Origin of the sequence: Pseudomonas protegens CHA0, from assembly GCF_000397205.1 — a bacterium.
Taxonomy (GTDB): domain Bacteria; phylum Pseudomonadota; class Gammaproteobacteria; order Pseudomonadales; family Pseudomonadaceae; genus Aquipseudomonas; species Aquipseudomonas protegens.
The window spans coordinates 2,221,703-2,331,662 of the sequence record NC_021237.1 but is presented as its reverse complement, the minus strand read 5'-3'; the positions used below and the strand labels follow the sequence as shown (position 1 = coordinate 2,331,662).

The window sequence follows — 109,960 nt, the reverse complement described above, 5'->3', positions numbered from 1 at the left end:
CGCCATTCGAAACCGGCTTCGAGGAAGATCTTGTCCAGGCCTTCAGATTCGGCCTGCGCCTTGACCAGGCCCGAGCCCGGCACCACGATCGCCTGCTTGATGGTGGAAGCCACTTTGCGGCCCTTGGCGATGACCGCGGCGGCGCGCAAGTCTTCGATCCGCGAGTTGGTGCAGGAGCCGATGAAGACGCGGTCCAACTGAATGTCGGTGATCGCCTGATTGGCGCTCAAGCCCATGTACTTCAAGGCGCGGACGATGGAGTCGCGCTTGACCAGATCCATTTCCTTGGCCGGGTCCGGTACGTTCTGATCCACCGCCAGGACCATTTCCGGGGACGTGCCCCAGCTGACCTGCGGCTTGATCTGTGCGGCATCGAGCTCGACCACGGTATCGAACTTGGCGTCGGCATCGGACACCAGGTCCTTCCAGGCCTCGACGGCCAAGTCCCATTCGGCGCCCTTGGGGGCGAACGGACGTCCCTTGACGTATGCCACGGTCTTTTCGTCCGCCGCCACCAGGCCGACACGGGCACCGGCTTCGATGGACATGTTGCAGATGGTCATGCGGCCTTCGACGGACAGCTCGCGAATCGCGCTACCGGCGAACTCGATGGCATGGCCGTTACCGCCGGCGGTGCCGATCTTGCCGATCACGGCCAGGACGATGTCCTTGGCGGTCACGCCGAAAGGCAAGGTGCCTTCCACGCGCACCAGCATGTTCTTCATTTTCTTGGCCACCAGGCACTGGGTGGCAAGGACGTGCTCCACCTCGGAGGTGCCGATGCCATGGGCCAGGGCGCCGAAAGCACCGTGGGTCGAGGTGTGGGAGTCACCACAGACCACGGTCATGCCCGGCAAGGTGGCGCCCTGCTCCGGGCCGATCACGTGGACGATGCCCTGGCGCACGTCGTTCATCTTGAATTCGACAATGCCGTATTCATCGCAGTTGTCGTCGAGGGTCTGCACCTGGAGGCGGGAAACCTGGTCGGCGATCGCTTCGATCCCGCCCTTGCGCTCCGGCGTGGTCGGTACGTTGTGGTCCGGGGTAGCGATGTTGGCATCGATGCGCCATGGCTTGCGCCCGGCCAGACGCAGGCCTTCGAAGGCTTGCGGCGAGGTCACTTCGTGGATGATGTGACGATCGATATAGATCAGCGCCGAACCATCGTCGCGCTGCTTGACCAAATGCGAATCCCAGAGCTTGTCGTAGAGCGTCTTGCCGGCCATCGGACCATTCCTCATCAGCTTGTTTCTATGCCCCGGGCTCCGATCGTGCGCCGATCAATAACCCTTTGGCTTGTGAGGCCGATCCTATGGCGTTAGATTAAATAACTCAAATTCATATTTTTCATGCTTTGGATAACCAACTGGAATACAACTATGGACCTGGCCAACCTCAACGCCTTTATAGCCATCGCCGAGACCGGCAGCTTTTCCGGCGCCGGCGAACGCCTGCACCTGACCCAGCCAGCCATCAGCAAACGCATCGCCGGCCTGGAGCAGCAACTCAACGTGCGGCTGTTCGACCGCCTGGGGCGGGAGATCGGCCTGACCGAGGCCGGGCGTGCCCTGCTACCCCGGGCCTACCAGATCATCAATGTGCTGGATGACACCCGCCGCGCCCTGACCAACCTCACCGGCGAAGTCAGTGGCCGCCTGACCCTGGCCACCAGCCATCACATTGGCCTGCACCGCCTGCCGCCATTGCTGCGGGCCTTCACCCGGCGCTACCCGCAAGTGGCCCTGGACATCCAGTTCCTCGACTCCGAAGTGGCCTACGAGGAAATCCTCCATGGCCGCGCCGAACTGGCAGTGATCACCCTGGCCCCCGAGCCCCACTCCCTGGTCAAGGCCACTGCGGTCTGGGACGACCCGCTGGACTTCGTCGCCGCGCCGGAACACCCGCTGGTCAGCAGCGGCCAGGTGAGCCTGGCGGATATTGCCCTGCATCCCGCAGTTTTCCCCGGCGGCAATACCTTTACCCACCATATTGTCCAACGCCTGTTTGAAGCCCAGGGCCTGACGCCTAACATCGCCATGAGTACTAACTATCTGGAAACTATAAAGATGATGGTGTCCATCGGCCTGGCCTGGAGCGTGCTGCCACGCACCATGCTCGACGACCAGGTGGCGCGCATTCCTTTACCGGGCATACAGCTGCACCGCCAGCTAGGCTATATCCTGCATACCGAACGGACACTTTCGAACGCTGCGCGGGCTTTCATGGCCTTACTGGATGCACAAGTCGATTGGCCAGGGAACCCGGCATAACACTCCGGGTATCGCCCGTGCCACGCCGCAGCGCCATGAGTATCCCGCACCCGACGAATGACTCAGCTCAAGGCCTGACCTCCATGCCCAAACCCGCTGACCGTATTCCGCCCTTGCCGCGTATCCATGCTGTCGACCCCCGGGAGTCGGAGCAAAGCTGGGAAAACGCACCGCAGCTGCTCGCCGCCCTCAATGGTGCGCGCCTGGGGGCCTGGTATTGGGATATTGAAAGCGGGCAGATCAGTTGGTCCCGGGGCACCCAGGCGCTGTTCGGCTTCGACCCGCGCCAGCCCTTGCCGGAAAACCTCGAATACCTCGACCTGCTGCCCATCGAGGACCGGGCCAGGACGATTCGCGCCTTTCATTCAGTGCTGGCCGGCGCGCCGCTGGAACACGCCATGCACCACCGCATCCGCTGGCCCGACGGCAGCCTGCACTGGCTGGAGATCAACGGCAGCGTGTTACCGGACAAGCACGGCAAGCCGCGAATGATCGGGGTGATCCGCGAGATCACCCACCAGCGCCAACGCGAAGAAGCCCTCAGCAGTTCGGAAAAGCGCTTTGCCACGCTGTTTCACCTGTGCCCCAACACCGTGCTGCTGACCCGCCTGGAAGATGGCCTGATCAGCGAGGCCAACCAGTACTTCGAAAGCCAGTTCGGCTGGCCCGCCGAGCACGTGATCGGCCGTACCACCCTGGAGATCGGCCTGTGGGTCAACCCCGAACAGCGCGCCCAACTGATCAAGGCGGTCCAGAAGAAGGGCCAGGCCGCCAGCCTCGAAGTGCAATTTCGCGCCAGCAACGGGCAGATCCATGACGGCATCCTCAGTGCCCAGAAGGTTGAACTGGAGGGCAAGGCCTACCTGCTCAGCACCTTTCTCGACACCAGCGAGCGCAAACGATCCGAACAGGCGCTCAAGGACAGCCAGGAACGCCTGGACCTGGCCCTGGATTCGGCGCAACTGGGCACCTGGGACTGGCACATTCCCAGCGGCATGCTCTACGGCTCGGCCCGCGCCGCGCAATTGCACGGCCTGGAACCCATCCCTTTCCATGAATCCTTCGACGCCTTCTTCGAAGGCGTACCCACCGAAGAGCGCAACTCCATGCGCGATGCCTACCGCAGCCTGCGCGAAGGGCCGGCGGGCAACTATCAACTGACCTACCGGGTGCAACTGGAGGACGGCAGCTCGCGCTACCTGGAAAGCCGCGCCCGCCTCTACCGCGACGAACAGGGCAGCCCGCTGCGCATGGCCGGCACTCTGCTGGACATCACCGAGCAGGTGGAACGGGAACAGCGCCTGATCACCTCCGAAGAGAAATTCGCCAGCCTGTTCCAGGTCAGCCCCGACCCGATCTGCGTGACCTTGCTGGAAACCGGTCAGTTCATCGAGATCAACTCCAGCTTCACCCAGACCTTCGGCTGGACCCTGGACGAAGTGCTCAACCGCAGCGCCGAACAGATCGGCCTATGGGAAGACGCGGCGCCGCGCCTGCGGCGCATCGAACAGGTGATTCGCGAACAGGCGCTGAATAATGTGGCAGTGGTGGTCCACCACAAGAACGGCCAGCCGCTGACCTGCATCATTTCCAGCCGCCTGATCACCGTGGACAAGCAGCCCTGCATCGTCACCAACCTGCGGGACATCACCCAGCAGCAGCGCTCGGAGGCAGCCCTCAAGGCCAGTGAAGAGAAGTTCGCCAAGGCCTTTCACTCCAGCCCTGACGCCATCAGCATCACCGAGCGCGACACGGGCCGCTATCTGGAAGTCAACGATGGTTTCTGCCGCCTGACCGGCCACCGCAACGACGAGGTGATCGGCCGCACCATGTACCAAATCGGCATCTGGGCCGAAGAAGCGCAACTCTCCACCTTGCTGGCGGAGCTCCAGATCAAGGGCCGGGTGCACCACCTGGAAATGCTCGGGCGCAACAAGCGCGGGGAAATCCTCACCCTGGAAGTCTCGGTGGAACCCATCACTCTCAACGAAACGCCCTGCCTGCTAATGACCGCCCGGGACGTCAGCCTGCTGAAGAACGCCCAGGCACAGATCCGCCACCTGGCTTACCACGACCCCCTGACCAACCTGCCCAACCGCGCCCTGCTGATGGACCGCCTGAGCCAGCAGATTGCCCTGCTCAAGCGTCATAACCTGCGCGGTGCCCTACTGTTTCTCGACCTCGATCACTTCAAGCACATCAACGATTCCCTGGGCCACCCGGTGGGCGACACCGTGTTGAAAATCATCACCGCCCGGCTCGAAGCCAGCGTGCGCATGGAAGACACCGTGGCACGCCTGGGCGGCGATGAGTTCGTGGTCCTGCTGAGTGGCCTTGAGGGCACGCGCAACGAAGTCAGCGAACAGGTCCGCCAGCTGGCCGACACCCTGCGCGAATTGCTGTCCGAACCGATGTTCCTCGATGGCCAGCGCCTGCAGGTCACCCCGAGCATCGGTGTGGCACTGATTCCCGACCACGGCTCGACCCCCACCGACCTGCTCAAGCGCGCCGACATCGCCCTTTATCGGGCCAAGGATTCAGGGCGCAACACCACCCAGATGTTCCACAACACCATGCAAAAAGCCGCCAGCGAACGCCTGCGCATGGAAACCGACCTGCGCCTGGCCCTGTCCCGGGGCGAATTCAGCGTGCACTTCCAGCCCCAGGTGGACGCCCGCGACAACCGCATCGTCGGCGCCGAAGCCTTGGTGCGCTGGCAACACCCGGAGTTGGGCGCACAGTCGCCGACCGAGTTCATCAAGGTGCTGGAGGACAGCGGCCTGATCCTCGAAGTGGGCACCTGGATTCTCGACGAGGCCTGCCTGGCCTTCAGCCAGTTGATCGATCAGAAACTGGTGGATCCCCAGCACTTCAGCCTGTGCGTCAACATCAGCCCGCGGCAGTTCCGCCAGACCGACTTTGTCGAGCGGGTCGAACACAGCCTGCACGCCTACGCACTGCCCTCGAGCCTGCTGAAGCTGGAGATCACCGAAGGCATCGTGATCCAGAACCTGGAAGACACCATCAACAAGATGCGCCGGCTGAAGAAACTCGGAGTGAGCTTTGCCATGGACGACTTCGGCACCGGCTACTCGTCCCTGACCTACCTCAAGCGCTTGCCGGTGGACACCTTGAAGATCGACCAGTCCTTCGTCCGCGATGCGACCCACGACCCCAACGATGCGGAAATCATCCGGGCCATTGTCGCCATGGCCCGCAGCCTGAACCTCAAGGTCATCGCCGAAGGCGTGGAAACCCCGCAGCAGCTCGAATTCCTCCAGGGCCTGGAGTGCCACCTGTACCAGGGTTTCCTCCATAGCAGGCCGTTGCCGCTGAGCGAATTCAAGAAGCTGCTGGAATGACAGGCACGAAAAAGGGCGCCACCAGGGCGCCCTTTTTTTGCAGCGGTCTTAGTGTTGCAGAGCCGCCTGCTGCGCACCGTTGATCGGGATGCGCTTGGCTTTGGCCTCTTCCGGCACAACCCGCAGCAGGTCGATATTCAACAGACCGTTGCTCAGGGCCGCGGCCTTGACCTCGATATGGTCGGCCAGGCGGAAGGACAGCTTGAATGCACGCTGGGCAATGCCCTGGTGCAGGTAAGTGACGCTTTCATTGGCATCGCGCTTGCCACCGCTCACGGTCAACACGCCTTTTTCCACTTGCAGTTCCAGGTCTTCTTCCTGGAAACCGGCGGCGGCAATGACGATGCGGTATTGATCGTCAGCGTGTTTCTCAACATTGTAGGGTGGGTAGCTGCTGCCTGGTTCGTTGCGCAGTGCCGACTCGAACAGATCATTGAAACGGTCGAAGCCGACAGAGGAACGGAACAGTGGAGCCAAGGAAAATGCAGTACTCATGGGTGTTTCTCCTGATTATTCAGCGAGTGGTTATCTCCGCGACCCGAATTCGGCATCGCGTACCCAAGAGATAGGGATGGGCTCCAGCGTTTCAAGACATGCCTTAAAAATTTTTTACGCCGCCTCGCTCCGGGGCATGCCCAACAGGCGCCCGACCTGATCCAGCTCGGTTTCCCGGCGCAGGGCGGTGAACAGTTCGACCGCTTCCGGGTAGTTGCGGGTCAGCATCGCCAGCCATTGCTTCAGGCGCCCCGGCGCCGAACGCGGGGTCAGTTGCACCACCACCTGAGCCCAGAAATCCTGGAGCATCGGCTGCAGGTCGGCCCAGGACATTTCCACCACGTCTTCACCGGCCCGGGCTGCGGCGATCTGCCGGGCCAGATCGGGACGCGAAACCAGCCCGCGACCCAGCATGATGTCCTCGACGCCGCTGATTTCCCGGCAACGGCGCCAGTCCTCGACGCTCCAGATATCCCCGTTGGCGAACACCGGCACCTTGACCACTTCCTGCACCCGCGGGATCCACTCCCAATGGGCCGGCGGCTTGTAGCCGTCGACCTTGGTCCGCGCGTGCACCACGATATGTTCGGCGCCACCCTCGGCCAGCGCTGTGGCACAGACCAACGAGCCATCCGGGCTGTCGAAGCCCAGGCGCATTTTCGCCGTGACCGGAATGTGCGCCGGCACCGCACGCCGCACATGCTCGACGATCTGGTTCAGCAGCTCGGGCTCCTTGAGCAGCACCGCCCCGCCCCGGGACTTGTTGACGGTCTTGGCCGGGCAACCGAAGTTCAGGTCGATGACCTCACTGCCCAGCTCGCAGGCCAGGGCCGCGTTCTCTGCCAGGCACACCGGGTCCGAACCCAGCAACTGCACTCGCAGCGGCACGCCGGCCGCGGTGTGTGCACCGTGCAGCAGTTCGGGGGCGAGCTTGTGGAAGTAGGCAGGCGTCAACAGGCGGTCATTGACGCGGATGAACTCGGTGACACACCAGTCGATCCCGCCAACACGAGTCAGTACATCCCGCAGGATGTTGTCGACCAACCCCTCCATGGGCGCCAGGGCAATTTGCATGAAACACACTCGACAAGAAAACGGGCAAAAAAACGTCCGCCAGTTTACTGGGTTTCGACCTTCAGCAGGAGTTTTACAGGGGCGAGCCAGCCGTTGCAGGCGCCTTCGCTGGCAAGCCGGCGCCTGCACGGGCACAGAAAGGTATCAGGCGCCCTGCAGGGCCGGGCCGTAACCGTCCAGGAACTCGGCGGGCATGCGCTTGGGCTTGCCGGTGGACAGCTCGATGCAGACAAAGGTGGTCTGGGCCCGCAACAGGGTCGTACCGTCGCTCGGGCGCATCAGCTGGAAACGCCGGGTCATCTTCAGGCGCTGGTCCCAATCGACGATCCAGGTGGCCAGTTGCAGCTCATCGCCTTCATAGGCCGCCGCCAGGTAATCGATCTCGTGCCGCACCACGGCCATCGCCCGGTCCAGGCGCCGGTATTCGGCCAGGTCCAGCCCCAGGCGTTGCGAATGTCGCCAGGCGCAACGCTCCAGCCAGGTCACGTAGACCGCATTGTTGGCGTGCCCGAGGCCATCGATATCCTCGGCGGCCACCTGCAGATCGATGACGAATGGCGTTGCCAGATCCCAACTCATGCCCGACTCCCGGTCAGTTTTTTTGACCGGGGCAGTGTAACGGATGCTCAGGCCGATTGGCGCGCTTGAAGATGCCGTCCACTGACCAGCGCCACCACCGCATCCACCACTCGGGAGTCGGCCAATATCCGCTGGTGGCCACCTTCACTCAAGCGCAGGAGACGGCTGTCGAACCAGGCCTGGTGGATGAGCTCCGATTCCTTGACCGGAACGAAGAGGTCATCTTCGGCGTGAATGATCAGGCCGGGCATATCCAACTGATACTGGGCCACGTCCATGGCGGCGGCGCGCATTCCGACCTTCTTCTCCACCTGGCGGATAAAGGCGGAACGCGCCCTGGGCGGCAACCGCATGTAGCTGGCAAAACCGCGCAACACGGCCAGGATACGTGCCGGCGCGGCAATACTGACCAGGGTTTCGGTGCGCAGGCCCAATTGCACCGCGAGCATGGCGCTGGCACCGCCCATGGAGTGGCCGATCACCGCGCGCAGGGGCGGCAATTCGGCTGCTGCCTCCAGCATCGCCCGGGCAAACAGTGCCACGTTTGCCTCATCGCCCGGGGAACGACCATGGGCCGGGCCATCCAGCGCCACGGCGGTATAGCCGGCGGCCACCAGGGCCTCGATCAGGCTGGCAAACTGCGTGGGCCGCCCTTCCCAGCCGTGCATCAGCAATACCGTCGGCCCCTGGCCCCAACGCAGGGCTGAAAGCCCGAAACGCAAGGTCAGGCGCTCGGCACGCGCCAGCAGGGGCAACTCCCACTTTCGTGGCGGCAGCTCGCGAGGGGTCATGAACAAATGACGCATCCGATTCGCCGCCCATTGCGGCGCCACCCACCCCAGAGTGCCATTGACGCCACGAATCCAGCTCAATCTGCTCATCACCTACCTCGCCGTTGCACTTCAGGTCATAGCACCGCCGACTTGGCGGCACGCAGCAAACGATCGGACAACTCGCCGGGCCCCAAGGCCCGCGCCAGGGACAGGCCGCCAACCATCAGCGCCATGTCGGCCAAGGCCTTGTCGGTATCTTCGGGGCTGGCAGCCAGTTGCGCGACCATCAGCTCCATGTGTTCGTTCAAGGCCTTGCGAAAGCTCTCGGGCAAGCGCCCCAGTTCGCCGACCGAGGCTGGAATCGGGCACGCCTGCTCGGTGGAGTCGCGGTGTTTGCGCGACAGATAGAACGCCGCTGCCAACGCCCGGCGCTCTTCGCCGCTGAGGCTTGCATCCATTTCATCGAGCAGGCCGCGTCGATGGGAAAGCAACTGAGTGAAAGCCTCCAGCATCAGCGCATCCTTGCTCTCAAAGTGCGCATAGAAGCCGCCCACAGTCAGGCCGGCAGCCCCCATCACCTCACCCACACTCGGTTCGGCCGGGCCGCGCTGGATCAGTGCAGAACTGGCGGCCTGGAGAATACGTTCGCGGGTTTGAGCTTTTTTGTCGTTCATCGTTACCTCCGAATATTACGGAAAAAATATTATTCTCATAATAATTTTCCGCAAGTCGCCAGTGTGACCGTCGGTCAGAAGCGCAGGCTGAGGAAGAAAGAGAAATTGGCCGAAGGCCAGAAAAACAAAAGGGTCATTCAATGATTGAATGACCCTTAAAAATCCCGCAGAGCGGGTAAACGTGGCGTCCCCTAGGGGACTCGAACCCCTGTTACCGCCGTGAAAGGGCGGTGTCCTAGGCCACTAGACGAAGGGGACACAAACCCTTCTAACAGCTGATCAGTGCTGAGTACTGATCGATCCAAGGCCGGTGTGGCCAAGCCTTGAACTGTAAATTGGTGGAGCTAGACGGGATCGAACCGTCGACCTCTTGCATGCCATGCAAGCGCTCTCCCAGCTGAGCTATAGCCCCGGATTTTCGCCTCGCGGCGCAGCGACATCTTGCAACATCGCTTGTGTGAAACTGGCGTCCCCTAGGGGACTCGAACCCCTGTTACCGCCGTGAAAGGGCGGTGTCCTAGGCCACTAGACGAAGGGGACGCAAACCCTTCTGTACAACTGACCGGTGCTGAGTACCGATCGATTCAAGGCCGGTGTGGCCAGGCCTTGAACTGCAAATTTGGTGGAGCTAGACGGGATCGAACCGTCGACCTCTTGCATGCCATGCAAGCGCTCTCCCAGCTGAGCTATAGCCCCTCATCGCTGAGGACGGGGCGAATCTTAAGGGGCGATCGGAAGGCTGTCAATTTTTTTTCCGTTTTTTGAAAAAAAATTTGCCGGGATAACAATCACTTACCGCCCCGCCCGGAAAACCCGGGGTTTTGCGGCCCTCTGCGCCTGCGGCGAGTCGCACAAAACACTCGCCGCAAGCCTCAAAGAACCACCAGAAGCCGCAATCAACCCGCCTGGCGCTTGAGTTTCAAGCGTAGTCGAAAAGCTCCCCGCCCCTGTCGGCTGCCCTTGGGCAAAAACGCCTCAGGCGATGGCGCCGAGGAGTTTTTCCCATTCCTTGTTTTCTTTCTTCGACACACCACCCAGCAGATCGATGGCCTGGCGCAGACGGAACCGGGTCAGGTCCGGACCGAGGATTTCCATGGCATCGAGCACCGACACCGAACTGGCCTGGCCAGTAATGGCGGCAAACATCAGCGGCATGGCATCGCGCAGTTTCAGCTCCAGAGACTCAACCACCGCCTGGATGGTCGCGGTGATGCTGTCTTTCTCCCACTGACGCAGGCTTTCGAGCTTCCACAGGATCAATTGCATCAGCTGACGCACCTGATCGCCGGACAGCTTCTTGGACTCGAACAGCTTGGCATCCGGGTTCACCCCACCGGCGAAGAAGAAGCCGGCCAGCGGTGCGATCTGGCTGAAGGTTTCGACCCGGCCCTGTACGTGCGGTGCGATCTTCATCATGTAATCGGGGTTCAGCGCCCAGGTCTGCACCCGGCTGGCGAACTCCTGCACCGGCAGGTCACGCAGCCACTGGCCGTTGAGCCAGGACAGCTTCTCGATATCGAAGATCGGCCCCCCCAGGGACACCCGCGTCAGGTCGAAATTGTCGACCATTTCCTGCAGCGAGAACTTCTCGCGCTCGTCCGGCATCGACCAGCCCATGCGGCCCAGGTAGTTGAGCATGGCTTCCGGCATGAAGCCCATGCGCTCGTAGAAGGTTACCGAGGTCGGGTTCTTGCGCTTGGACAGCTTGCTCTTGTCCGGGTTGCGCAGCAGCGGCATGTAGCACAGCTGCGGCTGCTCCCAGCCGAAGTACTCGTAGAGCAGGATCAGCTTGGGCGCCGACGGCAGCCATTCTTCGCCGCGCAGCACGTGGGTGATGCCCATCAGGTGGTCGTCGACCACGTTGGCCAGGAAGTAGGTCGGCAGGCCATCGGTCTTCATCAGCACTTGCATGTCCATGCGATCCCACGGGATCTCGACATCGCCGCGCAGCATGTCCGGCACCACGCAGACGCCTTCGGTAGGCACTTTCATGCGGATCACGTGAGGCTCGCCGGCCGCCAGGCGCCGGGCCACTTCTTCCTTGGACAGCAGCAGGGCCCGGCCGTCATAGCGCGGGGTTTCGCCACGGGCCATCTGTTCGGCACGCATCTGGTCCAGCTCTTCGGCGGTGCAGAAGCACGGGAAGGCGTGGCCCAGGTCCACCAGTTGCTGAGCGTACTTCTGGTAGATGTCGCCACGCTCGCTCTGGCGATACGGGCCGTGAGGGCCGCCAACGTCCGGGCCTTCGCTCCAGTTGATGCCCAACCAGCGCAAGGCGTCGAAAATCTGCTGCTCGGACTCCCGGGTCGAACGCAACTGATCGGTGTCTTCGATACGCAGGATGAACTCACCGCCATGCTGCTTGGCAAAGCAATAGTTGAACAAAGCGATGTAGGCGGTACCTACGTGGGGATCCCCGGTAGGCGATGGCGCGATGCGCGTGCGGACGGTGGTCATGGCATGTCTCGAAAGGAAAGAAAAACGAGGAATAAAACAGGGGGCGAATGGTAACAGGCGACGGCAGCCCCGCTCCAGTGAGGAGGGCATTTAAGCCAAGGTTGCGACTCCAGGCCGCTGCCAGCCTGTTGAAGGGCCAATAATCAGCCCATGGCATTTACCGCCCAGTGGCTATATGCCAGATTCGCCCGCTGATAGATCTCCTTACACTTTTATTGAATACAGCCAGCCCATGCCAGCCCAACTCAAGCGTCGCCTGTTTGTCTTTCTGTCCCTGGTCCTGTTGATTGCCCTGGGTTTCCTTGCCCACTGGTGGTTCCACGGGCGCTTTTACGAGACCACGGACAACGCCTACGTGCAGGGCGAGATCACCCGGGTCTCCAGCCAACTGAGCGCGCGAATCGAAGAAGTGCTGGTGCAGGACAACCAGCATGTGGAACAGGGCCAGTTGCTGGTACGCCTGGAAGGGCAGGACTTCCAACTGGCGGTGGACCGCGCCCAGGCCGCCCTGGATACCCGCGAGGCCGAACGCCTGCAGGCCCAGAGCAAGCTGACCCAGCAAGCCAGCCTGATTGCCGCGGGCCAGGCTCAGGTGGCGTCGAGCCAGGCCAGCCTGGGCCGCTCGCAGATCGACCTGTCTCGGGCCCAGACCCTGCGCAAGCCCGGTTACGTCTCCGAGGAGCGGGTCACTACCCTTTCCGCCGACAACCATATCGCCCGCTCCCAGGTGGCCAAGGCCGAAGCCGACCTGCAGGGCCAGCGCCAGCAAGTCAATGCCCTGAACGCCGAGATCAAGCGCCTCGATGCACAGATCGCCAACGCCCGGGCCGACCTGGCGCAAGCACGACTGAACCTGACCCGTAGCGAGATCCACGCCCCCATCAGCGGCCTCATCGGCCAGCGCGCCGCACGCAATGGCCAGGTGGTGCAGGCCGGCGCCTATCTGCTGTCGATCGTTCCGGACCAGGACATCTGGATCCAGGCCAACTTCAAGGAAACCCAGATTGGCCACATGCAGCCCGGGCAAAAGGCCGAGCTGACCTTCGACGCCTACGGCGATACACCGATCCAGGCCCGGGTCGACAGCCTGTTCGCCGCCTCCGGCGCGCAATTCAGCCTGCTGCCGCCAGACAATGCCACCGGCAACTTCACCAAGGTGGTACAGCGCATTCCGGTCAAACTGACCTTCGCAGCCGACAATCCCCTGCGGGGCAAGATCCGCCCCGGCATGTCGGTAACCGTGAAGGTCAACGTCAAAGACCCCGTCGATGGCCGGTGATCAACTGCTGCGTCCGGTGGGCGAACCCACCCGGCGCGACTGGATCGCGGTGATGAGTGCCATGCTCGGCGCCTTCATGGCGGTGCTCGACATCCAGATCACCAACTCCTCGCTCAAGGACATCCAGGGCGCGCTGTCCGCTACCCTGGAGGAAGGCTCGTGGATCTCCACTTCCTACCTGGTGGCGGAGATCATCATGATCCCCCTCACCGCCTGGCTGGTGCAGCTGCTCTCGGCCCGGCGCCTGGCGGTCTGGGTCTCGGTGGGCTTTCTTATTGCCTCCCTGCTCTGCTCCATGGCCTGGAGCCTGGAAAGCATGATCGTGTTCCGCGCCTTGCAGGGCTTTACCGGCGGCGCCCTGATCCCCCTGGCCTTCACCCTGACCCTGATCAAGCTCCCCGAGCATCACCGGGCCAAGGGCATGGCCATGTTCGCCATGACCGCCACTTTCGCCCCCTCCATCGGCCCGACCCTGGGCGGCTGGCTCACGGAAAACTGGGGTTGGGAGTACATCTTCTATATCAACGTGCCGCCGGGCCTGCTGATGATCGCGGGCCTGCTGTATGGCCTGGAAAAGAAGGAAGCTCACTGGGAACTGCTGAAAAGCACCGACTACGCCGGCATTCTCACCCTCGGCCTGGGCCTGGGTTGCCTGCAGGTATTTCTTGAGGAAGGCCACCGCAAGGACTGGCTGGAATCGAGCCTGATCGTCACCCTGGGCAGCATCGCCCTGATCAGCCTGGTCACCTTCGTCATCGTCCAGGTCTCCAGGCCCAACCCGCTGATCAACCTGGGCATCCTGCGCAATCGCAACTTCGGCCTGTCGAGTATCTCCAGCCTGGGCATGGGCGTTGGCCTGTACGGTTCGATCTACCTGCTGCCGCTGTACCTGGCGCAGATCCAGAACTACAACGCGCTGCAGATCGGCGAAGTGATCATGTGGATGGGGGTGCCGCAGTTGTTCCTGATTCCCCTGGTGCCCAAGCTGATGCAGTTCATTTCACCGAAATGGCTGTGCACCCTGGGCTTTGGCCTGTTCGGCCTGGCGAGTTTTTCGTCGGGGGTGCTCAACCCGGACTTTGCCGGGCCGCAGTTCAACCAGATCCAGATCATTCGCGCCCTGGGCCAGCCGCTGATCATGGTCACCATCTCGCTGATCGCCACGGCTTATATTCAGCCCCAGGACGCGGGATCGGCCTCCAGCCTGTTCAACATCCTGCGCAACCTCGGTGGCGCCATCGGCATTGCCCTGCTGGCGACCTTGCTGGATGCCCGGACCAAGACCTATTTCGACTACCTGCGCGAAGCCGTTGTGCCCAGCAATCCCCAGGTGGCGGAACGCCTGGCAACCCTCACCGAGAAGTTCGGCAGCGAGACCGCAGCCCTGGGCAAGCTCAGCGAAATCACCCACCAGCAGGCACAGATCATGGCCTACAACGACGCCTTCCATTTCGTCGGCATTGCCCTGGGCATCAGCATGCTGGCGATCCTGCTGACCAAGGCCCTGCCCAAGGGCCTCAAGGCCGGCGAAGCCCACTGACCCACGAATTGCCTGCAGGGGCTGGCTTGCCAGCGAATAGACTCCCAACCCTTGCACAGGATTGGAGGGCCTCTTCGCCGGCAAGCCGGCTCCTACGAGGGATCGAGCGTCGTTAGACGGTGAGCAAGCGCTCGCGCAGCTTGGTGATTTCGTCGCGCATCTGCGCCGCGGCTTCGAACTCCAGGTCGCGGGCCAGTTGGTACATCTTCTCTTCGAGCTGGCGAATGCGCTTGGTGATCTCGCTGGGCGAGCGCAGTTCGTTTTCGTAGCGGGCGTTTTCCTCCGCGGCCTTGGCCATGCCCTTGCGCTTCTTGCTGCGCGAACCGGGCACGGTGGCGCCTTCCATGATGTCGGCAACGTCCTTGACCACACCCTTGGGGGTGATGCCATTGGCCAGGTTGAAGGCGATCTGCTTGTCGCGACGGCGCTCGGTCTCGCCAATCGCCCGCTCCATGGAGCCTGTGATGCGGTCGGCATAGAGAATCGCCCGGCCATTGAGGTTACGCGCGGCCCGGCCGATGGTCTGGATCAGCGAACGCTCGGAACGCAGGAAGCCTTCCTTGTCGGCATCGAGAATCGCCACCAGGGACACTTCCGGCATGTCCAGGCCCTCACGCAGCAGGTTGATCCCCACCAGCACATCGAAAGTGCCCAGGCGCAGGTCGCGGATGATCTCCACCCGCTCCACGGTGTCGATGTCCGAGTGCAGGTAGCGCACACGCACGCCATGGTCGGCCAGGTAATCGGTAAGGTCTTCGGCCATGCGCTTGGTCAGGGTGGTCACCAGTACCCGCTCTTCCACGGCCACACGCTTGGTGATTTCCGACAGCAGGTCGTCCACCTGGGTCAGGGCCGGGCGCACTTCCACTTGCGGGTCCACCAGCCCGGTGGGGCGCACCACCTGCTCCACCACGCGGCCGGCGTGCTCGGCCTCATAGTTGCCCGGAGTGGCGGAAACGAAGATGGTCTGCGGGCTCACCCCTTCCCACTCGTCAAAACGCATTGGCCGGTTATCCAGAGCCGATGGCAGGCGGAAGCCGTACTCAACCAGGGTTTCCTTGCGCGAGCGGTCGCCCTTATACATGGCGCCGACCTGGGGCACGCTGACGTGGGATTCGTCGATCACCAGCAAGGCATCCGCCGGCAGGTAGTCGTACAAGGTAGGTGGCGCCGCGCCAGCCGGACGCCCCGAGAGGTAGCGCGAGTAGTTCTCGATGCCGTTGCAGTAGCCCAGTTCGAGGATCATCTCCAGGTCGAAACGGGTGCGCTGCTCCAGGCGCTGGGCTTCCACCAGCTTGTTGTTGGAACGCAGGTATTCCAGGCGCTCCTGCAACTCCACCTTGATCCCTTCGATGGCGTCCAGCAGGGTTTCCCGCGGGGTCACGTAGTGGCTCTTGGGGTAGAAGGTGAAGCGCGGCAGTTTGCGGATCACTTCACCGGTCAAGGGGTCGAAGGCGCTGATGCTTTCCACTTCGTCATCGAACAGCTCGATGCGGATCGCTTCCAGGTCCGACTCCGCCGGATAGATGTCGATCACATCGCCACGCACGCGGAAGGTAGCGCGGGCGAAATCCATGTCGTTGCGGGTGTACTGCAAGTCCGCCAGGCGGCGCAGCAGGGCGCGCTGATCGAGTTTGTCCCCGCGGTCCACGTGCAGGACCATCTTCAGGTAGGTTTCCGGGCTGCCCAGGCCATAGATGCACGACACCGTGGTGACGATGATGGCGTCCTTGCGCTCCAGCAGCGCCTTGGTCGCGGACAGGCGCATCTGCTCGATATGGTCGTTGATCGAGGCGTCCTTCTCGATAAAGGTGTCGGAGGACGGCACATAGGCTTCGGGCTGGTAGTAGTCGTAGTAGGAAACGAAGTACTCCACCGCGTTGTTCGGGAAGAAGGCCTTGAACTCACCATACAGCTGCGCCGCCAGGGTCTTGTTCGGCGCCAGCACCAGGGTCGGGCGCTGCACCTGGGCGATCACGTTGGCGATGCTGAAGGTCTTGCCCGAACCGGTCACACCGAGCAGGGTCTGGTGGGCCAGCCCGGCCTCGATGCCTTCGACCATCAGGCGGATGGCTTCCGGCTGGTCGCCGGCGGGCTGGAAGCGGGTGACTAGCTGGAATTCAGACATAACGTACCTCTGGGATCATTCGTGCGCGGCAATACCGTACAGGAACAGGAAAGACCGCGTACGACCCATGTCGCCGAGGAAAAAAACCGGAATATCCTTGATGTGGAGCCGATTACCACAGCTTTCAAGGCAAAGGTCCTACACCCGCTGACACCCTGGTTATTGCAATAAGACTAACGGTCGAAAAATAAAGCGAAAAACTTGGCGCAAAAGGTCAATAGCCTGTCGCCCCACGCGATGATGGCCTCTATACTAGCTCCCCGTTTGTGCACCGCTCTAGTGCATTCGGCTGGAGCGCGACACGTCCCTCCACACTCCATTCAGAGCCGCCGTAAAAATGAGCCTGTTCTCCGCTGTCGAAATGGCACCACGCGATCCTATCCTGGGCCTCAACGAAGCATTCAACACCGATACCCGCACCGATAAGGTCAACCTTGGGGTGGGCGTGTACTGCAACGAGGAGGGACGCATTCCGCTCCTGCGCGCCGTTGTCGAAGCCGAGACGATTCGCGCCGCCCAACATGCTTCCCGTGGCTACCTGCCGATCGACGGCATTGCCGCCTACGACCAGGCGGTACAGAAGCTGCTGTTCGGCAACGACTCGCCACTGCTGGCCGCTGGCCGCGTGGTCACCACCCAGGCCGTTGGCGGCACTGGCGCCCTGAAGATCGGTGCCGACTTCCTCAAGCAGTTGCTGCCCAACGCCGTGGTCGCCATCAGCGACCCGAGCTGGGAAAACCACCGCGCCCTGTTTGAGACCGCCGGCTTCCCGGTGCAGAACTACCGCTACTACGACGCGGCCACCCACGACGTGAACCGTGCTGGCCTGCTGGAAGACCTGAACGCCCTGCCGGCCCAGTCGATCGTGGTGCTGCACGCCTGCTGCCACAACCCGACCGGTGTCGACCTGAGCCCACAGGACTGGAAAGACGTCCTGGAGGTGGTCAAGGCGAAAAACCTCGTGCCCTTCCTCGACATGGCCTATCAGGGCTTTGGCGACGGCATCGACGAAGACGCCGCGGCGGTGCGCCTGTTCGCCGAGTCGGGCCTGACCTTCTTCGTTTCCAGCTCGTTCTCCAAGTCGTTCTCGCTGTACGGCGAGCGCGTTGGCGCCCTGTCCATCGTCAGCGGCTCCAAGGAAGAAAGCGCCCGCGTGCTGTCCCAGGTCAAGCGCGTGATCCGCACCAACTACTCCAACCCGCCGACCCACGGTGCAACCATCGTCGCCGCCGTGCTGAACAGCCCGGAACTGCGCGCCCAGTGGGAGCAGGAACTGGCGCAAATGCGCCTGCGGATTCGCGGCATGCGCACCCAGATGGTCGACTTGCTGGCCAAAGGCGCCCCTGAGCACGACTTCAGCTTCGTCGGTCGCCAGCGCGGCATGTTCTCCTACTCTGGCCTGACCGTTGAGCAAGTGACCCGCCTGCGCAACGAATTCGGCATCTACGCCCTGGACACCGGCCGCATCTGCGTCGCCGCGCTGAACCAGAACAACATCCATGTCGTGACCCAGGCCATCCTGCAAGTGATCTGATTCACGACAGCGCCAACGAAAAGGGGAAGCCGGCAGGCTTCCCCTTTTTCGTTGGCGATACGTCGTTGCCCTGCCCGCCCCCACAGCCTCTAGACTGTGAGCCTATGCCCCCCCTGCTGAGCGAGATCCCGATGAAAAACGATGACCTGCGGGCCGACCGCGACGAACTGGAGCATTACCTGCCCCGCTCGCAGAAACGCGAAAAGAGCCTGGTGCTGCAAATTGCCCTGGGGGTATTCCTTGGCGGACTGGCCCTGTGGCTGGTGCAACTGGCCGCAACCTCGCTGATGGCCAAGCTGATGCTCGGCACCCTGACCTTCGGCGGCTGAACCGCCCTACCCCTGCAATTGAGCCAGGCGCTGGCTGGCGGCATCGTCGAACGCCACGTACAGCGCCTCGGCCACCTGGCTCTTGATGGCCTTGGCACTCTCCAGCCCCAGGACAAAACCTTCGGCCTTGCCGCCGGCACGGTTCAAATCCATCGCCGATCCGGCCTGGGTAATGGCGTCCAGCAACTTGCCGGCCTGGGGGCCGACCCCTTTGGGCAGGCTGATCTGCTCGATGCTCATGACAGCACCTCGCAGCACAGCGCGAAACAGACAGAAGGATGCTGGGATAAATCGAAGCAGATCATAAAGGCGTACCTATGCGGCTGAAGGCCGGCAGCGCGTGAAACCACTTCCGGGGCGCCATGGTAGCCCCTATCGGATCCGCCAGAGACCTGAAGACCGATAAATCCCGCAAAGTCCTGCCAGCCTTTCATTCAGATCCTCGTCGCGCTGAAAAAATATTTCTCGACTTGTTGACTTCCCTTTCTGAATCAGTAAGATACGGCGCATTCCGCGATAGCTCAGTTGGTAGAGCAAGTGACTGTTAATCACTGGGTCCCTGGTTCGAGTCCAGGTCGTGGAGCCATCTTCCTACACTGATTTGCCTTGATCCTCATGAGAGCGCCCTGCTCCTGCGGCAAATCAGCTCAAGCAGTATCCCCCTTGCAAATGATTGATCCGCCTGTCATCCCGACATGCGGATAGACGCCTCATGCACGCCTGGAATCCTCCTTCGCCAACCCGGTTGCATTGCCGCAAAGGCCTGACGTAGGCTGTGCGCCTCTTTATCCAAGCAGTCAGACCCCGCGATGTTCCTGCCCGCACAGTCACCGTGCCCTTCCCCCTCGATGAGCCCTTCGGCAACTCTGGCTGTTGCCCAACTTGACTGTGCGATCAACCGTCGACGCCGTAGCGTATTGTTTGCCTTCACCTTCTCCCCGCACCCGGGCCCACGCTGATCGCGATTGAACCCGGCGCCACCCCGCTAGCCCCTCTGCTTCCACCAGGGCATCTGCCCGGCAATCGCCCGCACGTCGGCCTGCGATGTCCTGCAGCGCCCGCAATAACTGTCTTTTTTGGCGCCTGACGCTTCAGGCGCAGGTCTTGATCATGAACAAAGCCTTGTTAGCCGCCCTGATCCTGGGCATCTCCATTGTCGGCCTGAGCATCGGCTCCACGGTGCCAATCCTTGCCCTGCGCCTGTATCAGGCCGGCGCCTCGAACAACCAGATCGGCATCATGTCGGCGCTGCCCGCCGCAGGCATGATGCTCTCGGCCTTCCTGGTCAATGCCCTGAGCCAACGCCTGACCCGGCGCCAGATCTACCTGCTGTGTTTCAGCCTGTGCGCCTTGAGCGTGGCCGCCCTGGAACTGCCCGGGGCCAGCCTCTACAGCCTGGGCCTGGCGCGGGTCGCCATGGGCCTGGGGGCGGGGCTGATCATCATTCTCGGGGAAACCTGGGTCAATGAAATGGCCGAAGACGCCACCCGCGGACGCCTGGTAGCGGTCTACACCACCTGCTTCACCTTTTTCCAGCTCCTGGGCCCGGGCCTGGTATCGCTATTGGGCACCGAGGGGCCCGCCGTGCTGGGCATCGTCAGCGTCAGTTATGCGGTGGCGATCGCAGTGGTCTGGCTGATCCTGCCCCTGGAAGACCAGCAGCCGCTGCATGCCGAAAGTCGCACCTTTTCGGTACTGGGCTTTATCCGCATCGCGCCGGCGCTGTGCGTGGGCATCCTGTTCTTCGCGTTTTTCGACAGCGTGGTGCTGTCGCTCTTTCCGGTGTACGCCGCCACCCATGGCTACAGCATCAAGCTCGCGGCCTTGATGGTGACCATCATTCTGTTGGGCGACACCGCGTTCCAGTTCCCCCTCGGCTGGCTTTCGGACAAGCTCGGGCGCCCCGGGATCTACCTGGGCTGCGGCATCATTGCCCTGCTGATCGGCCTTGCCCTGCCACTGCTGATGCAAACGTCCACCCTGCTCTGGCCGAGCCTGGTCATCCTCGGCGCCGTGGCCGGCGGCATCTATACCCTGGCTATCGTGCTGATCGGCCAGTCCTTCAGCGGCGCCGACCTGGTGACTGCCAACGCCAGCGCCGGGCTGCTCTGGGGCATCGGCAGCCTGCTGGGCCCCTTGCTCAGCGGCGCGGCCATGAGCGGCGGCAGCTATGGTCTACCCCTGACCCTGGCGGGGGCCGCCGCAGTGGTGGTGGTCTTCGCCCTGTCCCTGGTACGCCAGGGGCACCTCAGCAAGGCTGCCGACTGAAATACAGCGGATGCGGCCCGTGATCATTCACAGGCCGCATCTTTGTCATTACCATCGCGCGATCCGCACTCCCACCTCATGGATACCCTCGCGATGGACCGACTCCTGCGCCTCCTGCCCCTGTACGGCCTGCTTTCCCTGTTGCCCCTGCCAGCCCTGGCCGAAGCCCCGGTGGACTGCGCCACCTTAAGCGACAACGTCTCCCTGGAAGCCGGCGAATATCGCCCGCCCCTGGAAGCCAAGGTGATAGGCCAGGGGCGGCTGCACTTTCACAGCGGGCCGAATGCCACCTGCCTGAACAAGAAGCTCTACGTGATTCCCGGTGATGGCCTGACGGTATACGCCTCCAGTGGAGACGGCTGGGCCCAGGTCATGTACATCGCCAAGGACGGCGAGGACTACACCGGCTGGGTCGAGGAAAAACGCCTGTTGCTGGGCAAGCACTATGGCGCAAGCGGCGCCGAGCTTCCCGATGAGGTGGCTGCATTCATCCAGCGCCACGAAGCCTGCGAGCACTTTGCCGGCGAGGAAGCCTACGACGAGGAACGCCGGGTCTTCCTGGAGAAAGCCGTGAATGAGGTCTGCACAGGCCATGATCAGCAGCTCGCCAGCTTGCGCCAGCAGTACCAGGACAACCCCGACGCCCTGCAGGCCCTGAAGCCGCTGGACAACCTGGAATAACCGACTGCAAAAAAACCGGCGCCCTGAGGGCGCCGGTTTTTTTCATGGCCGCGGTACTCGACTTCAGTGAGTGGCCTCGACACTGCCGCGCGCATGGCTCGGCTGCGAACCATCGCCGGCCTGGTTCGGTGAGTGGCCCGGCTCCTCTCCTACCAGAGGTACTTCATTGCCCTCGGCATCGTGCAGCTTGCCGCCGCTGAAGTAGTCACCCTCACGCAGTACGGCAACGTCCTGGAAGCGCAGGCTGCGCTCGGTGCCGGCGACGAACACCGACTGCTGGTCGGAGTTGCCCGCGGTGAAGTGGTTGAACGCCAGGTTCAAGAGGATCGCCATGATCGCCGAGGAGCTGATGCCCGAGTGGAAGATGGTGGCGAACCAGCTGGGGAAATGATCATAGAAGCTCGGCGCGGCAATCGGGATCATGCCGAAGCCGATGGAGGTGGCAACGATGATCAGGTTCATGTTGTTGCGGTAGTCGACCCGGGACAGGGTCCGGATGCCACTGGCCGCCACGGTGCCGAACAGCACGATACCGGCGCCGCCCAGCACCGAAGTCGGCACCGCGGCAATCACCCGCCCCATGAACGGCAGCAGGCCGAGGATCACCAGGAACAGCCCGCCGGTGGCCACCACGAAGCGGCTCTTGATGCCGGTGACCGCCACCAGCCCGACGTTCTGGGCGAAGGCGCTCTGGGTGAAGGAACCGAAGATCGGCGCGATCATGCTCGACAGCATGTCGGCGCGCAGGCCGTTGCCCAGGCGCTTGGAGTCGACCTTGGTGTGGATGATTTCACCCACGGCGAGGATGTCCGCCGAGGTTTCCACCAGCGTCACCATGACCACGATGCACATCGACAGGATCGCCGCGACATGAAAGGTCGGCATGCCGAAGTGGAATGGCGTGGGCAGGCCGAACATCGGCCCTTGGGTGACACCGGAGAAGTCCGCCATGCCCAGGAACAGCGCAATCACCGTACCGATGATCATGGCCAGGAGAATCGACAGACGGGAAATCGCCGCGCTGCCGATCTTGCTCAACAGCAGCACCAGCACCAGGGTCACCGCCGCCAGGCCGATGTTCGACATGCTGCCGAAGTCCGGGGCCCGGCTGTTGCCACCCATGGCCCAGCGCGCCGCCACCGGCATCAGCGTCAGGCCGATGGTGGTGATGACGATGCCAGTGACAAGCGGTGGAAAGAATTTGGTGATCCGCGAGAACACCGGTGTGATCAGCAGGCCGATCAGCGAGGCGACGATCACCGCACCGAGAATCGACTGGAAGCCGCCCTCGCCGCCGCTGGTAACAATCGCCACCATGGTCGACACGCCCGCGAAGGACACCCCTTGCACCAACGGCAGCTTGCAGCCGAAAAACGGCACGCCAAGGGTCTGCAACAAGGTTGCCAGCCCTCCTGCGAACAGCGAAGCGGCGATCAGCAAGCCGATCTCCGAAGGCGACAGGCCAGCCGCCTGGCCGACGATCAGTGGCACGGCAACGATGCCGCCATACATGGTCAGCACGTGTTGCAGGCCATAAGCCATGTTTGCGCCAACACCCAAATTTTCGTCTTCGGGCCGCTGTTGTGAAACCTGGGGGGTATTCATGGTGTGGGGTTCCCTGTTTTTGTTATGGGCACACTGTATGCAACATCCAAGACAACTGTCCATAGGATTGTATACAGTTTTCCATTCTGAATTTCCCCACCCATCAACCCGGGCTATTGCGCGCAAGGCACTCGGATATTGACTCCGTGCCGGCCTGTAAAGGCGGCCCAGAGCCCTCGTTGAAACCAACCCAGGGCCGATCCGCCGCTCTTCAACCGAAGGTTTGAGGGCTGCTCTACTGGTTGAAAAAACAGGATAAAAAAGCCGATCCCGTTGCCGGATCGGCTTATCTGCTGCTCGTAGGGTGCGATCCGTTGGCCGGAACCCGGATCTTGTACACATTGGGTGCAACACGGCCCTACCGTTGGCCGGGCCGGCGACGGCAAACGCGGCAACTGCACCTGGACGGCCGTGTCGACAACCGACCGGAACCACGGACACCGCCTCGCTGTTGGAGAACCTGTGAAATCAGGCCTCTAGCAACTGCTCGAGAACCCGCGGCAGCTCGGGGTGGGCCGGCAGGCGCAGGGCAAACTCGTCCTGCAACAGGCCCATCAGCTCCCCTGCATCGGTGATCTGCCGCCGCTCGCTGGGCTGCCCCATCCTATGCAGGGCGTAGCTGCCATTGTTCAACGTTCGGCGTATTCCCGGCCCCATCAGCGCCACCTTCAATTGGCCGAGGAAAGGAGAGTCCGGGTGGGTCGAGACGTACCAGTTACCCATCTCGTAATCCACATCGCCCTGCAGTTGCAGGTCAAAAACGTACATCGCCCGCCATTCATCCATGACCTTGGCGCGCAAGGTGTAGCTACCTTCGCGCAGGGTGATGCGATACGGCTCGTGGGGCGTTGCCTGTTCTTGCTCGGTATCCAGCAGCAAGGGCGTGGTAGGCACCATGCCGCCAAAGCCGACATCGACGATGTAGCGCTGGCTCTCCAGGTGCACCAGCGCCAGACGGTGGCTGCGAGCGGTCAGCGCATCTTCCGGCGCCCCCATCACCACCCGCCCGGTGATGCCCCGGGCATCGAAACCCAGGTGCAGCAACAGCACCAGGAAGGCCTGGTTGAGTTCATAGCAGTAGCCGCCGCGCCCTTCGTGGAGAATCTTGCGCTCCACCGAGGCCAGGTCGATGGGTACCGGAACCCGCAACAGGGTCGAAAGGCTTTCGAAGGCAAAACGACAGACATGGCGCCATTGCAGCTCCCGCAGGGTTTCCAGGGTCGGCGCTGGCGCCTGTGGGTAGCCCAGTTGCTGCAGGTACAGGTCGAAGTTCATCAGGTGCGGCTGGCTCATGCACAAATCCTTGAAATGAGGGTCGCCCAGGGTCGCGACAGGCCCCGGCAGGTCGGCGTTATGTATAAGCCAGAAGCGGCAGGCCCGGACAATCAATTCGGCTGATATTTTTTATCGCATTGGCCCCGGATTGGCTCTTGCCAAGCGCCGAGGGCGACTCTGTAATAAGTGCCCCGTCGCTCCCGCTGGAGAACTCTGCGCCATGCACTCACTGGAAGGCCCACGAATCATCCTGCGCCCGTTGCAACGCAGTGATGCCGACGCCCTGGTCAACGCCGCCCGGGACGGTGAGCTGTGGAACCTGCCTTTCACCGTAGTGCCCTCCCCCGACACCGTCGAACGCTACCTCGACGTGGCGCTCGAGGGGCGTGATGCCGGTAGCGTACTGCCGTTCGCTACCGTGCTCAGGAGCACGGGCGAAGTCATCGGCTGCACGCGTTTCTGGAAGATCGACCGGCACAACCGCAAGCTGGAGATCGGCAGCACCTGGATCGCCAGCCGCTGGCAGCGCAGCTTCGTCAACACCGAGGCCAAGTACCTGATGCTGTGCCATGCCTTTGACGACATGAACTGCGTGCGGGTGCAGTTCACGACCGACGAGATCAATCACACGTCCCGCGCGGCGATCCTGCGCCTCGGTGCCCAACAGGAAGGCATAGTGCGGCACGAGCGCATCATGCCCGACGGACGCAAGCGCAATTCCGTGCGCTTCAGCATCATCGACGACGAGTGGCCCGCCGTGCGCCAGCGTCTGCAACAACGCCTCAGCCAAGCCTGAGGCCTCACCCTTACAAGCCCCACAAGGATGTAGCCATGCCCGTCGATTTCACCCTACGCCCAGCCCAGCGCGAGGACGCGCTGTGCATCAGTGGCCTGGCCACCCAGGTCTTTCTCGACACCTATGCCACCGACGGCATGCGCAGCGACCTGGCCGAGGAAGCCCTGAGCGTCTACGCCCCGGAACAGTTCCGCCAGCGCCTTGAGGATCCCCACAGAAGCCTGTTGCTGGCCGAGCGTAACGGGCACCTGCTGGGCTTCGCGGAAATCGCCGGCAACACCCGGCCGCCGCTTGCCGGCCTGGCCGATGGGATGGAGTTGGTGCGCCTGTACGTGCAGCGCCATGCCCATCGGCAAGGCGTTGGCCAGGCGCTGCTGCAACAGGTGGAAGAACGGCTGCAAGCCAGCGACAGGCCCTGCCTGTGGCTCGCCGTCTGGGCACAGAACCACAGGGCGCAGGCCTTCTATCAGGCCCAGGGCTACGTCTGCGCCGGTAGCACCGCCTACGAGTTTGGCGGCAACGCCTACGCCAACCAGGTGTTCTGCAAGCGCTGGTAGCCGTCAGCGATCGGAGCGCTGCAACGGCTCCCCCACATGGTCCGCCGCCAGCGCCATGGCCCGATTGCGGCCCGTGGCCTTGGCTTGATACAGGGCCGCGTCGGCCCTTTCGATAAACATCTCGATGCTGTCGCGGCCCGTCGGCACGAAGGCGTAGCAGCCCAGGCTAACCGTCACGCAGCCCACCGGTGAGCCGGAATGGGCGATGTTGCGCTGCATGACACTGCGGCGAATCTGCTCGGCCATGGCCAGCGCGCCATGAATGTCGGTGTCGGGCAGCAACACCGCAAACTCTTCGCCACCATAGCGCACGGCCAGGTCAGCCTTGCGCTGGCAGCAGCCCTTGAGCGCCTGGGCCACCTCGGTCAGGCACTGATCGCCCGCCACATGCCCGTAGGTATCGTTGTAGCGCTTGAAATAGTCGATATCGACCATGACCAGGCTCAACGGGCTGCGTTGCCGCGCACCACGGCCAAACTCCACGGTCAGGGCGCGCTCGAACAAGCGGCGGTTGGCCAGGCCGGTGAGGCTGTCATGGGTGGCGATCACCTCCAAGGCCTCCTGGGCCTCGCGCAGATCTGCCTCGATCCGCTCGTTGTTGCGCACCTGCTGCACGAAGACCCAGCCGAACAGGCCGACCCCCAGCAGCACCAGGGCGACGATGGCCGTGGACTGGTAGGCCGAGGCATACCAGCCCTTGAGCACCGAGTCCTTGGAGTTGGCCGCGGCCACCACCAGGGGATAGGCCTGCAACTGCCGATAGCCGTACAGGCGCGTCACCCCATCAACAATCGAGGTGATCATGGCGTTGCCGGTGGTGGCCTCGGGCAAGTACTTGCTGAAGATCTCGCCGCGGGCCAGGGAAGCACCGATCTGCCGCTCTTCGAACGGCCGCCGCGCAATCAGCGTGCCGTCGGACAGGGCAAGGAACATGGCACCCTGCTCGTCGATATTGAAACTGGTGAAGAACTGATCGAAATACGCCAGCTTGATGCCTGCCATCAGCACCCCCTGGAAATTCCCCTGGCTATCGTTGAGCCGCCGCGAGATGGGAATGATCCATTCGCCATTGGCCCGGCTGCGGATGGCCGGGCTGATGTGAGCCAGCAACGAAGCATTCTGCTGATGGAAACGAAAGTAGTCGCGGTCTGCCACATCGTTGCCATGGGGCGAATCACCAAAGGAACTGACCACCCACTGACCGTCCCGGTCATAGAGAAATACCCCGCTGAGCTGGGTCAGGGCCTGCACCCGCCGGGCGAATATGCCCTGCAAGCGGGGCTGCTGTTCAGGGCCATCGCCCAGGGCCTGGATCCACTCGGACAGGCTCATCAGCACCAGGTCGGCTTCCATGAACGTGTCTTCGGCCTGCTGGGCGATGGCCCGGGTCAGGTTGGTGGAATTGACTTCCGCCTGCATCAGGTCGTGACGCCAGGACTGTTCCAGTTGCAGGTACAACAGCCCGCACAGGCACAGAAACACGGTTGCGATGAAGGCCACCGCGGCCTTGAGCAGCGGCAAGCGCTTCAGGGTTCCACCAGGGGGATGATGAGGATCGTAGATGGGAACAGGCAAAAGGGTCGTCCTGACGGGAGTGGCCTGGGCTACAGGGCGGGTCCCTGGTTGTTTTCGAGACTGGCTGAACGGCCAGCGCCCTGCACAGTATAGGTTTTCTGGCCGCTGACCCGGGCCGGGAGATCAGGCAGCAACCTTGAACGACCCGGCTCCACCCTGGGGTTATCGGCCACCACGAGCAATGCTTAAAGCGCCGATCGACGGCTCGAGCAATATTCGACAAACACCTCGGACAGCGCCGCCAGCACAGTCTGGTCCGCTTCGGGCGCGGTGAACAGACGGTACTGCGCATCCGGCAACGGTGGCAAACCGTATTCCTCCCCCAGGGCACACAGCCCTGCCCCCAACTGGCTGGCCGCCATGGGTGCTATGGCGAACCCGGACAGCACGGCGGCGCGCAGGGCCCAATTGCTGCTGCAAAGCATAACCGTGCGCTGGGCAATGCCGGCCTGGGCCAGCCGGCCCAGGGCCGCGGCCCGATAGGGGCAAGGCTCGGGAAACAGCGCCAGGGGCAAGGGGTCGGGCAAGAGCCCGGCAGGTTGCACCAGCCCGGCCCAGACCAGCGGTTCGGACCAGAGCAGGCGGCCAGGCTCGGCAGTTTCGCACAGCGAGCCCACTACCAATTGCAAATTGCCCTGGGCCAGCAGATCCAGCAGCGTACCGGGAATGCCAACCTGCACATCGAGCCGGATACCTGGGTAGCGCCCGGCAAAATCCTGCAGCGCACGCAGCAGCCGGGGGTCGGCAAAATCCTCGGACAGGCCCACCCCCACGCGCCCGTGGAACGGCACCCGGGTCAGTTCGGTCCAGGCGTCGCGATTCAACGCCAGGATCGCCCGGGCATAGGCCATCAACCGCTCGCCATCGGCGGTCAGCTGCTGCGAGCGGGTGGTGCGCTGGAGCAGCGGCTTGCCGACCTGCTGTTCCAGGCGCCGCAGGTGGCCGCTGACCGCGGACTGGGTCAGGTGCAGCTTGAGGGCCGCACGGCTGAACCCTTGTTCATCGACAACAGCAACAAAGGTGCGCAATAGCAGGGCATCGAACATATTTCAGAATGAAATCAATAAGGCTTGAATCGACAATTTATATTTAAAAACAAGCTATGTTGCAATGACGGTCATCCCAACCCCAAGAGATTCGTCCATGACCCGGCTCCTGCACATTCAATGCTCGCCCCGCCTGCGCCGCTCCGCCTCCCTGGAAATCGCCCACAGCTTCATCCAGAGCTACCGACAGCAACGGCCGGACACCGGGGTCACCACCCTGGACCTGTGGAGCCTCGATTTGCCGGAACTCGATCAGACGGCCATGGACGCCAAATATGCACAACTGGCCGGCCAGCCCCTGGGCAATGCCGAACAGCGGGCCTGGGCCCGGCTCCAGGCGCTGGCAGAGCCGCTGCACCAGGCCGACCTGCTGGTGCTTTCCATCCCCCTGTGGAATTTCAGCATTCCCTACAAGCTCAAGCACTTCATCGACCTGGTTTCCCACCAGGGCATCCTCTTCAGCTTCGACCCCGAGAACGGCCTGCAAGGCCTGCTGCGCAACAAGACGGCGGTGGCGGCCTACGCCCGGGGCCTGGACTTTTCTTCCTGCTCCAGCACACCAGCGCCGGCATTCGATTTCCAGAAGCCCTATATAGAGGCCTGGCTGAATTTCATCGGGATTGCCAACCAGCACTCGCTGATCGTGGAAAAGACCATCCTCGGCCCGGACATCGACCAGGCCTCGCGACAGGCGGCCGCCGAGCAGGCACAGGCCCTGGCGCAGCAACTGGCGGCCCGCCAGTACTGAACCATACCCGGGCCGGCGCCGCGCAGGAGCCTGCCCGCCAGGCCCACCCTGCTCTTTACCGCCGAGCCCAGGCATCCGCAGTGAGCATTACCCTCGCGGGGGTCTTGCCACTTATCCGGCTGCGCCCGCCGCTCATCAAAAAAAGCTGTAACGACACCTTCACTTCCTGCATTTCGGGTCTATAAACAATTCACAAAATCCTTCGCTTCGAATCACCACCCGTTCACCCATGCCCTTGTCGAGCATGGGGTGGTGCTGGAAGCTGGCCCCAAGGAGCGGGAGTTGACCGGAAGTACCACGCTGCACCGTTTCACCTTCAGGCCCTGGCGTCATCGCGAGCTGCTGCGGGCACTGATCGAACGCGAAGTGATAGGCCGCTACCGCGGCTCGATCGCCGGCCTGCTCTGGTCCTTTCTCAACCCCTTGCTCATGTTGCTGGTGTACACCTTCGTGTTCAGCGTGGTGTTCAAGGTGCGTTGGGGAACCGACAACGACTCGAACACCCAGTTCGCCCTGCTGGTGTTCACCGGGATGATGGTCTTCAACCTGTTCTCCGAATGCCTCACCCGAGCCCCCGGGCTGATCCTGAGCCACGTCAACTATGTGAAGAAGGTGGTGTTCCCCCTGGACATGCTGCCCTGCGTGATGCTCGGGGCGGTGCTGTTCCACACGCTGGTGAGCTTTGCCGTCTGGCTGCTGTTCCACCTCCTGGCCTTCGGCCTGCCGCCGCCCACCGCTCTGCTGTTTCCCCTGGTGCTGCTGCCCCTGGTGCTGTTCACCCTCGGGCTGTCCTGGGTCCTCGCCTCCCTGGGGGTCTACCTGCGGGATGTTGGCCAGGTCATCGGTGTACTGATGTCGGCCCTGCTGCTGATGTCGGCGGTGTTCTATCCGCTGAGCGCCCTGCCTGAGGCCTACCGGCACTGGCTCTACCTGAACCCCTTGACCCTGGTGATCGAGTCCTCCCGCGACGTGCTGATCTGGGGCGTGGTGCCCGATCTCGGCCTGTGGCTGATAGAGCTGAGCGTCGCGCTAGGCGTGGCCTTCCTGGGATGGGCGTGGTTCGAAAAAACCCGCCCGGGGTTCGCCGATGTGCTCTGAACTGGCGATCAAGGCCCAGGGCCTGGGCAAGTGCTACCCGATCTACGACCAGCCCCGCGACCGCCTGCTGCAACTGCTGCTGCCCCGCGGCAAGCAGCGCTATCGCGAATTCTGGGCCTTGAAGGACGTTGCGCTGGAAGTGCGCAAGGGCGAAACCCTGGGCATCATCGGCCGCAACGGCAGCGGCAAGTCGACCCTGCTGCAACTGATCTGCCGCACCAGCACCGCCTCCACGGGCAGCGTGACCAGCCATGGGCGGATCGCCGCCCTGCTGGAGCTGGGCTCGGGGTTCAATCCCGAGTTCAGCGGCCGCGAGAACGTCTACCTCAACGGTGCGGTATTGGGCCTCAAACGCGCGGAGATCGAGGCGCGTTTCGACGAAATCACCGCCTTCGCCAACATCGGCGAATTCATCGACCAGCCCACCAGGACCTATTCCAGCGGCATGCTGGTGCGCCTGGCCTTTGCCGTTTCGGTGTGCGTGGAGCCGGATATCCTGATCGTCGACGAAGCCCTGGCCGTCGGCGATGCTTCCTTCCAGTTCAAGTGCCTGGAACGCCTGGAGCGCCTGACCCGACAAGGCACGACCCTGCTGTTCGTGTCCCATGACATGAGCATGGTCAAGCGCTTCTGCAACCGTGCCCTCTACCTGCGCGACGGCGAAATCCGCGCCAGCGGTGCACCGGAGGCGATGGCCGAGCTGTACCTGCTGGACATGCGTGACGAACAGCGCCGCTGGGCCAGCGCGGGCGCCGTCCAGGTCAGCGCCAAGACACCGCTCAACCCGAAGCACGGCATGGCCTTCGGCACCCCTGAAGGGCGGATCACCTCAGCCGTGTTCAGCAATACCGGGGCGCTGTACTCAAGCTTTGCCCACGGCGACATGATCGAAATCGCCATCGATGCCCAGGTCAGCGACGCCATTGCCCGCCCCAATATCAGCCTGACCATCCAGGAAGCCCGGCTGCTGGTGGTCAGCGGGGTCAACGTCGCCCTGCAATGCGGCGAGTCCCGGCAAGGCTGGCGCAGCGCCTCGGTGTGCCTGCGATTCGCCGCCAACCTGGCGGCCGGGCGCTACCACATCACGCTCAAGCTGATGAATGGCGAAACGGAAGAAACCTCCCACCTGATTGAAAAGCAGGTGGCCCTCCTGGCGTTCGACACCTTGCCGGGCAACAAGCACTTCCTGGGAATCGTCGACTTGCACATCGAACCTGTCACCCGCCCATCGCAGCAGCTCCTGGCAGTCGAGGAGCGTTCATGAGCGACAAGCAATGGCAAGTCGCGATCTTCGGTACCTTCGATGTAGCCAACTACGGCGACCTGCTGTTCCCCCTCATTGCCGAAGCAGCATTGCAGGCGCGCCTGGGCAAGGTGCGCCTGCACGCGTTCTCCTATCACTCGCGCAGCACGCCGCAATGGCCCTACCCCGTCACCTCGGTCAGTGAACTACCCCAGCTCATCGATAGCCTGGACGCAGTGCTGATCGGCGGCGGCTTCATCATTCGCTTCGACAAGGTCATCGCTGCCGACTACTACCCGCCCGACCCGCAGATCCATCACCCCACCGGGTACTGGCTGTCGCCTGCGCTGATGGCCCTGCAACACAATGTGCCGCTGATCTGGAACGCCCCCGGCATGCACTGCAACCCGATTCCATCCTGGGCGGCCCCGCTGGTCAGGCTGACCCTGGAGCAAAGCCCCCACGTCCGGGTGCGCGATGCCCTGTCTGCAAACACCCTGTCCGCGCTGAGCGAGCAGGCCCAGGTCGAGGTACTGCCGGATACCGCCTTTGGCCTGCCCAGCCTGATCGACCGGCAGCAACCCTCGGCGGCCTATCGCCAACTCTGTGCCCAGGCCGGCCTGACCGGGCCCTATCTGGTGGTGCATGCGATTGCCGGCCTGGAGAGCTTTCTCCAGCTATGGAAAACCCACAACGCGCTGTTCAGCCAGTGGCAGCTGCTGCTGTTGCCCATCGGCCCGGTGCTCGGGGACCATGAGTCGATTCTCGGGGCCGACCTGCCACGGGCCGTGCGCCTGCCGGCCTGGCCAGAGCCACTGCTACTGGCGGAGATCCTGGCCCAGGCCCAGGGCGTCATCGGCCACAGCTATCACCTGGCGATCACCGCCCTGGCCTTCGGCGTACCGGCCTTCTGTTCGGCCAACCTGAACCAGGGCAAGTACACCGCCTTGCGCGCATACCGCGGGATCCGCCCCCTGCCCGCCGAACAGCCCATCGATCCCCAATGGTTCCTGCAACACCTGAGCGAAACGGGGCCCTGCCCCGAGGTGATCGCCGCGCAAGAACAAGTGCAGCGCCATTGGGACCGGGTAGCCGAACTGATCGCCCAGGGCCCGCGCTCCACCAGCCAGGCGCTGAACCGCTTCTGGCAGGCCCTGCCCGGCCTGCTGGAGGCCCCCCTCCCGGACTGTCGCGAGGCAATCCTGAGCAAACAGGCCGAACTGGATGCGCTGAAAATCCAGGTACAGCAGTTGACGCTACTACGCCGCCACCAAACGGAACTCACCAGTCGGGTCGATGCCGAGCTGGGTCGAATCCATCGCTCCAACTCCTATCGCCTCACCGCGCCGTTACGCTCCCTGCGGCGGCGCCTGCAACATTTATTGGGAAGATGAATACGATGCTGAATCTGCCAATGCTGACCAGAGCCCCCTTGCACACTCAGCCCTTTCGCTGGGGGCGGATCACCGAACTGTATTCGCCCGCGGACGCCGCAGCCCTGGTAGCGACCTATCCCCGTGACTCCTTCAAGACGGTGTCCGGCTATGGCGGAGAAAAGGACTACGAGTACCATGCGCGGCAACTGGTGGAAATGGGCACCGGGCGCATTATCCACGAGCAGCGCCTGAGCCCGGCCTGGCGCAGGCTGGCCAGCGACCTGACCGCACCGGACTATCGCCTGGCGCTGTCGACACTCACCGACATGGACCTCAGAAACGCTCCCATGGAGGTCAATGTCTTCCACTACGGGCCGCAGGCCTGCCTCGGCCCGCACCCGGACCTGGGCGACAAGCTGGTGACCCATATCCTGTATTTCAACGATTCCTGGGACATCGAGGACGGTGGCTGCCTGAATATCCTGGGCTCTGCCGACCCCACGGATGTGGTCGCGGTGATCCCGCCCCTGGTGGGCACGTCGGCAGTACTGGTACGCGCCGAGAACTCCTGGCATGCGGTGACGCAAGTGGCAGCGAATTGCCGGACTTCACGGCGCAGCATGACCGTGACCTTCTACCGGCCCGGCTCCCTCAGCTCAATGTGGCCCAGTGGCGACCAGAGCCCACTGCACAACTATGAGCCCGCTCATGACTAAGTCCCACTCGCAGGAGCAGGAGTCGACCCGGCTGCGGCTCGAGCACGCACAGGCCATCCTTCAGCGCGATGCCGCCCTGGCGCATATCGAACATATGCGGCGCTCGCGTTCCTGGCGCCTGACCCGCCCCCTGCGCATGCTGATGCAGCTGCTGCGGCACGGGGTGATCAACGACGAGAGCGAGTACCCGACTCACCTGCCCTCTCTCGTCCAGCCTCTGCCAGCTTCCACCCCCTTGGAGCCCGATATCGTGGAGGACTCAGCACCCGGCTCTGCTGCTCAGCATTTTGACCTGCTGTGCTTTGCCAATATCGACTGGTCCGCCAGGTTCCAGCGACCACAGCAACTGATGACGCAGTTCGCTATCCAGGGTTATCGGGTGTTCTACATTATCCTTTCGCCGCTACCCGCGGCAGAGCGGCCCTATGCGGTGCACCCAGTCGCTCCCGGGGTCTTCGAAGTCACCCTGCGCGGGCTTGCACGGCAGGACTACTACGCCACCTGCATCACCGAAGGCAACCTGCGCGCCAATGCCGAGGCGTTGCAGGCCCTGGTGAGCGACTACCGGATCAAGACGGCGGTGTCGGTGGTTCACCTGCCCTATTGGACGCGCCTGGCCCTGCACCTGCGCAAGGCATACGGCTGGCCCGTGCAATACGACTGCATGGACGAATGGCAGGACTTCCCGAACATCGGTCAGCCCTTGCTGGACCAGGAACAGGTACTGGTGAAGCAGGCTGATCTGGTAACCGTCACCGCCTCCGTGCTGTACGACAAATGGGCCAGTACCAGCCGTCGCTGCCAGTTGGTTAGAAACGGGGTGGACTTCGACTTCTTTGCCCGATGCTGTACACCCAATACTCTGCTGGAGGAGCTTCAAGGCCCGATCATCGGCTTCTATGGTGCCCTGGCCGAATGGGTCGATTTTGAGCTGGTGGCGGCCATCGCCCGGCAACGACCAGAGTGGAATCTGGTGCTCATTGGCGATGTGTTCGTCCGTGACCTGGCCGGCCTCGACCGCTTGCCCAATGTGCACCTGCTGGGCCGCAAGCCTTACTCGCAGATGCCGCAATACCTGTACCACTTCGATGTCTGCATCATTCCTTTTCGCCTCTACAACGTGACCCACGCGGTGGATCCGGTGAAGTTCTACGAGTTCATCAGCGCCGGCAAACCCGTGGTCGCAGTGCCGCTGCTGGAGATGCAGATCTACGAGCCTTACCTGTATTTCGCCGACGGGCCGTCTGCCTTTGTCACGCAGATCGAAAGAGCCCTCGGGGAAACCGATCTGCAGCGCTGGGACCAACGGCTGGCACTGGCCAGGGAAAACGATTGGCGGCAACGCTTCGAAGACACGCGCGATGCGCTGGTCGAACTGTTTCCGAAGGTCTCGGTAATCATCGTCACCTACAACAATGTGCAGCTGACCCGCGGCTGCATCGACAGCCTGCTGCGCAATTGCGCCTACCCGAACCTGCAACTGATCATCGTCGACAACGCCTCGCAGGACTCCACCCGCAACTACCTGCGCTACCTGGCCCGCAGCGAACCCAATGTGAGCATCGTGCTCAACGAACAGAACCTGGGTTTCGCCGCCGCCAACAACCAGGGCCTGCGCCTTGCGCAGGGCCACTACCTGGTCCTGCTCAACAACGACACCGTGGTGCCCAAGGGCTGGCTCGCGCCCCTGCTGCGCCACCTCGACGACCCGGAGGTGGGGTTGGTGGGGCCGACCACCAATGCGGTGGGCAACGAGGCCCGGGTCAGCATCGACTACCAGGACCTCGACGACATGGAGGACTTCGCCGACCGGCGCGCCAGCCAGTACCGCGGGCGCTGCTTCGACATCCCGATGCTGGCCATGTTTTGCGTAGCGATGCGCCGCGAAGTGCTGGATCAGGTGGGCTGGCTGGATGAAGCCTTTGGCATCGGCATGTTCGAAGACGACGACTACAGCCGGCGAGTCCAGGCCGCCGGCTTGCGCACCGTATGCGCCGAGGACAGCTACATCCACCACTACGGCCAGGCCTCGTTCAAGGCCCTTATCACCAGCGGCGAATACCAGCGGTTATGGGACAAGAACCAGGCCTACTTCGAAAGCAAGTGGGGGCCCTGGCAACCCCATCGCCAAGCACGCCGTAGAGCGAACGCCGACGCCACGAAAATGAAGCTCACCGACTGAATCGGCAGCCCGATACACCCACAAGGAAGATGCCGAACGTGCTGAAAAAAATAATTCAACAGCTCAGTGGTCGGGCAGTCGCAGCCCCTGTTCCCCCGGACGACATGAGCGAGGAGCAGCGCAAGGCGCAGACCGCCGAGCACTGGTCACAGAACCAGGCTGGCTCGGATGCGTTTTCTGCGGATGTCTACTGGCTGGCAGTGCCTGCGGTGCAACAACGCCATCAGCAAAAGGCCACGGCCGGCAGCGGTCATGCTCACTGGGTACCCTATTGCCTGAACACCTTTCTGGCGGACCGGTTACCGGTGCCGCGTATGCTGAGCATCGGCTGCGGCACCGGTACCCTGGAACGCGAGCTCTACAAACTCCAGGCCTTCCAGGACTGCGACGCCGTGGATATCGCCCCGGCGGCGCTGGACACCGCCCGGGCAGAAGCGGCGGCGCTGGGGGCCCGGACCCTGCACTACAGCCTTACCGACGTCGAGCGGGTGCAACTGCCCAGCGCTCATTACGACGCCGTCTGGTTCAACGGTTCACTGCATCACATTCGCCAATTGGAAAAGGTCTGCGCCAATGTCCGCCAGGCCTTGAAGGCAGACGGCTGGCTGTTCTTCAACGAGTATGTCGGCGCCAATCACTTTGCCTTTGACCAGGCCCAGTGCGCAGCCATCAGCCATGCCTTCGCCCTGATTCCCCCGGCCATGCGCCGCTCTTTTGTCCAGGGTTCCTACGGTCAGGTGCAGAACAACGTACCGCTCCCTGATCCACAAGAGGTGGTGAAGGTTGATCCGTCCGAGGCGGTGCGCTCCCAGGACATCCTCAAGGTGGTGGAACAGCACTTCCAGATCCAGGCCCTCAACACCTGCGGCGGCACCCTGCTGCAATTTCTGCTGCATGGCATCGCCGGCAATTTCAAGGCCGATGATCCCCAAGCGATGCGGGTGCTGCGGATGCTGTTCGACATCGAAGACGGGCTGATCGAGTCGGGCACCCTGAACAGCGATTTCGTGATCGTTGCCGCGACCCCGAAACAGTCGGAGTCCGTGCCTTGACTCGCTCTGTATCCGGGGCGCGACAATGAGCACCGCCCTGTTCCAGCGCTGGCGCCGCGTCTATCACCGCCTGCCGCTGCCTTACCTGCTGAAAGCCTTGATCCGGCGCCTGTATCACGGCGTGCTGGGACCTGGCTGGCGGGCCCTGCGTCGGCATCAGCGGGCCGCCAAGAGTTTCGTACCCGCTTGTAGCGTGCTACCGGCGGCCGACCCGCAATGGCCGGATTACGTGGTCTGGGGTGCCATCGACTGGGATTTCCGCCAGCAGCGTCCCCAGCACCTGGCCCGCGGTTTGAGCACCAGCGGACGCCGGGTTTTCTATGTCTCGGCCAGCCTGGAGGACGACGCTCGCGACGGTTTTACCTTGCGCCCGCTGGATGACCGAGGGCGGCTGTTCGAAGTGCGGCTGTTTGCACGCACAGCCCCGCTCCTCTACCACGCTGCCCCGCAAGAGGCCGTGGTCCAGCAGTTGCGTCGCAGCATCGGCGAGTTATTGAGCTGGGCCCATTCGAGCCAGGTGATCTCCCTGGTCCAGCACCCGTTCTGGGCCCCCGTGGCCGGGGCGCTGCCGGCCAGCCGCCTGGTCTATGACTGCATGGACGACCATCAGGGCTTCGGCAACAACGCCCCGGACCTCCTGCAACTGGAGCATGAGCTGCTGCGCGAGGCCGATATCACGCTGTTTGCCTCGGCGTGGCTGGAACGCCACTGGAGTCGGCACTGCCCACCTGCAAGCACCGGGCAACGCGCCGTATTGCGCAATGCCGCCGACTTCACCTATTTTTCCAAGCCCCCGGCCCAGTGTTATCAGGACCCGCAAGGCCGTCCCGTGATCGGCTACTACGGCGCGCTCGCCCAGTGGTTCGATGTGGATCTGCTGGCCGCCATCGCCGAAGCCTTCAGGCACTGCACGATCCTGCTGATAGGCGCAGATACCGGGCGGGTTGGTGCGCGCCTGCAGCGCCATGCCAACGTCAGGCTGACCGGTGAAATCCCCTACGCACAGCTGTCCGCCTACCTGCAGGCCTTCGATGTCTGCATCCTGCCGTTTCGCATCGAGGCACTGACCCTGGCCACCAACCCGGTCAAGGTCTACGAATACCTGAGTGCCGGCAAGCCGGTGGTGGCGGTGGATCTGCCCGAGCTGCAGGAGTTCGGCCAGCAGGTATCCATTGCCAGGGATACCCCCTCCTTTATCGAAGCCATCGCCCAGGCGTTGCAGGAACCTGCCTGCGACAGCACTTCCCGCCAGCGCCAGGAATTCGCCGCACAACAGACGTGGGAGCACCGGGTAGAACAGTTGAAGGCCCTGGTTGAAGGCGAGCAAACCGGGCCCCTGATCAGCGTGATAGTAGTGACCTACAACAACCTGGCATTCACCCGCGCCTGCCTGGCCAGCCTGGCCGCCGATGCTCTGGGCCGCAATCTGGAAATCATTGTCGTCGACAATGCCTCCACCGACGGCAGCGTCGAATTCCTTCGGCAGTGGGTCAGCGACAGCGCTCACTCGCTCATCCTCAACCCCGGCAACCTGGGTTTCTCCGCGGCCAACAATCAGGGCCTGGCCCGGGCTCGGGGCGAGTTCCTGGTCTTGCTCAACAACGACACCGAGGTCACCACTGGCTGGGCGCAGACCCTGCGCCGCCACCTGCAACGCAACCCGGGGCTCGGCCTGATCGGGCCGGTAACCAACAACATCGGCAACGAAGCGAAGATCGAGATCAGCTACCGCAGCCTCGAGGAGATGCCTGGCCGCGCCCGCCAATACACCTGGCGCCATGCCGGCCAGCTGGTGCCCTGCGCCACCCTCGGTTTCTTCGCGGTCATGATGCCCAGGTCGACCTATGAGCGCGTCGGGCCCCTGGATGAAGCCTTCGGTCTGGGCTTTTTCGAAGACGACGACTATTGCCGCCGGGTCGAGCAAGCAGGGCTGTCCTGCGCCTTTGCCGAAGACGTGTTCATTTATCACCATCTTTCTGCCTCGTTCAGCCAGATGCCCGGCAGCCAGCGCCAACAACTGTTTGAGCGCAACAAGGCCCTGTACGAGGCGAAATGGGGCCGACCCTGGACTCCCCACACCGCCAGGGAGCCATCATGAGGCTGGTCTATCTGTCACCGGTCAGCTGGCACAGCTTCGCGCAGCGCCCCCATGAACTGGTGCGCCAGTTCCATGCGGCCACCCAGGCCCCCGTGCTGTGGGTCGAACCCTATCCCACGCGCTTGCCGGTACTGGCCGACTTGCTTACCCGCCCGCCATACCAGGGCCCGACCGTCGCCGTGCCGGACTGGCTGACCCTGGCCAGGCCCCGGGCCCTGCCCATAGAGCCCCTGCCCGGCTCGGGCTGGGTCAATCGCCTGTTCTGGCAGGAGCTCAAGCAACAGATCCGCCATTTTGCCCAGGCACCGACCCAGCTCGGCATCGGCAAACCCTCGAGGCTGGCCCTGCAACTGCTGCAGGAACCGATCTTCGCCGGCAGTTTCTATGACGTCATGGACAACGTACCGGCGTTCTATCGCGGCTGGTCGCGCCGTGCCATGCACCGGCGCCAGCACCAGACCGCCCGGGCTGTGGTCACCGCCCTGGCCTCTTGCACGACTTTGCAGCGCTACTGGCAACGGCAACAGGTCGATACCCGGCTGCTGCTCAATGGTTGCGCCAGCGAACGCCTGCCCGCCCTGCCCCTGTCCCGGCGCGCAGCACATGGAACACGGCCGGTGTTCGGCTACATCGGCACCCTCGCCAAGTGGTTCGACTGGGAATTCGTGCTTGCCCTGGCCGTGGCCTTTCCCGGGGCCGAGGTACGCCTGATCGGCCCCCAGCACGGACCTTCGCCCAGGGCACTGCCGGACAATATCCGGTGCTTGCCGGCGCTGTCCCACGAGGCCGCGCTGCAAGCCATGGCCGAGTTCGATGTCGGCCTGATCCCGTTCAAGTGCAACGACATCACCCGCTACGTCGACCCGATCAAATATTACGAGTACCGGGCCCTGGGCTTGCCAGTGGTCAGCACCGTATTCGGCGAAATGGGCACCAGGCGCCATCTTCCGGGAGTGTTTCTCAGCGACAGCCTCGACGACATCTCCCGAGTGATCCACCAGGCGCTGACGTTTACCGAGCCCCTGGCCGAGACCTTGAAGTTCCGCGAAGCCAACTCCTGGGCAAAACGCTTCGAGGGGGCCCATGCCGCGTTCCTGTGATGTGGTGGTGGTCAACTACAACGCCGGCCTTCTGCTGGAGGACTGCGTGATCTCGGTGCTGGCCCAGGACATCAACCGGCTGGTGCTGGTAGACAATGCCTCCCATGACGGCAGCCTGGAGCAGGTTGCCACCCGGTTCGCTGCCGATGAACGCCTGCTCATCCTGCGCAACCCAAGCAACACCGGCTTCGCCGCGGCCTGCAACCTAGGCGCCAGTCACTGCGAGCAGCCACACATCCTGTTCCTCAACCCCGACACCGTATTGCAACCGGGCGCCTTGCAAGGAATGATCGACGCCCTGCGCCACACCCACGATCTGGGCATGGCAGGTGGCCTGCTGTGCAACTTCGACGGCAGCGAACAGCCCGGTGGACGTCGGGTCTTCCCCACCCCACGGCGAGCAGTAGTACGCGCCCTTAACCTGTCGGGCCTGGCCTGGCTCTCGCCGCGACTGTTCTCCGACTTTCTTCTGCACCGCGAGCCCCTGCCCAGCCGTCCGACGCAGGTAGAAGCCATTTCCGGCGCCTGCATGCTGGTCAAGCGCAAAGCCCTGGACAGCGTCGGCGGCTGGGACGAAGGCTACTTCCTGCACTGCGAGGACCTGGACCTGTGCATGCGCTTTCGCCAGGAAGGCTGGAAAGTCTGCTTCGTACCCCAGGCCAGGATCTTTCACGCCTGGGGCGCCTGCAGCCGCACCCGCCCGGTGTTCGTCGAATGGCACAAGCACCGAGGCATGATCCGCTTCTATGGCAAGTTTTTTCGTGAGGACTATCCCCGGGTCCTCTCCTGGAGCATCTGCGCGGGTGTCTGGCTACGATTCAGTTTCGTGGTGGGCTACCACTGGCTGGCGCAGCTGGGACGGATGCTCGGACAGCCTCGCTAGTCCGGCAAAGGCTCAGAGCACAACGTCGGCGTGGCACTTCCTGATAAACTGCGCCAATTCGTCACCCCGACAACCGCCATGACCACAGGCGGTTGCCCCGCAAAGCGACAAACATCCCATGCCCTTTACCGCTTCAAGCCCTTCCCGTTCAGAACCTTCCCGGCGCTTCAGCGTGGCGCCGATGATGGATTGGACCTACTAATCCTATTCTCCTTCTAACTTAGGGCGTGTACAGCAAACGAGTGAAAGCCTGTACCACTTTTGTACCAACCCTTTCCCATAATAGCTGAGCTTCCCCCTTCCTAAATGCAGACGACTTGGGGTGGTGCTTGGTGTGACTGAAATGTGCCAACCTCTACCCAACGGGTCTCAACTGATCAATCTCAGCTGCTGGCATACAGAGACATACTCCAATCCTCAATAGACGCTAGTGAAATTGAGTGTGAGTGGCTATGATTGGGGCAGCAATAGACCAGAGGTGACTCAAAAAAGGCGAGCTTATCTCGACATGAAATAAAGAATTTCAGCCTTCAATAGATTATTGGCTTTGTGAATCTTTTATGGCAGAGCCCAGCTATAAGCAAGGATGCTAAATTAGTCACTAATAAGCCAAACTGATACGGTGCGAATATATGGACATATCTAAATCACCACAAACACAAAAGCCAGACATACAAATTATATTCTGCTTTAAAGCTATTCAACCTCATACCAAATTCAAGTCAATACAACCATGAAAGTTAAAATTGAGAATTTCGGCCCGGTTAAAGAATTCACTTTTGACACACAAAAAAAATTCCATCTAATAGTAGGTGACAACAACGTAGGAAAATCCTACGTATTAACCATATTTTATTTCATGGTAAAAAGCCTGCTTGAATTCAGCTCAATAACCTCCTTCAATAGAAGGATGTTTTTGTATGAAATCGCTGACGAAGAGGAAGACTCTCCAAAACAAGAAGTTACCGATTTCAAAAATCTAATAAAAGATAAGAAGTCAAAATCCCTCAACGCCTTAACTTTTTACCGTCATCTCGCAAAGGACTTTTTACAGCACAGCGTTGGTGAAGAGTTCTCAAAAAAAGTCAGAAGCTCTTATTCCGAACACAACTCTATTTCCAATAGCTTCTCAGACTCCAACATAGCCAAGATATCTGTAGATCTAGGCAGCGTTAGCTTTTCCTTGGAGGGAAACATTGATGAGTTCAAAGTTGCCAATATAGAATTTAATCATGGCGTAATTCTCAGATACTCCAAGCAAAATAGAAACACCACAATAATTGGCAAAGACCTCGTCATATATATATCAACCACTGAAGACGCCGAAGACATAATAAGGAAAGTAAAATCAGTTTGCGTCCGAAGAGTCATTCAGTCATTAGTAGATGCAGCAGAAAACATTCTAGATATCGATTACCTACCTGCATCTCGTTCAGGTCTATATCAAGCGCTATCCGCATTTGGGCAAATTATCGCAGAGCTTTCTAAAAGCCGGTCATTTCTTACATCTAAAATTGAGTTGCCGGGCATTTCAGGTCAGTTAAGCGACTATTTCATTAGACTCACCAACATTGTAGCGATAGATAGAAACGTACAGCAATTTGAGAAACTTGCAAAAAACATTGAAGCTGACGTTTTAAAGGGCTGCATTGAGTTTGACTTCGAAGAAAAGAAGCTATTCTACAGGCCTAACGGTACGACATTACGGCTAGATATATCCTCTACATCTTCAATGGTGTCTGAAACCGCACCTATTGTTGCCTACATTCGCCATGTCATAGCATGGAATACCGAAGAGTCTTCAATTAAAGCTCGTTTGAGACGAAGAAATAAAACGACTCCAATTGACTTCAAGAAAATACTTATCATTGAAGAGCCCGAAGCACATTTACACCCAATAAATCAAATTAAAATGACCAGGTTTTATGCGGATCTTGCTCAGCTAGGAGTTTCCGTGATTATGACCTCACACAGCAACTACGTGTTCAACAAAGCTAGTAACTTAGTGATCGAAGGAATTTTGCCAAGTAAAGACGTACAATGCGACTTATTTCTAATGGAGGAAAAAGGCAGCATTGGAATCCCTCAGATCGTTGATGAGTTTGGCATAAATGACGAAAACTTTGGTGATGCATCAGAAGACTTGATAAACGAGCGTATGGAACTGCTTATGGGTGAGAACTCTCAAAACAACAAGGATGATTGCAATTGATCCCAAGCATATACGCTGACCCCTCCATGCAACAACTAATTAGACATACCTTGTCTGAACAAGGTATGGAAGTTGAAATTGGAACCACCTTACTTTTAGATAATGGGGACCTTGACAGCAACAAAATTGTAATACTCAAACCAGACGATTATTATTGCACCCCGACCTTTGCAGCCCCCCCAAAGTCAGTAGATGGAATAGCGATAGTCAAAGGATCGAATGAAAAATACCATTTCTACATAGCCGAGCTAAAGTCATCAAGATTTAAAAACATAAAAAAGTCCGACATAGAAGAAAAATTTAATACTATTTTCCATAGGTTTTTCCCCCAAGATTTTCAGCACATATTCATCGACATTGAATATGAATTAGAAAGCCTAAATCTATGGTTAGTGTGCGACCCTTTACAGATCAGAACAAAATGCCAAAGTCATGACGAGTTTATTAATAAGGTTAAAACCATTGCTGAGCGCTTAAAGGGACTTCTGAATGATTATGCTGCGACATTTAAGCCCTTTACCTTCAAGCAGCACACTGCAATGATCAAACCACTATTATCCCCCCCAACACTAGAGATAAATAGCTATATTGATTTGTTAGCCTAAACTACAAAAGCACTGTCCAAAAGCTCGCATCAGCGGGCTTTGGCATGCATAAAAAATAGTTTCAAAAATCTGAACACCATCGAATACCCCCCAAAATAAGCGACAGGAAGTCCCTCCTATCAGTTGGTATGCACGAAAGACCCCGTCCTTTATAGATGTGCATAGCCAGTTAAGCTTCCCAAGCTGATAACGAGGGTTCGATTCCCTTCACCCGCTCCAAGTATTTCAAGGCCTCCAGCGGTGCATGTACATGACTGCAATCAGTTGGGGGCCGTTTCGGGGTCCGTTTGTGTGAATGCATGCGCAAACAGCAGCGAGACCTCAGCCAGCGCCGCCCCCTAGGTGCCTTCGGCGTTTCATGTTGACCCATCGGAAAAAGGTTAGGACGGTTAGTTTTTTACTAACACCGCTGAAGGCCTTGTGATATGCGGCTTTCAGCCGAGTGATAAAAGTTAGTTTTTGGTTAGGTCTGGGTTATTTTCTAACCTTTTGAGATGTTAATTTTAAGATTTATAAATTCCTTTAAATTCAATAACTTACAAATTGCTAACCTTAAACCTAACCTAAACTAACCCATGAAAGTTAGGTCTCAAGCCCAGTAAATCCGGGCCTTTCCCCCCTTCTCAGCAGCCTCAGAAAAAAACTAACCCTTTTCCCGAGGCTCCTCTCAGATTCGGCAGGCTATCCCCCTATCAGCAGGCGCTGAAAACATGCCTACCTTCGCAGGGTTCCGCAGGCATTTACCTCCTCAGGGACGTGCCAGAGCGCCCAGGCCGGCGCTGTTCTGAATAGGTTGCAGGGGTGCAGAAAAAGCGACCCATTTAGCCCGCAGGCGAGGTGGGGGGACGACGGCGCGCGCCGGGGCTGAACGATCCGAATCGGCCTTAGGCCGCACCAAAACAGTGCGCCTGCCCCTACCCCCACAGCTGCCCGTGCCGCTAGGAAGGTAGGGTTTGTTGGTCAATGCAGAGCGAGGAGACGTTGTGAACCGCAGATGGGCGCCGCTACTATCGGGCATCCTCGATATAGGCAGGGAGTATCCCCATGCAAACAGCCCAGCACGTGATGCCCGTCCCGTTCTATGAGGACACCGTTGTCCTTGTCGGCAAAGACAATGAGCCGCTGGTAGCAATGAAACCGATCGTTACCAATATGGGGATGGACTGGAAAACCCAATACCGGAAGCTCAGTGAAAAATTCAACTCAGTTATGGTTGAAATGACCACAACTGGTGGTGATGGTAAGCAATACGACATGGTCTGCCTCCCCCTCCGCAAACTCCCAGCCTGGCTCTACTCAATCAGCCCCAATAAAGTGCCCACCGAGCTGCGCGATAAGATCACCCGCTACCAGGAAGAATGCGACGACGCATTGTGGAGTTACTGGACCAAAGGTAGCGCCGAACGGGCTGGGGCACCGAACGTCAATCAGCAGATTGCACTCTCCCGCCACCGCATCACGCTACTCAAAGAGTTGAACAGAACACGTAATAACGCGTTGCGTGCCGCACTCCATGAGCAACTGGATCAAACATCTCGCCAGTTGGGGTTGTCGACACCGGCACTTGAAGCGATAAGCAGGGCTGAACCGGATGTTCCGGATCTGGTCACAGAGTTCTGGGATCTGTTTTACCACCTCAGCGCGCAACCGGAGGGTCACAAGCTCAACCACGCCGTGGCACCAGGGAAGCTTGCTATCAACTTGAATGAAGTGACTCGAGCAGCCCAGGCACAACGCTGCGCAATGCCCCACCTATCCGAGTTGCGACACGCCTTACGCCTTAGCCAACATCCGCGATTTGTCGAAGCCAACAAATGCAGCCACTCAGCGCATGCCCGCAACGAAGAAGGCAAGGCACAAAGTGTCAGATGCTGGATTTTCACTGTAGAGCAGGCCGCTGACTGAGCAACCCACCACACCACTGTCGAAATGACAACGGTTGAGGTGAGGGCACGACGGCGCGCCGAGCATTGAAGCACGCCACTAACGTCAATACCCCACGACTCCCTGCGTTGTGATTGACACATTCTGGGAAGAACTACAGCAGAAGGGAGCTAAGCGTGCGGGATCAGCTACCAGTACTACCGCCGCTGTGACGACACGATTGAGAAATCGTAGGCACAAAAAAACCGCCTTGGAGGGGCGGTTGTTTTGTGCGGCCCAATTGGAGGTTGGGTTCGCAGACACGCTGAAAGCGTTCGACAAATCGATCTTAATTGACGACGTCGTCATTACGCAATGGCGTCAACACAGGTAACCAGTTGAGCTCATCGTTTGAGCGGGTGCTTATCCGCATCACCGTGCAAGTAGTAACTCAGCGAAACGTAGCGATCCTTGGCGAAACGTAGCGAAAAGATCGCCGATGACGTCATTTATCCTAGTGCCCCCACAACACCTAGAACAACCTCGAACGCCCGCGTCAAGGCCTTCCGTCAGGTCTGGAAAATATACTTCAAAAAGGCGTCAAAGTGCTTTTTCCTATCCCGCGTTTTGGGGTATTACGTAGGGCAAGGGTCTTGCATGGCCCTAGCCCCTTCACCACGTCTGGAAAACGTGCCGGGATGGAAGGGCCGATTAATGCCTGGCACGCTGAAAGCGTTCGACCACCTTTCAGTTACCATCACCGCTCAGCCCGGTTAAGGCGGTGGTTGTGTCGGGCTTCTTTGAGGAGGCTGCTTATGGAGCTTTCCAAATTTGCTCACCGTATGTGGAAGGGTTTCTGTGCCTTTGTGCAAATGGCCCAGGCGTATCGCGTTTTTTCTTGGCTACGCGATCACCACGACATTTTTTAAACCACATACAGACCCCGCTTCGGCGGGGTTTTTTACCTCCAGTAAAAGCCACTTCAGATGTGGGTCTGACCTCATATACTCACTTTGCGGATCTTACTCCCTCGCGCTTAACTCAAACTCCCTGAACCTGACAACCTCCTCACCCAGCCACTCATTGACCTGGGCCAGGCGCGCCTGCAACGGCTCCAGCTCGTTCACCGCCCAAACCTCAGCAGCCTCCCGCAACGACCCGAAACCGCCCGCGTTCTGCGGCACGATGCCCATCAACTGTGGCGGAATGCGCAAGGCCGCGAGCAAATCGTCGCGGCTGATGTTCTTGATTGAGCTGAACTCGTCCTTTGCCGCCACCTCACTGACCGGGATCAGCTGGATGCCGTCCTTCTTCCCGGCGGGTGCGTAGACGAACAGGTTGCGGAAGTTGCCCGGGCCTTTCGAGTTTTTCAGCGCGGCACGTAGCGAATCGATGTCCTCTTCCTTCTGCGCCGCGTCGGTCATGTAGAGGATGAAACCCGCATGACTGCCGTTGTTGTAGTACTTGCGGCGGAACAGCGTGGCGCTCTCGTTCAACAGTGCGCTTTGCAGCGCCGCCAACCACTCCGGCAGGCCGTAAATCTCCTGATTGATATCAGCCTCCCGCAGGTGGCAGATGGAGCCTGGGGCGAATTCGTGCTCGTCCTTCCAGCCCCTCACCTGGTAGTAGGTCACCAGATCGGCGCCGCGGCGCATGTATTTGGCCAGCGGCGGGACCAGTGCCAAGGTGTTGCGCAGCATGTTGTTGCGCTTCTCCAGGTAGCAGTTACCGCACCAGAGCCAGTCCAGGGCGAACTGCTCGAAGGCCTGTCGGCTGAGCAGCTTGTGGGGGATGAAGGTGCGGGCCAGCATGTTGCGCTTGAAGTTCAGCCCCGATTGCAGATACACGCTGGCACGGGTGGTCTTGGCCAGGCCATCCATGGACATCGGCGTTTCGTACCAGCGGCCATTGAGCCAGCACTGCAGGTAGTCGAGGATTTCGCGGCCATCCAGCACCGGCATCGGGTCCCCAAAGGTGAAGGCCTCCACCGGGCCGGCCTCGGCCTGCAGCAGCTCCCCTTCTTTCGGGGCATTGGCGGTTACCAGCTGTTTTCCGCGGTTACGTCTGCTCATCAGTAGGACTCCATAAATCCGGTGTTCGCCGTGGTCTGCCCTTCGAGGGGTTCGTTGTGCAGGGCGTGGAAGGTCGCCCACGCCAAGTCGGCATGGCCGGTTTCGTCGGTGCGACCGGCCGTGTAGGTGAACTGGCGCCCGGAGGCGGTGACGGTCTTTCGAATAGCCATCAGCGACTGGGCCATATCCGTCCAGCCGGCATCGAACTCCAGCCGGCCGTTCTTGATCACGTCGTAGGCTTTCAGCACCAGGCGGGTTTTGACTTCGGGCGAGTAGCTGAAGGTGGTGATGTTCGGAAAGAACGACTTCACCAGCTGCGCCACGCCTGAACCCATGCCGGTGATGTCGATCCCGATGTAGGTCACCCAGTAGCGCTGGGTGACCTGTCGAATGGCCTCGGCCTGGGCCGCGAAGTCCATGCCGCGGAACTGGTGTCGCTCAAGGATTCGGAACTTGCCGCCGGGTACCATGGGGGGAGCGATCACCACCATGCCTGCGCTATCGCCGTTTTCCGCCGGGTCATAGCCCACCCAGACCTGGCGATCGCCGAACGGCCGCGCGGCGAAGGGTTTGTAGTCCTCTGCCCAGAGGTCCCAACTGTCCACCATGCAGGGCTGCAGCATTGCCAGCGGAAAGATGCTGGCCCCGTCGTCGATGAACTGGCACATCAGCAGGTTCTGGAAGGCCTCGGCGTCGTACTCAAGCCGCAGCTCGTCCAGATCGAACAGATCACAGCCCCGCCCTTCCGCGTCCAGGATGGTGACGATCTGGCGCCAGATCCGGTCCTCGCAGAGCCGCCCCTGCTGCAGGGCGTTGTGGGACACGTCGAGCTTGATCCGCTGAGCCGCCGGCTTGCCCTTGTTGAAGCGCTCACCGGTCCAGAAGGTGTAGGCCTCATGCGCCATGCTCGACGGCGTCGAGAAGTAGGTCCGGCGGTATTGCTTCTGCATCGCCATGCCGCTGGCGACCTTGTTGAGTTCCTTGAACTTGAAGGTCCAGAAGAATTCGTCGAAGTAGAAGTTGCCGTGATAACCCTGGGCCGTACGGGCGTTGGTCCCCAGGAAGTGCAGCTCGGCGCCGTTGCCCAAGATGATCGGATCGCCGGTCAGCTCGATACCGACCGTCTCACGGGCGAAGGCCTGGATGTAGGCCTTGAAGATGTGCGCCTGATTCTTCGAGGCCGACAGGAAGATCTGATTGCGCCCAGTAGTCAACGCATCGATCAGCGCCTCCCGGGCAAAGTAGAACGTCGCGCCGATCTGCCGGGACTTGAGGATGGCGCGGGTACGCTGGTTGCCCGCCTTGTACCAGTCCAGCTGATAGCCGAAACAGCCATCGATGAATGCCTCGGTCAGCTTTTCGATGTGTTCTTCATCGAACTCGTTGCGCTTCGGTGCCTTCTTCGGCCCCTCGTTACGCTTGGCCAGGTTCGGGTTCAGCTCGGTTTCGGTACCGCCCTCGGTAAAGCGCCGGATTCGCGCCTGGCGCTCCAGCTGGCGGTGCAGCAGGTCGATTTCCTTGTAGTCCGCCCCTGACTTGGGGTCCTTGAGGATCAACTGCACCAGGCGCGCTTCGGTGGCCGCTTCGATGCGCTCCAGCGGCGTGGCCCGGTCCCATTCGTCCCGGGCCTTCCAGCTGTGCAGGGTCTTTTCCTTCTCCCCGATCAGCTCGGCGATCTCGCACACGCGATAGCCCTGCCAATACAGGTGTTTGGCGTGGCGGCGATGATCGGTGGGCAAATCGACGATGGCATTCATGGCGCAGATGCTGCCGCCCGCGCGCGAACACTTCCCGCGCCGCCCCTTGTACGCCGCGGATCTACAACAGCGCCTCGTTGCCCGTCTCGCCCGCGCTCAACAACATGCCCTCATCGCCAAGGCACACAGCCACCGCACTGAGGATTCACGCATGGCCGGCAAAACCGACACCCCAACCAAGAAACACCGTTCCAAGTTCTTCCGCGTCGCCGTTGAAGGCGCCACCACCGATGGCCGCCAGATCGAACGGCAATGGTTGGTCGACGCTGCCGAGACCTACAGCCTGAACACCTACGGCGCTCGGGTCTGGATCGAGCACATGCGCAGCCTGCTGCCGGACAGCCCGTTCCGCGCCTACGGCGATGTGGTCGCGTTGAAGACCGAAGAGGTCGAGATTGCCGGCGCCAAGAAGCTCGCCCTGTTCGCCCAGATCGAACCCACTGCCGACCTAGTGAACATGAACAAGGCCCGACAGAAGCTCTACACCAGCATCGAGATCCGCCCGAAGTTCGCCGACACCGGCCGCGCTTACCTGGACGGCATCGCGGTGACCGATACCCCGGCCAGCCTGGGTACCGAAATGCTGACGTTCAGCGCCCAGAACCCGGACAAAAACCCGCTGGCAGCCCGCAAGCGCGACTCCAGCAACCTGTTTTCCGAGGCCATCGAGGTGGCCCTTGAATTCGAGGAAGTCGAGGACGAAGGCGGCAAGGTCGCTGGCCTGTTCAGCCGCGTGCTCGACCTGCTCGGTAAGAGCAAGGACAAGGAAGGCAAGGACGCCATTCTATTCACCGAGCTCGGCGAGGCCGTCGAGGCCATGGCTGAGCACGTCGCCGGCCAGGGCCAGGCCTTCGCCGCCGAAAAGGCCGCCCGCGAAAGCCTACTGGCCAAGCACGAAAAACTGGCTGCCGATTTTTCGACGCTGATGGAAAAGCTCGAAAAGACGCCTGCCGGCACCAGCCAGCAACCGCAGTTCACCGCTCGCCCCGCGGCTACGGGTGGTGACGGGGCTCTCGTCACCGACTGCTGATCCCAACACGGACACCACCAAGCCAAGGAACATCGGAGAACACCATGCGTAACGATACCCGCGTCCTGTACAACGCCTACTTGCAACAACTCGCGCAGCTGCACGGCGTGAGCGACGTCACCACCAAATTCACTGCCGCCCCCAGCGTTGCCCAGACCCTGGAAACCCGCATTCAGGAGTCCAGCGCCTTCCTCAGCGCCATCAACGTTTACGGCGTCTCCGAACAGTCGGGCGAGAAGATCGGCATCGGCATCGACGGGACCATTGCCAGCACCACCGACACCACCGTCAAGGACCGTGAGCCCCGCGACCCGAGCGGCCTGGACAATCGCGGGTACGCCTGCACTCAGACCAACTTCGACACTGGGATTCGCTACCAGAAGCTCGACCAGTGGGCCAAGTTCAAGGACTTTCAGGCGCGCATTCGTGACGCCATCATCAAGGCCCAGGCCCTCAACCGGATCATGATCGGCTGGAACGGCACCAGCCGCGCCGCAACCTCCAACCCATCCACCAACCCGCTGTTGCAAGACGTGAACATTGGCTGGCTGCAGAAAATGCGCCTGGAAAACGCCGCTCGCGTGTTGCACGAAGTGGTCGACGGCAGCGGCAAGATCCAGATCGGTGCGGGCAAGGACTTCGAAAACATCGACGCCCTGGTCGTCAGCATGGTCAACGAGTTCATTGAGCCCTGGTACCAGGAAGACACCGAACTGGTGGTGGTCTGCGGTCGCCAGCTACTGGCCGACAAGTACTTCCCGATCATCAACAAAACCCAGGCGCCGACCGAGATGCTCGCGGCCGATATCGTCACCAGCCAAAAGCGCATTGGCAACCTGCCAGCCGTTCGGGTGCCGCACTTCCCGGCCAACGGCCTGTTGGTGACCCGCCTCGACAACCTGTCGCTGTATTGGCAGGAAGGCACCCGCCGCCGCACCGTCGTCGACAACGCCAAACGCGACCGCATCGAAAACTTCGAATCGGTCAATGAAAGCTACGTGATCGAAGACCTGGGCTGCGCTGCCATGGCCGAAAACATCACCCTGAGCTGAGGCCGGCAATCATGACCAACCCCTGCCGTCGTCACTTCCAACGCGTAACAGCAGCCGTTGCAGCGGCTGCTGTCGCCGGGCCAGCCCTGACAATGGAAGGCGCCACCATTTACGAGCTGCACCTCGCCAAACTCCAACAGGACTACCTGCGGCTGAAACAGGTGCAGTCCACCGAGGGCAAGGCAGAGCTCAAGCGGCAATTACTGCCGGAGTACGAGCCCTACGTCGAAGGCATGCTCGCCGAGGGCAAAGGTGCCCAAGACCAGGTGCTGACCACCCTGATGGTCTGGCGCATGGACGCCGGCGACTTCAAGGGTGCCCTGGACATCGCCGCCTACGTGATCGAGCACCAGCTGCTGATGCCGGATCGCTTCGAGCGCACCACCGGCACCATTGTCGCCGAAGAGATCGCCGAAGCCGCGTTGAAGGCCCAGAAAGCCGGCGGCAGCTTTGACCTGGATTTGCTACTGCGCACCGAGCAGATCACCACCAAGGAAGACATGCCGGACCAGGCCCGGGCCAAACTGCACCTGGCCATCGGCAAGGCGCTTTCTGCTCAGGTCGCTGATGACGCCCCCGCAGACACTGCCCTGCAGCCCCTGGAACAGGCCAAGACACACCTGGCCCGCGCCATCGAGCTGCACAGCAACTGCGGCGGCAAAAAGGATCTGGAGCGCGTCGAGCGCCTCCTCAAGAAACACACTGCGCCCGCCCCTTAAGGGCACGCAGTTAACCGAGCGTCCCCACGCACCCCGCCGGCTCGGGGCGGATCGGCCAGACCGCTCCGCCTGAACGTGAAGCCCCGACCACCGGCGACTTATTGAGCGCAGCACCATGAGCGGATTCGTAGCCGGCGGCACCACGCCAAGCGGCCACATCAACACCGACCCATTCTGGCCCTCGATCGATCTGGACCAGCTACGCGCAACCTTGCGCATCGACAGCAGCGTCACCCCGGCTCGTCTGGAAACAGCGGTGATCAACGCCGCCATCAGCGTCAACCGGGAGCTCGATGACTGGCGCATAGCCCAGCAAGCTGCAGGCTATGCCGAACTGAAAGACGTCCCCAGCCCTCTGGTCAAGGATGAGTCCGCCCAGGTCCACCTGTACCGCCGAGCGATCGAGGCCGGTGTTGGCGCTGAGGTCTGTGAACGCTACCGCTCCTACGACAGCACCAACACGGGCAACCGCAAGGCCGAAGAACTGGCCCCGAACATCGATGACTACCACCGCGACCAACGCTGGGCCATCCGCGATTTCCTGAGAACCAAGCGCACCACCGTGGAACTGATCTGATGGCTGTCACCCTTCGCGCCCTGCAAAACGACACCGTCGACGCTCTCTGCTGGCGTCACTACGGCCGCACCGCCGGCGTCACCGAGGCGGTGCTTGAGGCCAACCCCGGGCTGGCTGATCACGGCCCCACCCTGCCGCAAGGCCTCGCCGTTCAAATGCCCGAAGCCCAGACCACAGCCCCACAGCGGCAGATGGTGAACCTATGGGACTGATCCACTTGAGCCGCCTCCTTGAGACCTACCACCCTGGACCCTGGAATGAAGCGAATGCCTGACCGTCCCGACACCTGGGCCTGGCTCGCCGCCTGGCTCGAACAGAACTGGCCGACCCTGTACGCCGGCGTCCTGGCGCTGATCATCGCGGCCCTACGGATCATGTATGGCGGGGGCACCCTACGCCGAGTGCTGATCGAGGCGCCGCTCTGCGGGGCGCTGGCCCTGGCTGCCAGCCACGGCTTGGCGTTGCTCGGCATCCCGGCATCGACCGCCCCGTTTTTCGGCGGCGTGATCGGCCTGCTCGGCGTCGAGGGCACCCGCGCCGCGGCCCGCAAGTTTTTCAACCGCAAGGTAGAGCAGCTATGAACACACTCCGGCACGGCGATCGCTCGCAAGCGGTACGCAGCCTGCAGAAGAACCTCAACAGCCACGGGGCCATCCTGGTGGTGGACGGCGACTACGGCGACGCCACCGAAGCGGCCGTGCGCGCCTACCAGCTCAAGGCCGGCCTGGTGGTGGACGGTATCGCCGGCGAGAAAACCCAAACCAGCCTGGTCGGTGGCGATTGCGCTCTGCTGCTGAAGAACGCCGACCTGGTCAGCGCCGCCCAGCGCCTGGATCTGCCCCTCGCCAGTGTCTACGCGGTCAATGAGGTCGAATCGAACGGCAAGGGCTTCTTCGCCAACGGCAAGCCGGCGATCCTGTTTGAGCGGCACATCATGTACCGCCAATTGAAGACGCCACGCTACCCAGGCGACGACCCGGCAGAACTCAAGCGCCACGCCGACGAGCTTGCGGCGCAGTACCCGGCCATCATCAATCCGAACCCGGGTGGTTATGCCGGCGGCCCTGCTGAGCATCAGCGCCTGGCCACGGCCCGCCTGATCGATGACACCGCGGCCCTGGAGTCTGCCTCCTGGGGCGCCTTCCAGATCATGGGCTTTCACTGGAAGCGCCTCGGCTATGCCAGCGTGCAGGACTTCGTGACGGCCATGAGCGCGAGCGAGCCCCGCCAGTTTGAGGCCTTCGTCCGCTTCATCGAGACCGATCCGGCCCTCCACAAAGCGCTGAAGGCCCGCAAGTGGTCCGACTTCGCCAGGCAGTACAACGGGCCGAACTACCAACGCAACCTGTACGACACCAAGCTCCAGCGCGCCTATGAGCGACATAGCGCCTGCAGCTGCGGTCAGGAGGTACCGGCATGATCGATCTCGAAGCGGTGCACAAGCTGAAGGTTGAAGACGGTGATGTCCTGGTCGTGCCGGAAAACACCGAGCCAGAAGCCATGGAGCTGCTTGCCGAGGCGCTGCAATTCGTCGACCCGGGTTGTCGGGTGATTGTGATTCGCGGCCCGCTCGAACACCTTGACGTCGGCGCCATGAACAAACTCGGCTGGTACCGCGCATGACCGCCAAGATTGCCTACCTCGAAATCTCAGGTCGCCTGACAGGGAAAACCACTCGCCTGGTGAAAATCGCAAACGACCTCACCACCCAAGGCAAGACGGTGATTTTCGTCACCCGACAAACGAAGGATTTACGCGGACGCCTGCCAGGGGTTGTCGTACTTTCAGACCGTCAGGCCCCTCCTGATGATGTCAACCAGGAACGAGCTATCTGGATCTACGACGAGTTCGACTGGCTCAAGTCGACCAAGGTCCGCAACGGCGGGTACTACGCAACGACGGCGAGCCGAATCCGCGACCTGAGGGTTGATACCCCGGAAACGGATCTGCTGTTGCAACTGATCGAGCTCAACGGTGGCAGCTATCAGCGCCATCTTCTGATACCGGGGGTAATCGATGAGGCCTACTACGAGGAGGCCCGCGCGGCCTATACCGATGAGCAGTACCGTCAGTTGATCCTGGGGGAGTTCCTCAAATGAGCACCATCCGCCAGATCCTGCTGGGCCTGGCACTGGTCGGCGTGTTGGGGCTGCTGCTCTGGGGCCAGCAACAACGCATTGAAGTCGCCGACAAGAACCGAGCACTGGCAGAGAAAAACACCCAGGACGCGCTGGCCGCGGCCGGACGCAGCGAGGGCAAAGCCAACGCCCTAGAGGCTGTTCTTTCCAGCGAACGCGAGGCCCAGGCCCGTCTGCGCACCGAACAGGACCTGCTACGCCAGGGGCTCGCCAAACGACAACGCACCATCGAGGGGCTGAAACGTGAAAACGCTGATCTGCGCGCTTGGGCTGACCAGCCCTTGCCTGATGTTGCTCGCCGGCTGCGCGAGCGCCCCGCCCTCACCGGCGCCGACGCTTATCGTCAGTGGCTGTCCGGCCGTGGTGCCCTGCAGCCTGCCGGCGACCAGCCCAACCAGTAACGGCGACTTGATCACCGACCAGGACTCCGCCGAGGCCGCCTGGGCCGAATGCGCGGGCCAGGTCGACATGATCTACCGCTACCAGCAGGCCAAACCATGAACAAACCCGACAGCCTGAAGGCCTTCCTGCTGGAACGAGTCCCGGAACTGCGCCACAACTCCGACCGGCTGCTGATCTTCATCGACAACGGCAAGGTCCGCTGCACGGCTGCCGCCAGCCTTTCGTTCGAGTACAACTACGACCTGCAAGTGATCCTGACCGACTTCGCCGGCCACCCCGACAGCGTCATGCTGCCGCTGCTGGAGTGGCTCCGGGTGAACCAGTCCGAACTGCTGGAGAACCTCGACAAGTCCGCCGATGGCATCAAGTTCGAGGCGGACCTCATCGACAAGAGCAAGGTAGACATGAGCTTGACCCTTTCCCTCACCGAGCGCGTGGTCGTTCGCACGGATGATGCAGGCAACACCACTATCAGCCACCCAGGTGAACCACAGCGCAACCCACCATGGCCCGAAAGCGGCCCGGAATGGATAGTGCCCAATGGCTGATCTTGAAGCACTGGAGGACTGGGCCGCGGGTCTGCTGGGGCAGTTGCAGCCGGCCGCCCGTAATCAGCTCGCCCGAAGCATCGGCCAGGCCCTGCGCCGCAGCCAGCAACAACGGATCATTGCCCAGCGCAACCCGGACGGGAGCAAGTACGCACCGCGCAAACAGCGGAACCTACGGGGCAAACAAGGACGCATCAAGCGCCAGGTACAGATGTTCAAGAAGCTGCGCACAGCGAGCTTCTTGAAGGTTCAGGGAGATGGTAATGCGATCAGTGTTGGGTTTACTGGGCGGGTAGCCCGTATTGCGCGTGTGCATCAATACGGGCTGAAGGACCGGGCCGAGCGTGGGGCGCCAGAGGTGAAGTATGAACAGCGGGAAGTATTAGGTTTTACTAATGAAGATTTAGATTTAATTCGAGACAGCCTACTAAAAAAACTAACAAGCCAATAAATAAAACCTAGACCGATCGAGCCTCGACGGCAATGGCGGCCTTAAACTCTCTAAGCGCAGTCTGAAATTCTTGAATAGCCACACTCATAAGACCCATAACTTCTCGAAGCTTAACCACTTCGTCAGCGACCATATAGGATTCAAACTGAAGATTACCTACTTTACCAAAAGACTCTTGAACAGCTCCAAAGCTATCGACTGCCGTATCACTATATATGGAGATTATCATTCCAATCCTGATTAACGGCGACTCGCCACGTACTTTTCCATCTGAAGAGCTAGGCTCATCCAAGTTAAAACCGCGCATCTTAGAAACAAAATCTTCAAAATCACTTACAGCCTTATCACCCCAAACACCAACAAGAACATAAAGCTCCTCTAAGCGTTCTTTACGAACCTTTTCACTAGATACTCTTTCTTCATGCTCCAATCTCTGAGCAGCTTGTTTAGCGTTTGACCGATTTGTTAACCAAACACCAAAAGTCGTAAGAAGCGAACCAAATATCACACCACCAAGACCGACCCAAGCCTCAGTCGGTGCCTTACCTAATATCTCAAGCAACATAATCACCTCCCTGTTAACCATCAAAACTGCGATTTTAATCGCGTTTCGATTGTACCGGTTCCTCATACAAGGAGCCAAAGCTGCACCCGCACGCGCGCGGCGCCACCATCGGCGTCATGAACGATCTAGCCACCCTCGCCCGCCTGATTGAAAACCTTGTCCGCTTCGGCGTTGTCGCCGAAGTCCAGATGAAGCCCCCGCGCGTGCGTGTGAAAACCGGTGAACTGACCACGACCTGGCTGCCATGGCTGACCCTGCGCGCCGGTTCCGACAAGGAGTGGGACCCGCCCACCGCCGGTGAGCAAGTCTTACTGATCAGCCCCTCGGGCCAACTTGGCAACGGCGTGGCTTTAACCGGCCTGTTCAGCGACAACGCCCCGGCCAACGGTGACCGCGCCGGACTCCACCGCCGCAGCTACAGCGACGGCACGGTGATCGAGTACGACAGCGTCGCCCATCACCTGAATGCCACCCTGGCCCCGGGCGGTACCACCAACCTGGTCAGCGAGGGCGGCATCACCATCCTCGGCCCAATCACCCACCAGGGCGACTACACCCAGACCGGCAATCAGACCGTCACCGGCAAGGTCACCGTGTCGCAGGACGTGGTCGCGGCCGGCATCAGCCTGGTCAAGCACCTGCATGGTGGAGTGATGCCGGGCGGAGCCAAGACAGGAGCCCCGGAATGAACCGAGATACCGGCGCAGCGATCAGCACCACCGAACACATCGAACAGTCGTGCAGCGACATCCTCAGCACTCGCCTCGGCACCCGCGTCATGCGCCGGGAGTACGGCAGCCTGTTGCCCGAGCTGGTCGACCACCCGTTCAATGATCTAACCCGTCTGCGGGTCTATGCCGCCACCGTTATGGCGCTGATGCGTTGGGAACACCGCGTCAGCCTGAGTCAGGTGCAGTTCAAGGGTGCGACGCTGCAAGGGCAGTCGGTGTTGGATATTGAATGTCGTCGAGTCGATACCAATGAACCGCTCAACCTGGCCGTCACACTCCAACTGGGGGCCAGCGCATGAACACCTTCGCCGCCATCGATCTCAGCCAGCTGCCACCGCCACAGATCGTCGAGCAGATCGATTACGAGTTGATCCTCGCCGAGCGCAAGGCCTATGCCATCAGCCTGTGGCCGGCCGAGGAGCAGGCCGAGATCGCTGCCCGCCTCAATATGGATTCCGAGCCTATGGCCAAGCTGCTGCAGGAGAACGCCTACCGGGAAATGGTCTGGCGCCAACGGGTGAACGAGGCAGCGCTTGCCAACCTACTGGCGACCGCCAAAGGCACCGACCTGGAGCAGTTGGCCGCCAACTACAACGTCAAGCGTCTGGTAGTTCAGGAGGCCAAGCCGAGCGCCGTACCTCCACTACCTCGAATTATGGAGGGCGACGACAGCCTCCGTGAGCGCGCGCAGATGGCCTGGGAAGGCCTGAGCACGGCCGGCCCTCGCAACAGCTACATCTTCCACGCCCGGGCTGCTGATGGCCGTGTCGCCGACGCCACCGCCGAAAGCCCATCGCCGGCCGTGGCAGTCGTGACGGTGCAGAGCCTGCTGGGCGACGGCACAGCGCCGGCGGACCTGCTCGCCGTGGTCAGCAGCTACCTCAGCGATGACGACCGCCGCCCGGTGGCCGACCGCCTGATCGTCCAGGGCGCGACCATCCTGCGCTACCAGGTCAAGGCCAAGCTCTACCCGCTATCCAGCGGCCCAGAAGCCGAACCCATACTGGCCGCGGCGGAAAAGAGCTTGCAGGCCTATGTGCATCAGCGCCGACGCCTGGGGATGGAGGTCACCGAGTCAGCAGTCCACGCGGCATTGCACGTTGAAGGCATGCGCAAGGTGCTGCTGGACAACTGGGTCGATATCGTCGCCAGCAAAGCCCAGGCGCCCTACTGCACCAACATCGTATTGAGCCGGGGGGATGAGTGATGAGCGCTCAGCCGCTGCTGCCTGGCAACTCCACAGCACTCGAACGCCAGGCCGCTGTGGCCTTGGCGCAGATCCAGCGTGTGCCGATTCCGCTGCGCCAGCTTTGGAACCCCGGCACTTGCCCGGTTGAGCTACTGCCCTATCTCGCCTGGGCCTTCTCTGTCGACCGCTGGGACAGCAATTGGCCTGAGACTGCCAAGCGCTCGGCGATTCGCTCATCCCACTACATCCACTCACGCAAAGGCACCATCGGCGCCCTGCGCCGCGTGGTGGAACCGCTGGGGTACCTGATCGAGGTCCTCGAATGGTGGCAGGCAGTACCGGAAGGTGTGCCGGGAACCTTTGCCATCAAGATCGGCGTGCTCGAAACCGGCATCACCGAGGAGATGTACCAGGAACTAACCTGGCTTGTGGATGACGCCAGGCCCGTGACTCGTCACCTGACCGGCATGGCTATAAGCCTGGAGATCACCGGCCGCATCTTCCTCGGCGCCGGCTTCAGCGATGGCGACGAAATCGACGTCTACCCCCCTACCCAACGCGACATCGAGGTCAGCGGTTTTATCCGCCTGGGTGGCAGAGAACACAACATCGACACCATGGACATCTACCCATGACAGACCAGAACAGCCAGTTTTTCGCGATCCTTACCGCCGTAGGCAAGGCCAAGCAGGCCAATGCCGATGCCCTGGGCGTGCCCTGGACGTTCGCTCAGATGGGCGTGGGTGATGCCAACAACACCGAACCAATGCCGAACGAGCAGCAGACCCAACTGATCAACGAGCGCCGGCGGGCGCCGCTGAATCAGCTGAAGGTTGACCCGAACAACTCCAACATCATCATCGCCGAGCAGGTCATTCCTGAAAGCGTCGGCGGCTGGTGGATTCGCGAAATTGGCCTGTACGACACCGCTGGCGACCTGGTGGCCGTTGCCAACTGCGCGCCCAGCTTCAAGCCGCTGCTGTCCCAGGGCTCAGGCCGCACCCAGGTCGTGCGCATGAACCTGATCGTCAGCAACACGGCCAACGTCGAGCTGAAGATCGACCCGAGTATCGTGCTCGCCACCCGTACCTATGTTGATTCGAAGGTCCTGGAAGAGATCTACAAGCTCGACAGCAAACAATCGGTACGGGCTGCAACCACCGCCAACATCGCCCTGGCCGGGCTGCAAAGCGTAGACGGTGTGGCGCTGGTAGCGGGTGACCGGGTATTGGTGAAGAACCAAGCCGCAGCCAAGGACAATGGCTTATACAGCGCAGCGGCGGGCGCCTGGACGCGCACCGCAGACGCAGACACCAGCGCAAAGGTGACCTCGGCCTTGATTGTGTCCGTGGAACAAGGGAGCACCCTGGCCGACACTCGCTGGCAGTTGATCACCGACGGCACAATCATCGTGGGCACTACGCCCCTGGTCTTTCAAAACGTGACTGAAGGGTTCGCGCCAATCAACTCGCCGGCCCTCCTGGGCGATCCTACGGCGCCGACCCCAGCACAGTTCGCCAACAACAAGGCGCTGGCTACGGCAGAGTTCGTACAGCGGGCCATCGGCGGATTCGGCCGGGCTTTCAGCTACGGTACGGCGGGACAGGTTATTCAGCCGTCGCAGGTCAATGCTCATATCAACGTGTTCGGGACCTGCAACACGTTGACCCTGCCTCTGCTAAGTAGCGTGCCGGTGGGGTCCGTAATCAACATTGGTGCATCGTCTTTGTCGTGTTCGATTCTGCGCCAGGGCACTGACACTATTTTTCTGAACAGTGCGCTTGCGCCAGCATCAAACATCACCGTGAACGATGGCGAGTCCGTATCGCTGGTAAGCAATGGGACGCAATGGATCGCCTCGGGTGTGGCGATGCTCAAGTATGCCGCGAGCTTTGCTGCGTCGTTAGCACCAGCCGGTTATCAGAGACTGCCGGGGGGCTTAATTTTGCAATGGGGGAGTGCTGTGTCGGCAGGAGGAGCAATGGGTAACTGGAATGCTGTCTATTACATTGCGTTCCCCAATGCGTGCTTGAGCGCGGCAATTCTCGGAAACGGAGGAGCGACAGTGTTTTCCCTGGTAGACAAGGGCACAAACGGAATCAAAGCCACGGCAATGACGAGCACAACAGGGGTGCCGACTGCCGGACTTGGTGGTTTTTTCATCGCCCTAGGAAATTGAGGAGGGTCTATGTTCAGTTCGAAATCCACTCGCAGCTTCTACGACTCAACCATTCACATGTCCATGCCGAAGGATGTCGTTGAAATCGCCGCTGAAAGGCACGCGGAGTTAATGGCAGGTCAGGCAGCGGGCCTGGTCATTGATTGGGGCAAGGACGGCTTCCCGGTGCTTACCGACCCACCGCCACCGAGCGCGGAGGATCTTGCAGCCGTTGAACGGGCATGGCGTGATCAGCGCCTCAGCACTACAGATAGCGTCGTAACCCGGCACCGCGACGAACTGGAGGACGGCGCGGCCACAACCCTGACAGCCGAGCAGTACGCCGAGCTCCAGACCTATCGCCGGGCGCTGCGTGACTGGCCCGAAGCCGACAAATTTCACCGCACCGAACACCGCCCGCCAGCACCCGTCTGGCTACCCGAGCACCTGTAACCCACTCCCCTACAAGCCTGCGCGCTCGCTGATCCGACGCGCGCGCGGCAGCCTGTGCACTGTCACCCCATTCACTGCGCAGGCAAAATCCATGGCCGATTATCTTCACGGCGTGCGGGTCCTCGAACTCAACGACGGCACCCGCCCCATTCGCACCATCCCCACCGCTGTTATCGGCCTGGTCTGCACTGCCGACGACGCTGATCCGCTGGCATTCCCGCTCGATACCCCGGTCCTGCTGACCAACGTTCAGACCGCGGTCGGCAAAGCCGGCACCAAGGGCACCCTGGGCGCCAGCCTGCAGGCCATCGCCGACCAGACCAAGCCTTACGTGATCGTGGTGCGGGTCAAGGAAGGCGAAACCGAAGCCGCGACCACCAGCGCCCTGATCGGCACCACCACCGCCGACGGTAAATACACCGGCATGAAAGCCCTGCTCGCCGCCAAAGCCCGTGTCGGCATGGTGCCGCGCATCCTCGGCGTGCCAGGCCTGGATAGCCTGCCAGTAGCGACCGCACTGGTATCGATCGGCCAGCAACTGCGGGCCTTCTGCTATGTCAGCGCCCGGGACAGCAAGACCAAGGAAGAGGCCGTCGCCTACCGCGAGAACTTCGGCGCCCGGGAAGTCATGGTGATCTGGCCGGATTTCGAACATTGGGACACCACCGCCAACGCGACTACCAAAGCATCTGCAGTAGCCTGCGCCCTGGGCCTGCGGGCGAAGATCGACCAGGAGGTAGGCTGGCACAAGACCCTGTCCAACGTCGCGGTCAACGGGGCTACCGGCATCAGCGCCGACGTGTTCTGGGACCTGCAGAACCCGGCCACCGACGCCAACTACCTCAACTCCAACGAGGTCACCACCCTGATCAACGAGGGCGGGTTCCGCTTCTGGGGCAGCCGGACTTGCAGCGACGATCCGCTGTTCGCCTTCGAGAACTACACCCGTACCGCGCAGATCCTCGCCGACACCATGGCCGAGGCGCACATGTGGGCCGTGGACAAGCCAATGACCCCGACCCTGGTGAAAGACATCATCAACGGCATCAACGCCAAGTTCCGCGAGCTGATCTCGGCCGGATATCTGATCGGTGGCAACTGCTGGTACCAGGAAGACGCCAACGACAAGGACACCCTCAAGGCCGGCAAGCTGTTCCTTGACTACGACTACACGCCGGTACCACCGCTGGAAGACCTCACCCTGCGGCAGCGGATCACCGACCGCTACCTCATGGAATTCGCCAGCAAGATCAACAGCTAACCAGGGGCTCCCCCGCGAAGGGAGTCACCCCGCGCCAGGACACCGGAGAACACCACCATGGCCATGCCTCGCAAACTGAAAAACCTCAACCTGTTCAACGACGGCAACAGCTACCTGGGCGTGGTCAAGTCGGTCACCCTGCCGCCCCTCGGCCGCAAGATGGAAGCCTACCGGGGCGGCGGCATGAACGGCTCGGTCAAGGCAGACCTGGGCTTCTCCGATGACGGCATCCAGTTCGAATGGAAGACCGGCGGCATCGACCTGATCGCCCTGCGCCAGTTCGGCTCGGTGAATGCCTCCGGAATCATGCTGCGCTTCTCCGGCGCCTTTCAGCAGGACGACACCGGCGACGTCAGCACCGTCGAGGTGGTGGTACGTGGCCGGCACGAAACCATCGAGATGGGCGACGCCTCCCCCGGTGAAGACACCGAGCACAGCATCACCACCACCTGCAGCTACTACAAGCTGACCGTGGACAACGAAGACATCATCGAAATCGACCTGCTCAATTTCATCGAGAAGGTCAACGGCGTGGACATGCTGGAGAAACAGCGCCAAGCCCTCGGCATCTGACCCCCTGCCACTCTCGGCCCGAGAGTGGAAAGCACTGCAACCTGGAGCCCCCAATGAACACCGACGACAACACCCAAGCCCCTGCCGAAGTCGAAGACAACATCGTAGTCCTCGACACACCGATCACCCGGGGCAAGACCACTATCGACATGATCACCCTGCGCAAACCACAAGCCGGCGAGCTGCGCGGCGTGCACCTGGTCGAGCTGCTGAATATGGACGTTGCGACCCTGATCAAGATCCTGCCTCGCATCAGCAACCCAGGCATCACCGCCCCGGAAGCCGCAGCCATGGACCCTGCCGACTTGCTGGCCTGCGGTAGCAAGATCTCCGGTTTTTTGTTGCAGAAGTCGGTGAAGACGGAAGTATCCCTCGTTGCGTAGAGGACGCCATGGCCGATCTGGCCGTGGTTTTTCACTGGGCGCCGGCTGACATGGACCAGTTGGGTCTGCAGGAACTGATGGACTGGCGCGAGCGCGCCAGGGTACGGAGCTCCACCGATGGCGAATGACCTCAAACTTCAGGTGCTACTCAACGCCATCGACAGGGCCACCGGCCCCCTGAAGTCGATCAACAAGAGCAGCATCGGCGCTGCGCGAGCATTGAAGGATGCCCGGGACAACCTCAAGCAACTCAACGCGCAGCAGAAAGACATCAGCGCCTGGCGCACCCAGCGAGCAGCCGCAGAGCAGACCGAGCAGGCTCTCGGCGCCGCCCGTGATCGCGTGCGAGCGCTCAGCCAGCAGTTCGCTGCCACCGGTGCGCCGACCCAGGCCATGACCCGGGATATGCGTTCAGCGATCCGAGAGGCGCAGCGGCTCAAGCAACAACACCAGCAACAGGGCGAGCAGCTCCAGGGCTTGCGCACGAAGCTCTACGACGCCGGCATCAGCACCCGCAACCTCGGGCAAGCTGAGCGTGACTTGCGCAGCAAAATCACCCAGACCAACCAGACCATAGGGCAGCAGGAAGCCAAACTCAGGCGTCTGGCCGGGCAGCAACGACAGCTCGTTAATGCGAAGAGGAGTTACGAGAAGGCTCAAAGCGTATCCGGAGGGATGGCTGCAAGCGGCGCCGCTGGGCTTGGTGCCGGCTATGCCCTGAGCAGGCCGTTGAAGGCAGCAGTAGACGCCTTCGCTCCGGCAGAGAACGCCGCGACCCAGCTGAAGGTGTCGATGATGGCGCCGGACGGCTCCATTGCTGCCGAGTTCGAAAAAATGACGACCCTGGCCACGCAGCTCGGTGACCGCCTGCCCGGCACCACTGCCGACTTCCAGGAAATGATGACAATGCTCCGGCGCCAGGGGCTAACGGCGACCAACATCCTCGGTGGTACCGGCGAGGCTGCTGCGTATCTGGGCGTTCAGTTGCAGATGCCGGTGACCGCCGCCGCAGAGTTCGCGGCGAAAATGCAGGACGCCACAAGGACCACCGAAGGCGACATGATGGCGCTGATGGATACCATCCAGCGCACCTATTACCTGGGCGTCGACAGCGGCAACATGCTGCAGGGCTTCAGCAAGATCTCCCCGGTGATGGACATCATCAAGAAACAGGGCCTGGAAGCGAGCAAGGTTCTCACTCCCCTGCTGGTGATGATGGATCAGGCCGGTATGGAAGGCGGCGCGGCGGGTAACGCCTACCGGAAGATTTTCCAGGGCGCGATGGCCAACGCAAAAATCCAGAAGTTACTGGATGACCTGAAGGCCGAACGCGGGATCTCGCTGAAGCTCGACTTCACCGACGGCAAAGGCGAGTTCGGCGGCATCGAGAAGATGTATGCCCAGCTGGAGAAGCTCAAGGGCTTGAACACCGAGGTTCGCCTCGACCTGATCAAAAGCATGTTCGGCGACGACAGCGAGACTCTCACCACCCTCAACACCATGATGGCCAAGGGCATTGCCGGTTATCGCGAAGTCGAGGGCAAGATGCAGACCCAAGCCGACCTGCGGACCCGAGTGAACGTGCAGCTGTCGACGCTGGCAAACGTTCTGGAAGCCGCCGAGGGTAGCTGGACCAACGCCATGGCCGACGTTGGCAATGTGATGGCCCCAGAACTGAAGGAGCTCATCCAGTCGCTGGGAGAAGTGGCAAACCGTGTGGGCGCCTGGGTGAAGGCCAACCCCGAGTTGACCCGCCAGATCGCCAAGACCGTCGCCGGCATCGCCTTACTGATGACCATCATGGGCGGCCTCAGCATCGGCCTGGCAAGCATGATTGGTCCCTTCGCCATGGTGCGCTACGCCCTGACCTTGTTCGGCATCAAGGGCAGCGGCGCCCTCGGCCTGATTGGCCAGGGAGTCCGCGTGCTGGCGATGGCCCTGGGCGGTCCGCTGATCGCGGCTCTGCGCACGGTCAGCATTGCTATGTGGGGGCTCGCGGCAAACCCGGTGGTACTGGCAATCGCTGCCGTCGTGGCTGTCCTCGCAGGTGCCGCTTACTTGATCTACAAGAACTGGGACGCGGTGAAGGCCTATGTCATCAGCCTCTGGAACGAGATCAAAGCCGGGTTCGACGGAGGCATTGGAGGCATCTTGACCGTCCTGGCCAACTTCAGCCCCATCGGGATCATCTACCGGGCATTCGCCGAGGTCCTGAACTACCTGGGCCTCGATCTCCCGACCCAGTTCACCGAGTTCGGCAACATGATCGTCAATGGCCTGGTGAATGGCCTCCTCGCCGGCATGGGCAAGGTGAAAGAGACCATCGGCGCGATCGGCGATTCAACCATTGGATGGTTCAAGGAAAAGCTCGACATCCACAGCCCGTCGCGGGTGTTCGCCGAACTCGGCGGCTTCACCATGGAAGGGCTGACCCAAGGACTGCAGGCCGGCCAGAAAGGCCCGCTGAACGCGGTGAACAACCTCGGTCAGCAGCTCGCCATGGCAGGCAGCATGGGCCTGGGCGTTGCTGCCATGCCCGGCCTCTCGGTCGATACGCGCGCCCCCATCAGCCCAGCTGCTGCGGCCACCTACGACAGCCACGACACCTACGAAATCAACATCCACCCCACGCCTGGCATGGATGCCTTGGCAATCGGCCGCGCCGTGCGGGCAGAACTTGCGCGCATTGAAAGCGAAAAAGGCGCCCGCAAGCGCAGCCAACTGTCCGACCTGGAGTAAATCGCCATGATGATGGCCTTGGGCATGTTCGTCTTCAGCCTTTCCACAGCCGCCTACCAGGAGCTGCAACGACAGACCGAGTGGCGACACGTCAGCAATACCCGCATCGGCGCCGCTCCAGCCAGGCAGTTTGTGGGCCGAGGCGACGACTCGATCACCTTGCCGGGCGTCATCCTGCCCGAATTGGCCGGATCTGTGCTGAGCCTCGACACCCTGCGGCTGATGGCGAACACCGGCAAGGCCTGGCCCATGGTCGAAGGCAGCGGCCGGATCTACGGTTTGTGGGTGATCGAGAGCCTGAGCGAGACCAAGACGGTGTTTTTCCGTGATGGCACGCCGCGGCGCCTGGAGTTCACGCTCAACCTCAAGCGCATCGATGACGACCGGATAGACCTGATCGGGGCCGCCGGCAGCACTGGCGTAAGTATCTTGAGGATGCTGCTGTGATTGATGCCGCCCTCGCCCGCGTCACGGGCTTTATCGAAGACGCCGCCGACCGGTACCGCCGCGACGCCGCCTATGCTGTCCCGGCCTTCCGCATCACTGTAGATGGCAACGATATCGCCCAACTCATCAGCCCGCGCCTGATGAGTCTGCAACTGACCGACAACCGCGGCATTGAAGCCGATCAGCTCAGCATCACCCTGAGCGATCATGACGGGCTGCTGGCTATTCCGCCGAAGGGCGCCGTGATCAGGCTTTGGCTGGGCTGGAGTGATACTGGCCTGGTGGACAAAGGCACCTACACCGTCGACGAGACCGAGCACAGCGGTGCTCCGGACGTGCTCAGCATCCGGGCGCGCTCGGCCGATCTGCGCAAAGGGCTGAAAACCAAACGCGAGCGGAGCTGGAGCAACACCACCCTCGGCGATGTCCTGGGCGATATCGCCATCGGTAACGGTTTGACCGCTACCATCGCCGGCGCCCTGGACGGCCTTCCTATTCTGCAGCTCGACCAGGCCAACGAATCAGACGCCAACCTGATCAGCCGAGTCGGTGAAGAGTTCGACGCCGTGGTCACCGTCAAGGCTGGCTGCCTGCTGTGCATTCCGGCCGGCGGCGGCAAGAGCGCCAGCGGCATGGAGCTCCCACACATCACCCTCACCCGTGCCGATGGTGATCAGCACCGATATTTGCAGGCCGACCGCGACAGCTACGACGGCGTGCGGGCCTACTTCTACGACGTGAACAGTGCCAAGAAACAAGAGGCCATCGCCGGCGGCGGCGACAACCTCAAGGACCTGCGTCACACCTTCAGCGACCGCCAGTCAGCACTGCGAGCTGCCCGGGCCGAATTCAATCGTCTGCAGCGTGGCAGCGCCACCCTGAGCTACACCCTGGCCGTGGGCCGGCCGGATCTGATCCCCGAGCTGACCTATACCCTGGAAGGCGTGAAGCCCGAGATCGATGCGATTATCTGGTACGGCGGCAACGTGCAGCACAGCCTCAGTGCTGACAGCGGCTACACCGTCAGCTTGGAACTTGAAAGCAAGCTGCCCGAGGACACCGTCGAAGGGTTGGCAGAAGAGAACAAAGGGGATTACACAGGGATCATCGCCTACTACCGCGACAAGAAGACCGGCAAACAGAAGACCATCACGGCTGGGGATCAGAGCAAGCCGCGGCGGCTGAGGTGGTTGTATGCGAGCAAGACGACGGCGAAGCGGGCTGTCGATCGGGAATGGAAGAAGATGCAGGCGGAAACAGCATAGCCCCCCCTGCTTAAACAAAGGACCCGGCGCAAAGCCGGGCTCTTCGATGGGTATAGGCAACGGTTTTATCCAAAGCCTTTCGCTGTTGTGCAGATCGGAAACTCACACCACAGGTGCTATGACTTCATGAAATCCTGTGCTTTCTTCACCGCATCATCTTTTTTTGCACGCTCCTGATTTTCTTTTTCCAACCGATCTAGAATCTCATTAACTTCTTTTGTCGTAACAGGGTGTAAAGTTGCTTCCCAGCGAGTTATAACGATCTCCACATTAACCCCGCGCTTATAGTAAGTATAGTACCGACGAGACAGCTCCACCCAACCATCTAGTTTCAACTTTTCTTGAAACGCCTTTTCCTCTTTACTATCAAACTTTAAAGATATAGAACCATATGAAAGTTTTTCTATTGGTACACCACTCAACTTACTTTTATCAGTGGTGGTGCTTTCACCCGAAAAATTTGCCTCATCATTCAGTTTGACTTCCGCGCTCTTCAGCCTAACTCCGTAGATCTCGCCAGGAATCTCACGCTTACATATGTATCCAACATAAACTGAGAATTCACAATTTTTGAAGCCGGTTTTTTTTGCATCCAATGCGGTACCGGGCAAAACTAGACCTTGAAACTCAAAAGAATCGTAAATTCTCGGTTTCACATCCGGCTGAGCCTGTACTTGCATGGAAACACCAAAACAGACAAGAGCCGCACAAACAATTTGCTTCATCGACATTACTCTCTCCATTTAACGACGGCACTTGTCCTAGAATTAATAAGCACCGCCTCAGCGTATTTTTTTACTTGTTACCCAAAAGGACATTCAGAAAACGAATAATGTCTTCTTGAGCCACCTCATCAAGCAGTCTGAACAGCTGCAAGACCATCCGCTCACGCTCATTCAGTCCAGCCAACTCAATCGGCTGAGGCAGATCGCTTCGCAGCTCATTTTTCACCAACATGCATCACTCCATTTCACACGTTCGGGTACCCGACACCTAAATCGGTGCCAAACAAAGCACCCGGGGAATGAGCGATTTTCAGCATGTTTCGGCGTGTAACCAGCCTACGAAAGGGGTTTTCTTTGCGAGGTTATGCGCCAGTGCAGAGGGCTTGCGCACGTTGAACAATATCGCTGTAGTCCATCTTGATGGATGGCATCGTCGGGTTGGGTTTGGTGATCTCATGGCCATCCGCCCAACCACGCTCTTTCGCCTGACTGCGGGCGCTGCCACTCAGCGCGTAAACCGTTCCATTAGATGCTCTTGCCAAGGCTTTCGGTGATGGGCCGTCGCACAGAAGATCAACACTATCTACGGTGAACGGCCAAGCATCGCCGTACTCCTCGCTTGAAATCTTCTGACTTTTTTCTTCGGCACCACAGCCCCCTAGAGCAAGCAGTGTAGAAACCAGCACTGATACACAAATCCGTTTTGACACAGCCCTACTCCCTATTTTTTATCAGTGAAAGCCCTAAGTAGGCGCATTACGGCGCCTTTGTCCTCGTCACCCAACGCCCGAACGTGCTGCACGATTTCCAGGTCATCTTGCGATAGCGAACTTTCGTCCATAGAGACGCGCTGGCCAGTCACGACGTACAGCACATCTACACCCTGATCAGCCACTGCTGCCAGGTAACAGGCATCCGGGCTACGGTCGCCCTTCTCATAGTTGTACTGGCTGTTTTTCGAGGCACCAGCCTTTGCCGCGAATTCGGTCTGGTTGAAGCCCAGCCGCTCGCGCTCTTCTTTTAGGCGATCACCAATTCCCACAAATGTCTCCATTACGAATTGACATTCCCACATTCATGGGAAATACTTCGCCTGTCATCACACGAAATCACACGAAACGAGACTATGCCGAACGGATACCCCACGGAGCAAGCGTGCAAGGAAGCCCGCGAGAGGCTCGCGCATCAAGGTCTATCAGCCAAGGACTGGGCCGATCAGCACAACCTCACCCCATCCACGGTGTATGCCGTGTTGAACGGACAGAAGAAATGCCTACGCGGAGAGTCTCACCGCGCCGCGGTACTACTCGGAATCAAAGACGGCGTCGTCACAAACTAGGCCCGTTGGCTCAGGGAGAAAACCAGAAGATGAAACGCCCGGTTCTAGTAACCAAACGGCAGGTAATGAGCGCGGTGATCTGCGATTACCCAGGTGGTCGTGAGTGTGCAGCCGCACGTCTCGGCTACGAACTTAAGAAATTCGACAACCACGTTTACGAGAACGCCGGAAGCCGACCGCTCAGCGATGAACAGATCCACCTGCTGGAACAGGACTCCCGCACTACTCATTTACCCGAGTACATCGCCAGCCTCTACGGTGGAATGTTTGTGCCCCTGGCCAACCCCGAAACCCTGGACAACGTCGATCTCTACAGCCGCTCGGTGAATGCCGCCGCCAAACGCGGCTATGTCGACCAGATCATCGCCAAAGCCCTGAACGACGGCGTTATAGAACCTGGAGAAGCGGAGGCCATCCTCGCCGCACATCACCGCTACATGTCGGCACGACATTCTGAGGTGCTGGCCACGATCCTACTGCACAGCAAGGAGCGCCAGCATTGAGCACCTACAAACTGGTCTGCCCGCACTGCCTCAGCCGCATGCGCATTCGCACCAGCGAGGGCACCCACATTTTCTTGCGGGTGGCCTACCTGCAGTGCACCAACGAGGCCTGTGGTTGGTCAGTACGCGCTGAATTCGAGATGACCCACGAGATGAGCCCCAGCGGCATGGCTAACCCATCCGTGCGCCTTCCGGTCGCCGACATCGCCTTACGCCGTGCGGCAATGAAGACCGCCAACGATCAACCCGATCTGCTCGACCAAATGGAAATGGAGTGTGCGCCATGAATCACGAACACCTGCCCCATGACTACCACAGCAGCATGCAACGTGCGGCGTTTGCCTATCTGCAACGACATGAAGCGCAGTACCTGGTGGATTCCGACAGGCTCTACGACAACTGCGTCCGACACCTAACGACCGCCCTGGAAGTGCCGGTATTCATGGCTGAACAGCTGGTGCACAACGCCTGGACCGACCTGCAGGTGATCCAGCAGCGTAAATGGATTGGTATCGATTGGGGCTCCAGTCCTGGCTGCAAGGTCGTGCATCTGATCGATACCCGGGCCGATCTGCGCTACCCAGTCCCGGCAAGGCTTCTGCCACAGACTCTGCTCACCCAGCGCGACTCTGCTCTCAAGCCGCACCCTCGATAACACCCTTTTAAAACATCCCGCCCTGCCCCGTTTCCTGTGGGTTTGGGTGAGCTTTGCCCGAAATCTGAGGTGGATCATGGAAATCGACATCGCCATCACCGCAAAACTGCCTCGCGAACAGGCCGAAGCCCTGCTTCAAACGCTCCGGGCTGACTACAGCGCCCAGTTCAACGAGCACTGGTATGACGACCGCTTTCGCATGATCCCCGAAGGCCTGCGGCACGGCTCGCTACTCGCGGCCTTCCCTGTGATGGCCGCACAGAAACGCCTGATCGGCGCCCTTAAACACAGTCTCGGCGAAGGGAAGTAACCCGATGATCCTGCAAGACCAATTTCCTCCCGTGGAGCCGCTGCTGTGAACCGCAAGTCCATGCAAAAGCCGATGGAACACCAGATCCGCGCTGATGTTATCCAGCGCCTGGAGGCCGACTTCGGCCTCCAGCACATGGCTGGCACGAAGTACATGCGCAAGGGCACCTGCCCTCAGTGCAATCAGCGACGCCTCTTCTCCCGCCACGACGAGCCCTGGTTCATCCGCTGTGGCAGGGAGCAAAACTGCAAGTACATGGCGCCCACTAAGGAGCTGTACCCCGATCTGTTCGACAACTGGAGCAAGCGCGCTCCGGCTACCGATGACAACCCTACGGCCAGCGCCAAAGCCTATCTCACCTTCTCCCGCGGCTTCCGGCTGGAACTCATCACAGGATGGTTCACCCAAGACAACTACTTCGACGGGGAGCTGAACATCGGCTCCGCGACGGTGCGCTTCCCCCTGGATCACGGCGGCTACTGGGAGCGGCTGATTGATCAGCCCTCGCGCTTCGGCAAAAAGAAGGCCCGCTTTCAGCCAGGGCAAAGCTACAAGGGCTACTGGTGGTGTCCGCCTTGTCTGGATCTGCTACAGGTCAACGAACTGTGGATTGTCGAGGGAGTCTTCGACGCCATTGCACTGATTCACAACGGCATATCAGCAGTGTCGGCACTTTCCTCCAATGCTTTTCCTGAAGAGTCGCTGAAGGCATTGATCGCCGCCCGAGCAGGCAAGCCGCCCAAGCTTATCTGGGCGTTGGACAACGAGCCGGGGGCGCATAAATACACCCGGACCTGGGTCAAGCGTGCTCGCGAGCTGGGATTCATTTGCGAGGCGGCGCAGATCCCACAACCCGACGCTCGCAAGGTCGACTGGAACGATCTGCACCAGCGCTGGGCCTTCATGGAGGATGAAGTTGAACGGGCACACCGGATCGACAAGGACCTCACCGAAGCACGCCACCATGGCGCCCTGCTGATCGCTGAAAGCGCCACCGACAAGGCGTTGCTCATGTACCAGTGGCGCGAGCGGGAGGAGTTTCATTTCTGCTTCGACTCCCGCCTGTACTGGTGGAAGTTGGACCTTGCCAAGTTCAACAGCGCCAAGCAGGCCCTGGAGAAAAGCGACGACCAGGACGCCCAAGTCCTCAACGAGCGGCAACTGCGAGAGAAAGCGTTGAACGTTGCTGGCTGCGTCGTCGAAATCGCCAACTGCTACCCCAAGGCTCTGTATTTCCAGCGCAACGAAATTACGGACGAATCCTGGTACTTCTTCCGGGTCGACTTCCCCCACGACGGCGGCTCAGTGAAGAACACCTTCACCGGTGGCCAGGTCGCCGCTGCCAGCGAGTTCAAGAAGCGCCTGCTTGGCATGGCCGCAGGGGCCGTATTCACCGGCAGCGGCCAGCAGTTGGACAAGATCATGAAGGACCAGCTGTACGCCATCAAAACCGTGCAGACCATCGATTACGTCGGCTATAGCAAGGAATACGGCTGCTACGTCTTCAACGATATAGCCGTTCGTGAGGGCCAGCTCATCAGCATCAACGAGGAGGAGTTCTTCGAGATGGGCAAGCTCAAGCTGAAGTCGCTGCAGAAGGGTGTGAAGATCGGCCTGACCAAAGATGACAAGCACTACGATCCGCGCTGGCTGGGCCTACTCTGGCAGTGCTTCGGCACCCAGGGCATCGTGGCCCTGGCCTTCTGGTTTGGCTCCCTGTTCGCCGAACAGATCCGTAGCCGCTACCAGTCCTTTCCGTTCCTGGAAGCTACAGGCGAAGCGGGCGCCGGCAAGACCACCTTGCTCACCCTGCTGTGGAAGTTGCTGGGCCGTGAGGGCTATGAAGGCTTCGACCCGTCCAAATCCACCAAGGCCGGCCGAAGCCGTCTGATGGGCCAGGTTTCGGGTATGCCTATCGTTCTGCTGGAGTCAGACCGTAGCGGTGACGACAAGGCACACGCCAAAACCTTTGAATGGGACGAGCTCAAGGACTACTACGGCGGCGGCACCCTGGCGACCAAAGGCGTAAAGACAGCCGGCAACGAGACCTACGAGCCCCCGTTCCGCGGCACCATCGCAATCAGCCAGAACGCCCCCGTGGTGGCTTCTGAAGCGATCATGACCAGGATCGTCAAACTGCACTTTGTCCGCCCCAACGTAACGCCAGAAAGCCGCGCAGCGGCCGACCTGCTCAACTCCCTGGAAGGCTCGACCCTGAGCAACTTTCTGCTCCAGGCCGTACGCAAAGAGCAGGACATCATGGACCTGTTCGGCCAGCGCCTGCCGGGATACGAGGCCAAGCTGCGAACTCTTCATTCCCACTGTTTCGCTTGCGCCACGCCGTTCCACGACGAGGGAAGCGCCTGTAAGCACTGTGGCAACAACCTGCGCGGCTATATCCGGGTCGAGCGTATCAACAAAAACCACGCCCAGTTGCTCGCCCTCCTGGACTGCTTGCAGACCGTTGTGAAACTCAGCGATCAGCAAATCAGCGGCACCCGCGCCCTGATCATCAGCATGGCCCTCGAGCGCCAAGCCTCGATCAGTTCCGACCATCCGGTGGTGACCGAATTCTGGGAGGTCTACGAGTACCTCGAAGGCCTGGACGCCGATGGGCCAGTGGTCAATCACAGCAAGAATGAAAACGTGATCGCCATCAACCTCAACGACTTCGTGAAGGTCGCGGCCGAGCATCGCCAAAAAATCGCAGACATCAGCGAACTGCGGGATCGCTTGAAAGACTCCCGGTCCCGGAAGCTGCTCCACCCAAACAAATCGACTGACAGCGCTGTTCGTGCCTACCAGGCCCGGACCAGCAACGCCGTAATAGCCAAGCAACCCATCATGAAGTGCTGGCACTTCCAAGCCTGATCTACCCAACCCGCCAGGCGCTGCAACGCTTCGGCACCCCAAAGGAGAAGCACCATGCAAGACGATAACGAACCGACCTTGAGTGACAACGCGATCACCTTGACCTGCAGCGCCGCGGCGCTGGCTGTCCTGATCGTCCTGGGCAACCTCGCACCGGACGCACTGCTGGCCATCGTCCGCTAACCCAACCGCCCAGGTGCTGCAACGCCTGGGCAACCCCAAAGGAGAAGCACCATGCATATCAAGGTCATCAAAGGCGCCAGGGAAACGGGAAAGACCCGCCAAATAAGGCAGATCGAGGAGCAGCGAAACGCGCAAGGAAAGCCCACCAGCATCATCCACGCGGATGCATACGCCCAAGAGGGCCTACTTTCGATCATGGAAGTAAGGATTGAGCGCGGAGAACGCACATTGCTCGTGGATGACTGCACCCGCCAGCAAATCGACGAAGTATTGAAGTGGCAGACAGCTCACGACGAGAACGATGGCTTGAAGGACCTGGAAATTTTCCTGGTTCGCATCGCCGGCTGAATTGTTCCGAAAGAGTGGTGCCGAGGGGCTGCAACCCCTCGACACCGACCACCCCAAAGGAGAAGCACCATGCAAGTGAATCAACCCCAAGGCGGCACCGCAGAGGCTACCACACCGCGCTACGACACCATCGTCATCTGTCGATCCACTGGTCAAACCATCCCGCAGGAAGTCGAGGGCGGTGAAGTAGTCGCCTGGAGCCTTGGTCACGGCCTGGCAGCCATGGATGCCCTGGAGGAGTTCGTCGATGACCTGGCGGCCGGTAATTGTCGCCAGCCTGCGCACCTCACCCAGGGCGCCGCCGACGCACTTAATCTAATGCGTCGCCGGCGTGCCATTGGCTGGGAGGCTGACGAACCTACCAAACAGCCGCCCGCAGACTGGCGGGCAGCCGTAGCTCTCGCAGAAGCGACAGCCCGTAGGGTGTTCGGCGAAAACAACGACGACGCAATGCAGGCCATCGACTACATGGCAGGACTGCTGCTGGCGTGTGAACCGGAAGCACACAGCGTCGCGCAGCAGGAGGTCCTATGAACGTATTCCTTTTGCTGTACCTGTGCACCAGTGCCGCCCGCACGGATTGTCAGGTGATCCCGGTTCAACGCTGGATTGGGCCTGACTCATATCAGCAGTGCGGAATTACTGCCCGACAACTCACAGCCGACCTCACTGAAAAAAACCGCAAGCGAAACTACTTCGTTTGCGACATCCAGCCAGCCGGCGACATCGATGCTGCTCAGCAGATCCAGCCGCTGCTCACCCGCCAGTCATTTCAACTTTGAACAGGAGGCCCACAATGTCTGACCTTTTCTACTTACAGGACAGCCGCAACAACGTCGGCAGCCGCGCCATGTTCTGGAAGTCCGGCGGCGGGTACACCTCGAACCTGGACGAGGCCGAGCAATTCACTATCGAGCGCGCGGTGAAGCAGTTCGAGAGCCGCGACACCGACCTGCCCTGGCCCGCAGCGTATGTTCGGGCACGGGCGGAAATCGGAGTTGACTGCCAGTACCTGACCCGGTCTGAAGCCGAGGCCTACCGTAACGATGACGGCCGTGTGTATGTGGCCTACGCATGCACATGGGACGGGAACGACCTCGTCTGGCTCGGCGGGAAAGGGCCAACCGCTGACCTGGAACAGGCGATTCACCCGGGGGCATCAGATGCTGTCGGGTATCGGTCGAAGGAATTTGAGCTATGGCCATGCGGCTACATAGTTGAGCGTTCGCGCCCCGTCGTTCGGGCCTCGCTGCTCGATCACAAACAGGCGCTCCGGGCTGCTGGCCTGCGGTTGCCCAAGATCAAGGTCCAGCGTACAAGGAAATACAGCAACCTCACCAACTGCGACGGCTGCGGCCGCTTCCTCAGCGAGCGTCAGCGATTCGACGACTGCCCGAACTGCGGTGCGAGGAATGCACCATGAACACAGCCTTTATTCTGATGGCCCAATACGACGGCCAGGCGATTATCTCGCTGGAACTGGTGTGCCGGGATTACTTCACGCATCTAACGCCGGAAGTGTTCCAGCGCAAGGTGATGAATGGTCAGATCAAACTGCCCATTACCCGCATGGAACCGAGCCAGAAGTCGGCCAAGGGCATCCACCTCACCGACCTGGCCGCCTACTTAGATCTACAGCGCGCGGCCGCGGTTAAAGAGCACAACCAGCTCAACGGGTTAAAACCCGCCTACTGAGCCACTTCATTGACGCGGCGCCCAGTTGTACGGGCGCCCTCAACATCTTCTCGTGCCATTCCCATCCCACGTAACGATCACCCTTCCCGCGCAGGTGGGTGTAGCGCCTCATCGAGTTCCAATCCCTATGCCCTGAAACGCTCGCCACACGCGGAATATCCCAGTCCATTTCGAACAGACGGCTGATGCCTTCGTGGCGAAGGTCATGGAAGTGCAGATCTGCGATGTTCAAAAACTTGCAGGCTTTCGTCCAGGAAGTGGAGATAGATTCAGGGCTGTAGGGGAATATGTCGTCGCCGGCCTTTGGCATCGTCTGGAGAATCTGCCACGCCTCGTCCGGCAGGTAGCACCAGACATCGTTGCCGATCTTCTGACCGGGGTTCTTCATGTCGCGCACCAGCACTCGCTGACCATGCTCGTCGACGTCGGCCCAGCGAATACGGGTTATTTCATCCAGCCGGCGCGTAGAGAACAGGGCAAAGCCCACGACTTTCAGCATATTGATGACAGTTGGGCGCCTCGCCTGCATGTCTTGGTAGTGCGTCAGCACCCTTCCCAACTCGTCCAAAGTCAGCCGGCGGTCGCGCTCACGGCTTTTCAGGTTGTAACCCAGCTTGCGCAGTACACGCCGGGCTCCGCCCATGGCGAGCGGGTCCACTTGGTAGCCCCACGCATCCTTGGCAATCGCTAGAACAGCACCGAGGTGCGCCAGGTCATTGCCGGCGGTTTGTGGCTGAACCCCGCCACCTTCCTTGCTCATCCGCCAAAGCGCGAAATCGACCAAGCACTGAGTATTGATGTCCGTGTCGGTCAGCTCGCCGAGGTACGTCTCACCAATGGCATTGAGTGTCGCGCGCTTGGTCTTACCCAACGGCCGGGCTTTCTCGACCTCTACCAGGTAGCGTTCGGTCATTTCTTTGAGCGTCGCGCCCTTGCGGCTCGCGCGCTCGATCGCGCCAGGTTCATCGAGCTCCGACTCGCGCTTACGCGCCCAGGCCTGAGCGGCCTGTTTTCGGGCGAAGGTCTGGCTCTCTTGGTAAACTTGCACTCCGTCGCGCTTGATGCGGATCTGAGCCGTGTAGCTCACGCTCCCATCTGCCAGTTTTCTTGCCCTGATAGTCGCCATATCGAAAGTGGTACGCGTCAGTTTTTAAGTGGTACATCGTACCACCGAGCCTTAAAAAACGCCTGAAAACGCCCGAAAACACGTCTTAAACACGTAGAGCAAAATGGTCCAGAATTCAGCTATAGCCCCAGTAAACTCAAGCCCTACGCTGTCCCGGCGGTTTAGCGTTGCACCTATGATGGATTGGACGGATCGTCACTGCCGATTCTTCCTGCGCCTACTGTCCAAGCACACCTTGCTCTACACCGAAATGGTCACCACGGGTGCGCTGCTCAATGGTGATCACGAGCGCTTCCTGCGCTACCACCCGTCCGAGCACCCTCTGGCGTTGCAACTGGGGGGCAGCACGCCGGCGGATCTCGCGGCGTGCGCGCGCATGGCCCAGGAGCATGGCTACGATGAGGTCAACCTCAACGTCGGTTGCCCCAGCGACCGGGTGCAGAACAACATGATCGGTGCCTGCCTGATGGGCCATCCGGCGCTGGTGGCCGATTGCGTGAAAGCCATGCGCGATGCGGTGTCGATTCCCGTGACGGTCAAGCATCGGATCGGTATCAACGGTCGCGATAGTTATGCCGAGCTATGCGATTTCGTCGGCCAGGTCATGGAAGCCGGATGCAGCAGCTTTACCGTGCACGCACGAATCGCCATTCTCGAAGGCCTCTCGCCCAAGGAGAACCGGGACATTCCCCCGCTGCGCTACGACGTGGCGGCGCAATTGAAGGCGGATTTCCCACAGTTGGAAATCATCCTCAACGGTGGGATCAAGACCCTCGAGGCCTGTCATGAACATCTGCAGACTTTCGATGGGGTGATGCTGGGCCGTGAGGCCTATCACAACCCCTATCTGCTGGCCGAGGTAGACCAGCAGCTGTTTGGCAGCACTGAGCCGGTGATTTCCCGGGCCGAGGCGCTGGCCCGGTTGCGCCCCTATATTGCCGAGCACCTGGCTGCCGGGGGCGCCATGCACCACATCACGCGCCATGTCCTAGGGCTGGGCACGGGCTTCCCCGGTGCTCGCAAGTTCCGCCAGCTGTTGTCGGTGGATATCCACAAGACCCAGGATCCGCTGGCCCTGCTGGATCAGGCCGGGCAGTTGCTGGAAGGACGTTAAGCGTCGGCCGGGTTGAACCTGGCCGGGCTTTTGGCATCGTATCTACTGGACAGTGCCCCAGCATTCAAACGACTGTTTTCAGGTCACGGACTTTGGGGCCGTAGTTAGCATTCCGCGCCCTTGAGCGCCTGACAGCGCTCGGGTAATGTCGTCAGACCCATAGGACAGAGCACGCTCATGACTTCCAAGCTGGAACAACTGAAGAAAATCACCACCGTAGTGGCCGATACCGGTGACTTCGACGCCATCGCCCGGGTCAAGCCGGTGGATGCCACCACCAACCCTTCGCTGCTGCTCAAGGCTGCGGCCATCCCGGGTTATGCCGATCTGCTGAATGCCTGCGTCAACGACTGCAAAGGCGATGTCGGCCTGGCCAGCGACCGTTTCGGCGTGGCTGTCGGCCAGGAGATTCTCAAGGTCATTCCGGGCCGTATTTCCACTGAGGTGGATGCCCGCCTGTCGTTCGATACCGAAGCCATGCTCAAGCGCGCCCATCGGCTGATCGAGCTGTATGACAAGGCCGGCATCGGCCGTGATCGGGTGCTGATCAAGATCGCCTCTACCTGGGAAGGCATACGCGCCGCCGAAAAGCTGGAGCGCGAAGGCATCCAGACCAACCTCACCCTGCTGTTTTCCTTCGCCCAGGCCGTGGCCTGCGCCGAAGCCGGGGTGTTTCTGATTTCGCCATTCGTAGGGCGGATCTACGACTGGTACAAGAAGGCTACCGGCAACGACTATCAGGGCGCTGACGATCCGGGCGTGCAGTCGGTTACCCGCATCTACAACTACTACAAGGCCAATGACTACAAGACCGTGGTCATGGGGGCAAGCTTCCGCAACCTCAACCAGATCGAGCAACTGGCCGGCTGCGATCGCCTGACCATCAGCCCGGATCTGATTGAGAAGCTGGCCGCCGACACCGGCAAGCTGGAACGCAAGCTGAGCCCGGGCAAGACCGGTGAAGCTCGCCAGAGCCTGAACGAAGCACAGTTCCGCTGGGCTTCCAACGAAGACGCCATGGCCACCGAAAAGCTGGCTGAAGGCATCCGCCAGTTCGCCCGTGACCAGGAAAAGCTCGAAGCCCTGCTGGCTGCCAAGCTCTGATCGCTTCGCGTCAACGCAAAAAGGGCGAACCCTCACAAGTTCGCCCTTTTTTGTGCGCTCGCGTTTCAGTCGATCAGTGACGCTCCAGGGCATTCACCAGATCGTGAAAGGCTTCACGGTTGGAGTCATTAAGGCCCATGAGTATCTTGTGCGCCTCCAGGACCTTGACCCGTACCACTTCTTCCGACTGGTCCTGGGACGGCAGGTCGGTCAGGCATTCCGGACAGGGAATCGGGCGATCGACGATGTTGAACACTTGATCGAAGCCCATGGACTGCAACAGCCTGGTAATGTCTTCGTGGGTGGTGACGACGGTGGGCAACAGACCGACTTTCTGCCGCGACAGGATCGAGAGCTTGGCCAGCAGGCCCAGGGTGGTGCTGTCGATGCTGCGGGTTTCTGTCAGATCGATCACGATCGCCGAAAAATTCAGCGCGGTGAAAATCCGCTCAATAGTCGCATCCAGCGCCGAACACAGGGTCAGGCGCACTTCACCGACGAACTTCAGGACGAAGGTGCCATCCTGCTCGGCGAACTGGATTCTACCGGTACTCATTGAAGGTTCCTGCTCAACACTAACAGGGCGATATCATCCGGCATCTCCCCTAGCGTGGCCAATCCAAAAACTTGCCGCAAGCCATCCAGGCTGCCGCCCGCTGCCCTCACCCGTTCGGGCAAGGCTGCTTCTTTCTCTTTGAGTGTAGGCTCGGGCAAAAGGTCCAGGATACCATCGGACATCAGCGTCAGGCTGAACACCGGCGGCAGCTCCAGAATGTGGTCTTCGTAGGTGGCCTCGTTGAACAGGCCCACCGGCAAACCACGCCCTTCCAGATAACGCACACTGTCGGGGGTGTACAACACCGGCAACGGCAAGTGCCCGCCAATGCTATAGGTCAACAAGCCAGTCTCCTCGTCGATGACTCCACCGACCATCGTGACGTGTTTGCCCAGCTTACAACTGATCAGGCCACGGTTGATATGGCCTAGCACTTCCGAAGGCTTGAACTCCGGCAAGGTGCCATTGCGCTTGGACTCGAACAGCAAACGGGTGGTCATGAACTTCAACAGCACGGTGACAAAGGCCGACGACGCACCATGACCGGAAACATCCGCCAGGTAGAAGGCCACCCGGCGCTCGTCGACACGGAAATAGTCGACAAAATCACCCGACAGGTACAACGACGGGATGATCTGGTGGGCAAAGTTGAATTCGTCAATCGACCAGGGGCTGGTCGGCAGCATGTTCATCTGCACCTGTCGACCGGCGTTCTGGTCTTCCTGGAGCAGATTGAGGCTGGCTTCGAGCTCGCGGTTCGCGGCTTCAAGCTTCTCTCTGTAACGCTGGTTTTCCAGCAACAGGCGAGCACGATCCAGGGCGCGGCGCACCGAGTGCTCGAGCACAGCCAGATCTTCCAGCGGCTTGATCAGGTAGTCCGCCGCGCCTAGGCGCAGGGCTTCAACCGCATCGTTCATGACGCCCGCACCCGAAACCACGATCACCGGGGTTTGCGGGGACAGTTCGGTCACTTGACGGATAAGCTCGAGACCGCCCATCTGCGGCATGCGCAGATCGCAGATCACCAGATCGGGGTTGTCGCGCTCGAATACCTGAAGACCCTGCTGGCCGTTAGCGGCCTGCAGTACGCTGAAGCCACTGTCTTCCAAATAGGCCGCGAGGCTCGCGCGCACTACTTCGTCGTCATCGATTATCAGCAGCGTGGCACTGGTTTTTTGCATGTGGGCAAACGGCGCCAGAATTAGGTTGGCGTAGGTGCTCTGGCCTGGGGCCTGAGGCACGCTACTGGATTCGCTTTCTAGCCACTCTGCAAGCCCGGCCAGGACCTTGAGCCCTGCACGCCCGACCATCAGAGGTGCCCTTCTAAGGCGCAGACGGTACTCCCATCCGCGGGGCGTTTCAAGCTCATGCCGATGGTCGCCTGACGTCTTTACACCGCAAATCACCGGGAGTTATAAAAACCGCTAAAACCGCAACTCAATCGCAGGATGGAACCCATGAACCAAAACCAGCGTGACTACAGCGAAAAGCGCGATTACATCCGCATGCGGGTGGATGCAGAGGTCACGCTGATCCATCAGGGGCAGGTGATCGAAGCGGTCTGCATCGATCTTTCCAGCAGCGGCATGCAGGTTCAGGCACCACGTTCGTTCCAGGTCGGCGATCAGTTGAGTGTACGTATCGACTCAGAGCACGCAGCCCTCAGGGGGCTGGAAGCAGAGACAGAAGTGGTATGGGTCAACCCACAAGAAGGTGGCGGCCAGAAACTTGGACTTACAATCCTTAAAATGAAGTAAAGATTCCAACCCATGAAAAAGGCGGCCATCAGGCCGCCTTTTCAGTTTGTGCAGGACAGTCGAGCTTAGAAGTCGTCTTCGACCTTGCCGTCCTTGATCTTGAATTCGCGATTCTGCAGGTAGGCATTGCGAATGAAGGTGTATTTGTCACCGCGAATCAGCTTGTCCGCCGAGAGCAGGCTGGCACGGGTATCGACGACATCCACACCCATGGTGATGTTGCGCGCGGGGATGTCATTCATGTAGCGGTAGGGTTCGGTGTAGCTGTCGACATACTTGGCCGGCGCATCACGCAGGGTGCTTGGCCCCAGCAACGGCAGCATCACGTAGGGACCGCTGCCCACGCCCCAATGACCGAGGGTCTGGCCGAAGTCTTCGTCATTGCGCTGCAGGCCCATCTTGGTACCGACATCAAAGAAGCCCGCCAGGCCCAGGGTGGTGTTCATCAACAGTCGCGCAGTGTCGACACCGGCAGCACCAGGTTTGGCCTGGAGGATGTCATTGGCGAGGTTGCCGACATCACCGATGTTGCGAAACATGTTGTGGATGCCATCTTCCAGAAACTGCGGAGTGACGGCCTGATAGCCCTGTGCCAGAGGCTTCAGGGCATAAGTATCCAGCGTATCGTTGAAGGTGAAGATGGGACGGTTGATGCTTTCCCATGGATCATCTTCGGCCGCCTGGGCAACCAGGGGAGCCAGCGTCACACCGGCACTCATACATAGTGGAACTAGATAACGGCTCCAGCGCATAGCAGGAAACTCCTTCGATTGTTCTCTCGTGGGGCTATGCCCTGAGGATAAGTTCAGGAGTATAAAGCGGATATGCCGGTTTAGGCAGCATCACCGCAAACCGTCTTCAGTCAGGGTTCAGCCAACCTTGCTGCCATTCACCGTACTGTCACCTGCATGTCATGTTCTGCCGCTAGCCTCCAAGGGTATTTCAAGGACGCTGACATGCCCCACGCCGACGCCTCAGTGCAACCCGCCCGCCCATTGACTGCCGTACTCTTCGGCCTCAGTGGCTGCCTGGTGGATTTCGGCGCGCGGATGCGCCAGCAAGCCACGGACAAACCTGATCCGGAGCAAGCCCAAGCCACACCTGGCGCACTGGATACGCTGCGGCGCCTGCATCAGCAAGGCATCCCCTGCGCCTGGCTGGAGCAGCTGCTCCCCGCCAGTAGCCGCCAATTGGCTGCCGTCCTGCCGGACTGGATCACGCCGGCACCTCACTCCCCCGCCCCCTGGCCTGCACCCGATGCCTGCTGGCAGGCGCTGATGGCGCTCAACGTCAAAGGCATCGACGGCTGTGTCCTGGTCAGCGGCGAACCCCAACTGCTGCAGTCGGGCCTCAATGCCGGCCTCTGGACCATCGGCCTGGCCTCTTGCGGCTCCCTGTGCGGCATGACCCCCAGCGAATGGCAGGCCCTGAGCCAGCAAGAACGGGAATTCAAGCGTGGCAAGGCCACGGTGCAGCTCTTCGGCCTGGGGGTGCATTCGGTCATCGACCATCTGGGGGAGTTGAACACCTGCCTGGCGGACATCGAACTGCGCCGGCTCAAGGGTGAAAAACCCTGACATAAGCCTGTTGATCAGGATCATGCACAGCGCCTGGGAGTGGATTACTCTAAGCCGTGGGCATGGACCTTTGACTCGACAGCGCGGTCCATCCCTGTGCCTATCAATAAAGGGAGAACGCCATGCCTGCCCGCGAACTGCAAGAACAACTCGACACCCTGCGCGAGCAATTGGAACAGAACCCACCGCTTTCCGAAGCCGAGCGCAACAATCTGCAAGAGCTGATGCAGCAGATCGAACTGCAACTCAAACTGGAGACCGGCACCCAGGACGCCAGCCTCGCCGACGGCGTCAACCTGGCCGTGGAACGCTTCGAACTGGAGCACCCGGCGATTGCCGGAACCCTGCGCAATATCGTCCAGACCCTGGGCAACATCGGCATCTGAGCACCCCCCGGTAGCCAACCCCACAAAGCAAAGCCCCGCTCTAGGAGCGGGGCTTTGCTTTTACTGGCGTACCAACCGGTGATTGGCGAAATCCGCGGTTTCGGTACTGCGGTAAGGGTTGATATCCAGCCCACCGCGGCGCACATAACGCGCATACACGGTGAGTCTCTCCGGCTTGAGCAAGCGTTGCAGGTCGAGAAAGATCCGCTCCACGCACTGTTCGTGAAAGTCCGAGTGCTGGCGGAAGCTCACCAGATAGGCCAGCAGGCTGGCGTGATCCAGAGCCGCGCCCCGGTATTGCACCACCACGCTGCCCCAGTCCGGCTGGCTGGTTACCGGGCAGTTGGACTTGAGCAGATGACTGTGCACGCTCTCCTCCACCACGCGCGAAGCATCGCAGCGCAGCAGTTCGGGGCGCGGGTGCTCATAGCTGTCGACACTGATATCCAGATCATCGATACACACCCCAGGCAGCGCCACCACGCCTTCGGCCTCGACCTCCTGCAGGCTGCGGATCCGCACGCCTACCGGCTTGCCGGCAGCAGCCGACAGATCAGTGCGCAAGGTGGCCTCAAGGGTCGACCGATCATCGAACGGCGTCTGGTTCAGCGAATTGAGGTACAGCTTGAACGACTTGGATTCGATGATGTTCGGCGAATCGGCGGGAATGCTGAACTCACCGATAGCCACTACCGGCTTGCCCGACGGCAGCAGCCAGGACAACTCGAAGCAGTTCCAGTAGTCCACGCCCTTATAAGGAAGGGTATCGGCACTCAAGCCCAGCTCGGCCCATTTTGCCGCCCGGGGAATCGGGAACAGCAAGGACGGGGTGTAAGTGGAGACGTATTCACTGGACTTGCCCAGCGGCGAATGTTCGGCTGCGGGATGCATGGCGGAAACCTGACTGAAGAATCAGCGGATTCTATCAGCCTTTGCTCCCGCCTTTGAGCCCCGGATGCCTATGGGGTGACCGTCAGCTTGCCCACCATCCCGGCCTGGTAGTGCCCTGGAATGTTGCAGGCGAACTCCAGGTTGCCGCTCTTGCTGAAGGTCCAGGTCAGTTCGGCCTGCTTGCCCGGCTCCACCAGCACGCTGTTGGGATCGTCATGCTGCATGCCATGGTCCATGCCTGCCATTGAGCCGTGGCCCATGGCTCCATGATCCATCGCCTTCATGCCGGTCGGGGTGAGCATGCCGCTCTGCTGCATCTTGAGCATTTCCTGCTGGTGCTCGGCATGCATGGCCGCGTTGCCCAGATTGAACTCGTGCAGCAACTGCCCCTTGTTGATCAGCACGAATCGCACCGTCTCGCCGGCCTTGATCTCCAGGGCCTTGGGATTGAACGACATGTCCCCCATCACCACCTCGACACTGCGAGTGGCCTTGGCCGCAGGCGCCGGCTGGCCAAAATCGTAAGAGCCGGCCGGCGAGGCCCAGAGCGGTGCGCTCAACAGCATCAGGCAGCCCCCCAGGATCGACCGGCTTCGCCACAACAGGTTTTGCATACTCATCATCAGACTCCAACAAGATCGGGATTCAGCCTGTGGCACACTCTAGAGCCCTGCCGCTGCCAGCCAGCTGACATGCAGATTACAACTTTGTCAGCTTGCACTGCCCTGGCCTGCTGCACGGTATAAAGCCCGGGTTCCAACCGCCACGAGTCCCACCATGAAACTGCTGATCGTCGAAGACCAACCCAAAACCGGCCACTACCTGCGCCAGGGCCTGAGCGAGGCCGGCTTCAACGCCGAACTGGTGGCCGACGGCAGCACCGGCCAGCACCTGGCCCTGACCGGCGACTACGCTCTGCTGATTCTCGACGTGATGCTGCCGGGTCGCGACGGCTGGCAGATCCTCCAGGCGGTGCGCAGCGCCGGGCTGGAAGTGCCGGTACTGTTCCTCACCGCCCGGGATGCCGTGCAAGACCGGGTGCACGGCCTGGAACTGGGGGCCGACGACTACCTGGTCAAGCCTTTTGCCTTCTCCGAACTGCTGGCCCGGGTCCGCAGCCTGCTGCGCCGGGGCAGCGCCGTGGCCCAGGAAACCAGCCTGCAACTGGCAGACCTGCGCCTGGACCTGATCCGCCGCCGGGTAGAACGCGGCAGCCAGCGCATCGACCTGACCGCCAAGGAATTCGCCCTGCTGGAAATGCTCCTGCGGCGCCAGGGCGAAGTCCTGCCCAAGTCGCTGATTGCCTCCCAGGTCTGGGACATGAATTTCGACAGCGATACCAACGTCATCGAAGTAGCCATCCGCCGCCTGCGCCTGAAGATCGACGACGATTTCCCGAACAAACTGATCCATACCGTACGCGGCATGGGCTACGTGCTCGAAGAGCGCCAGGCCTGATGCGCCGCCTGTCCCTGAGCGGGCGCCTGGCGCTGCTGTTCGCCGCCTGCACCGCAGTGGTCTCATTGTTGGCGGGGGTGTTGTTCAGCCGCGCCAGCGAAGCCCATTTCATCGAACTGGATCAGCAACTGCTGGACGGCAAGCTGCTGGCCCTGCGCAGCGCCTTGCAGGATGTCAACGAGGCCGGTGACTTCTCCCCGAGCCAGGCCAGGCTGCAGGACGAACTGAGCCACCAGCCGGACCTGCAGCTACGAGTCGGCGACGTCAATGGCCAGCTCTGGTTCGACAGCGCCCCCGGCCTGCCCGCCTCTCTGCCTGGCGGTGCCGGCTTGCGCAGCCTGGAGCAGGCCGGCACCGCCTACCGTCTCTACACAGCAGCGCTGAATCCCGGCCAGGCGGCCTCGCCGCAATTGACCCTGATCCTCGACATCACCCATCACCAGCACTTTCTGCAGCGCATGCAACACCTGATCTGGCTCACCGTGGGCCTCTCGGCCCTGGCCACTGCCCTGCTCGGCGCCTGGGCCGCCCGCAGTGGCCTGCGCCCGTTGCGGCGCATGGGCGCGGTGGCCGCCGGGGTCTCCGCCAGTTCCCTGACCCAGCGCCTGCCCCAGGAACAGATGCCCGCCGAGCTGGCGGAACTGGCCAGCAGCTTCAACGCCATGCTGGGCCGTCTTGAAGAGTCGTTTCAGCGCCTCTCGGCATTTTCCGCCGACATCGCCCACGAACTGCGCACCCCTTTGTCGAACCTGCTGACCCACACCCAGGTCACCCTGACCCGCCCCCGGCCGCTGGAGGACTATCGCGAAGCCCTGCACAGCAACCTGGAGGAGCTGCAATGGATGGCGCAACTGGTCAACGACATGCTGTACCTGGCCAAGGCCGACCACGGCTTGCTTACACCCAGGCGCGAAGCGCTGGAGCTGGCCCAGGAAACCGACATGCTGCTGGAGTTCTATGGCCCCCTGGCCGAAGACGCACAGATCGAACTGACCCGTGAAGGCCAGGCCGGCTTTGCGGGGGACCGCAGCATGCTGCGCCGGGCGTTGTCCAACCTGCTGGACAATGCCCTGCGCTTCACTCCGGCCGGGGGCGCGGTCAAGGTGCGCCTCAACGAAAGTGCCGAGCACCTGAGCCTGAGCATCGAGAATACCGGCGAAGGGATCGCCAAGGATGTACTGCCGCGCCTGTTCGACCGTTTCTACCGGGCCGACCCGGCACGGCGCGAAGGCAGCAGTGAACATGCGGGGTTGGGGCTGGCGATCACTCAGTCGATCATTCGTGCCCACGGCGGGCAGATCCGATGCGAATCGGCGGCGGGCTGGACCCGTTTCGTGATCGAGTTGCCAAGGCAGGATTGAGGGACTGTTCGCCGGCCAGCCGGCTCCTGCACCAATCGGACAGGAGCCGGCGGCCGGCGAAGGCGGGTCTCAGGAGTAGCGCAAAGCGTGGGCCGGCTCGACCTTGGACGCGCGCCAGGCCGGATACACGGTCGCCAGGAAGCTCAGAACGAAGCCGGCACCACAGATCAGCACCACGTCGCCGCCCTGCAGTTCAGAAGGCAGGTTACTGACGAAATACACATCGGAGCTGAAGATCTGCTGGCCGCTGATTCTTTCCAGCCAGCCCACCAGCTCACTCACGTTCAGCGCCGCGATTACCCCCAGCACCCCACCGATCAGGGTGCCGACGATACCGATCACCGTCCCCTGGACCATGAAGATCGCCATGATCTGCCGTGGTGTGGCGCCGATGGTGCGCAGGATCGCGATGTCCGCCCCCTTGTCATTCACCACCATGATCAAGGTGGCGATGATGTTGAATGCCGCCACCGCCACGATCATCAGCAGTAACAGGCCGATCATGGTCTTTTCCATCTTCATCGCGCTGAACAGGCTGCCCTGGGTGTGGGTCCAGTCATCGGCGCGGAAGTCCGCCCCCAGGCCCTTGGCGATATCCGCCGAGACCTTTGGCGCGGCATACAGGTCCTTGACCGCCAGGCGCACGCTCTGCACCTGGTTCGGCTGCCAGTGCTGCATTTCTGCAGCATCGGCCACATGAATCAGGCCCATGGAGCCATCCAGCTCGGCCCCCACCTTGAATACCCCAACCACGTTGAGGCGTTGCATGCGCGGGGTGATCCCCCCCGGTGCAGTGCTCACTTCAGGCACGATCAGGGTCAGCTTGTCGCCGACGTTCAGGCGAAAGCGCCGGGCCGTGATCTCGCCGATCACCACGCCGAACTCGCCAGGTTTCAGGTCTTGCAGGCTGCCCTGGACAATATGCTGGGCAACGATGGACACCTTGCCTTCCTGGGCCGGATCGATGCCGCTGATCTGGATCGGCTGCATCGCCCCCTTGTAGGAGAGCATGCCCTCCATCTCAGTAAAGGGCACCGCGGCGGTGACTTCCGGATTCTTCAGGGCCGCCGCGGCCACCGGCTGCCAGTCATCGATGGGCTTGACCCCAACGATAGTGGCGTGGGGCACCATGCCGAGGATGCGCGAGCTCATTTCCCGCTGGAAGCCGTTCATCACCGACAGCACCACGATCATCGCCAACACGCCCAGGGCGAGGCCGATCATCGAGGTCATGGAAATGAACGAGACAAAACGATTGCGCCGCTTGGCGCGGGTGTAGCGCGTGCCGATAAAGATCGATAAAGGTCTGAACATGGGCAAGGCACCCTGGAAAGATTAATGACCCGGCATCGACAGCCCAGCCGCCGACGCCGTGTGCGGGCGCATCAGATAGCGACCAGGTGACCTTCTTGCAGGTGCAGTACGCGGTCCATCTGTCGAGCCAGGTTCATGTCGTGGGTCACCACCAGGAAGGCGGTGCGCATCGAGGTACTGAGCTCCAGCATCAGGTCCTGAATTCCCTGGGCCGTGTGCGAGTCGAGGTTGCCGGTGGGCTCATCGAGCATCACCAGCCCCGGCTTGTTCACCAGCGCCCGGGCAATGGCCACCCGCTGGCGCTCGCCACCGGACAGCTCGGCCGGTTTGTGCTCCAGCCGATGGCCGAGCCCGACCCGCTCCAGCAGCGCGGTGGCACGCTGACGGGCTTCCGGGATCGGCGTGCGGCCAATCAGCAGCGGCATGCAGACGTTCTCCAGCGCGGTGAACTCCGGCAGCAGGTGGTGGAACTGGTAGACGAAGCCCAGGGCGCGGTTGCGCAACTGGCCGCGGGCCTTCTCGCCCAGCGCAGAAAGCTCCTCGCCCGCCAGCCAGACGCTGCCCTTGGATGGCGTATCCAGGCCGCCCAGCAGGTTGAGCAAGGTACTCTTGCCCGAGCCGGAAGTGCCGACGATGGCCACTCGCTCACCCGGGTGCAGCTCCAGTTGCAGGCCAGACAGGACCACCACCGATTCCGGGCCTTCCTCATAGGACTTGCCCAGGTCGCGGCAGCTCAGGATTGCTTTTTCACTCATGCCCAACTCACTCATAACGTAGCGCCTCCGCAGGCTGGGTGCGCGCCGCACGCCAGGCTGGATACAGGGTGGCGAGGAAACTCAGGACCAATGCCGCGCCGCAGACCATCAACACATCCTCGGCCATCAGTTGCGACGGCAGGTAGTCGATGAAATACACGTCGGCATTCAGGAATTTGTGGCCGATCAGGCCTTCAAGGGCGGAAATCGCGGCACTCACGTTCAGCGCCGCCAGCATCCCCAGCACAGCACCGATCAAGGTGCCGACCACGCCGATCACCGTGCCCTGGACCATGAAGATCGCCATGATGGTTCCCGGCGTCGCCCCCAGGGTGCGGAGAATGGCGATATCGCCCTTCTTGTCGTTCACCACCATCACCAGGGTCGAGATGATGTTGAACGCGGCCACCGCGACGATCAGCAGCAGCAACAGGCCGATCATGGCTTTTTCCATGCGGATGGCCTGGTACAGGTTGCCGTGGGTACGGGTCCAGTCGCGGGCGTAATAGTGGTTCTCACCCAGCTGCTGGGCGATTTCCCAGGCGGTGCGCGGGGCCTGGAACAGGTCGTCGAACTTCAGCCGCAGGCCTTGTACCTGATCCGCCTTCCAGCGGTGCAGGCGACCCAGGTCCTGGAGGTTGGTCAGGCCCAGGTAGCCGTCGATCTCGCCGGCGCCGACATGGAAGATGCCCACCACGGTAAAACGCTTCATCCGTGGGAACATCCCGGCCGGGGTCACCGTGACTTCCGGGGCGACGAAGGTCAGCTTGTCTCCCAGGCCGACACCCAGCTTGGTTGCCGCCTTGTCACCAATGACAATGCCGAAACTACCGGGCGCCAGCGCGTCCAACTGCCCCTGCTGCATGAAGTGGTCGATGATCGACACCTGCCGCTCCTGCTCAGGGTCGATGGCATTGAGCAGCACCTTCTGCACCTGGCCATTGTTGGTCAACAGGCCCTGCATCTGGGTGAACGGCGCCACCGCCAGCACTTTGGGGTTCTGCTTGACCTTGTCGGCCAGGCTTTGCCAGTCGCTGATGGGTTCGCCGGATTCGATGGTGGCGTGGGGCACCATGCCCAGCACGCGGGTGCGCATCTCATGATCGAAGCCGTTCATCACCGACAGCACCACGATCATCACGATCACGCCAAGGGCGAGTCCGATCATCGAAGTCAGGGAAATGAATGACACAAAATGATTGCGACGCTTTGCACGGGTGTAACGCGTGCCGATAAAAGCAAACAGAGGTCTGAACATGTCGGGGCTTGTGCAGAGGAAAAGAAGACGTCCTTGTGGCGGGGCCTGGTAAGCAGCTTTACACTCAGACCACTGCCTCTACCATGGGTTCGCCATGTCGACATTAGATGAAGAAGATCGCCGCGAATACTACCGTATCGAGGACACGATCGCACTGGAAATTAGCCCCTTGTCCGCCCTCGACGCGGCGAGCAAGGAAGTGTTGCAGGATGAGTCCCCACTGTTCAATCTGCTCAGTGAACTGCACCTGAGCGAATTCGAATCCCAGCATCTGCTGCGCCAGGTCAGCGAGCGCGATCGCACCCTGGCCAGCTACCTCAAGGCTATGAACAAACGCATCGACCTGCTCAGCCAGGTGGTGGCGCAAACGGTGTTCGGCAAGTTCGGCGAGCCGCAGCGGGTCATTCTGTCCGAGGGCGGCATCGAATTCAGCCATCACCAGAGCTACCCAAGCGGCAGCCATCTTGCGGTGAAGCTGTTGCTGATGCCGCAGGCCCTGGGCCTGCTGCTGCGGGCCAAGGTCACCCACTGCGAGCCCCAGAGCTTTGGCACCTTCGAGATCGGCACCGAGTTCGAAGCATTGACCGATGCCCAACGCCAGCTGCTGGCGCGCTATATCCTGCAGAAACAGGCCCAGCAACGCCGCCAGGCCCGGGAGCAGAGCGACCCCGCCGCCGGCTGAGCAGTACGCCCGACCCTCTCTTAAGGAACAACATCCGTGAAGGAGCAATTGTGACCCTGATCTATGGCCATCGCGGCGCTAAAGGCGAAGCACCCGAAAATACCCTGACCAGCTTTCAGGAGTGCCTCAAGCACGGCGTGCGCCGTTGCGAGCTCGACTTGCACCTGTCCATGGACGGCGAGTTGATGGTGATCCACGACCCGACCCTCAAGCGCACCACAGACCGGCGCGGCAAAGTGGTGGAGCATTCCGCCGCCGAGCTGGTGACCTACGACGCGCGCAAGGGCGGCCCGGGCTGGGTCAACCCCTGCCCCATTCCGCGCCTGGAAGAGCTGTTCGAGAAATGCGACTTCGAGCACTGGCAGCTGGAGGTCAAGAGCGCCTCGCGCACTCGCGCCGCCACCACAGTGCTGGCGATTCGCGAAATGGCCCAGCGTTTCGGCCTGCTGGACAAGGTCACCGTGACCTCAAGTTCTCGGGAAGTATTGAAGGCCGCCGTGGAGCTGACCCCGGACCTGTCCCGCGGACTGGTAGCCGAATACGCCTGGCTCGACCCATTGAAGGTCGCCCAGAGCTATGGCTGCGAGATTCTGGCGTTGAACTGGACGCTGTGCACCCCAGAGCGTCTGCAACGGGCGCAGCGCCAGGGCTTGCATGTGTCGGTATGGACGGTCAACGAGCCTGCGCTGATGCGCAGGCTCGCCGACTTCGGCGTAGATAGCCTGATTACAGACTTTCCCGGTTTGGCCAGCGCCACCCTCGAGAATCGCTGAAATCGGTCTCCCCGGCCGGCTCAGGCCACCGGCCGGAGCCGCTCAAAAAAGCCGGTTGAGGCCATCGTATGCCGCTACCCGATAGGCTTCGGCCATGGTCGGGTAGTTGAAGGTGGTGTTGACGAAGTACTTCAGGGTGTTGAGCTCGCCCGGCTGGCTCATGATCGCCTGGCCGATGTGCACGATCTCCGAAGCCTGGTAGCCGAAGCAATGGACGCCGAGGACTTCCAGGGTTTCCCGGTGGAACAGGATCTTCAGCATGCCTTGAGGCTCGCCGGCGATCTGCGCACGGGCCATGCCCTTGAAGAACGCCTTGCCCACCTCGTAAGGCACCTTGGCCTGGGTCAGTTCCTGCTCGTTCTTGCCGATGGAGCTGATCTCGGGAATGGTGTAGATCCCGGTCGGCACGTCGTTGACGAAGCGCCAACTGCCGTTGTCGACAATACTGCCGGCCGCGGAACGACCCTGGTCGTGGGCGGCACTGGCCAGGCTCGGCCAGCCGATCACGTCACCGGCCCCGTAGATGTTCGGCACGCAGGTGCGGTAGTTCTCGTCGACTTCGATCTGGCCGCGGCTGTTGACCTTGACCCCGATGTTCTCCATGCCCAGCTTGTCGGTGTTGCCGGTACGGCCGTTGCACCAGAGCAAGGCGTCGGCCTTGATCTTCTTGCCAGACTTGAGGTGCAGGATCACGCCGTTGTCCACACCTTCAACGCGGTCGTATTCCTCGTTGTGGCGCACGGTGATGTTGTTGTTGCTGAAGTGGTAGCTCAGGGCCTGGGAGATTTCCGAATCCAGGAAGCTCAGCAACTGGCCGCGGTTGTCCACCAGCTCCACCAGAACCCCCAGGCCACTGAAGATCGAGGCGTATTCGCAACCGATGACCCCGGCGCCGTAGACGATGAGTTTGCGCGGGGTATGGCCGAGGCTGAGGATGGTGTCGCTATCGTAGATACGCGGGTGGCTGAAATCGATATCCGCGGGGCGATAGGGGCGCGAGCCGGTGGCAATGATGATGTGCTTGGCTACCAGCTTTTCCACCACGCCGTTGGCGCAGACCACTTCCACGGTCTGCTCGTCGGCGAAGCTGCCAGTGCCGAAGAACACATCGACCCGGTTGCGGGCGTAGTAGCCAGTACGCGAGGCCACTTGCTTGGAGATGACCTTCTCGGCGCTCTTGAGCACGTCCGGGAAGGAGAACCAGCGCGGCTCGCCAATGGCCCGGAACATCGGGTTGGTGTTGAACTGCATGATCTGCCGGACCGAGTGACGCAGGGCCTTGGACGGGATGGTACCCAGGTGGGTGCAGTTGCCGCCGACCTGGCGACGGCTATCGACCATCGCCACTTTGCGTCCTGCTTTCGCGGCGTTCATCGCCGCACCTTCTCCAGCGGGGCCTGAGCCCAGCACCACTACGTCGTAGTTGTAGACAGCCATGCGTACTCCTCAGAACAGGCCGAGACACCCTTCTGGCGTCTCCGGCTAAATCATGCCGCGGCCAGCGGCATGAAGGATCAATTTGGCTCGGTTACGAACCCGGGCACAGTCTATAGAAGCGTCAACGCCGCGCACATTAACCCTTGGTCGCGTCGTAGGCTACTTTTGCCTGCACTACAGGCTGCGCAACAGCGCACCAGGTTATTGTTTTTGCCCGGCCAGCAGCGCATCGAAAGCCGGGTTGCTGCGTGTGACGAAACCTGTAGCGCTGCGCATCACAAAAAATCCGGCGATGCCGTGTTTTTCCGCGTAGTCCCAGCCCGCCTCCGGGCCGAGTATCAGCAACAGCGTCGACAGGCCATCGGCCATCAACGCCGAAGGATGAATCACCGTTACCGAGGCCAACGGGTGGGCGATGGGTTGGCCGAGCCGGGCATCGAAGGTATGGGAGTAACGCTGGCCGTCCTGCTCGAAGTAATTACGGTAGTCGCCGGAAGTGGAAACGCCAAAACCATCCAGGGCGATCACCCGCTGGGCTACCTGCTGGTCATCACGCGGCTCCTCCAGGGCTATCCGCCATGGTGAGCCGTCGGGCTTGCGACCCACGGCCTTGAGCTCGCCGGTGGCTTCGGCAAGGAAGCTGTCGATCCCCAGTTGCGTGAGCCGGGCAGCGATGCGGTCCACCGCATAGCCGGCGGCGATGCTGTTGAAATCCACCTCCACCGGCGCATCCTTGCACAGCTCCTGCCCTTCGATACGCAGGTGAGCGTGCCCTACCCGCTGCCGCACCTCAGCCAGGGCTGACGCGCCGGGAACCTTTTCCTCTCGCCCCTGAGGGCCAAAACCCCAGAGATCCAGCAGCGGTTCCACCGTCAGGTCGAAGGCGCCATCGCTGCCCCGGGACAACTGCTCACCCACTCGCACCAACTGCAACACCGGCTCCGGCATCGGCTGGCAGCTATCGGCGGGCAAGGCGTTGAAACGCTCGATGTCCGAATCGCTGCGATAGGTGGACATCTGCCCGTCGACCTCGGCCAGAATCCCCTCGACCTCAGCCTGTATCAGGGACGGCGCCGGCCCCTGGGCGTGACGCACATACTGCACCGACCAGGTGCTGCCCATGGTCGGCCCGGAGAGGCTTTCCAGGCGCTCGCCGCCACAACCGGCCAACAGCACCAGCGCGGTGTACAAAGCGCTCCATCGCGATCGTTGCTTACCCGACAAGGTGTTCCTCCCGATCAACCGCCCTGCTGGGCCAGCTGGCAGTACAAATGGCCATTATGCGACAGACGGAGGCCGCCTGCCCGGCGTCCCACCGCCTTGGCTACGGGCAGAACCTTGATCTAGAGCCGCCCTGCCACCCCAAGAGTTTTTGTTGCCGGATGGCTTTCATACACATATCGTTACAAAACTGTTCAGCGTGCAGCCTCGAGCCCCGACTTTGCAGTAAGGGACGCATAACGACCAGGGATTGCTAACAAGACAGCCAAAGTGAGTGAAAAAAATGTCCACGACCACGGGCAAAGGCAAGGCGATCTTTCGCGTTGTCAGCGGCAACTTTCTCGAGATGTTCGACTTCATGGTCTACGGCTTCTACGCCACGGCGATTGCCAAGACCTTCTTTCCTGCGGACAGCGCCTTCGCCTCGTTGATGCTGTCCCTGGCGACCTTTGGCGCGGGCTTCCTGATGCGCCCCCTGGGAGCGATTTTCCTCGGTGCCTACATTGACCGTCACGGCCGTCGCCAAGGCCTGATCATTACCCTGGCACTGATGGCCGCGGGCACCGTGCTGATTGCCTGCGTGCCGGGCTACGCCACCCTTGGCGTCGCCGCGCCCTTGCTGGTGCTGCTGGGTCGCCTGCTGCAGGGCTTTTCCGCCGGCGTCGAGCTGGGCGGGGTGTCGGTGTACCTGGCCGAAATCTCCACGCCGGGCCGCAAGGGCTTCTTCGTCAGTTGGCAGTCGGCCAGCCAACAGGCCGCAGTGGTCTTCGCCGGCCTGCTGGGCGTAGGCCTGAACCACTGGCTGAGCCCCGAGCAAATGGGTGACTGGGGCTGGCGCGTGCCGTTCCTGGTGGGCTGCATGATTGTTCCGGCGATCTTCATGATCCGTCGCTCCCTGGAAGAGACCCCGGAGTTCCAGGCCCGCAAGCATCGCCCTTCGCTGCAGGAAATCGTCCGTTCCATCGGCCAGAACTTCGGCATCGTCATCGCCGGCATGGCTCTGGTGGTGATGACCACCGTGTCCTTCTACCTGATCACCGCCTACACCCCGACCTTCGGCAAGGCCGAACTGCACCTGTCGGACTTCGACGCCCTGCTGGTAACCGTGTGCATCGGTCTGTCGAACTTCTTCTGGCTGCCGGTCATGGGGTCACTGTCGGACAAGATCGGCCGCAAGCCGCTGCTGCTGGGGGCGACCATCCTGGCCATCTTCACGGCTTATCCGGCACTGTCCTGGCTGGTGGCCAACCCCAGCTTCAGCCACCTGCTGATCGTCGAGCTGTGGCTGTCTTTCCTCTATGGCTCGTATAACGGCGCGATGGTGGTGGCCCTGACTGAAATCATGCCGGTGGAAGTGCGCACCACGGGTTTTTCCCTGGCCTACAGCCTGGCCACCGCGACCTTCGGCGGCTTTACCCCGGCAGCCTGCACCTACCTGATCCACGTCCTGGGCAATCAGGCGGCTCCGGGCATCTGGCTCAGTGGCGCGGCGGTGCTGGGGCTGATCGCCACCCTGGTGCTGTTCCGCGGCAATCGCCACGAACTGCGTACCGCGCAAGCGGCAACAGCGCGCGGCGCCTGAGACAAACGCTTCGCTGGCAAGCCAGCTCCTACGGTTGCGCCGACCTGGCTTGCCGGCGCAAGCCACAAACAAAAACGCCCCGACAAGTCGGGGCGTTTTCATTTCAGCAGTCGCTTAGCGTGGGAACGCTGGCGGGTTGACCCCGGCCATGTCTTCCATCACGCGCACTACCTGGCAGCTGTAACCGAACTCGTTGTCGTACCAGACGTACAGAACAACGCGGTTGTCCTGAACGATGGTCGCTTCAGCGTCGACCACACCGGCGTGACGCGAGCCCACGAAGTCGGTGGACACCACTTCCTGCGAGTTGACGAAGTCGATCTGCTTGTGCAGGTCGGAGTGCAGCGCCATGTAGCGCAGGTACTCGTTCATCTCTTCACGGGTGGCGGCTTTCTCGAGGTTCAGGTTGAGAATGGCCATCGACACGTTTGGCGTCGGAACGCGGATCGCGTTACCGGTCAGCTTGCCGGCCAGCTCAGGCAGGGCCTTGGCAGCAGCAGTAGCAGCACCGGTCTCGGTGATCACCATGTTCAGCGCGGCGCTACGGCCACGGCGATCGCCCTTGTGGAAGTTGTCGATCAGGTTCTGGTCGTTGGTGTACGAGTGAACGGTTTCGACGTGACCGTTGATGATGCCGAACTTGTCATTCACAGCCTTCAGCACCGGCACGATGGCGTTGGTGGTGCAGGAAGCGGCGGACACGATCTTGTCGTCAGCGGTGATTTCGTTGTGGTTGATACCGTGAACGATGTTCTTCAGCTTGCCTTTGCCTGGCGCGGTCAGAACAACGCGGTCGATACCCGGGCAGGCCAGGTGCTGGCCCAGACCGTCGGCGTCACGCCATACACCGGTGTTGTCCACCAGCAGAGCGTCCTTGATGCCGTACTGGGTGTAGTCCACCTCGGTCGGGTTCTTCGCGTAGATGACCTGGATCAGGTTACCGTTGGCGGTGATGGTGTTGTTTTCTTCGTCGATGGTGATGGTGCCGTTGAACGAACCGTGCACCGAGTCGCGACGCAGCAGGCTGGCGCGCTTGGTCAGGTCGTTTTCGGCGCCCTTGCGCACCACGATGGCGCGCAGACGCAGGCCGTCGCCACCACCGGTTTTCTCGATCAGGATGCGCGCCAGCAGACGGCCGATACGACCGAAGCCGTACAGGACTACGTCAGTGCCTTTGCGGGCCGAAGCATTTTGCTGGCCAACCACATCAGCCATTTCTTCGCGAACGAACTGCTCGGCGCTGCGGCCATTGCCTTCGTTACGGAATTTGAACGCCAACTTGCCCAGGTCTACCGATGCCGCGCCGAGCTTGAGCTCGCTCATGGCTTTAAGCAGAGGGAATGTTTCGTGGACGGAGAGTTCGCTATCGTCGGAGGAACGGTGGCGAGCAAAGCGGTGAGCTTTGAGAATCGCGATGACAGACTGGTTGATCAGGCTGCGGCCATAGATCGAGCTCACCACGTTGTTATTGCGGTAGAGCTGACCGATAAGCGGAATCATCGCTTCTGCGAGTGCTTCACGGTCGATCCATTCACCAAGACACTGGTCGGGCTTCTGAGTCACGGGAACCTTCCACATGTAGGGGCAGAAAAAAGGGGCTACATTATGCCGCCCAGTTCCTGTCGTAGCAATGCGCGCCTGTCGTGCGGAACGTAACAAAAAGCCCTTGCAAAAAAACACCACTGTGCTGGAGACCAGTAAAACCGCGGCTTCCAGCAGCGTCAATTTTTTGGACATCACACCAGCCTGTCTGTAACCCTCCGTAACACCAGCCACAATCGGCACTACATTTCAGGTCAAGAAGCGCATTTTGTTGTCATAGCCACTACATTTGCCCCAACCAGCGTATTAGACGCATCAGCCACTGACAGTGGCTGCCCGGGGCCGTTACAATTACCGACTTTGTCGCAACGCTTGGAGCTTGACCGTCCGTGCCCGTCCTGCGTCTACCGCTACTCCCTGCCGCCGCCGGCAAACAGCATTGGGGCAACTTGCCCGGTGCCGCCCTGAGCCTGGCCATCGCCGAAGCCGCCAGCGCTGCCAAGCGCTTCACCCTCCTGCTGACTGCCGACAGCCAAAGCGCTGACCGGCTGGAACAGGAGCTGAGCTTCTTCGCCCCGGATCTGCCGGTGCTGCATTTTCCTGACTGGGAAACCCTGCCCTACGACCTGTTCTCGCCGCACCAGGACATCATTTCCCAGCGCATCGCCAGCCTCTATCGGCTGCCGGAGCTGGAACATGGCGTGCTGGTGGTGCCGATCACCACTGCCCTGCACCGCCTGGCGCCCACCCAGTTCCTGCTGGGCAGCAGCCTGGTGCTGGACGTCGGCCAGAAGCTCGATGTGGAACAGATGCGCACCCGCCTGGAAGCCAGTGGTTACCGCTACGTGGACACCGTCTACGAACACGGCGAATTCACCGTGCGCGGCGCACTGATCGATCTGTTTCCCATGGGCAGCAAGCTGCCCTATCGCATCGACCTGTTCGACGACGAAATCGAGACCCTGCGCACCTTCGATCCGGAGAACCAGCGCTCCATCGACAAGGTCGACTCGGTGCGCCTGCTGCCGGCCAAGGAGTTCCCGCTGCAGAAAGAAGCGGTGACCCGCTTCAAGGCGCGCTTTCGCGAACGCTTCGATGTGGACTTCCGTCGCTGCCCGATCTTCCAGGACCTGAGCAGCGGGATTACCCCGGCCGGTATCGAGTACTACCTGCCGCTGTTCTTCGAAGAGACCTCGACCCTGTTCGACTACCTGCCCCAGGACACCCAGGTGTTTTCCCTGCCGGGCATCGAACAGGCCGCGGAAAACTTCTGGAACGATGTACGCAACCGCTATGAAGAGCGCCGCGTCGACCCTTCGCGCCCGCTCCTGCCCCCGGCCGAACTGTTCCTGCCAGTGGAAGACTGCTTCGCCCGGCTGAAGAACTGGCCGCGAGTGGTGGCCAGCCAGCAGGACATCGAGACCGGTGTCGGCCGCGAACGCTTCCCGGCCCACGAGCTGCCGAACCTGGCCATCGAAGCCAAGGCCAACCAGCCGCTGGCAGCACTTTCGGGCTTTCTCGACGAGTTCCCCGGGCGAGTGCTGTTCACCGCCGAATCCGCCGGCCGCCGGGAAGTGCTGCTGGAGCTGCTGGAGCGCCTCAAGCTGCGACCCAAGACCGTCGACAGCTGGCCGGACTTCGTCGCCAGCAAGGAACGCCTGGCAATCACCATCGCCCCGCTGGACGAAGGCCTGGTGCTGGACGATCCGGCCCTGGCCCTGGTGGCCGAAAGCCCGTTGTTCGGCCAGCGAGTAATGCAGCGTCGGCGCCGGGAAAAGCGCGCCGATGCCAACAACGATGCAGTGATCAAGAACCTCACCGAGCTGCGTGAAGGCGCGCCGGTCGTGCACATCGATCATGGTGTCGGCCGCTACCTGGGGCTGGCCACGCTGGAAATCGACAATCAGGTCGCCGAATTTCTCACTCTGGAATACGCCGAGGGCGCCAAGCTCTATGTGCCCGTGGCCAACCTGCACCTGATCGCCCGTTACACCGGCAGCGACGATGCACTCGCCCCACTGCACCGCCTGGGCTCGGAAGCCTGGCAGAAAGCCAAGCGCAAAGCCGCCGAACAGGTGCGGGACGTGGCGGCCGAGCTGCTGGACATCTATGCCCGCCGCGCCGCCCGGGAAGGCTATGCCTTTGCCGACCCGAAGGCCGACTACGCCACCTTCAGCGCCGGCTTCCCCTTCGAGGAAACCCCGGACCAGCAAAGCACCATCGAGGCCGTGCGCGAAGACATGCTCTCGGGCAAACCGATGGACCGACTGGTCTGTGGCGACGTGGGCTTCGGCAAGACCGAAGTGGCCATGCGCGCCGCTTTCATTGCGGTCCACGGCGGCAAGCAAGTGGCGATCCTGGTGCCCACCACCCTACTCGCCCAGCAGCACTACAACAGCTTCCGCGACCGCTTCGCCGACTGGCCGGTGACCGTGGAAGTGATGAGCCGCTTCAAGTCCACCAAGGAAGTGAATGCTGCGGTGGCGGACCTCGCCGAAGGCAAGATCGACATCGTCATCGGCACCCACAAGCTGTTGCAGGACGATGTGAAGATCAAGAACCTGGGGCTGGTGATCATCGACGAAGAACACCGATTCGGGGTCCGCCAGAAAGAGCAGCTCAAGGCGCTGCGCAGCGAAGTCGACATCCTGACCCTGACCGCCACGCCGATCCCGCGGACCCTGAACATGGCCGTCTCGGGCATGCGCGATCTGTCGATCATCGCCACCCCGCCGGCGCGACGCCTGTCGGTGCGCACCTTTGTCATGGAGCAGAACAAGAGCACGGTCAAAGAGGCCCTGCTGCGCGAACTGCTGCGTGGCGGCCAGGTGTACTACCTGCACAACGACGTGAAGACCATCGAGAAATGCGCCGCCGACCTGGCCGAACTGGTGCCCGAGGCGCGGATCGGCATCGGCCACGGGCAGATGCGCGAACGCGAACTCGAACAAGTGATGAGCGACTTCTATCACAAGCGCTTCAACGTGCTGATCGCCTCGACCATCATCGAGACCGGCATCGACGTGCCCAGCGCCAACACCATCATCATCGAGCGCGCCGACAAGTTCGGCCTGGCCCAGTTGCACCAGTTGCGCGGTCGGGTCGGGCGCAGTCACCACCAGGCCTACGCATACCTCTTGACGCCACCGCGCCAGCAGATCACCCCGGACGCGGAAAAACGCCTGGAGGCCATCGCCAACACCCAGGACCTGGGAGCCGGCTTCGTCCTGGCCACCAACGACCTGGAGATCCGTGGCGCTGGCGAACTGCTGGGCGACGGCCAGAGCGGGCAGATCCAGGCCGTGGGCTTCACCCTCTACATGGAAATGCTCGAACGCGCGGTGAAGGCCATCCGCAAGGGCGAACAACCGAACCTCGACCAGCCACTGGGTGGCGGCCCGGAAATCAACCTGCGCCTGCCGGCACTGATTCCCGAGGACTACCTGCCGGACGTGCACGCGCGCCTGATCCTCTACAAGCGCATCGCGTCGGCCACCGACGAGGACGGCCTGAAGGACCTGCAAGTGGAGATGATCGACCGCTTCGGCCTGCTGCCGGAGCCGACCAAGAACCTGATCCGCCTGACCCTGCTCAAACTCCAGGCCGAGCAACTGGGGATCAAGAAGGTCGACGGCGGCCCACAAGGCGGCCGCATCGAGTTCGCCGCAGATACACCGGTAGACCCACTGGCCTTGATCAAACTGATCCAGGGCCAGCCCAAACGCTACAAATTCGAAGGCGCAACCCTGTTCAAGTTCATGGTGCCGATGGAGCGCCCGGAAGAGCGCTTTAATACATTGGAGGCACTGTTTGAGCGCCTCACCCCGAAATCTGCTTGAAGGACGCCCCATGCGCCTGTTCCGCTCCCTGACCCTGCTCCTGGCCCTGGTCGCGCCAACGGCCTTTGCCGATGACCTGTACCAGGTGGAAATGATCCTCGTACGGCAGAACGCCGAGCCGCTGATCGTCAGCCGTGCAGCCCCCGAAGACTGGGCCGCCGGCGCTCAACGGCTGAGCCCGGACAGCCTGCGTACCCCAGCCCTGGGCAGCATCGTGGAAAAGCTCGGCGCCAGCGGCAGCTACAGCGTGCTGTTGCACAAGGCCTGGCAACAGACCCTGGGGGAAACCCCGGTAAAGGTTGCCCTCAGCGATGGCCCGGAACAGTTCGGCCAGTTCCCCATCGAAGGCACCCTGAGCCTGAAGCTAGGGCGCTTCACCGATGTGGACGCGGACTTCTGGGTCAACCAGATCGACAGCAACGGCCTGGTCACCAGCAGCGAGCGCCTGAAACAGCAGAGCCATACCAAGAATGGCCAGCTCAACTACCTGGACAACGGCCATCTGGCGCTGCTGATCAAGATCACCTCGCTGACCGCACCGGCACCGCGCCCCGCTCCAACTGAAATTCCGGACTGATCGAAGTCCCTATGACCCCGCCCCTGACCAAACCCCTGGCCCCCTCCTGGGTCAACCGCTTCAAGGAACAAGCCTTGGAGCGTGGCCGGCGCTACGCCCTGGAAAAACGCGTGCGCATCGCCACGGCCGGAGACAGCGCTATCACCGCCAGTTGCGAAGGCTCCGGTGGCACTATGTACCGGCAGACCATCACCCTGCGCGAATCGAGCAAGGGCAACCTGCTGCTGATCGACGCCCACTGCACCTGCCCAGTACGCAGCAACTGCAAGCACATCGCTGCGGTGCTGCTACAAGTGGAGGAAACCCTGGCCTACCCGGCGGCAGCCCAGGACGCAGAACTGCTGGAAAAGCTCTCCGCAGTCCTCGACAGCCGTCGCCCCGCTGCCCTGCCCCAGGTACTGCTGGAGGATGTGCACCCGGTGCCGCGGCTGTGGCTGGCAAGCATCGAGTTCAGCGCCTTCGAACCGCGCAACGGCAAGATGCAGCGCTACATCCAGCACCGCGCCGCACTGTCGTTCAACTACAGGGGCGAATACGCCAGCGGGCAGAAGAACACCGATGTGATCATCCGCCAGGAACACCAGAGCCTGCGCATCAAGCGCCAGCCCGAGCTGGAACAGGGCTGGCGCGAGCAATTGCGAGGCCTGGGCTTCAAGATCGCCACCCGGCAGAGCAAGGCACTGCCGGAAAGCGCCGGCGAGCTGTTCGAGATGGTCAACGACAGCGCCTGGCTGACCTTCACCCTCAACGAGCTGCCCAAGCTGCGCAGCCAGGGCTGGGAGCTGCAGATCGACGAAGGCTTCGGCTTCGACCTGACGGCGGTGGACGACTGGTACGCCAGTGTCGACGAGGCCCCGGGCCGCGACTGGTTCGACCTGGAACTGGGGATCATCGTCAACGGCGAGCGCTTGAGCCTGCTGCCGATTTTGCTCAACCTGATGCGCTCGCACACCGAGATCCTCAATCCGGAGCGCCTGGCCAAGCGCCGCGACGACGAGCTGATCCTGGTGAACATTCCCAATCGGCCCAACTCCCTGCATGGCCCGCTGCAAGTGGCACTGCCCTATGGCCGCCTGAAGCCGGTACTGGCAACCCTGGGCGAGTTCTATCTGCAAGAACCCGGCGATACCACCCTGCGCTTGAGCAGCGCCGACGCCACCCGCCTCAACCCGTTGCAGGACCTGCCACTGCTATGGGAAGGCGGCGAACACATTCGCACCTTCGCCCAGCGCCTGCGGGACATCCGCGACTACTCGGCGCCGGCGCCCCAGGGCCTGAACGCCACCCTGCGCCCCTATCAGCTCGAAGGCCTGAGCTGGATGCAGTCACTGCGCCAGCTGGAAGTGGGCGGCATCCTGGCCGACGACATGGGCCTGGGCAAGACCCTGCAAACCCTGGCGCACATACTCAGCGAGAAGAACGCCGGGCGCCTGGACCGCCCCTGCATGGTGGTAATGCCCACCAGCCTGATTCCCAACTGGCTGGACGAGGCCGCGCACTTCACCCCGCAGCTCAAGGTACTGGCGCTGTATGGCGCCGGGCGCAAGAAACACTTCGCCCAGCTGGGCGACCATGACTTGCTGCTGACCACCTATGCGCTGCTGCCCAAGGACATCGAACTGCTGGCGGCCCAGCCCCTGCATGTGCTGATCCTCGATGAGGCGCAGTACATCAAGAACCCGTCGAGCAAGGCCGCCCAGGCTGCTCGGGAACTCAATGCCCGGCAGCGCCTGTGCCTGTCCGGCACGCCGCTGGAAAACCATCTGGGGGAGCTCTGGTCGCTGTTCCACTTCCTCTTGCCGGGCTGGCTCGGCGATGCCAAGAGCTTCAACCGTGACTACCGGGTACCGATTGAAAAGCACGCCAGCGAGGTGCGCCTGCAGCACCTCAACGGCCGGATCAAGCCCTTCCTGCTGCGCCGTACCAAGGAGCAAGTGGCCACCGAACTGCCGCCCAAGACCGAGATCATCCACTGGGTCGAGCTCAACGAGGCGCAGCGTGATGTCTACGAAACCATGCGCCTGGCCATGGACAAGAAAGTGCGCGACGAAATCACCCGCAAAGGTGTGGCGCGCAGCCAGATCATCATTCTTGAAGCCCTGCTCAAACTGCGTCAGGTGTGTTGCGACCTGCGCCTGGTCAACGACTCGCCACCCACACGGGGCAGCTCCTCAGGCAAGCTCGACAGCCTGATGGAAATGCTTGAAGAACTGTTCGAAGAGGGCCGGCGGATTCTGCTGTTCTCGCAGTTCACCTCGATGCTGAGCCTGATCGAGGCCGAGCTGAAGCGGCGCAACATCGCCTACGCCTTGCTCACCGGCCAGACCCGGGACCGGCGCACTCCGGTACGGGACTTCCAGAGCGGCAAGCTGCAGATTTTCCTGATCAGTCTCAAGGCTGGTGGTGTCGGCCTCAACCTGACCGAAGCCGATACGGTGATTCACTACGACCCTTGGTGGAACCCGGCCACCGAGAGCCAGGCTACCGACCGCGCCTATCGCATCGGCCAGGAAAAGCCCGTGTTCGTCTACAAGCTGATTGCCCGAGGTACGGTGGAAGAAAAGATCCAGCACCTGCAGCAGGAAAAATCGGACCTGGCGGCAGGTGTGCTTGATGGGCGCAAGGCCGGTGACTGGAAGCTGCAGAGCGACGACATCGAAGCCTTGTTCGCCCCACTGCCGGACAACAAGGGCGGCCGCTGAGACCGGCCACGTGCGGGGGCATCCAGAATTGCCCGGAGCCCCCTTGCGAAGTCGTCAGTCGATCAACTGGGCATCCTTGAGGGCACCCAGCGCCGCCAACCAACGCGGATCCTGCTTGTACTCGATATTGGCGAAGGCCTGGCCACGCATGCGCGCGATGCGTGGCGAAGGCTGCACCTTGAGGCGCTGCACGGCACTCAGGGCCAGCTCGGCGGCAGCACGGTCATTGCATACCAGCCCCATGTCGCAACCGGCGGTCAGCGCCGCTTCGATCCGGCTTGCCGCGTCCCCGACGACATGGGCGCCGGCCATGGACAGGTCATCGCTGAAGATCACCCCGTCAAATTGCAGCTCGCCACGCAGGATGTCCTGCAACCAGTAGCGCGAGAAGCCGGCCGGTTGAGGGTCGACTTGCGGATAGATGACGTGCGCAGGCATCACTGCCGCCAACTGCTTGCTCAGACGAGCAAAGGGCAACAGGTCCTTGGCACGGATTTCATCCAGACTGCGCTCGTCATTGGGGATCGCCACATGAGAGTCGGCCTCGGCCCAGCCGTGCCCGGGAAAGTGCTTGCCGGTAGCGGCCATGCCGGCGCTGTTCATACCGCGGATAAACGCACCGGCGAGCAACGCCGCCTGCTCGGGGTCGCCCTCGAAAGCCCGGCTGCCCACCACCGCGCTGCGCTGGTGATCGAGGTCCAGTACCGGGGCGAAGCTCAGGTCCAGCCCCACCGCCAGCACCTCGGTGGCCATGACCCAGCCACACTGCTCGGCCAGGTACTCGGCATTCGGATTGTCGGCCAGGGCACGCATGGCCGGCAGGCGCACAAAGCCCTGGCGCAGACGCTGCACCCGGCCGCCCTCCTGGTCCACGGCCAACAACAGGTCCGGGCGAATCGCCCGAATCGCCGCGCACAGCTCCCGTACCTGGCGCGGATGTTCGATATTGCGGGCAAAGATGATCAACCCACCGACCTGCGGCTGGCGCAGGAGTTGGCGATCTTCGGCCGTCAGCCAGGTACCGGCGACGTCCACCATCAAAGAGCCTTGCAGGCCAGCAGTCATAGAAATTCCTTAAGCACTACAATGGCTTCCAGGCAACGCTGATCGAGCCGCATCCGCATGGATGCAGCCGGGCCGAGCAGCATCGGCGCAGGGAAGGCACGGGATATAGAACGAGAATCGGCATGGGCGGCTAGCTTAGCGGATGTAAGCTGTCGCGCCCACCCGTGGGTCAGGCCTTGGCGGCTGCCGGGGCCGATTTGCTGCGCGGCTTGAGCTGGGCGCTGGCCATGGCTTCGTCGGTGACGCCGGTTTCGGCACGCATGCCGGCGGCGAGGAACGGCACCATCAGGCGCATCACCTGCTCGATGGAGGTATTGACCCCGAAATCGGTTTCGGCGATAGCCCGCAGCGCCTTGATCCCGGACATGCTGAACGCCGCAGCACCGAGCATGAAGTGCACGCGCCAGAACAGCTCGATGGGCGGAATACGCGGCGCCGCTTCGTTGACCAGCAGCATGTAGCGGCGGAACACCTTGCCGTACATGTCCTCCAGATAACGCCGCAAGTGCCCCTGGCTCTGGCTGAACGCCAGCCCCAGCAGACGCATGAAGATCGACAGGTCGTTACCGCTGCGCGGCTGCACTACCAGGGCCTGCTCGACGAGGATCTCCAGCAGCTCTTCCAGGCTCGGCTTGTTCTCCGGCCTGGACTGACGGCGCTCAAGCTCACGATCGAGACTGATGCAGAACGGGCCGAGGAAACGCGAGAATACCGCCTGGATCAAGGCCTTCTTGGACCCGAAATGATAGTTGACCGCTGCCAGGTTGACCCCGGCCTTGCTGGTGATCAGCCGCAATGAGGTTTCGGCAAAACCTTTTTCCGCGAACAACTGCTCGGCAGCATCGAGAATGCGTTCAACGGTTTCCGACTGGGCCATGGCTACTCCGCCTGACAAACACTTGTTTGAAACATACGTTTCAGGCTTTGCAATGTCAAGCCTGCCGGCCTCTGCGCAAGCCGTCCGGCGCGCTATTTAATCACACCTGCCGGCCACTGTAGCCAGCCTTCGGCGCAGGATCGCGGCCCCCGGATGACAACCGCTCGGCCGCCACAGGCAAAAGGAGGATTGCCAAGCGACGTTCACTGTATATAATCCCAGTCACTGTATAAAAAGACAGAGCGATCGACATGCTAAAACTGACGCCACGCCAAGCTGAGATTCTGGCTTTTATCAAACGCTGCCTCGAAGACAACGGCTACCCGCCCACCCGTGCGGAAATTGCCCAGGAACTGGGATTCAAATCGCCCAACGCCGCTGAGGAACACCTCAAGGCCCTGGCCCGCAAAGGCGCCATCGAGATGACCCCGGGTGCCTCCCGCGGAATCCGCATTCCCGGCTTCGAAGCCAAGGCCGACGATACCCTGCCGATCATTGGCCGTGTCGCCGCCGGTGCACCGATCCTGGCTCAGCAGCACATCGAAGAGTCCTGCAATATCAACCCGACCTTCTTCCACCCTCGCGCCGACTACCTGCTTCGCGTCCATGGCATGAGCATGAAGGACATCGGCATCTTCGACGGCGACCTGTTGGCGGTACACACCACTCGCGAGGCCCGCAATGGCCAGGTCGTGGTGGCGCGCATCGGTGATGAGGTCACGGTCAAGCGCTTCAAGCGCGAAGGCAGCAAGGTCTGGCTGATTGCCGAGAACCCTGAATTCGCCCCCATCGAAGTCAACCTGAAAGATCAGGATCTGGTGATCGAAGGCTTGAGTGTCGGCGTCATTCGCCGCTAAAGGAGGCTCCATGCAGTTCCCCCACACACCACAGCAAGCACAACTGCCACTGTTCGAGGCGTTCCTGGCCCAGCCATTGGCGCCCGCCCTCAAGGAAGTGGTCGAATCGCCCTGGAACAAAGATCCAGAAGCCTTCAGCGAGCTGTCGTTACGCGGCGCCGCCGGGAACTGCCTGAACCTATTGGCACCTATCCTTCGGGAACTCAGCCAGGACCAGGACGCGCGCTGGCTGACACTGATCGCCCCGCCCTCCAGCCTGACCCAAAGCTGGCTACGGGACGCCGGCCTGAATCGCGAGGGGATCCTGCTACTGCACCCCCGGGGCAATCAGAGCCCGCAACAGCTCGCCTGCGAGGCCCTGCGCCTGGGTCGCAGTCATACCGTAGTCAGCTGGTTGAACCCGTTGAGCGCCAGCGCCCGGCAACAGCTGATCAGCGCCGCACGGACTGGCGATGCGCAGAGCCTGAATATTCGCCTGGGATGAAACACCGGGAAAGCGTGGGATTTACGCTTGAATGACACAAGGCTTCTCCAGGATTGAGAAGCCGGAACAAATGCGACGGATGACCGGAGAAACCCGATAGACGGGCTTAGTGCAGAACCCGCGGGCCATCTTCCTTGTCAATTTCACCTTCAACCAGTCGACCGGCCATCTGTACGCCGACGCTCAACATGGCCTTGGCCACTTCCACGTGCTGACCTTGCAGAAAGGCTTTGGCATCCTCGGAGAAATCCAAAGTAACCAGAGAACCCTCGTCCTCAGCTCTGCGCAGCTCGATACGGCCGTCTGGCAACTCGACAATTTCTAGAAAGGACGTTGGCATAAAGGTCTGGTCTCCACGAAAGGGCGGGATTATATCAGTCATCACCCCCGCCCCGCTCAGGATCTTGCAGGGGGATCGTGCCCCCTCACCAGGAATTACTTCCCGATCCTTGCAATCAACACCTAGCCACACCGACCCCAAGCCCGCGCCAGCCCCCTTCAGAAATTCGGCTTGTATTCAAAACCCGCCGAGGCCTGGCTGTCGGAAAACGGCGTGATCAGCGACTTCTTCAGGGCCAACCGATTGACCAAGGAGCCGGGAAACATCTGAATGGAGTTGTTGAAGTGCTCCACATTCAGGTTGAACAGGGTAATCGCCCCACCGATATTGCCTTCCTGCTCGGCAACCTCACGCATCAGGTTGCTCAACAACTCGACGGACTTGAGGTCGGGGTAGGCCTCAAACGCAAGATTCAAACCGCCCAGCAAAGCCTTGGTGCCCTGGTCTACCGACTTGAGCGCATCACCGTCGGCTGCGGATGGCAAGCTACCAATGGCACTACGCAGCCCAACGATCTTTTCCAGCAACTGGCTTTCATAAGCCTGGAAGCCAGCCACTTGCGGCTCCAGCATGTCCAGCACCTTGATCCTCTGGCGCTGGTAGGTCAGCACATCCGACCAGGCCCGCTGGGCACGGTTATGCGCACCGACAATCTTGTTGTAGTGCACATAGGCAAGAACGCCCAAGGCAATCGCGATGACCAGCAACAACTC

At 61.2% G+C, this 109,960-nt stretch carries 111 protein-coding genes, 5 tRNA genes and 1 pseudogene (2 of these 117 cut by a window edge); 77 read left to right on the top strand and 40 right to left on the bottom strand.

Annotated elements, in window-relative coordinates; genetic code table 11:
* Nucleotides 1–1,226, bottom strand: the 5' portion of a protein-coding gene (leuC, locus tag PFLCHA0_RS10580; RefSeq protein WP_015634895.1) for a 3-isopropylmalate dehydratase large subunit. 193 nt of this gene lie to the left of the window's left edge; 1,226 of the gene's 1,419 nt are visible here — the first part of the coding sequence; its start codon is at nt 1,224–1,226; its stop codon lies off the left edge, out of view.
* 153 nt (nt 1,227–1,379) lie between these two features.
* Here leuC and PFLCHA0_RS10575 point away from each other — a divergent pair, with 153 nt between their 5' ends.
* Together PFLCHA0_RS10575 and PFLCHA0_RS10570 are read left to right on the top strand one after the other, a co-directional pair.
* Nucleotides 1,380–2,270, top strand: a complete 891-nt coding sequence (locus PFLCHA0_RS10575) for a LysR family transcriptional regulator (RefSeq protein ID WP_011060374.1) — start codon at nt 1,380–1,382, stop codon at nt 2,268–2,270.
* A gap of 83 nt (nt 2,271–2,353) precedes the next feature.
* Nucleotides 2,354–5,632: an EAL domain-containing protein gene (locus PFLCHA0_RS10570; protein WP_011060373.1), complete on the top strand. Its 3,279-nt coding sequence runs from the start codon at nt 2,354–2,356 to the stop codon at nt 5,630–5,632.
* Between the two features lie 48 nt (nt 5,633–5,680).
* Here PFLCHA0_RS10570 and PFLCHA0_RS10565 read toward each other — a convergent pair whose 3' ends face one another.
* The 10 genes from PFLCHA0_RS10565 to gltX all read right to left on the bottom strand — a co-directional run bounded on the left by PFLCHA0_RS10565 (nt 5,681) and on the right by gltX (nt 11,684).
* Nucleotides 5,681–6,127 (bottom strand): Hsp20 family protein, encoded by a 447-nt coding sequence (locus PFLCHA0_RS10565; RefSeq protein ID WP_011060372.1) that lies wholly within the window; start codon nt 6,125–6,127, stop codon nt 5,681–5,683.
* A gap of 114 nt (nt 6,128–6,241) precedes the next feature.
* Complete coding sequence (locus tag PFLCHA0_RS10560) at nt 6,242–7,201, bottom strand: tRNA dihydrouridine synthase (protein ID WP_015634892.1); 960 nt, start codon at nt 7,199–7,201, stop codon at nt 6,242–6,244.
* A 144-nt stretch (nt 7,202–7,345) separates the two neighbouring features.
* Nucleotides 7,346–7,780: an acyl-CoA thioesterase gene (locus PFLCHA0_RS10555; RefSeq protein ID WP_011060370.1), complete on the bottom strand. Its 435-nt coding sequence runs from the start codon at nt 7,778–7,780 to the stop codon at nt 7,346–7,348.
* A 47-nt stretch (nt 7,781–7,827) separates the two neighbouring features.
* Nucleotides 7,828–8,661 (bottom strand): alpha/beta fold hydrolase, encoded by an 834-nt coding sequence (locus PFLCHA0_RS10550; RefSeq protein ID WP_015634891.1) that lies wholly within the window; start codon nt 8,659–8,661, stop codon nt 7,828–7,830.
* A 26-nt stretch (nt 8,662–8,687) separates the two neighbouring features.
* Nucleotides 8,688–9,227, bottom strand: coding sequence for a TetR/AcrR family transcriptional regulator (locus tag PFLCHA0_RS10545; RefSeq protein WP_011060368.1), 540 nt, complete (start codon nt 9,225–9,227; stop codon nt 8,688–8,690).
* Between the two features lie 182 nt (nt 9,228–9,409).
* Nucleotides 9,410–9,485: transfer RNA gene (locus PFLCHA0_RS10540), tRNA-Glu, on the bottom strand.
* 78 nt (nt 9,486–9,563) lie between these two features.
* A tRNA-Ala gene (locus PFLCHA0_RS10535) sits at nt 9,564–9,639 on the bottom strand.
* Nucleotides 9,640–9,691: 52 nt separating this feature from the next.
* Nucleotides 9,692–9,767: transfer RNA gene (locus PFLCHA0_RS10530), tRNA-Glu, on the bottom strand.
* Nucleotides 9,768–9,847: 80 nt separating this feature from the next.
* Nucleotides 9,848–9,923, bottom strand: a tRNA-Ala gene (locus tag PFLCHA0_RS10525).
* 279 nt (nt 9,924–10,202) lie between these two features.
* On the bottom strand, nt 10,203–11,684 hold the full coding sequence (gltX, locus tag PFLCHA0_RS10520) for a glutamate--tRNA ligase (RefSeq protein ID WP_041117010.1): 1,482 nt from the start codon (nt 11,682–11,684) through the stop codon (nt 10,203–10,205).
* 232 nt (nt 11,685–11,916) lie between these two features.
* On the opposite strand from gltX, the gene PFLCHA0_RS10515 reads away from it, so the two are divergent.
* Together PFLCHA0_RS10515 and PFLCHA0_RS10510 are read left to right on the top strand one after the other, a co-directional pair.
* Nucleotides 11,917–12,963, top strand: a complete 1,047-nt coding sequence (locus PFLCHA0_RS10515) for an HlyD family secretion protein (RefSeq protein WP_041752090.1) — start codon at nt 11,917–11,919, stop codon at nt 12,961–12,963.
* The gene (locus tag PFLCHA0_RS10510; protein WP_011060365.1) at nt 12,953–14,503 is read left to right on the top strand and encodes an MDR family MFS transporter; all 1,551 of its coding nucleotides are present in this window, start codon (nt 12,953–12,955) and stop codon (nt 14,501–14,503) included. The genes PFLCHA0_RS10515 and PFLCHA0_RS10510 overlap by 11 nt, the downstream gene beginning before the upstream one ends.
* Nucleotides 14,504–14,615: 112 nt before the next feature.
* Here the strand turns inward: PFLCHA0_RS10510 and uvrB are convergent, their stop codons facing one another.
* The gene (uvrB, locus tag PFLCHA0_RS10505) at nt 14,616–16,631 is read right to left on the bottom strand and encodes an excinuclease ABC subunit UvrB (RefSeq protein ID WP_011060364.1); all 2,016 of its coding nucleotides are present in this window, start codon (nt 16,629–16,631) and stop codon (nt 14,616–14,618) included.
* A gap of 337 nt (nt 16,632–16,968) precedes the next feature.
* On the opposite strand from uvrB, the gene PFLCHA0_RS10500 reads away from it, so the two are divergent.
* Both PFLCHA0_RS10500 and PFLCHA0_RS10495 read left to right on the top strand, forming a co-directional pair.
* Nucleotides 16,969–18,165, top strand: coding sequence for an amino acid aminotransferase (locus PFLCHA0_RS10500; RefSeq protein WP_015634888.1), 1,197 nt, complete (start codon nt 16,969–16,971; stop codon nt 18,163–18,165).
* A gap of 131 nt (nt 18,166–18,296) precedes the next feature.
* Nucleotides 18,297–18,494 (top strand): hypothetical protein, encoded by a 198-nt coding sequence (locus PFLCHA0_RS10495; RefSeq protein ID WP_011060362.1) that lies wholly within the window; start codon nt 18,297–18,299, stop codon nt 18,492–18,494.
* 6 nt (nt 18,495–18,500) lie between these two features.
* On the opposite strand, the gene PFLCHA0_RS10490 is transcribed toward PFLCHA0_RS10495, so the two are convergent.
* Complete coding sequence (locus tag PFLCHA0_RS10490; RefSeq protein ID WP_011060361.1) at nt 18,501–18,734, bottom strand: hypothetical protein; 234 nt, start codon at nt 18,732–18,734, stop codon at nt 18,501–18,503.
* A 270-nt stretch (nt 18,735–19,004) separates the two neighbouring features.
* Between PFLCHA0_RS10490 and PFLCHA0_RS10485 the strand changes: the two genes are divergently transcribed.
* From PFLCHA0_RS10485 to PFLCHA0_RS10475, 3 genes are all read left to right on the top strand, one after another.
* Nucleotides 19,005–19,080, top strand: a tRNA-Asn gene (locus PFLCHA0_RS10485).
* Nucleotides 19,081–19,604: 524 nt separating this feature from the next.
* Complete coding sequence (locus PFLCHA0_RS10480; protein ID WP_015634886.1) at nt 19,605–20,762, top strand: MFS transporter; 1,158 nt, start codon at nt 19,605–19,607, stop codon at nt 20,760–20,762.
* Between the two features lie 93 nt (nt 20,763–20,855).
* Nucleotides 20,856–21,443, top strand: coding sequence for an SH3 domain-containing protein (locus tag PFLCHA0_RS10475; RefSeq protein ID WP_041752088.1), 588 nt, complete (start codon nt 20,856–20,858; stop codon nt 21,441–21,443).
* Nucleotides 21,444–21,506: 63 nt separating this feature from the next.
* On the opposite strand, the gene PFLCHA0_RS10470 is transcribed toward PFLCHA0_RS10475, so the two are convergent.
* Together PFLCHA0_RS10470 and PFLCHA0_RS10465 are read right to left on the bottom strand one after the other, a co-directional pair.
* Nucleotides 21,507–23,048, bottom strand: a complete 1,542-nt coding sequence (locus tag PFLCHA0_RS10470) for a nucleobase:cation symporter-2 family protein (protein ID WP_011060358.1) — start codon at nt 23,046–23,048, stop codon at nt 21,507–21,509.
* Nucleotides 23,049–23,516: 468 nt separating this feature from the next.
* Nucleotides 23,517–24,341: an arylamine N-acetyltransferase family protein gene (locus PFLCHA0_RS10465; protein ID WP_015634884.1), complete on the bottom strand. Its 825-nt coding sequence runs from the start codon at nt 24,339–24,341 to the stop codon at nt 23,517–23,519.
* Nucleotides 24,342–24,543: 202 nt separating this feature from the next.
* Here PFLCHA0_RS10465 and PFLCHA0_RS10460 point away from each other — a divergent pair, with 202 nt between their 5' ends.
* Nucleotides 24,544–25,119, top strand: coding sequence for a GNAT family N-acetyltransferase (locus tag PFLCHA0_RS10460; protein WP_015634883.1), 576 nt, complete (start codon nt 24,544–24,546; stop codon nt 25,117–25,119).
* A gap of 35 nt (nt 25,120–25,154) precedes the next feature.
* Nucleotides 25,155–25,676, top strand: a complete 522-nt coding sequence (locus tag PFLCHA0_RS10455) for a GNAT family N-acetyltransferase (protein WP_011060355.1) — start codon at nt 25,155–25,157, stop codon at nt 25,674–25,676.
* Nucleotides 25,677–25,679: 3 nt separating this feature from the next.
* Here PFLCHA0_RS10455 and PFLCHA0_RS10450 read toward each other — a convergent pair whose 3' ends face one another.
* The gene (locus PFLCHA0_RS10450) at nt 25,680–27,251 is read right to left on the bottom strand and encodes a sensor domain-containing diguanylate cyclase (RefSeq protein WP_015634882.1); all 1,572 of its coding nucleotides are present in this window, start codon (nt 27,249–27,251) and stop codon (nt 25,680–25,682) included.
* Nucleotides 27,252–27,436: 185 nt separating this feature from the next.
* Entirely contained in the window at nt 27,437–28,297 is an 861-nt protein-coding gene (locus PFLCHA0_RS10445) for a LysR family transcriptional regulator (RefSeq protein WP_015634881.1), read from the bottom strand.
* 97 nt (nt 28,298–28,394) lie between these two features.
* On the opposite strand from PFLCHA0_RS10445, the gene PFLCHA0_RS10440 reads away from it, so the two are divergent.
* From PFLCHA0_RS10440 to PFLCHA0_RS10385, 13 genes are all read left to right on the top strand, one after another.
* Nucleotides 28,395–29,045: an FMN-dependent NADH-azoreductase gene (locus PFLCHA0_RS10440; protein ID WP_041752087.1), complete on the top strand. Its 651-nt coding sequence runs from the start codon at nt 28,395–28,397 to the stop codon at nt 29,043–29,045.
* A gap of 282 nt (nt 29,046–29,327) precedes the next feature.
* A complete protein-coding gene (locus tag PFLCHA0_RS10435; protein WP_015634879.1) occupies nt 29,328–30,143 on the top strand; it encodes an ABC transporter permease in 816 nt (271 codons plus the stop codon).
* Nucleotides 30,133–31,407 carry an ABC transporter ATP-binding protein gene (locus tag PFLCHA0_RS10430; protein WP_011060350.1) on the top strand — a complete coding sequence of 425 codons (1,275 nt, stop codon included), beginning with the start codon at nt 30,133–30,135 and terminating at the stop codon, nt 31,405–31,407. The genes PFLCHA0_RS10435 and PFLCHA0_RS10430 overlap by 11 nt, the downstream gene beginning before the upstream one ends.
* Nucleotides 31,404–32,780: a polysaccharide pyruvyl transferase family protein gene (locus PFLCHA0_RS10425; RefSeq protein ID WP_015634878.1), complete on the top strand. Its 1,377-nt coding sequence runs from the start codon at nt 31,404–31,406 to the stop codon at nt 32,778–32,780. The genes PFLCHA0_RS10430 and PFLCHA0_RS10425 overlap by 4 nt, the downstream gene beginning before the upstream one ends.
* 5 nt (nt 32,781–32,785) lie before the next feature.
* On the top strand, nt 32,786–33,478 hold the full coding sequence (locus PFLCHA0_RS10420; protein WP_015634877.1) for a 2OG-Fe(II) oxygenase family protein: 693 nt from the start codon (nt 32,786–32,788) through the stop codon (nt 33,476–33,478).
* Nucleotides 33,471–35,660: a glycosyltransferase gene (locus PFLCHA0_RS10415; protein WP_015634876.1), complete on the top strand. Its 2,190-nt coding sequence runs from the start codon at nt 33,471–33,473 to the stop codon at nt 35,658–35,660. Before PFLCHA0_RS10420 ends, PFLCHA0_RS10415 begins: the two co-directional genes overlap by 8 nt.
* A 104-nt stretch (nt 35,661–35,764) precedes the next feature.
* Entirely contained in the window at nt 35,765–36,712 is a 948-nt protein-coding gene (locus tag PFLCHA0_RS10410; protein WP_041752085.1) for a class I SAM-dependent methyltransferase, read from the top strand.
* 25 nt (nt 36,713–36,737) lie between these two features.
* Nucleotides 36,738–38,810 (top strand): glycosyltransferase, encoded by a 2,073-nt coding sequence (locus PFLCHA0_RS10405; RefSeq protein ID WP_015634874.1) that lies wholly within the window; start codon nt 36,738–36,740, stop codon nt 38,808–38,810.
* Entirely contained in the window at nt 38,807–39,910 is a 1,104-nt protein-coding gene (locus PFLCHA0_RS10400; protein ID WP_015634873.1) for a glycosyltransferase family protein, read from the top strand. The genes PFLCHA0_RS10405 and PFLCHA0_RS10400 overlap by 4 nt, the downstream gene beginning before the upstream one ends.
* The gene (locus PFLCHA0_RS10395; protein ID WP_015634872.1) at nt 39,894–40,793 is read left to right on the top strand and encodes a glycosyltransferase family 2 protein; all 900 of its coding nucleotides are present in this window, start codon (nt 39,894–39,896) and stop codon (nt 40,791–40,793) included. The genes PFLCHA0_RS10400 and PFLCHA0_RS10395 overlap by 17 nt, the downstream gene beginning before the upstream one ends.
* Before the next feature lie 733 nt (nt 40,794–41,526).
* The gene (locus PFLCHA0_RS10390) at nt 41,527–43,005 is read left to right on the top strand and encodes an AAA family ATPase (protein WP_015634871.1); all 1,479 of its coding nucleotides are present in this window, start codon (nt 41,527–41,529) and stop codon (nt 43,003–43,005) included.
* 26 nt (nt 43,006–43,031) lie between these two features.
* Nucleotides 43,032–43,610: a hypothetical protein gene (locus PFLCHA0_RS31665; protein ID WP_015634870.1), complete on the top strand. Its 579-nt coding sequence runs from the start codon at nt 43,032–43,034 to the stop codon at nt 43,608–43,610.
* A gap of 1,044 nt (nt 43,611–44,654) precedes the next feature.
* The gene (locus PFLCHA0_RS10385; RefSeq protein WP_015634869.1) at nt 44,655–45,515 is read left to right on the top strand and encodes a phage antirepressor N-terminal domain-containing protein; all 861 of its coding nucleotides are present in this window, start codon (nt 44,655–44,657) and stop codon (nt 45,513–45,515) included.
* 980 nt (nt 45,516–46,495) lie between these two features.
* Here PFLCHA0_RS10385 and PFLCHA0_RS10380 read toward each other — a convergent pair.
* Both PFLCHA0_RS10380 and PFLCHA0_RS10375 read right to left on the bottom strand, forming a co-directional pair.
* Nucleotides 46,496–47,545, bottom strand: coding sequence for a phage portal protein (locus tag PFLCHA0_RS10380; RefSeq protein WP_015634868.1), 1,050 nt, complete (start codon nt 47,543–47,545; stop codon nt 46,496–46,498).
* A complete protein-coding gene (locus PFLCHA0_RS10375) occupies nt 47,545–49,302 on the bottom strand; it encodes a terminase ATPase subunit family protein (RefSeq protein WP_015634867.1) in 1,758 nt (585 codons plus the stop codon). Before PFLCHA0_RS10375 ends, PFLCHA0_RS10380 begins: the two co-directional genes overlap by 1 nt.
* 151 nt (nt 49,303–49,453) lie before the next feature.
* Here PFLCHA0_RS10375 and PFLCHA0_RS10370 point away from each other — a divergent pair, with 151 nt between their 5' ends.
* The 13 genes and pseudogenes from PFLCHA0_RS10370 to PFLCHA0_RS10315 all read left to right on the top strand — a co-directional run bounded on the left by PFLCHA0_RS10370 (nt 49,454) and on the right by PFLCHA0_RS10315 (nt 56,219).
* Nucleotides 49,454–50,332, top strand: a complete 879-nt coding sequence (locus tag PFLCHA0_RS10370; RefSeq protein WP_041752737.1) for a GPO family capsid scaffolding protein — start codon at nt 49,454–49,456, stop codon at nt 50,330–50,332.
* A 44-nt stretch (nt 50,333–50,376) separates the two neighbouring features.
* Nucleotides 50,377–51,384 (top strand): phage major capsid protein, P2 family, encoded by a 1,008-nt coding sequence (locus PFLCHA0_RS10365; RefSeq protein ID WP_015634865.1) that lies wholly within the window; start codon nt 50,377–50,379, stop codon nt 51,382–51,384.
* Nucleotides 51,385–51,395: 11 nt separating this feature from the next.
* Nucleotides 51,396–52,103 (top strand): phage terminase small subunit, encoded by a 708-nt coding sequence (locus PFLCHA0_RS10360; protein ID WP_015634864.1) that lies wholly within the window; start codon nt 51,396–51,398, stop codon nt 52,101–52,103.
* 115 nt (nt 52,104–52,218) lie between these two features.
* Complete coding sequence (locus tag PFLCHA0_RS10355) at nt 52,219–52,680, top strand: head completion/stabilization protein (protein WP_015634863.1); 462 nt, start codon at nt 52,219–52,221, stop codon at nt 52,678–52,680.
* Entirely contained in the window at nt 52,680–52,892 is a 213-nt protein-coding gene (locus PFLCHA0_RS10350) for a tail protein X (protein ID WP_015634862.1), read from the top strand. Before PFLCHA0_RS10355 ends, PFLCHA0_RS10350 begins: the two co-directional genes overlap by 1 nt.
* 45 nt (nt 52,893–52,937) lie before the next feature.
* On the top strand, nt 52,938–53,261 hold the full coding sequence (locus PFLCHA0_RS10345) for a phage holin, lambda family (protein ID WP_015634861.1): 324 nt from the start codon (nt 52,938–52,940) through the stop codon (nt 53,259–53,261).
* Nucleotides 53,258–54,100, top strand: coding sequence for an N-acetylmuramidase domain-containing protein (locus PFLCHA0_RS10340; RefSeq protein ID WP_015634860.1), 843 nt, complete (start codon nt 53,258–53,260; stop codon nt 54,098–54,100). Before PFLCHA0_RS10345 ends, PFLCHA0_RS10340 begins: the two co-directional genes overlap by 4 nt.
* Nucleotides 54,097–54,303, top strand: coding sequence for a hypothetical protein (locus PFLCHA0_RS10335; protein WP_015634859.1), 207 nt, complete (start codon nt 54,097–54,099; stop codon nt 54,301–54,303). Before PFLCHA0_RS10340 ends, PFLCHA0_RS10335 begins: the two co-directional genes overlap by 4 nt.
* Nucleotides 54,300–54,779, top strand: coding sequence for a hypothetical protein (locus tag PFLCHA0_RS10330; RefSeq protein ID WP_015634858.1), 480 nt, complete (start codon nt 54,300–54,302; stop codon nt 54,777–54,779). Before PFLCHA0_RS10335 ends, PFLCHA0_RS10330 begins: the two co-directional genes overlap by 4 nt.
* The gene (lysB, locus tag PFLCHA0_RS10325) at nt 54,776–55,219 is read left to right on the top strand and encodes an Rz-like lysis system protein LysB (RefSeq protein ID WP_015634857.1); all 444 of its coding nucleotides are present in this window, start codon (nt 54,776–54,778) and stop codon (nt 55,217–55,219) included. The genes PFLCHA0_RS10330 and lysB overlap by 4 nt, the downstream gene beginning before the upstream one ends.
* Nucleotides 55,134–55,319 (top strand): annotated as a pseudogene (gene lysC, locus PFLCHA0_RS31940) (Rz1-like lysis system protein LysC); the annotation flags it as partial. The gene lysB and the pseudogene lysC, both read left to right, overlap by 86 nt.
* The gene (locus tag PFLCHA0_RS10320; RefSeq protein WP_041752080.1) at nt 55,316–55,768 is read left to right on the top strand and encodes a phage tail protein; all 453 of its coding nucleotides are present in this window, start codon (nt 55,316–55,318) and stop codon (nt 55,766–55,768) included. The pseudogene lysC and the gene PFLCHA0_RS10320, both read left to right, overlap by 4 nt.
* Complete coding sequence (locus PFLCHA0_RS10315; protein ID WP_041752078.1) at nt 55,761–56,219, top strand: phage virion morphogenesis protein; 459 nt, start codon at nt 55,761–55,763, stop codon at nt 56,217–56,219. Before PFLCHA0_RS10320 ends, PFLCHA0_RS10315 begins: the two co-directional genes overlap by 8 nt.
* Nucleotides 56,220–56,226: 7 nt before the next feature.
* Here PFLCHA0_RS10315 and PFLCHA0_RS31660 read toward each other — a convergent pair whose 3' ends face one another.
* The gene (locus PFLCHA0_RS31660) at nt 56,227–56,784 is read right to left on the bottom strand and encodes a hypothetical protein (protein WP_134532572.1); all 558 of its coding nucleotides are present in this window, start codon (nt 56,782–56,784) and stop codon (nt 56,227–56,229) included.
* A gap of 116 nt (nt 56,785–56,900) precedes the next feature.
* Here PFLCHA0_RS31660 and PFLCHA0_RS10305 point away from each other — a divergent pair, with 116 nt between their 5' ends.
* The 13 genes from PFLCHA0_RS10305 to PFLCHA0_RS10245 all read left to right on the top strand — a co-directional run bounded on the left by PFLCHA0_RS10305 (nt 56,901) and on the right by PFLCHA0_RS10245 (nt 67,983).
* A complete protein-coding gene (locus tag PFLCHA0_RS10305) occupies nt 56,901–57,473 on the top strand; it encodes a phage baseplate assembly protein V (protein WP_015634855.1) in 573 nt (190 codons plus the stop codon).
* Nucleotides 57,470–57,814 (top strand): GPW/gp25 family protein, encoded by a 345-nt coding sequence (locus PFLCHA0_RS10300; protein ID WP_015634854.1) that lies wholly within the window; start codon nt 57,470–57,472, stop codon nt 57,812–57,814. The genes PFLCHA0_RS10305 and PFLCHA0_RS10300 overlap by 4 nt, the downstream gene beginning before the upstream one ends.
* Nucleotides 57,811–58,722, top strand: coding sequence for a baseplate J/gp47 family protein (locus tag PFLCHA0_RS10295; protein ID WP_015634853.1), 912 nt, complete (start codon nt 57,811–57,813; stop codon nt 58,720–58,722). Before PFLCHA0_RS10300 ends, PFLCHA0_RS10295 begins: the two co-directional genes overlap by 4 nt.
* Nucleotides 58,722–59,339, top strand: coding sequence for a phage tail protein I (locus tag PFLCHA0_RS10290; protein WP_015634852.1), 618 nt, complete (start codon nt 58,722–58,724; stop codon nt 59,337–59,339). The genes PFLCHA0_RS10295 and PFLCHA0_RS10290 overlap by 1 nt, the downstream gene beginning before the upstream one ends.
* Nucleotides 59,336–60,883, top strand: coding sequence for a phage tail protein (locus tag PFLCHA0_RS10285; protein ID WP_015634851.1), 1,548 nt, complete (start codon nt 59,336–59,338; stop codon nt 60,881–60,883). The genes PFLCHA0_RS10290 and PFLCHA0_RS10285 overlap by 4 nt, the downstream gene beginning before the upstream one ends.
* A gap of 9 nt (nt 60,884–60,892) precedes the next feature.
* Nucleotides 60,893–61,315 carry a tail fiber assembly protein gene (locus PFLCHA0_RS10280; RefSeq protein ID WP_041752073.1) on the top strand — a complete coding sequence of 141 codons (423 nt, stop codon included), beginning with the start codon at nt 60,893–60,895 and terminating at the stop codon, nt 61,313–61,315.
* Nucleotides 61,316–61,406: 91 nt separating this feature from the next.
* Entirely contained in the window at nt 61,407–62,576 is a 1,170-nt protein-coding gene (locus tag PFLCHA0_RS10275; protein WP_015634849.1) for a phage tail sheath protein, read from the top strand.
* Nucleotides 62,577–62,633: 57 nt separating this feature from the next.
* The gene (locus PFLCHA0_RS10270; protein WP_015634848.1) at nt 62,634–63,149 is read left to right on the top strand and encodes a phage major tail tube protein; all 516 of its coding nucleotides are present in this window, start codon (nt 62,634–62,636) and stop codon (nt 63,147–63,149) included.
* A gap of 53 nt (nt 63,150–63,202) precedes the next feature.
* On the top strand, nt 63,203–63,532 hold the full coding sequence (locus tag PFLCHA0_RS10265) for a phage tail assembly protein (RefSeq protein ID WP_015634847.1): 330 nt from the start codon (nt 63,203–63,205) through the stop codon (nt 63,530–63,532).
* Nucleotides 63,533–63,540: 8 nt separating this feature from the next.
* Nucleotides 63,541–63,660, top strand: coding sequence for a GpE family phage tail protein (locus PFLCHA0_RS31125; RefSeq protein WP_041752072.1), 120 nt, complete (start codon nt 63,541–63,543; stop codon nt 63,658–63,660).
* Nucleotides 63,650–66,271 (top strand): phage tail tape measure protein, encoded by a 2,622-nt coding sequence (locus PFLCHA0_RS10255; protein ID WP_015634846.1) that lies wholly within the window; start codon nt 63,650–63,652, stop codon nt 66,269–66,271. The genes PFLCHA0_RS31125 and PFLCHA0_RS10255 overlap by 11 nt, the downstream gene beginning before the upstream one ends.
* Nucleotides 66,272–66,277: 6 nt before the next feature.
* A complete protein-coding gene (locus tag PFLCHA0_RS10250) occupies nt 66,278–66,718 on the top strand; it encodes a phage tail protein (protein ID WP_015634845.1) in 441 nt (146 codons plus the stop codon).
* Nucleotides 66,715–67,983: a phage late control D family protein gene (locus PFLCHA0_RS10245; RefSeq protein ID WP_015634844.1), complete on the top strand. Its 1,269-nt coding sequence runs from the start codon at nt 66,715–66,717 to the stop codon at nt 67,981–67,983. Before PFLCHA0_RS10250 ends, PFLCHA0_RS10245 begins: the two co-directional genes overlap by 4 nt.
* A gap of 116 nt (nt 67,984–68,099) precedes the next feature.
* Here PFLCHA0_RS10245 and PFLCHA0_RS10240 read toward each other — a convergent pair whose 3' ends face one another.
* The 4 genes from PFLCHA0_RS10240 to PFLCHA0_RS10235 form a co-directional block, all read right to left on the bottom strand.
* Complete coding sequence (locus tag PFLCHA0_RS10240; protein WP_041752071.1) at nt 68,100–68,714, bottom strand: hypothetical protein; 615 nt, start codon at nt 68,712–68,714, stop codon at nt 68,100–68,102.
* 64 nt (nt 68,715–68,778) lie between these two features.
* Nucleotides 68,779–68,940: a hypothetical protein gene (locus tag PFLCHA0_RS31655; protein ID WP_015634842.1), complete on the bottom strand. Its 162-nt coding sequence runs from the start codon at nt 68,938–68,940 to the stop codon at nt 68,779–68,781.
* A 130-nt stretch (nt 68,941–69,070) separates the two neighbouring features.
* Complete coding sequence (locus tag PFLCHA0_RS31120) at nt 69,071–69,418, bottom strand: DUF2511 domain-containing protein (RefSeq protein ID WP_172621743.1); 348 nt, start codon at nt 69,416–69,418, stop codon at nt 69,071–69,073.
* A gap of 11 nt (nt 69,419–69,429) precedes the next feature.
* A complete protein-coding gene (locus PFLCHA0_RS10235; RefSeq protein ID WP_041752736.1) occupies nt 69,430–69,750 on the bottom strand; it encodes a helix-turn-helix domain-containing protein in 321 nt (106 codons plus the stop codon).
* Nucleotides 69,751–69,834: 84 nt separating this feature from the next.
* Between PFLCHA0_RS10235 and PFLCHA0_RS10230 the strand changes: the two genes are divergently transcribed.
* From PFLCHA0_RS10230 to PFLCHA0_RS10180, 12 genes are all read left to right on the top strand, one after another.
* Nucleotides 69,835–70,047, top strand: coding sequence for a DNA-binding protein (locus tag PFLCHA0_RS10230; RefSeq protein WP_015634841.1), 213 nt, complete (start codon nt 69,835–69,837; stop codon nt 70,045–70,047).
* A 29-nt stretch (nt 70,048–70,076) separates the two neighbouring features.
* The gene (locus PFLCHA0_RS10225) at nt 70,077–70,550 is read left to right on the top strand and encodes a YmfL family putative regulatory protein (protein WP_015634840.1); all 474 of its coding nucleotides are present in this window, start codon (nt 70,077–70,079) and stop codon (nt 70,548–70,550) included.
* The gene (locus tag PFLCHA0_RS10220) at nt 70,547–70,837 is read left to right on the top strand and encodes an Ogr/Delta-like zinc finger protein (RefSeq protein ID WP_015634839.1); all 291 of its coding nucleotides are present in this window, start codon (nt 70,547–70,549) and stop codon (nt 70,835–70,837) included. The genes PFLCHA0_RS10225 and PFLCHA0_RS10220 overlap by 4 nt, the downstream gene beginning before the upstream one ends.
* Complete coding sequence (locus tag PFLCHA0_RS10215) at nt 70,834–71,205, top strand: hypothetical protein (RefSeq protein WP_015634838.1); 372 nt, start codon at nt 70,834–70,836, stop codon at nt 71,203–71,205. Before PFLCHA0_RS10220 ends, PFLCHA0_RS10215 begins: the two co-directional genes overlap by 4 nt.
* 76 nt (nt 71,206–71,281) lie before the next feature.
* Nucleotides 71,282–71,515: a hypothetical protein gene (locus tag PFLCHA0_RS10210; protein ID WP_015634837.1), complete on the top strand. Its 234-nt coding sequence runs from the start codon at nt 71,282–71,284 to the stop codon at nt 71,513–71,515.
* Between the two features lie 60 nt (nt 71,516–71,575).
* Nucleotides 71,576–74,386: a toprim domain-containing protein gene (locus tag PFLCHA0_RS10205; RefSeq protein ID WP_015634836.1), complete on the top strand. Its 2,811-nt coding sequence runs from the start codon at nt 71,576–71,578 to the stop codon at nt 74,384–74,386.
* Between the two features lie 54 nt (nt 74,387–74,440).
* The gene (locus PFLCHA0_RS32065; RefSeq protein WP_015634835.1) at nt 74,441–74,569 is read left to right on the top strand and encodes a hypothetical protein; all 129 of its coding nucleotides are present in this window, start codon (nt 74,441–74,443) and stop codon (nt 74,567–74,569) included.
* A 51-nt stretch (nt 74,570–74,620) separates the two neighbouring features.
* Nucleotides 74,621–74,917 carry a hypothetical protein gene (locus tag PFLCHA0_RS10200; protein WP_041752069.1) on the top strand — a complete coding sequence of 99 codons (297 nt, stop codon included), beginning with the start codon at nt 74,621–74,623 and terminating at the stop codon, nt 74,915–74,917.
* Nucleotides 74,918–74,986: 69 nt separating this feature from the next.
* Nucleotides 74,987–75,451: a hypothetical protein gene (locus PFLCHA0_RS10195; RefSeq protein WP_015634833.1), complete on the top strand. Its 465-nt coding sequence runs from the start codon at nt 74,987–74,989 to the stop codon at nt 75,449–75,451.
* Nucleotides 75,448–75,699 (top strand): hypothetical protein, encoded by a 252-nt coding sequence (locus PFLCHA0_RS10190; protein WP_041752068.1) that lies wholly within the window; start codon nt 75,448–75,450, stop codon nt 75,697–75,699. The genes PFLCHA0_RS10195 and PFLCHA0_RS10190 overlap by 4 nt, the downstream gene beginning before the upstream one ends.
* A gap of 14 nt (nt 75,700–75,713) precedes the next feature.
* Nucleotides 75,714–76,340, top strand: a complete 627-nt coding sequence (locus PFLCHA0_RS10185) for a hypothetical protein (RefSeq protein WP_015634832.1) — start codon at nt 75,714–75,716, stop codon at nt 76,338–76,340.
* On the top strand, nt 76,337–76,612 hold the full coding sequence (locus tag PFLCHA0_RS10180; protein ID WP_015634831.1) for a pyocin activator PrtN family protein: 276 nt from the start codon (nt 76,337–76,339) through the stop codon (nt 76,610–76,612). Before PFLCHA0_RS10185 ends, PFLCHA0_RS10180 begins: the two co-directional genes overlap by 4 nt.
* Here PFLCHA0_RS10180 and PFLCHA0_RS10175 read toward each other — a convergent pair.
* A complete protein-coding gene (locus PFLCHA0_RS10175; protein ID WP_015634830.1) occupies nt 76,587–77,738 on the bottom strand; it encodes a site-specific integrase in 1,152 nt (383 codons plus the stop codon). The genes PFLCHA0_RS10180 and PFLCHA0_RS10175 overlap by 26 nt on opposite strands.
* 103 nt (nt 77,739–77,841) lie before the next feature.
* On the opposite strand from PFLCHA0_RS10175, the gene dusA reads away from it, so the two are divergent.
* Together dusA and tal are read left to right on the top strand one after the other, a co-directional pair.
* Nucleotides 77,842–78,852, top strand: a complete 1,011-nt coding sequence (gene dusA, locus PFLCHA0_RS10170; RefSeq protein WP_015634829.1) for a tRNA dihydrouridine(20/20a) synthase DusA — start codon at nt 77,842–77,844, stop codon at nt 78,850–78,852.
* Between the two features lie 177 nt (nt 78,853–79,029).
* Nucleotides 79,030–79,956, top strand: a complete 927-nt coding sequence (tal, locus tag PFLCHA0_RS10165) for a transaldolase (RefSeq protein ID WP_011060293.1) — start codon at nt 79,030–79,032, stop codon at nt 79,954–79,956.
* A gap of 73 nt (nt 79,957–80,029) precedes the next feature.
* On the opposite strand, the gene rssC is transcribed toward tal, so the two are convergent.
* Together rssC and rssB are read right to left on the bottom strand one after the other, a co-directional pair.
* Nucleotides 80,030–80,512, bottom strand: a complete 483-nt coding sequence (rssC, locus tag PFLCHA0_RS10160; RefSeq protein WP_003218919.1) for an anti-sigma factor antagonist RssC — start codon at nt 80,510–80,512, stop codon at nt 80,030–80,032.
* Complete coding sequence (rssB, locus tag PFLCHA0_RS10155) at nt 80,509–81,693, bottom strand: two-component system response regulator RssB (RefSeq protein ID WP_026020041.1); 1,185 nt, start codon at nt 81,691–81,693, stop codon at nt 80,509–80,511. Before rssB ends, rssC begins: the two co-directional genes overlap by 4 nt.
* A gap of 276 nt (nt 81,694–81,969) precedes the next feature.
* Between rssB and PFLCHA0_RS10150 the strand changes: the two genes are divergently transcribed.
* Entirely contained in the window at nt 81,970–82,269 is a 300-nt protein-coding gene (locus tag PFLCHA0_RS10150) for a PilZ domain-containing protein (protein WP_011060291.1), read from the top strand.
* A 65-nt stretch (nt 82,270–82,334) separates the two neighbouring features.
* Here PFLCHA0_RS10150 and PFLCHA0_RS10145 read toward each other — a convergent pair whose 3' ends face one another.
* Nucleotides 82,335–83,021 carry an MlaA family lipoprotein gene (locus PFLCHA0_RS10145; RefSeq protein WP_011060290.1) on the bottom strand — a complete coding sequence of 229 codons (687 nt, stop codon included), beginning with the start codon at nt 83,019–83,021 and terminating at the stop codon, nt 82,335–82,337.
* A gap of 204 nt (nt 83,022–83,225) precedes the next feature.
* On the opposite strand from PFLCHA0_RS10145, the gene PFLCHA0_RS10140 reads away from it, so the two are divergent.
* A complete protein-coding gene (locus PFLCHA0_RS10140; protein ID WP_015634827.1) occupies nt 83,226–83,846 on the top strand; it encodes a hypothetical protein in 621 nt (206 codons plus the stop codon).
* A gap of 122 nt (nt 83,847–83,968) precedes the next feature.
* Complete coding sequence (locus tag PFLCHA0_RS10135) at nt 83,969–84,232, top strand: DUF4404 family protein (RefSeq protein ID WP_011060288.1); 264 nt, start codon at nt 83,969–83,971, stop codon at nt 84,230–84,232.
* 60 nt (nt 84,233–84,292) lie between these two features.
* Here PFLCHA0_RS10135 and queF read toward each other — a convergent pair whose 3' ends face one another.
* Both queF and copI read right to left on the bottom strand, forming a co-directional pair.
* Nucleotides 84,293–85,123 carry an NADPH-dependent 7-cyano-7-deazaguanine reductase QueF gene (gene queF, locus PFLCHA0_RS10130; RefSeq protein WP_015634826.1) on the bottom strand — a complete coding sequence of 277 codons (831 nt, stop codon included), beginning with the start codon at nt 85,121–85,123 and terminating at the stop codon, nt 84,293–84,295.
* A 68-nt stretch (nt 85,124–85,191) separates the two neighbouring features.
* Nucleotides 85,192–85,743, bottom strand: coding sequence for a copper-resistant cuproprotein CopI (copI, locus tag PFLCHA0_RS10125; protein ID WP_019093682.1), 552 nt, complete (start codon nt 85,741–85,743; stop codon nt 85,192–85,194).
* Between the two features lie 157 nt (nt 85,744–85,900).
* Here copI and PFLCHA0_RS10120 point away from each other — a divergent pair, with 157 nt between their 5' ends.
* Nucleotides 85,901–86,581, top strand: a complete 681-nt coding sequence (locus tag PFLCHA0_RS10120) for a heavy metal response regulator transcription factor (RefSeq protein ID WP_015634824.1) — start codon at nt 85,901–85,903, stop codon at nt 86,579–86,581.
* Nucleotides 86,581–87,942, top strand: a complete 1,362-nt coding sequence (locus PFLCHA0_RS10115; protein ID WP_015634823.1) for a heavy metal sensor histidine kinase — start codon at nt 86,581–86,583, stop codon at nt 87,940–87,942. Before PFLCHA0_RS10120 ends, PFLCHA0_RS10115 begins: the two co-directional genes overlap by 1 nt.
* A 69-nt stretch (nt 87,943–88,011) precedes the next feature.
* On the opposite strand, the gene PFLCHA0_RS10110 is transcribed toward PFLCHA0_RS10115, so the two are convergent.
* From PFLCHA0_RS10110 to PFLCHA0_RS10100, 3 genes are all read right to left on the bottom strand, one after another.
* Nucleotides 88,012–89,256 carry a lipoprotein-releasing ABC transporter permease subunit gene (locus tag PFLCHA0_RS10110; protein WP_011060283.1) on the bottom strand — a complete coding sequence of 415 codons (1,245 nt, stop codon included), beginning with the start codon at nt 89,254–89,256 and terminating at the stop codon, nt 88,012–88,014.
* A gap of 71 nt (nt 89,257–89,327) precedes the next feature.
* Entirely contained in the window at nt 89,328–90,011 is a 684-nt protein-coding gene (gene lolD, locus PFLCHA0_RS10105; RefSeq protein ID WP_015634822.1) for a lipoprotein-releasing ABC transporter ATP-binding protein LolD, read from the bottom strand.
* Nucleotides 90,012–90,018: 7 nt separating this feature from the next.
* Nucleotides 90,019–91,269 (bottom strand): lipoprotein-releasing ABC transporter permease subunit, encoded by a 1,251-nt coding sequence (locus PFLCHA0_RS10100; protein WP_011060281.1) that lies wholly within the window; start codon nt 91,267–91,269, stop codon nt 90,019–90,021.
* Nucleotides 91,270–91,363: 94 nt separating this feature from the next.
* Here PFLCHA0_RS10100 and PFLCHA0_RS10095 point away from each other — a divergent pair, with 94 nt between their 5' ends.
* Both PFLCHA0_RS10095 and PFLCHA0_RS10090 read left to right on the top strand, forming a co-directional pair.
* Nucleotides 91,364–91,951, top strand: a complete 588-nt coding sequence (locus tag PFLCHA0_RS10095; protein WP_015634821.1) for a PilZ domain-containing protein — start codon at nt 91,364–91,366, stop codon at nt 91,949–91,951.
* A 50-nt stretch (nt 91,952–92,001) separates the two neighbouring features.
* On the top strand, nt 92,002–92,724 hold the full coding sequence (locus PFLCHA0_RS10090; RefSeq protein WP_015634820.1) for a glycerophosphodiester phosphodiesterase: 723 nt from the start codon (nt 92,002–92,004) through the stop codon (nt 92,722–92,724).
* A 42-nt stretch (nt 92,725–92,766) separates the two neighbouring features.
* Here PFLCHA0_RS10090 and sthA read toward each other — a convergent pair whose 3' ends face one another.
* Both sthA and PFLCHA0_RS10080 read right to left on the bottom strand, forming a co-directional pair.
* Nucleotides 92,767–94,161: a Si-specific NAD(P)(+) transhydrogenase gene (sthA, locus tag PFLCHA0_RS10085; RefSeq protein ID WP_011060278.1), complete on the bottom strand. Its 1,395-nt coding sequence runs from the start codon at nt 94,159–94,161 to the stop codon at nt 92,767–92,769.
* 201 nt (nt 94,162–94,362) lie between these two features.
* On the bottom strand, nt 94,363–95,337 hold the full coding sequence (locus tag PFLCHA0_RS10080) for an FAD:protein FMN transferase (protein WP_041752734.1): 975 nt from the start codon (nt 95,335–95,337) through the stop codon (nt 94,363–94,365).
* A 328-nt stretch (nt 95,338–95,665) separates the two neighbouring features.
* Here PFLCHA0_RS10080 and tcuC point away from each other — a divergent pair, with 328 nt between their 5' ends.
* Entirely contained in the window at nt 95,666–96,964 is a 1,299-nt protein-coding gene (tcuC, locus tag PFLCHA0_RS10075) for an MFS transporter (RefSeq protein ID WP_011060276.1), read from the top strand.
* A gap of 114 nt (nt 96,965–97,078) precedes the next feature.
* On the opposite strand, the gene PFLCHA0_RS10070 is transcribed toward tcuC, so the two are convergent.
* A complete protein-coding gene (locus PFLCHA0_RS10070; RefSeq protein ID WP_011060275.1) occupies nt 97,079–98,542 on the bottom strand; it encodes a glyceraldehyde-3-phosphate dehydrogenase in 1,464 nt (487 codons plus the stop codon).
* A gap of 353 nt (nt 98,543–98,895) precedes the next feature.
* Here PFLCHA0_RS10070 and mfd point away from each other — a divergent pair, with 353 nt between their 5' ends.
* Genes mfd through PFLCHA0_RS10055 form a run of 3 tightly spaced genes read left to right on the top strand, consistent with a single transcriptional unit; the run spans nt 98,896 to nt 105,624 of the window.
* Entirely contained in the window at nt 98,896–102,345 is a 3,450-nt protein-coding gene (gene mfd / locus PFLCHA0_RS10065) for a transcription-repair coupling factor (RefSeq protein ID WP_015634818.1), read from the top strand.
* Between the two features lie 10 nt (nt 102,346–102,355).
* Complete coding sequence (locus PFLCHA0_RS10060; RefSeq protein ID WP_015634817.1) at nt 102,356–102,922, top strand: CsiV family protein; 567 nt, start codon at nt 102,356–102,358, stop codon at nt 102,920–102,922.
* Nucleotides 102,923–102,933: 11 nt separating this feature from the next.
* On the top strand, nt 102,934–105,624 hold the full coding sequence (locus tag PFLCHA0_RS10055) for a DEAD/DEAH box helicase (protein ID WP_015634816.1): 2,691 nt from the start codon (nt 102,934–102,936) through the stop codon (nt 105,622–105,624).
* 54 nt (nt 105,625–105,678) lie between these two features.
* On the opposite strand, the gene nagZ is transcribed toward PFLCHA0_RS10055, so the two are convergent.
* Nucleotides 105,679–106,677 (bottom strand): beta-N-acetylhexosaminidase, encoded by a 999-nt coding sequence (nagZ, locus tag PFLCHA0_RS10050; protein ID WP_169893376.1) that lies wholly within the window; start codon nt 106,675–106,677, stop codon nt 105,679–105,681.
* A 181-nt stretch (nt 106,678–106,858) separates the two neighbouring features.
* Nucleotides 106,859–107,566, bottom strand: a complete 708-nt coding sequence (locus PFLCHA0_RS10045) for a TetR/AcrR family transcriptional regulator (RefSeq protein WP_011060270.1) — start codon at nt 107,564–107,566, stop codon at nt 106,859–106,861.
* A 251-nt stretch (nt 107,567–107,817) separates the two neighbouring features.
* Between PFLCHA0_RS10045 and lexA the strand changes: the two genes are divergently transcribed.
* A complete protein-coding gene (gene lexA, locus PFLCHA0_RS10040; protein ID WP_011060269.1) occupies nt 107,818–108,423 on the top strand; it encodes a transcriptional repressor LexA in 606 nt (201 codons plus the stop codon).
* 10 nt (nt 108,424–108,433) lie between these two features.
* Nucleotides 108,434–108,907 carry an SOS-induced cell division inhibitor SulA gene (gene sulA / locus PFLCHA0_RS10035; protein ID WP_011060268.1) on the top strand — a complete coding sequence of 158 codons (474 nt, stop codon included), beginning with the start codon at nt 108,434–108,436 and terminating at the stop codon, nt 108,905–108,907.
* A gap of 106 nt (nt 108,908–109,013) precedes the next feature.
* Here sulA and PFLCHA0_RS10030 read toward each other — a convergent pair whose 3' ends face one another.
* Together PFLCHA0_RS10030 and PFLCHA0_RS10025 are read right to left on the bottom strand one after the other, a co-directional pair.
* On the bottom strand, nt 109,014–109,247 hold the full coding sequence (locus tag PFLCHA0_RS10030) for a hypothetical protein (RefSeq protein ID WP_011060267.1): 234 nt from the start codon (nt 109,245–109,247) through the stop codon (nt 109,014–109,016).
* A gap of 158 nt (nt 109,248–109,405) precedes the next feature.
* Nucleotides 109,406–109,960 carry the 3' portion of a LemA family protein gene (locus PFLCHA0_RS10025; protein WP_015634814.1) on the bottom strand. 3 nt of this gene lie beyond the right edge of the window, so only the last 555 of its 558 coding nucleotides appear in the window; its start codon lies beyond the right edge, outside the window; it ends in the stop codon at nt 109,406–109,408.

What these genes read in the sequence shown, in the direction of transcription:
- PFLCHA0_RS10575 (WP_011060374.1), top strand. Translation starts at nt 1,380, where the DNA reads ATGGACCTGGCCAACCTCAACGCCTTTATAGCCATCGCCGAGACCGGC.
- PFLCHA0_RS10570 (WP_011060373.1), top strand. Translation starts at nt 2,354, where the DNA reads ATGCCCAAACCCGCTGACCGTATTCCGCCCTTGCCGCGTATCCATGCT.
- PFLCHA0_RS10565 (WP_011060372.1), bottom strand. Translation starts at nt 6,127, where the DNA reads ATGAGTACTGCATTTTCCTTGGCTCCACTGTTCCGTTCCTCTGTCGGC.
- PFLCHA0_RS10560 (WP_015634892.1), bottom strand. Translation starts at nt 7,201, where the DNA reads ATGCAAATTGCCCTGGCGCCCATGGAGGGGTTGGTCGACAACATCCTG.
- PFLCHA0_RS10555 (WP_011060370.1), bottom strand. Translation starts at nt 7,780, where the DNA reads ATGAGTTGGGATCTGGCAACGCCATTCGTCATCGATCTGCAGGTGGCC.
- PFLCHA0_RS10550 (WP_015634891.1), bottom strand. Translation starts at nt 8,661, where the DNA reads ATGAGCAGATTGAGCTGGATTCGTGGCGTCAATGGCACTCTGGGGTGG.
- PFLCHA0_RS10545 (WP_011060368.1), bottom strand. Translation starts at nt 9,227, where the DNA reads ATGAACGACAAAAAAGCTCAAACCCGCGAACGTATTCTCCAGGCCGCC.
- gltX (WP_041117010.1), bottom strand. Translation starts at nt 11,684, where the DNA reads ATGACCACCGTCCGCACGCGCATCGCGCCATCGCCTACCGGGGATCCC.
- PFLCHA0_RS10515 (WP_041752090.1), top strand. Translation starts at nt 11,917, where the DNA reads ATGCCAGCCCAACTCAAGCGTCGCCTGTTTGTCTTTCTGTCCCTGGTC.
- PFLCHA0_RS10510 (WP_011060365.1), top strand. Translation starts at nt 12,953, where the DNA reads ATGGCCGGTGATCAACTGCTGCGTCCGGTGGGCGAACCCACCCGGCGC.
- uvrB (WP_011060364.1), bottom strand. Translation starts at nt 16,631, where the DNA reads ATGTCTGAATTCCAGCTAGTCACCCGCTTCCAGCCCGCCGGCGACCAG.
- PFLCHA0_RS10500 (WP_015634888.1), top strand. Translation starts at nt 16,969, where the DNA reads ATGAGCCTGTTCTCCGCTGTCGAAATGGCACCACGCGATCCTATCCTG.
- PFLCHA0_RS10495 (WP_011060362.1), top strand. Translation starts at nt 18,297, where the DNA reads ATGAAAAACGATGACCTGCGGGCCGACCGCGACGAACTGGAGCATTAC.
- PFLCHA0_RS10490 (WP_011060361.1), bottom strand. Translation starts at nt 18,734, where the DNA reads ATGAGCATCGAGCAGATCAGCCTGCCCAAAGGGGTCGGCCCCCAGGCC.
- PFLCHA0_RS10480 (WP_015634886.1), top strand. Translation starts at nt 19,605, where the DNA reads ATGAACAAAGCCTTGTTAGCCGCCCTGATCCTGGGCATCTCCATTGTC.
- PFLCHA0_RS10475 (WP_041752088.1), top strand. Translation starts at nt 20,856, where the DNA reads ATGGACCGACTCCTGCGCCTCCTGCCCCTGTACGGCCTGCTTTCCCTG.
- PFLCHA0_RS10470 (WP_011060358.1), bottom strand. Translation starts at nt 23,048, where the DNA reads ATGAATACCCCCCAGGTTTCACAACAGCGGCCCGAAGACGAAAATTTG.
- PFLCHA0_RS10465 (WP_015634884.1), bottom strand. Translation starts at nt 24,341, where the DNA reads ATGAGCCAGCCGCACCTGATGAACTTCGACCTGTACCTGCAGCAACTG.
- PFLCHA0_RS10460 (WP_015634883.1), top strand. Translation starts at nt 24,544, where the DNA reads ATGCACTCACTGGAAGGCCCACGAATCATCCTGCGCCCGTTGCAACGC.
- PFLCHA0_RS10455 (WP_011060355.1), top strand. Translation starts at nt 25,155, where the DNA reads ATGCCCGTCGATTTCACCCTACGCCCAGCCCAGCGCGAGGACGCGCTG.
- PFLCHA0_RS10445 (WP_015634881.1), bottom strand. Translation starts at nt 28,297, where the DNA reads ATGTTCGATGCCCTGCTATTGCGCACCTTTGTTGCTGTTGTCGATGAA.
- PFLCHA0_RS10440 (WP_041752087.1), top strand. Translation starts at nt 28,395, where the DNA reads ATGACCCGGCTCCTGCACATTCAATGCTCGCCCCGCCTGCGCCGCTCC.
- PFLCHA0_RS10430 (WP_011060350.1), top strand. Translation starts at nt 30,133, where the DNA reads ATGTGCTCTGAACTGGCGATCAAGGCCCAGGGCCTGGGCAAGTGCTAC.
- PFLCHA0_RS10425 (WP_015634878.1), top strand. Translation starts at nt 31,404, where the DNA reads ATGAGCGACAAGCAATGGCAAGTCGCGATCTTCGGTACCTTCGATGTA.
- PFLCHA0_RS10420 (WP_015634877.1), top strand. Translation starts at nt 32,786, where the DNA reads ATGCTGAATCTGCCAATGCTGACCAGAGCCCCCTTGCACACTCAGCCC.
- PFLCHA0_RS10415 (WP_015634876.1), top strand. Translation starts at nt 33,471, where the DNA reads ATGACTAAGTCCCACTCGCAGGAGCAGGAGTCGACCCGGCTGCGGCTC.
- PFLCHA0_RS10410 (WP_041752085.1), top strand. Translation starts at nt 35,765, where the DNA reads ATGAGCGAGGAGCAGCGCAAGGCGCAGACCGCCGAGCACTGGTCACAG.
- PFLCHA0_RS10405 (WP_015634874.1), top strand. Translation starts at nt 36,738, where the DNA reads ATGAGCACCGCCCTGTTCCAGCGCTGGCGCCGCGTCTATCACCGCCTG.
- PFLCHA0_RS10400 (WP_015634873.1), top strand. Translation starts at nt 38,807, where the DNA reads ATGAGGCTGGTCTATCTGTCACCGGTCAGCTGGCACAGCTTCGCGCAG.
- PFLCHA0_RS10395 (WP_015634872.1), top strand. Translation starts at nt 39,894, where the DNA reads ATGCCGCGTTCCTGTGATGTGGTGGTGGTCAACTACAACGCCGGCCTT.
- PFLCHA0_RS10390 (WP_015634871.1), top strand. Translation starts at nt 41,527, where the DNA reads ATGAAAGTTAAAATTGAGAATTTCGGCCCGGTTAAAGAATTCACTTTT.
- PFLCHA0_RS31665 (WP_015634870.1), top strand. Translation starts at nt 43,032, where the DNA reads ATGCAACAACTAATTAGACATACCTTGTCTGAACAAGGTATGGAAGTT.
- PFLCHA0_RS10385 (WP_015634869.1), top strand. Translation starts at nt 44,655, where the DNA reads ATGCAAACAGCCCAGCACGTGATGCCCGTCCCGTTCTATGAGGACACC.
- PFLCHA0_RS10380 (WP_015634868.1), bottom strand. Translation starts at nt 47,545, where the DNA reads ATGAGCAGACGTAACCGCGGAAAACAGCTGGTAACCGCCAATGCCCCG.
- PFLCHA0_RS10375 (WP_015634867.1), bottom strand. Translation starts at nt 49,302, where the DNA reads ATGAATGCCATCGTCGATTTGCCCACCGATCATCGCCGCCACGCCAAA.
- PFLCHA0_RS10370 (WP_041752737.1), top strand. Translation starts at nt 49,454, where the DNA reads ATGGCCGGCAAAACCGACACCCCAACCAAGAAACACCGTTCCAAGTTC.
- PFLCHA0_RS10365 (WP_015634865.1), top strand. Translation starts at nt 50,377, where the DNA reads ATGCGTAACGATACCCGCGTCCTGTACAACGCCTACTTGCAACAACTC.
- PFLCHA0_RS10360 (WP_015634864.1), top strand. Translation starts at nt 51,396, where the DNA reads ATGACCAACCCCTGCCGTCGTCACTTCCAACGCGTAACAGCAGCCGTT.
- PFLCHA0_RS10355 (WP_015634863.1), top strand. Translation starts at nt 52,219, where the DNA reads ATGAGCGGATTCGTAGCCGGCGGCACCACGCCAAGCGGCCACATCAAC.
- PFLCHA0_RS10350 (WP_015634862.1), top strand. Translation starts at nt 52,680, where the DNA reads ATGGCTGTCACCCTTCGCGCCCTGCAAAACGACACCGTCGACGCTCTC.
- PFLCHA0_RS10345 (WP_015634861.1), top strand. Translation starts at nt 52,938, where the DNA reads ATGAAGCGAATGCCTGACCGTCCCGACACCTGGGCCTGGCTCGCCGCC.
- PFLCHA0_RS10340 (WP_015634860.1), top strand. Translation starts at nt 53,258, where the DNA reads ATGAACACACTCCGGCACGGCGATCGCTCGCAAGCGGTACGCAGCCTG.
- PFLCHA0_RS10335 (WP_015634859.1), top strand. Translation starts at nt 54,097, where the DNA reads ATGATCGATCTCGAAGCGGTGCACAAGCTGAAGGTTGAAGACGGTGAT.
- PFLCHA0_RS10330 (WP_015634858.1), top strand. Translation starts at nt 54,300, where the DNA reads ATGACCGCCAAGATTGCCTACCTCGAAATCTCAGGTCGCCTGACAGGG.
- lysB (WP_015634857.1), top strand. Translation starts at nt 54,776, where the DNA reads ATGAGCACCATCCGCCAGATCCTGCTGGGCCTGGCACTGGTCGGCGTG.
- PFLCHA0_RS10320 (WP_041752080.1), top strand. Translation starts at nt 55,316, where the DNA reads ATGAACAAACCCGACAGCCTGAAGGCCTTCCTGCTGGAACGAGTCCCG.
- PFLCHA0_RS10315 (WP_041752078.1), top strand. Translation starts at nt 55,761, where the DNA reads ATGGCTGATCTTGAAGCACTGGAGGACTGGGCCGCGGGTCTGCTGGGG.
- PFLCHA0_RS31660 (WP_134532572.1), bottom strand. Translation starts at nt 56,784, where the DNA reads ATGTTGCTTGAGATATTAGGTAAGGCACCGACTGAGGCTTGGGTCGGT.
- PFLCHA0_RS10305 (WP_015634855.1), top strand. Translation starts at nt 56,901, where the DNA reads ATGAACGATCTAGCCACCCTCGCCCGCCTGATTGAAAACCTTGTCCGC.
- PFLCHA0_RS10300 (WP_015634854.1), top strand. Translation starts at nt 57,470, where the DNA reads ATGAACCGAGATACCGGCGCAGCGATCAGCACCACCGAACACATCGAA.
- PFLCHA0_RS10295 (WP_015634853.1), top strand. Translation starts at nt 57,811, where the DNA reads ATGAACACCTTCGCCGCCATCGATCTCAGCCAGCTGCCACCGCCACAG.
- PFLCHA0_RS10290 (WP_015634852.1), top strand. Translation starts at nt 58,722, where the DNA reads ATGAGCGCTCAGCCGCTGCTGCCTGGCAACTCCACAGCACTCGAACGC.
- PFLCHA0_RS10285 (WP_015634851.1), top strand. Translation starts at nt 59,336, where the DNA reads ATGACAGACCAGAACAGCCAGTTTTTCGCGATCCTTACCGCCGTAGGC.
- PFLCHA0_RS10280 (WP_041752073.1), top strand. Translation starts at nt 60,893, where the DNA reads ATGTTCAGTTCGAAATCCACTCGCAGCTTCTACGACTCAACCATTCAC.
- PFLCHA0_RS10275 (WP_015634849.1), top strand. Translation starts at nt 61,407, where the DNA reads ATGGCCGATTATCTTCACGGCGTGCGGGTCCTCGAACTCAACGACGGC.
- PFLCHA0_RS10270 (WP_015634848.1), top strand. Translation starts at nt 62,634, where the DNA reads ATGGCCATGCCTCGCAAACTGAAAAACCTCAACCTGTTCAACGACGGC.
- PFLCHA0_RS10265 (WP_015634847.1), top strand. Translation starts at nt 63,203, where the DNA reads ATGAACACCGACGACAACACCCAAGCCCCTGCCGAAGTCGAAGACAAC.
- PFLCHA0_RS31125 (WP_041752072.1), top strand. Translation starts at nt 63,541, where the DNA reads ATGGCCGATCTGGCCGTGGTTTTTCACTGGGCGCCGGCTGACATGGAC.
- PFLCHA0_RS10255 (WP_015634846.1), top strand. Translation starts at nt 63,650, where the DNA reads ATGGCGAATGACCTCAAACTTCAGGTGCTACTCAACGCCATCGACAGG.
- PFLCHA0_RS10250 (WP_015634845.1), top strand. Translation starts at nt 66,278, where the DNA reads ATGATGATGGCCTTGGGCATGTTCGTCTTCAGCCTTTCCACAGCCGCC.
- PFLCHA0_RS10240 (WP_041752071.1), bottom strand. Translation starts at nt 68,714, where the DNA reads ATGTCGATGAAGCAAATTGTTTGTGCGGCTCTTGTCTGTTTTGGTGTT.
- PFLCHA0_RS31655 (WP_015634842.1), bottom strand. Translation starts at nt 68,940, where the DNA reads ATGTTGGTGAAAAATGAGCTGCGAAGCGATCTGCCTCAGCCGATTGAG.
- PFLCHA0_RS10230 (WP_015634841.1), top strand. Translation starts at nt 69,835, where the DNA reads ATGCCGAACGGATACCCCACGGAGCAAGCGTGCAAGGAAGCCCGCGAG.
- PFLCHA0_RS10225 (WP_015634840.1), top strand. Translation starts at nt 70,077, where the DNA reads ATGAAACGCCCGGTTCTAGTAACCAAACGGCAGGTAATGAGCGCGGTG.
- PFLCHA0_RS10215 (WP_015634838.1), top strand. Translation starts at nt 70,834, where the DNA reads ATGAATCACGAACACCTGCCCCATGACTACCACAGCAGCATGCAACGT.
- PFLCHA0_RS10210 (WP_015634837.1), top strand. Translation starts at nt 71,282, where the DNA reads ATGGAAATCGACATCGCCATCACCGCAAAACTGCCTCGCGAACAGGCC.
- PFLCHA0_RS10205 (WP_015634836.1), top strand. Translation starts at nt 71,576, where the DNA reads ATGCAAAAGCCGATGGAACACCAGATCCGCGCTGATGTTATCCAGCGC.
- PFLCHA0_RS32065 (WP_015634835.1), top strand. Translation starts at nt 74,441, where the DNA reads ATGCAAGACGATAACGAACCGACCTTGAGTGACAACGCGATCACCTTG.
- PFLCHA0_RS10200 (WP_041752069.1), top strand. Translation starts at nt 74,621, where the DNA reads ATGCATATCAAGGTCATCAAAGGCGCCAGGGAAACGGGAAAGACCCGC.
- PFLCHA0_RS10195 (WP_015634833.1), top strand. Translation starts at nt 74,987, where the DNA reads ATGCAAGTGAATCAACCCCAAGGCGGCACCGCAGAGGCTACCACACCG.
- PFLCHA0_RS10190 (WP_041752068.1), top strand. Translation starts at nt 75,448, where the DNA reads ATGAACGTATTCCTTTTGCTGTACCTGTGCACCAGTGCCGCCCGCACG.
- PFLCHA0_RS10185 (WP_015634832.1), top strand. Translation starts at nt 75,714, where the DNA reads ATGTCTGACCTTTTCTACTTACAGGACAGCCGCAACAACGTCGGCAGC.
- PFLCHA0_RS10180 (WP_015634831.1), top strand. Translation starts at nt 76,337, where the DNA reads ATGAACACAGCCTTTATTCTGATGGCCCAATACGACGGCCAGGCGATT.
- PFLCHA0_RS10175 (WP_015634830.1), bottom strand. Translation starts at nt 77,738, where the DNA reads ATGGCGACTATCAGGGCAAGAAAACTGGCAGATGGGAGCGTGAGCTAC.
- dusA (WP_015634829.1), top strand. Translation starts at nt 77,842, where the DNA reads ATGGTCCAGAATTCAGCTATAGCCCCAGTAAACTCAAGCCCTACGCTG.
- tal (WP_011060293.1), top strand. Translation starts at nt 79,030, where the DNA reads ATGACTTCCAAGCTGGAACAACTGAAGAAAATCACCACCGTAGTGGCC.
- rssC (WP_003218919.1), bottom strand. Translation starts at nt 80,512, where the DNA reads ATGAGTACCGGTAGAATCCAGTTCGCCGAGCAGGATGGCACCTTCGTC.
- rssB (WP_026020041.1), bottom strand. Translation starts at nt 81,693, where the DNA reads ATGCAAAAAACCAGTGCCACGCTGCTGATAATCGATGACGACGAAGTA.
- PFLCHA0_RS10150 (WP_011060291.1), top strand. Translation starts at nt 81,970, where the DNA reads ATGAACCAAAACCAGCGTGACTACAGCGAAAAGCGCGATTACATCCGC.
- PFLCHA0_RS10145 (WP_011060290.1), bottom strand. Translation starts at nt 83,021, where the DNA reads ATGCGCTGGAGCCGTTATCTAGTTCCACTATGTATGAGTGCCGGTGTG.
- PFLCHA0_RS10140 (WP_015634827.1), top strand. Translation starts at nt 83,226, where the DNA reads ATGCCCCACGCCGACGCCTCAGTGCAACCCGCCCGCCCATTGACTGCC.
- PFLCHA0_RS10135 (WP_011060288.1), top strand. Translation starts at nt 83,969, where the DNA reads ATGCCTGCCCGCGAACTGCAAGAACAACTCGACACCCTGCGCGAGCAA.
- queF (WP_015634826.1), bottom strand. Translation starts at nt 85,123, where the DNA reads ATGCATCCCGCAGCCGAACATTCGCCGCTGGGCAAGTCCAGTGAATAC.
- copI (WP_019093682.1), bottom strand. Translation starts at nt 85,743, where the DNA reads ATGAGTATGCAAAACCTGTTGTGGCGAAGCCGGTCGATCCTGGGGGGC.
- PFLCHA0_RS10120 (WP_015634824.1), top strand. Translation starts at nt 85,901, where the DNA reads ATGAAACTGCTGATCGTCGAAGACCAACCCAAAACCGGCCACTACCTG.
- PFLCHA0_RS10115 (WP_015634823.1), top strand. Translation starts at nt 86,581, where the DNA reads ATGCGCCGCCTGTCCCTGAGCGGGCGCCTGGCGCTGCTGTTCGCCGCC.
- PFLCHA0_RS10110 (WP_011060283.1), bottom strand. Translation starts at nt 89,256, where the DNA reads ATGTTCAGACCTTTATCGATCTTTATCGGCACGCGCTACACCCGCGCC.
- lolD (WP_015634822.1), bottom strand. Translation starts at nt 90,011, where the DNA reads ATGAGTGAAAAAGCAATCCTGAGCTGCCGCGACCTGGGCAAGTCCTAT.
- PFLCHA0_RS10100 (WP_011060281.1), bottom strand. Translation starts at nt 91,269, where the DNA reads ATGTTCAGACCTCTGTTTGCTTTTATCGGCACGCGTTACACCCGTGCA.
- PFLCHA0_RS10095 (WP_015634821.1), top strand. Translation starts at nt 91,364, where the DNA reads ATGTCGACATTAGATGAAGAAGATCGCCGCGAATACTACCGTATCGAG.
- sthA (WP_011060278.1), bottom strand. Translation starts at nt 94,161, where the DNA reads ATGGCTGTCTACAACTACGACGTAGTGGTGCTGGGCTCAGGCCCCGCT.
- tcuC (WP_011060276.1), top strand. Translation starts at nt 95,666, where the DNA reads ATGTCCACGACCACGGGCAAAGGCAAGGCGATCTTTCGCGTTGTCAGC.
- PFLCHA0_RS10070 (WP_011060275.1), bottom strand. Translation starts at nt 98,542, where the DNA reads ATGTGGAAGGTTCCCGTGACTCAGAAGCCCGACCAGTGTCTTGGTGAA.
- PFLCHA0_RS10060 (WP_015634817.1), top strand. Translation starts at nt 102,356, where the DNA reads ATGCGCCTGTTCCGCTCCCTGACCCTGCTCCTGGCCCTGGTCGCGCCA.
- PFLCHA0_RS10055 (WP_015634816.1), top strand. Translation starts at nt 102,934, where the DNA reads ATGACCCCGCCCCTGACCAAACCCCTGGCCCCCTCCTGGGTCAACCGC.
- PFLCHA0_RS10045 (WP_011060270.1), bottom strand. Translation starts at nt 107,566, where the DNA reads ATGGCCCAGTCGGAAACCGTTGAACGCATTCTCGATGCTGCCGAGCAG.
- lexA (WP_011060269.1), top strand. Translation starts at nt 107,818, where the DNA reads ATGCTAAAACTGACGCCACGCCAAGCTGAGATTCTGGCTTTTATCAAA.
- sulA (WP_011060268.1), top strand. Translation starts at nt 108,434, where the DNA reads ATGCAGTTCCCCCACACACCACAGCAAGCACAACTGCCACTGTTCGAG.
- PFLCHA0_RS10030 (WP_011060267.1), bottom strand. Translation starts at nt 109,247, where the DNA reads ATGCCAACGTCCTTTCTAGAAATTGTCGAGTTGCCAGACGGCCGTATC.